This window comes from Vitreimonas sp. (genome assembly GCF_035627415.1).
In the GTDB taxonomy this organism is placed as follows: domain Bacteria; phylum Pseudomonadota; class Alphaproteobacteria; order Caulobacterales; family Aquidulcibacteraceae; genus Vitreimonas.
The window spans coordinates 1-114,435 of the sequence record NZ_DASPLU010000011.1 but is presented as its reverse complement, the minus strand read 5'-3'; the positions used below and the strand labels follow the sequence as shown (position 1 = coordinate 114,435).

The following is a 114,435-nucleotide window of genomic DNA, read 5'->3' as shown; positions in this document are numbered from 1 at the left end:
CTCACCGGCGCGATCGAAACCGCTGGCGGCGCCGTTTACATCGGGTTCCCAGCCGCCTTGTTCCTCTGGTTGCGCGATCGCGGCCCGGAGGGGCTCGAGACCATCCTCGCGCTGTTTGCGATCATTTGGGCCTCGGACATTTTCGCCTACTTCGGCGGCAAGATGATGGGGGGACCGAAGATCGCGGCGGGACTATCGCCGAATAAGACTTGGTCGGGCATCGTCACCGGCACCACCGCCGGTGCGCTTGCCGGATTCGGCTGCGGCTATCTGTTTCACGTCGGCGCCGAGTTCCGCGTGGCATGGTTGCTCATTGGCGCGTTGATCGCTTTTACGGGACTCATGGGCGACTTGTTTGAATCCTTCCTCAAGCGCCGGTTCGGCGTGAAGGACGCGAGCCGCCTGATTCCGGGTCATGGCGGCGTGCTCGACCGCATCGACAGCCTTATGGCGGCGACGCTGCTCGTCGGCGCCGCGCTTGCCTTCGGCCCGGATGCGACCGCGCTCTTTTTTGGGGCCGGGCTGTGAGCCCGCGGTCGATCTCGATCCTCGGCGTCACTGGGTCCATCGGCCAATCGACGCTTGACGTGATTGAAGAACTGCGTGGGCAAGGCGCTGAACTCGACATCGAAGCCGTCACGGCAGGGGGCAACCTCGAACTGCTCGCCGCAACTTGCCGTCGGCTCCGGCCGAAATTCGCGGCGGTCGCCGAGCCGGGCCAGCTGGGGGCCGCGCGAGAGGCGCTGGCCGGCCTCGGGGTCGAGGTAGGGGCAGGACCGTCGGCACTGGAAGAGGCTGGCGCCCGGCCGGCCGGTTGGGTCATGTCCGCCATCGTCGGTGCGGCCGGCCTGCAGCCGACCATGGCCGCCGTCCGCCGCGGCGCGACTGTGGCGCTCGCCAACAAGGAATGTCTGGTCTGCGCTGGACCGCTCTTCATCGAGGCGGCCAAACGGCACGGCGCGCGCCTGCTGCCGGTTGACTCCGAGCACAACGCGATCTTCCAGGTGCTGACCCACCCCGATCGGGTGGAGAAGCTAACCCTCACAGCGTCTGGCGGTCCCTTCCGCACCTCCAGTCGCGAAGCCATGGCCGCGGCCACGCCCGACCAAGCCTGCGCGCATCCGCGCTGGAGCATGGGTCGCAAGATTTCGGTCGACAGCGCCACCCTGATGAACAAGGGCCTGGAACTAATCGAGGCATCATATTTATTTGGTTTTCCATCAAAAAAGATCGAAATCCTAGTGCATCCCGAAAGCGTGGTGCACAGTTTCGTCCACTACCTGGACGGCTCCGTGCTCGGGCAGTTGGGTTCGCCGGACATGCGCATTCCGATCGGCTATGCGCTCACCTGGCCTGATCGCGCTCATCTTTCGACCGCACGCCTGGATCTCGCCAAGGTCGGGGCGCTGACGTTTGAGGCGCCGGATACCGGCAAATTTCCGGCCCTATTGCTGGCCCGGGCGGCGCTCGACACGGGCGCGGCCGCCACGACTGCGCTTTCGGCGGCCAACGAGGTTGCGGTCGAGGCCTTCCTGGGGGGGCGAATCGGCTTTCTCGACATCTGCCGCATAGTCGAAGAATCGATGTCAGTGCTGGAGGGGAGCGGAGCAGCTTCTATCGCAAAATCGCCCACTTCATTCGATGAGGTGGCGGTGGTGGATCAGGCCGCGCGCGGCGCGGCGCGACGGATTGCGGGAAGTCTGGCGGCAGCCTAAGGCTGACGGGCGCTCCAAACACCAGAACAGGCGCGGGAAGGAAGCGTTCGAATGCCGGATGTGCTGCAGGGCATACAGAATTTACTGATATACGCCGGCTCGTTCGTGGTCGTGCTCAGCGTCGTCGTGTTCGTGCACGAGTTCGGCCACTTCCAGGTCGCCCGCTGGCGCGGGGTGGCGATCGACACCTTCTCGATCGGCTTCGGCAAGACGCTGCTCGGCTGGCGCGACAAGCACGGCGTGCAGTGGAAGATCGGGGCATTGCCGCTCGGCGGCTATGTGAAGTTCGCCGACGACGCGGACGCCATGTCGACCGCGCCGCGCGAGAAGATCCAGGATCCGGCTGAACTCGCAGAGGCGCGCAAGAAGGGGCTCTTCCACGCCCAGCCATTGTCGACGCGTTCCATGGTGGTAGCGGCGGGGCCGCTGACCAACTTCGTTTTTGCCGTCTTCGCTTTTGCAGTCGTGGCGCTGATCATGGGCCGCGATGTAACGCCGATGGATCAAATTCCGGCGCGGATCGCGACGGTGACTGAGGGCAGCGCCGCGGATCGCGCCGGCTTGCGGCCCTACGATATTGTGCAGGTCGCGAACGGTGAGAGCATCGCGAATTTCAGCGAACTGCAGAGCCTGGTCCTGGCATCGCCGGATCGCCCGCTGGTTCTCCAAGTGCAGCGCGGCGATCAACTGATCACGCTCAACGCCACGCCGACACCCTCGACCGGCGAAGCGGGCGCTCCGCCGGCCGGCCAAGGCATGCTGGGCGTTCGTCCGCTGATCTTGCAATCCGAGCGCGTGATCGAGCGCATCGGCCTCCTCGAGTCGCTCGGCGTCGGCGCTCAGAGCACCTGGGGCATCTTGGACCAAACGCTCGGCTATCTGGGCGCCGTGTTCTCTGGTCGCGAGTCGGGCAACCAGATCGCCGGTCCTTTGGGCATCATCAGCGTATCAGGTCAGGTGGCTACGTCGGCGTTGACGGTTGACGGCGGCGGCTGGCTCGATCGATTGGGTGTGCTCGCGCTGTCGCTGCTGAGCCTTGCGGCTGTGCTTTCCGTGGCCGTTGGGTTCGTCAATCTCCTGCCGATTCCGATCCTCGATGGCGGCCACTTGCTCTTCTACGGCATCGAGGCGGTGCGCGGCGGGCGGCCGCTGCCGCCCTCGGCTCAGGAGTGGGCCTATCGGGCTGGATTCGCCGTCATGGCGAGTCTGTTTCTATTCGCAACCTGGAACGACATTACGAGGCTCTTTCCGGGTGCGCAGTAACGGCGCCGCGTCCTTGTGTTTCGCCACGGGATGGGCTCTTAAAAACACGGCGCAGGGGAGCGCCGAAGCGTCGAGGGCTTAATGAAGCTGGATCTGCGGGATGTCGTGCTCGGCGCGGCCTATGGCGTCGCCACGGTAGGCGCCAGTGTGGGGGCGCTCGTCGCCGCGTCGACGGACGCCTATGCGCAGGAGGGACAACCTGCCGCGCCGCCCGCCGCCGCGGCGCAGGCGCCTGCCGCACAGCAGTCCGGCGTCGCCATCCGACGCGTCGTGGTGGAGGGCAACCAGCGCATCGAAGCGGCGACGATCACGTCCTACCTCCTTGTGCGCCCCGGCGACACGTTCGACGCCGAGCGGATCGACCTTTCGCTGAAGACGCTGTTCGCAACGGGCCTGTTCGCGGACGTGCAGATCGCGCAGCAAGGCACGGACCTCGTCGTATCCGTTATCGAAAATCCAATCATCAATCGGGTGATCTTCGAGGGGCTTCGCACGCTTGACGAAGAAGATCTCGAGGAAGAAGTTCAGGCGCGCCCGCGCTCCGTCTTCACGCCCGCGCGCGCCCAGGCCGACGTCCAGCGCATCATCGAAGTTTACCGCCGCGCCGGCCGCTTCGCCGCCCAGGTGACGCCGCAGGTGCGCGAACTCGATCAAAACCGCGTCGATCTCATCTTCGAAGTGGACGAGGGCCCGGTCACGGGCGTCCGCGACATCAACTTCATCGGCAATGAAGTGTTTTCCGATCGCCGCCTGCGCGACGCGATCGTGACGGCCGAGTCGAGCTGGTGGAATCTTTTCCAGTCGAACGACAATTACGATCCTGACCGGTTGGAGTACGACCGCGAGCAGCTGCGGCAGTACTACAACAATCGCGGCTATGCCGATTTCCGCGTCGTGTCCGCCGTCGCCGAACTGACGCCGGACCAGCGCGACTTCTTCATCACCTTCACTGTCGACGAAGGCATCCGCTACGAATTCGGCGAGGTTCGCGTCCAGACGACCTTGAATCGCTTGCCGGAAGACTTGTTGCGCTCGGCCGTTCCAATCCGCAGCGGCGAAGTTTTCCGGGGCGAGCTGATCGAGGACGCTATCGACTCGATGACCTATATTGCGGGCACGGTGGGCTACGCCAACGTGCAGATCACGCCGAACATCGAACGTGACCGCGAGAACCGCGTCGTCAACATCACCTTTGAAGTCGACGAGGGCCCGCGCGTTTTCATCGAGCGGATCGACATCGTCGGCAACACGCGAACCGTCGATCAGGTGATCCGCCGCGAGATGCGGGTCAACGAAGGCGACGCCTTTAACCGCGTTCTGCTCGATCGTTCGCGCCAGCGTATCCAGTCACTGGGCTTCTTTAGTGATGTGACGGTCGAGGATTCCGAGGGCTCTCAACCCGACCGCGGTGTGGTCACTGTGTCTGTCGCCGAAGAATCTACCGGCGAACTCGCGTTCGCTGCGGGCTATTCGTCGACCGAAAGCTTCCTGTTCGACGTTTCGGTCACGGAGCGCAACCTGCGCGGCCGCGGCCAGTTCCTGCGCCTGCGCGCCTCGTCGAGCCAACAGCGCCAGCAGGTCGACCTCCGCTTCACCGAGCCGCGTTTCATGGGGCGTGAACTGGCTGCCGGTTTCGACCTCTATTCGCTGCGCACCGACTTCCTCGATCAATCCTCGTTCGAGAACCAGTCGACCGGCATCGGCCTGCGCGCCAGCTTCCCGACCTCCGACCGGACCAGCCTGGGGCTCACCTACTCGCTGATCCAAGACGACACCGAAGTCGCCGACCTGTTGGTCGATCACGATAACGACGTCACGACGTCGCCGATCGATCAGTGCGATCCGAATTACACCGCGCGTTCGTTCCTCTGCGACCAGGAAGGCTCGTTCCTCACCTCGGTCGTCGGGTTCACCTTCAACTGGGACCGCCGCAACGAGCCGGTCCGCGCCACGCGCGGCTTCGACCTGCAGTTCAGCCAGGACGTGGCTGGCCTCGGCGGCGAAGTGAATTATCTGCGCACCGAAGTGGAAGGCGGGGTCTATTACGGACTGCCTTATGGCTTCCGCGCGCTCTTCCGTGGCAACGCCGGCTATATCGCCGGCTGGGGCGGCGACGACGTTCGCATCAACGACCGTTTCTTCAAGGGCGGCTCGTCGTTCCGCGGCTTCGATGTGGCGGGCATCGGTCCGCGCCAGATCGTCGTCAACAACACCACCGGTGAAATCGAGACGGTGGGCGACTCTATTGGCGGCAACGCCTACGCGATCGGTACGGTCCAACTGGACGTGCCGCTGCCGCTGCCGGAATCTTTCTCGCTCGGCAGCGCGCTTTTCGTCGACTTCGGCACGCTCGGCATCGTCGACTCGGCGAGCCGGCAAACCGTAAGCATCGACTCCGATTCAAGTCTCATCGTCGACGACGAGATGAGCCTGCGAGTGGCGGCTGGGGTGTCTGTGTTCTGGGATTCGCCGTTCGGCCCAGTGCAGTTCGATTTCGCACAACCTCTGCAATACGAGGATTATGATCGGCGCGAAGAATTCCGGTTCTCGACCCGGACGAATTTCTAAGGAGAAGGCGCACTATGCGTTTGTTCAGCATTGTTTCCGCAGCCGCTATCGCGGTCGCGGCAGTAGCGGCGACGCCTGACGCTTCGGCGCAGCGCAACCGCAACAACCAGTCCACGACAGCCGTCGTGATCAACTATCAACGCGTGCTCACCGAATCTGCCATCGGCCGCGACCTGCAGTCGAAGCTTCAAACCGTGCGCACGCAGATCAACACCGAGGCGCAATCGCTCGCGCCGGAACGCCAAAGCATCGATCAGGAAGCTCAACGGCTGCAGAACACGCTGCGGAACCAATCGGCCGAGCAGATCCGGAACAATCCGCAGGCGCAGGCGCTGGCGCAGCGTCAGCAACAGTTCCAGACCCGGGCCGCGACGCTGCAGGCCGAGCTCGAGTGCACGCAGCTGATCGCGCTCCGCGACGTCGACCAACAGATCGACCCGGTGGTGCGTAGCGTGATGCAGTCGCGCGGCGCCGGCATCGCCATCGATGCGCGCAACGTCAGCCAATCGGCGCCGGAGTTCGACATCACGGCGGCGGTGATCCAGCAGCTCGACGGCAACCAAGCGACCCGGACGGCCAGCGTCAGCCGCCGTCAGGTGAGCGATTGCGCCGGCCAGCAGCAGCAGGCCGGGGCGCCGGCGGCGGGCCAATAAGCCCTCCAGCGTGACATTGGGCTTCGGCGGCGCCAGATAGGGCGCATGATCGATCCCCGCTTCTACGAGGCGCTCGGACCGGCGACGGTCCGGGCGCTTGCGCCTTCTGGCGATATCGGCGGCGACGCTGAGCGCGAGGTCACCGGCGTCGCCAGCGCAGAGCGGGCAGGTCCGAGCGACCTCTGCTATTTCGAACCAAAGGGAAAGTCTCCTGCGCCGCTCGCGACGGCGCCGGCAGCGTGCGTCATCAATCCGGCGTTGGCGCACCTCGCGCCAAAAGCCGGCGCGCTCATTCTCACGGAGCGGCCCCGCGCCGTGTTTGCGCGTCTCGTGCCGGCAGTGGTGCGGCCGCGCGCCCTGGGGGAAGCGCAGATCGATCCCTCCGCGAAGCTCGAAGAGGGCGTGAGCGTCGGCGTCGGCGCCGTGATCGGCGCCAATGCTCAGATCGGCGCAGGCGCAAGCATTGGCGCTAATGCGGTGATCGGACCGGGCGTCGCCATTGGCCGCCGCACCCGCATTGGCGCGCGGGCGTCCGTCGCGTTTGCGCTGATCGGCGACGACGTCAACATCCTCGCCGGCGCGGTGATCGGGGAGCAGGGCTTCGGCGTCGCCGGCGACGCCTCGGGGCCGGTGGACGTGCCCCATCTCGGCCGCGTCATCATCCAGGATCGCGTCACCATCGGCGCGAACTCCTGTGTCGATCGCGGCGTGTTCGACGACACCGTGATCGGCGAAGACACCAAGATCGATAATCTCTGCCATGTGGCGCATAACTGCCAACTCGGACGCGGCGTTCTCATCGCGGCGTTCGCTGGTATTTCAGGTTCTACCGTGGTCGCCGATGGCGTCACCATGGGCGGCCGCGTCGGCATCGCCGACCACCGCAACATCGGCAAAGCCGCGACGCTTGCGGGCGGCGCGGCTGTGTTTCAAGACGTGCCGGCAGGCGAGGTCTGGAGCGGGTATCCAGCCAAGCCGCTGCGCAAGTGGCTGCGTGAGGCAGCATGGCTGAGCCGCAGAGCGGCGGGGGCGCGCGATGAAGGCAAATGATCTGACCGAGCAACAGAAGACCACGGAAGACGTGATCGAGATCGGCGAAATCCTGCGCCGTCTGCCGCACCGTTATCCGTTCCTCCTGATCGACCGCGCCGTCGACTACGTGCCGAACAAGTCGATCCGCGGCATCAAGAACGTCACCATCAACGAGCCGTTCTTCCCCGGCCATTTTCCCGGCGCGCCGGTGATGCCGGGCGTCTTGCAGATCGAGGCGTTGGCGCAGACGGGCGCGCTGCTCATGTCCAAGACGCTCGAAGCCGACATCACCAAGCACCTGATCCTGTTCATGTCGGTCGAGAACGCTCGCTTCAAACGGCCAGTGATGCCGGGCGACACGATGGAGATGTTCGTCGAGGTGCTCTTCCAGCGCCGCAACATCTTCAAATTTCGGGGGCGCGTCGAAGTGCGCGGCGAACTCGCCACCGACTGCGAATTCGCCGCGATGAAGGCCGATCGTCCACAGGACTCCCAATGAGCGCCAAGGTTCACAAGACAGCCGTCGTCGACGACAATGTCGAACTGGGTAATGACGTCGAAATCGGCCCTGGGTGCGTCATCGGGCCGAACGTGAAGCTCGGCGATGGCACCAAGCTGATCGCGCACGTGTTCATCGAGAGCCACACCGAACTCGGCAAGAACAACACCGTTTTCCCGTTTGTCGGCTTGGGCGGCGCGCCGCAGGACCTCTCGTACAGAGGCGAGCCGACGCGCCTCGTGATCGGCGACAACAATGTCATCCGCGAGCACGCCACGCTGCATCGCGGCACGGCGCGCGGACGTTCCGTCACCACGATCGGCAACGATTGCCTGATCATGGGCAATTGCCACGTCGCCCACGATTGCGACGTCGGCAACAACGTCATCATGGCGCAAACGGCGACGATCGGCGGCCACGTGCAAGTCGGCGACTATGCCTTCCTCGGCGGGCTCTCCGGCGTGCACCAGCACGGCCGCGTCGGGCGCTACGCCTTTGTCGGCGCCTCGGCGCTGATGACGACCGATTTGATCCCGTTCGGGTCCGCTATCGGCAATCACGCGCATTTGGGCGGCCTCAACGTTGTCGGGCTGAAGCGTCGTGGCTTCACCCGCGAACAAATCCACGATCTGCGCGCCGCCTATCGTCTGCTGTTCGCGGAAGAGGGCACTTTCCAAGAGCGGGTGGAAGATTGCGTCGAAGCCTATTCGAGCAATCCGCATGTGATGGAGATCGTCAACTTCATCCGCGCCGACGCCGCGCGACCGCTCTGCATGCCGCGGGACTGACGTGAAGAGCTGGAAGAAGCTCGGCCTGATCGCGGGCGGCGGCGAATTGCCGGTCGTGCTCGCTGAGCATCTCGCCGCGAGCGGCCAACCCTACTTCATCGCCCGCATCGCGCCGATGGCGGACGACGCGCTCCAGCGGCATCCTGGCGCGACGCACGGGCTCGGCGCCATGGGCGCGCGCATTGCGGCGATGCGTGAGGCCGGTTGCGACACCGTCGTTCTGATCGGCCAAGTCGCCCGCCCCAACATCGCTTCGCTCGAACTTGACGACGGCGCGCGCGCCATGCTGCCTGCATTGCTGGCGGCGATGCCGCAGGGCGACGACGCGCTTCTCCGCGCCGTGCTGGCCGAGCATGAGCGCGCAGGCTTCCGGGTCATCGGCGTCGAAGAAGCGATGGAGGACTTGCTCGCGCCGGCGGGCGCATGGGGCGCGATTACGCCCAGCGCGGTTCACATGAAGGATATCGCCAAGGCCGCGAAGGTTGCAGCCGCCAGCGGCGCATTCGACATCGGCCAAGGCGTCGTGGTCTGCGATGGGCTCGTGCTCGCGATAGAGGCGCAGGAGGGCACAGACGCGATGCTTCGCCGGGTCGCCGAACTGCCGCTCGCCATCCGCGGCGACAGCAGCGCGCGGCGCGGCGTGCTGGTGAAGCGCCCGAAGCCTATCCAGGAGCGCCGCATCGATCTGCCAACCATCGGCGTGCGCACAGTAGACGGCGCAGCGGCCGCCGGGCTCGCCGGCATTGCCGTTGAAGCAGGCGGCGCGCTAGCCGTGCGTCGCGACGCCATAGTGAAGGCAGCTAACGCCGCCGGCATGTTCGTCTACGGTTTCAACCCGATCGACATGGGCGAGACTTGAGCGCGCGAATCTTTCTCGTCGCCGCGGAAGCATCCGGCGACGCACTCGGCGCCGACCTCGCCCGCGCCCTCAAAGCCCGCGACGCATCGATCGAACTCGCCGGCGTCGGCGGCCCGCTTATGGCGGGCGAGGGCGCGCCGAGCCAAGCCGACATCAGCGGCCTCGCCATTCTCGGCTTCATCGACGGCCTGCTGGCGTATTCGCGCGTCAAAAGGGCGGTTGCGGCGACGGTCGAGGCGATCCTACGCGCCCAGCCCGATGTCGTTGTGCTGATCGATTCCTGGGGCTTCACTTTGCGTGTTGCGCAAGGTGTGCGCGCCGCCGCGCCGCACATCAAGCTCGTAAAATACATCGGCCCGCAGGTGTGGGCGACGCGGCCCGGACGCGCCAAGACGCTCGCCGCCACCGTGGATCACCTGATCTGCATCCATGATTTCGAGTGCCCGTTCTACGAGCCCTACAAGTTGCCATGCACGGTCTGCGGCCATCCTGCATTGGGTCGCTTTCAGCAGGGCGACGGCGCTGCGTTCCGCGCGCGCCAGGGCTTCACGCCCAACGAGAAGATTATCCTCGTTCTGCCCGGCAGCCGCAGCGCCGAAATTCGCCGCATCGGTCCCACTTTGTGGGCGGCCGCCGAGCTGCTCGATCGCGACCGTGACGTGCGCATCATCGCTGTCGCCGCCTCGAGCGTGCGCAAACAGGTGATCGAGCAGGCGCCCGCGGCCGTGCGCATCGTCGAGGAGAACGAGAAGGAGGACGCCTTCGCCGCGGCAACCGTCGCGCTTGCCGCGTCCGGCACGGTGACCACCGAAGTCGCACTGCAAGGCGCGCCGCTCGTGATTGGCTACAAGCTCGGCTGGATCACCTGGGCGCTGGCGCGCGCATTCCTGTTCAAGGGCAAGTACGCCACGCTCATGAACGTCGCGGCCGACGCCGAAGTCGCGCCAGAGCTGATCCAAACTAAGTTCACGTCCGAAAACATCGCCCGCGCCGCCGCGCCTTTGCTCGACGACGAAGACGCTCGCGAAGACCAAGTCCGCCGCCAGGACGACGCGTTGGCGAAGATGGGCCGAGGCGGCAAGCCAGCGGCAGAGATTGCGGCGGACGCGGTGCTGAAGGTGGTGGCCTGACGGGCAATCGTAGAGGCGGCTTTTGGCCGAGAGCGACGTCGACGGTGATTGCAAATTCGGCCCTCTAAGGGCTTGCTCGGGTCATGAGCGATCCTAAGCCGTCCCTAGCCAAGGCGATCCAAACACAGTTCGCTCCGACGCTACGTCGGGACGGATTCTTGGGCACGGGCCAGCGCTATTGGCGCGTCATGGGCGATCAGTGTCAGTTGGTTGAGATTCAAGGTAGCAGGCAGGGCAAGAAGTTCGCGGTCAATCTGGGGATTCAGCCGATAGCCATCCCGCTTCGCTCCGGTGTCATGCCCGAACCAAAGCGCTTGCGCGAAATGGAGTGCATGTTTCGGAGACGTCTCGCTGTTCAGAAAGGCGATCAATGGTGGGATTACCAGCCGAACGAACCCAGCATGGATGCGGCCGCCCGGGATGCATGCTCCGTCTATGAGCAGGTTGGGAAGCACCAACTTGAAGCCATGGCGGAGTCATCGTCGCCGATTTACACGGTGACGCTGGAGGCTTTCGCTGCGCGCGCATTCAGCTTCAACGGTTTTGGCAATACCGGTGTGCTGATGGCGTTGACATTGGCGCAGATCAGGAAGGCCGCCGGCAACAGCGCCGAAGCCCGAGCCTTTGCACGTATCGGACTAGATGAAATCGGCGACCGAGCTGGCGGAAGCGGCCTAACGGCAGAACTCCGCGAACTGCTAGAGTGAGCTTAGGCCCAGCGTAAGTCAAAACCGGCAAAGACCTCGACCGGCCTGTGCGATCCAATCCGGTCAATCGTATCGACCCTAGCAACGGCTCACGCCCGCCGGAAACGGTCCATTCGCCCTCAGGCTCGGAGAGACGCAATCCAATCCTTATAGAATTGCGTCTGCGGCCCGACGTGGGAGGGCACGACGTCTGGGCCTTCATCAAAAATGCCCACTAGATCGGCGGGGCGGGCGTGTATGCCTTGTTTGAGTCTATATGCCTTCAGGCCGGCACCCATGTTTCTGGCCATACCTGATGGAAACACATTCAGACTTGCGCCGTAGCAAAACGGAATAAGGCCATCGGCTTCGAGCTGGCGGCGGATCGCGCACAGCGCTTCAAAAAAGTCTGACGCTTCCGCACTGATTGTCTTTCCACGATACGTACACGCCAAAACGCATCGCTCTCCAACTTCGTCCTTGACAAAGGTGGCTTTCTCGTCGTCGGCTCCGCCGATCAGATAGACTTCGTGCACGCTGCTCACGCTCTGCCCTCAGCGAGCTTCGTCTAGCCTGTTATCCAACGGGGCGAAACGTCCGAACTGGCCAGGAGCAGCCATCTATCCCACACCTTTCGCCGCTTTCCCGCAGCAAAATCAACGACCCTGAGAAAACTTATCCTACACCCCCAAACCTGAGCGATAATGCTTTCGTCCCTCGCATGGGAGTTCTCGTTGCTAGCCGAGCAATTCAGAAGCGGGGGACGTGATCGAGCGTGAGAGAGCCGGCGTGTGGAGGTAGTAGACCCACATAAGCGCCGGGGTCCGGGACCATGGCTGGCCCGCACGCCGTCGGGGACTTGGGTGAAACACCTGCGCAAAGAGCGCTAACCCAGGCCCGCCGCATAACGGTCGCAGCGGGGCGCGCGAAGCGCGCGGCGAAGTTCAGAGATGAGCTTCGCACCCCAAAAACCAAACTGAGCGCGGATCGCGCGCCCCGTCTCCCGCTCTCGCGCAAGCGAGAGCACAATTGGAAGGAGGTCCTGCAAATGCGCAGCGACTACGCGATTTCGCGCGCCCCTATTGCCTACTGCCTATTGCCCACTGCCTCGCGCGCTACTTCAGCGGCGAGATCCGACCGGCACATAATCGCGCCGCGGCGCGCCTGTGTACACCTGACGCGGACGGCCGATCTTCTGGCTGTCGTCTTCCATCATCTCGGTCCATTGCGCGATCCAGCCGACCGTGCGCGCGACCGCGAACAGCACTGTGAACATCGAGGTTGGGAAGCCCATCGCCCGCAGGGTGATGCCCGAATAGAAGTCGATATTTGGATAGAGTTTGCGCTGGACGAAATACTCGTCGTTGAGCGCAATTTTCTCGAGCTCCATCGCCACCCTCAACAGCGGCGTGTCTTCGGCGCCGACTTCCTTCAGCACCTGATGGCAGAGCTTCTGCATCGCCTTCGCGCGCGGATCGTAGTTCTTGTAAACGCGATGGCCGAAACCCATCAGCCGCACGTCGTCGTTCGGGTCCTTCACCCGCCGGATGAAATCCGGAATGTTGTCGACCGTGCCGATCTGCTCGAGCATGTTGAGGGCGGCCTCATTGGCGCCGCCGTGCGCCGGGCCCCACAAACAGGCGATGCCGGAGGAGATGCACGCAAACGGATTGGCGCCGGACGAGCCGGCAAGGCGCACCGTCGAAGTGGACGCGTTCTGCTCGTGATCGGCGTGCAGGATCATGAACACGTCCATCGCCCGCGCCATCACCGGATTGACCCTGAAGTCCTCCGCCGGCACCGCGAAGCACATGCGCAGGAAGTTCGAGGCGTAATCGAGTTCGTTGCGCGGGCTGACGAACGGCTGGCCGATCGAGTACTTGAAGGCGCGCGCCGCGATCGTCGGCATTTTCGCGATCAGGCGGTGGCTCGCCACCATGCGCTGGTGCGGATCGTTGATGTCGGTGGAGTCGTGGTAGAACGCGGCCAGCGCGCCGACCGTGCCGACCATGATCGCCATCGGGTGCGCGTCGCGGCGAAAACCTTCGAAGAAGCGGTCGAACTGCGAGTGCAGCATCGTGTGATAGGTGATGCCGCGCTCGAACTCATGAAGCGCCTTCTGATTCGGCAGCTCGCCGTGCAGCAGCAGGTGGCAGACTTCGATGAAGCTCGACTTCTCCGCCAGCTGATCGATCGGATAGCCGCGATAGAGCAGGACCCCTTCATCGCCGTCGATGTAAGTGATCTGGCTTTCGCACGAACCGGTCGAGGTGAAGCCCGGATCGTAGGTGAAGACCTTGCCTTCGCCGTAGAGCTTGCGGATGTCGATGACGTCGGGCCCCACAGTGCCGCCATACACGGGCAGCTCGAGCTGCTTGTTGTTCACCGTGAGCGTGGCCGAGGGCTTCTTCGTAAGTTTGCTGTCCATGCCGTCGTCCTCAAACTTGATCCGCAATGCGCGCGAGCGCTTCCTCGCGGCCTAATACTTCCAGTGCCTGGCCCAGATCGGGGGCGGGCGTCCCACCGGTGAGCGCCGCCCGCAGGCCGGGGCCGATTTGACCTAAACCAACGCCTTCGGCGGTAGCGAAAGCCTTAAGCGCACTGCCCAGAGCAGCGTGCTCCCACACCTGTTCTGCTGCGAGCTTCTCGTGCAGACGGCCGAGGCGTTGCCTGAAGTCGTCTTTCATCAATGATTTAGCTGCTTCGTCAAGCGCGAGCGGTCGTTTGGCCAAAATGAATCGCGCCTGTTCCGCAAGCTCCGGAATCGTCTTTGCCCGTTTTTTCAGCACTGGCATGGCGCGCTTCAGAGCAGAATGCTGATCTTCGCCCAAGGCCGCGCCATCGCGCTGCGCGATGTGCTCTGCGAGCAGGCGCGCGAGCCGCTCGTCGTCGGCCGTCGCCATGAAGAGCGCATTGACGGAGTCGAGCTTCTTGAAATCGAGCCGTGACGGCGCTTTGCCGATCTGACCGATCTCGAACTGCGCAACCGCTTCTTCCTTGGTGAGAATCTCGTCGTGTCCCGGGCTCCAGCCCAGCCGCATCAGGTACGCGTTCATCGCCTCCGGCAGATAACCCATGTCGCGCCACTCGTGTACGGCTTGCGCGCCGTGGCGCTTCGACAGCTTTTTTCCGTCCTCGCCGTGAATTAGCGGCACGTGCGCGAAGAGCGGCGGCGTCCAATCCATCGCTTGATAGATGACAATCTGCCGAGCGGCATTGGTCAGGTGATCGTCGCCGCGGATCACGTGCGTCACGCCCATGTCATGGTCGTCTACGACGACCGATAGCATGTAGGTGGGATTGCCGTCGGCGCGCAGCAACACGAGATCGTCGAGGTCGCGCGCCTTAATACGCACGTCGCCCTGGATGAGATCGGCGTTGACGATCTCGCCAACATCCGGCGCACGAATGCGCACGACGTATGGCGCGTCCGGCGAGGGCGGCGCCTCGCCATCGCGGTAGGGCGAGCGGATTGCTCGGCCCTCGGCGTGCGCTTGCGCGCGCACTGCCTCCGTCTCCTCGGGCGTCAGATAGCAGCGGAACGCGCCGCCGCGCCTGACCATTTCCTCGGCAATCTCGCGGTGCCGCGGCGCGCGCGCGTACTGGTAGATGATCTCGCCGTCGTGCTGGAGATCGAGCCAGGCGAGGCCGTCCATGATCTTTTCGATGGCGTCGGGGGTGGAGCGGGCCCGGTCGGTGTCCTCGATCCGGAGCAGGTACTTACCGCCCATCTTCCGGGCATAGAGCCAGTTGAAAAGCGCGGTTCGCGCCCCTCCGATATGGAGGTAACCTGTGGGGGAGGGGGCGAACCGGGTGACGACGCTCATTGCGGGCGGAAAGACCTTTCAAAAGCGCGCGGGTGGTAGCACGCCCGGCGCGTTTTCTCCTAGCCGCGCCCTGAGCGACATGATCGCGCTTCAGCGCGACCGTTGGATTCTCTGGCTCCCCGTTGGGATGATCGCCGGCGCGGCGGCCTGGATGCTTGCGCCGCTTGAGCCGCCGGCATGGCTCGGCGGCGCGCTGCTGGCGGCGGGCGTCGTCGTCGCGTTCGGCCTGGCGGCGTGGCCGGGCGAGCAGTGGGAAAGTTGGCTGCTCGCATGCCGCCGCATCCTCGCTGGGCTCTTCGCTCTTCTTGCCGCTACGGGGCTCGGCGCGCTTGCCGCGCAAGTCCGCGCTGCCAGTGTCGCCCAGCCCGTTTTCGCGGCCGGCGAAGAGCCGATCCGCGTCGAGGGCTGGGTGATCGCCAACGACGCCAGCGACAACGGCCCGCGCCTACGCCTCCTCGTTCGGAATATCGAGGGGATCGACGCGCCGCCCCGTTATGTGCGCCTCTCGGTGAGCGCAGCGGGTTTGCTGACGCCTGGCCGCGCCGCGCGCTGCCGCGGCGTGCTCGGGCCGCCCTCCGGGCCCATGTCGCCGGGCGGCTACGACTTCGCGCGCCGCGCCTATTTCGAGCGTCTCGGCGCCACCGGCTTCGCCTTCGGACGCTGTCGCCCGGCAGCGCTCGAGCCGCCGCCGAACTGGCTCGATCGCCAGCGCCTGCAACTCGCCGCTCTTCGTTCCGACCTCGCCGCCGCCATCTACGAAGCCGCGCCGGGCCGCGGCGGCGCCATCGCCGCGGCGCTCGTCACCGGCGACCGCAGCTCCATCGGGGCCGACACCAACGCGGCGTTGCGCGACTCCGGCCTTGGCCATCTACTCTCCGTGTCGGGCATCCATATGGGCGTCGTCGGCGGGCTTGTGTTCGCGATCCTGCTCTGGACCTTGTCGCTGATCGGCCCGATCGCGCTGCGCTTTCCCGTCAAGAAGATCGCCGCCGCCGGTGCGCTGCTGGTGCTTGCAGCGTATCTCATCGTCTCGGGATCGAGTGTGCCGGCGCTGCGTTCGTTCGTGATGGCGTGCGTCGCGTTCGGCGCAATTCTGCTCGACCGACCGGCCATTTCCATGCGCGGGCTCGCGCTCGCCGCTTTCATCGTCGTGCTGATCTTTCCGGAGTCGGTGCTCGAACCCGGCTTTCAGATGTCGTTCGCCGCGACCATGGCGCTGGTTGCGCTGTTCGAGATGCTGAAGCGGGCGCCGCATGAGCCGGCGTTGCCGACGCCAGGCCCGATCATCGGCCTGCTGCAAGCGACTACACGCGGAATCAGCGGGGTGCTGCTGATCTCCTTCGTCGCCGGCCTCGCCACTGATCCGTTTGCGATCTACCACTTCCAGCGTTTCGCGCTCTATTCGTTGCCGGCCAACCTGATCGCGGCGCCGATCATGTCGTTCCTGGTCGCGCCGATGGCCGCCGCGGCGGCGATCCTCGCGCCGTTTGGGCTGGCGGACCCTGCGCTCGAACTGATGGCGAGCGCGCTCGACCTGATCGCCGCCGTCGGCCAAACATTCGGCGAGCGCCCCGAAGCCGTCCGCGCCGTGCCGCAACCGCCGCACGGAGCTTTTCTGATTTGCGTCCTTGCCCTGTTGTGGGCGTGCCTGTGGCGCGGCGCGCTGCGCTGGCTTGCAGCGCCCATGCTGGCGGCGAGCGTCGCTCTCTATGTCACGGCGCCGAAGCCAGCACTCGCCTTCGACGCCGACCTGCGCGCCGTCTACGCCCGCGATGGGGAGCGTTGGGCGCTGCTCGCATCTCGCGGACGCTCCACCTTCGCGCGCGACCGCTTGGGCTCGATGCTGGGGCTTTCACCCGCCGAGATCGAACGACTGGCGCCGCCAGAGGCGTGCGGCGACGCACTCTGCCGTTGGCGCAGCCCGATCGGCGACATTTTCGTGGTGCGCGACGCCGCCCACCTTCCGAACGCGTGCGTCGAACGAGCAATCGTGATCACGGACGTCCAAGCGCCGGAGGGTTTTGCCGCGCGCTGTCGGCTTAGCGTGCTCATGGATGCCTCAAGCCTGGCCGCTCATGGCGGCGCGACTGTCACGCAAACGCCCCTGGGTCTGCGCATCGAGCGGGCGCGCCCAGGCCATATCCGGCGCGCCTGGACCGTTGTCGCTTCAGGCGATGATCAGGAATAGCGGCGGATCATCGCCACCAGCTTGCCCTGAATGCGCACGCGGTCCGGACCGAAGATACGCGTTTCGTAGGCCGGGTTCGCCGCTTCGAGCGCGATCGAGTTGCCGCGCTTGCGCAACCGCTTCAGCGTCGCTTCCTCATTGTCAATCAGCGCGACGACGATATCGCCGCTGTCGGCGAGCTCGGTGCGCTTTATGATGACAACGTCGCCGTCGAGAATGCCGGCCTGGATCATCGAGTCGCCTTTGACCTCGAGCGCGAAGTGATCGCCCGAGCCCAGAAGGTCCTCGGGGGCCGACACGCGCCCGACCTCGTGCTGCAGCGCCTCGATTGGTACGCCCGCCGCGATCTGGCCGAGGATCGGCACGCCGTAGCCGCCGCCAGCGCCGCCGCCGGAGCGGCCCTCAGCCACCACGCTCGGCCGGAATGCGCCGCGTCCCTTGGGCGGGGCGGCCGGAGCCGCGCTATCGGGCATCTTCAGCACCTCTAGCGCCCGCGCCCGGTGGGGCAGACGGCGCAGGAAGCCGCGCTCCTCGAGCGCCGTGATCAGCCGGTGGATGCCGGACTTGGAGGCGAGATCCAGCGCCTCCTTCATCTCGTCGAAAGACGGCGAAACGCCCGTCTCTTTGATCCGCTCGTGGATGTAGAGCAGCAGTTCTTTTTGTTTCGCTGTCAGCATGACCTGGGACCAAATAGTGAACGACGGGGCGTTCTATATCCGTTCCGAGGCGCGGGTCAAGTCTAGTTGGGTTAACGGGCCAGTAGTGAACGGGTGGCGGCGGCCACATCATCTTGCCGCATCAAACTCTCGCCGACCAAGAACGCGCCGGCGCCGGCGCGCTCCAATCTGAGGATGTCTGCGTGCGTGACGATGCCGGACTCGGAGACGAGGAAACGATCGGAAGGAGTGAGCTTCGCCAGCCGCTCCGTGGTGTTGAGATCGGTCTCGAACGTAGCGAGTGAGCGGTTGTTCACGCCTATGAGTTTCGCGCCGAGTTTCAGCGCGCGCTCCAACTCGCGTTCATCGTGCACTTCGACCAGGGCCTCCATGCCGAACGCCGTGGAGACGTTGATCAAGTCGCTGGCGAGTGCGTCGTTCACTGCGGCCATGATGATCAGGATCGCGTCGGCGCCGATCGCACGGCTTTCGGCGATCTGCCATTCGTCGATCATGAAATCCTTGCGCAGCACTGGCAGCGCGCATGCGGCGCGTGCAGCGACCAGAAAGTCCTCGTGGCCCCGAAAGCTTGGCGCATCCGTCAGCACCGAAAGACACGCGGCCCCGCCAACTTCATACGCGCGCGCCAGCGCAGGCGGGTCGAAGTCCGCGCGGATTAGTCCCTTCGATGGCGACGCCTTCTTGATTTCGGCAATGAGCGCAGGTTTCGCCCGCTGGCTCGCCAGCGCGGTCAGGAAACCGCGCGTTGGCGTCTGCACACGCGACTCGGCATCGATCACGCTCCACGGCTTCGCCGCTTTCCGCGCCGCCACTTCCTCGCGCTTGTAGGCGATGATCTTGTCGAGCACGCTCACGACGCACTCCGCGTCACTGCGATAAGCCGCGCCAGCGCCTCGCGCGCCGCACCGCTGTCGATGCTCTCCGCCGCCATCGGCCATGCTTCCGGCACGTTCTTGGCGCGTCCGGCCACCACCAGCGCGCCCGCCGCATTGAGGATCACCGCATTGCGATGCCCCGGGCGGCCGGCGCCATCGAGCAGTGCGCGCATCTCCGCGGCGTTCTCGGCCGCAGCGCCGCCGCGCAGATCGGGGTCCATCTCCGCCGCCATCGTCGCGCTCACGCGCGTGACCGCGCCGCCGTCGAGAATGGCGACGTCGTTGGCGTCGGCGTGAACCGCCGAGAGTTCGTCGAGCCCGCCCGCCCCATGGACCGCCCAGGCCTTCTCGCAGCCGAGTTCGTTCAGCGCCTGTGCCACCGGCTCGAGAAAGTCCGCGCTGAAGACGCCGACAAGCTGACGCTTCACACCCGCGGGGTTAGACAGCGGTCCAAGCAGGTTGAAGATCGTGCGCCGGCCCAATTCGCGCCGCGCTAGGGCGACGTGGCGCATCGCCGGATGATGGTTTTGGGCGAACAGGAACGCCACGCCCGCTTCGTGCAAGCACCGCTCCATCGCGGCGACGTCGCCGGTGAGCTTTACACCGAACGCCTCGAGAACGTCCGCCGCGCCCGACCTCGAGCTCATCGCCCGGTTGCCGTGCTTCGCGACCGGCACGCCGCAGCCGGCGACGACGAACGCCACCGCCGTTGAGATGTTCAGGCTGTGCGCGCCGTCGCCGCCCGTGCCGCACACGTCGATCGCGCCCTCTGGTGCGCTCACCCGCACCATGCGCGAGCGCAGCGCCCGCGCCCCGGCCGCGATCAGCGGCGCGTGGCTCATGCGCGGGATGGTCAGCATGAGGAAGCGCTTGATGTCCTCGTGCGCCGCCCGACCGTCCATGATTTCTGCGAAGGCGGCGTCGACGTCCGACGTCTCAATCGCCGCCCCGTCCTTCAACGCCGCCAGAGTGGAGGCGAGGCTCATCGCAGACCCGCCGCAGCGAGGAAGTTGCCGACGATGGCGTGGCCGTGTTCGGAAGCGATCGACTCGGGGTGAAACTGTACGCCGAACAGGGGGCGCGTCTTGTGCGACAGGCCCATCACTTCGCCGTCCGCTGCTTCCGCATCGATGCTCAGTTCAGCTGGAAACGTCGCCCGCTTGACCGCCAACGAATGATATCGCGTGGCGCGGAACGGCGACGGCAGACCGCGAAACAGGCCGCCGCCGCGATGCGTCACCTCCGAGACCTTGCCGTGCATGATCGCCTGCGCGCTGACGACATCGCCGCCGAACGCCTGGCCCATCGCCTGATGGCCGAGGCATACGCCAAACATCGGCAAATCGTGCGGCGCCTTCGCCAGCAGCTCGAGGCAAATGCCGGCTTCGTTCGGTGTGCAAGGGCCCGGCGACAGAATCACAGCTTCCGGCTGCATCGCCAACACGTCGGCGACGCTCAGCGCGTCATTGCGGAAGACCTCGGCGCTGACGCCGGAGTCTTCGACGTAATGGACGAGATTGTAAACGAAACTGTCGTAATTATCGATGACGAGGATCACAGGGGCGCACTCCCGGCGCGGAGGTCGAACGAAGGGCTAGCGGCTTTCGTTCGCGCGCCATCGCGGGGCAGGGGAGCGCCAAAGGGTCATCGGGGTCAGCTTAGCGGAAATCTCGCCGCTGCAAACCGGCTTCGCTCAGGCATAGCGCCAAGCCTCCGCCGCGGCCCTGAACAGCGCCTGCGACTTGTGCAGCGTCTCCTGCAGCTCCGCTTCCGGATCGCTGTCGAGCACCACGCCGCCGCCGGCCTGCACGTAGAGCATGCCGTCCTTCACCACCGCGGTACGGAGCGCGATGCAAGTGTCCATGTCGCCGCCAGCGCCGAAATAGCCGACGCCTCCGGCATAGACGCCGCGTTTGTGCTTTTCCACCTCGTTGATGATCTCCATCGCCCGCACTTTGGGCGCGCCGGTCACCGTGCCGTGGGGAAAGCCCGCCAGCAGCGCGTCAAGGGCGGTGAGTCCGGGCTTCAACTCGCCTTCGACATTGGAGACGATATGCATCACATGGCTGTAGCGCTCGATCGTGAACGCCTCGGTCACGCGCACATGCGCCGAGCCGGCGCCGGCCGCCTCGGCGTTGCTGCGGGGGCTCGGCCCACGCACGGCGACCCGACCCAGATCGTTGCGGGCCAGATCGACCAGCATCAGGTGCTCGGCGCGTTCTTTCGGGTCGGCGAGCAGCTCCTGCTCGAGCGCATGATCCTCCGCCGGTGTGGCCCCGCGCGGCCGCGTGCCTGCGATAGGGCGGATGGTGATGGTGTCGCCGCGTTTGCGGACGAGGATCTCCGGGCTTGAACCCACTACGGCGAAGCCGCCGAAGTTGAGGTAGTACAGGAAAGGCGATGGGTTGAGGCGCCGCAGCGCGCGATAGAGCGCGAACGGAGGCGCCTCGAGCGGCGCCGAAAAACGCTGACTCGGCACCACCTGGAAAACATCGCCCGCGCGCGCATAGCGCTTACAGCTCTCGACCAGCGCCCGGTACTCGTCCGGGGTCGTATTGCTCTGCGGCGCCGGCGCCTTCGTCTCAGTCGGCGCAGAACGCCGGGGCAGAGCGGCGTCGAGCGCGGCTTCCGTTTGCGCCAGGCGCTGCAGCGCCGCGCCATAGACCTTGTCCGCGCTCTGTCCAGCTTGTTTGCGCGCCGGCGTCACCAGCGTGATCTCGCTCGTGACATTGTCGAACACTGCGACGATCGTCGGGCGCACCAGCAGCGCTTCGGGCACGCCGGTCGGATCGGCTTCCTTCTCGGGCAAGCGCTCGATAAAGCGTACCATGTCGTAGCCGAGATAGCCGAACAGCCCCGCCGCCATCGGCGGCAGCGGCGCAGGCAGATCAAGCATCGAGGCGTCCAACAGTGCGCGCAGCGAGTGGATTGGCGCACGCTCGTCGGCGCGGAACGCAGCATCCTCGAAGCCGCCGCCGCTCAGTTCAGCGCGGCCGTCTCGGACACGCCAAACGAGGTCGGGCGCCGCGCCGATGATGGAGAAGCGACCGCGAAAGTCGCCGCCCTGCACGCTCTCGAGCAGGAAAACGCCCGGCGTGCCCGCGCCGAGCTTCAGCAGCGCGCCAACCGGCGTTTCCAGATCGCTGATGCGGCGCGTCCAGACGACGGCGCCGCCTTGCTCGTACGCTGCGGCGAACGCTTCGCGCGAAGGGGAAGCCTCGCCGGCTGCGCTCATTGCGCCTGATCGTCCGCCGCGGTCGGGTTGAAGGTGCGCTCGAGCACGCGTTCGTTGCGCTGCACGTTCGCGCGCGCCACCACTTCGCTTTGCAGCGCTTCGGCGAACGATGCTTCGAGCCCATCGCCTTCGGCGCGCGTGTACGGATTGTCGGCCTGCAGCCGCGCCCGTGCAGCTTCCACGATCTGTGGCGCGGTCGCCGGATCGACTCGATTGATGCTCTCGACCTGAGCCGCGAACATGCCCGGCTGGTCGGCGCGAATGTCGGTCACCACGTCTCCCGCAGTAGCGGCGAAGATTTGCGTGCCGAGGGTGCGCGCCGGAAGTTGCGCGACCTCCTGACGGTTCACGGTCTGCGAGTTCACACGCACCGTGAAGCCGCTGGCGCGCGCCGCGTCCGCGAACGATTGCCCACCGCGCACCGCTTCGGCGACCTGCGCCATGCGCTCGCGCATCCGGCGGCCGAGTTCGCGCGCGTCGTGTATCTGCACCAGCCGGTCGCGCACTTGGGCGAGCGGGCGAACGCTTGCCGGGATAACCCGGTCGACGGCCACCAGGACATCGGCCTCCTCGATCGGCATGAAGTCGCTGGCTTCGCTTTCCGGCGTTTGGAATGCGGCCTCGATCACCTCCTCGTGCCCCACAAGCGACTCGATGAACTCTCCGTTCTGCGCTTGGCCGCTCGCGTCGACGGCGGGAATGGTGACCACAGGCAAGTTGGCTTGACGAGCGGCTTCAGGAACCGGCGCGCCGGCGGCGCGCGCCTCCTCGAACGCGCCGATGGCGGCATTGAGCAGGTCGGCGGCTTCATCGGCGGCGATGGCCTCGCGGATCTGATCGCGTTGCGACTCGAAGGTCGGGGCGACCGCCGGCGTAATCTCTTCCACCCGCACGACTGCCCAAGGCGTCAGCTGGCCCCGCACCGCGCGGGCCTGGCCGCGCTGCTGCGAGAACACTGCTTCCGCCACGCGCGCGTCTGGCACCTCGTTGCGCGCCTGACCGGCGCCCCGCGTCAGCTGCATCTGCAGCGCGCCGGCGACGGCTTCGGCGCTCTCGCCGCGGTTGAGGCGCGCGGCCGCGTCATTGGCCTGTTGTTCGTTCTGCGCAGCCAAGCGCACATAGGAGCGCCGCTCCGGTTGCGTGAGCGACTGCTGGCGCGCTTCGAATTCCTCGCGCAGCCGCGCCTCGGGCACATTGACGCGGGCGATGAAATCCGCCGGGCGGGCGTAGACGAGCGTCAGCGCGCGATACTCCGGCACCTGCAGCTGTTCCTGCATCTCTTCGTAGAGCGCCTGAATCTGCGCGTCGGTTGGCGGCGGGACCTCGCCGACGATCGAGGCTGGCGCGTCGGCCACGCTGATGACGCGCGTCTCCGTTTCGTAGGCGAACGCCAGTTCGCCGAAGCTCGAGGGCGCGCGTACGCCGCTGACGAGCGAGCCCATCAGCAGCTGCATCGAAAGCTCGTTGCGGATCTCGTCCTCGAACTCGGGCGGCGCATAGCCCATTTGCTGCAGGAACTGGGCGTAAACGGCTTGATCGAAGCTGCCCGTCACTGGGTTCAGCACGCCCGGAATGTCGCGGATGCGCTCGCCGACCTGAGCGTCGCTGGCGCTGACGCCAACTTTCTCGGCGAAGGCAAAGAGCGCGTTGCGGCCGATCATCGACTCCAGCAGTCGTTCGTGCAGCCCGGCCTCGACCGCCTCCTGCTGCGAGATGTTGTCGCCGGCGCTGCGGCGGGCGCGCAGCGTCAGCTCCAATTCGCGCGACAATTGCGCCGTCGTGATCTCGCGGCCGTCGACCGTCGCCACGCTGTTGGACGGTGAGAAGTCGAGTCCGCCGCTCGGGACCAGGAACAGCACCATGGCGATGCCGACCAGTCCCAGGATGATCGCGGCGATGGCGCCCCGCGTCAGTTTTCTAAATTGCAGCAGCATGTCGCCGTCCGTTATGCGTGAGGCGGCGGACAATAGGGGCGGCCCCCAGCCGGGGCAATCGCTACCGCACGCCTGAAAAGCAGCTTTGGGGAGGACGTATGGCCGCGCGGAAACCGCTGATCGCCGGTAACTGGAAGATGTTCGGCCGGCAGGCGAGCCTTGGCGAAATTGCGGCGCTGTGGGAGGCGATCGCGCCGGCGGCGGCTTCTATCGATGCGCTGATCTGCCCTCCCGCGGTGTTCGTCGGCCAAGCTGCCTGGCACGCGCGCGACACCCGGGTTCTGATCGGCGCCCAGGATTGCAGCGCTTTCGCTGACGATTCTGCGCGCACCGGTGAAATCAGCGCCGCCATGCTGGCGGACGCGGGGGCTCGATACGTGATCGTCGGCCATTCCGAACGGCGGTCTCTGCACGGGGAGTCCGACGGTTTGGTCCGGCGCAAGGCGGTGGCGGCGCTGGCCGCCGGGCTCACACCCATCATCTGCGTGGGCGAGACCCAGGCCGAGCGCGCGGCGGGCAAGGTGGCGGAAATCGTCGGCGCCCAGGTTCGCGAGAGCGTGCCGGAAGGGAACTCCGGCGTGGTGGTCGCCTACGAACCGGTTTGGGCAATCGGCGGCAACAGCACCCCAACGGTCGCCGAGATCGCCGAGGTTCATGGCGTCGTCAGGAAGACGCTCATCGCAAAGTTCGCGGGTGAGGCGAACGGCATTCGAATACTTTATGGCGGGTCGGTCGGCCCGAAGAACGCCGCCGAGGTGTTCTCGGCCGAGGGCGTCGATGGCGCCCTGGTGGGCCGGGCCAGCCTGAAGGCAGCTGATTTCGCGGCGATCATTTTGGGCCATCCCGCTGCCAAGTGAGGCTGTGCGCCGGCCGCTCTGGCGTTTAGGATGAGGCTCGGCTATTGAGCGCCCTTTCGCGCGCGCCCATCTACGAGGCGCGGACGCGGGATCGCGTGGGAGACGGGCAGAGACATGGAAGTCGTCGTACTCAGCATTCACCTGCTCGTTTGCATCTGCCTGATCGGCCTGGTTTTGCTGCAGCGCTCCGAGGGCGGCGCGCTGGGCATGGGCGGCGGCGGCGGCGGGGCGCTGATGAGCGGTCGCGGCGCTGCCGACGCGTTGGCCAAGATGACTCAGGTGGCCGGCGGTTTCTTCCTAGTGACGTCGCTGGGGCTGACCGTTCTTTCGGGCGCAGGCGCTTCCGACGCCGGCTCGATCCTCGAAAACCTGACGCCGCCCGCGCGCACCGCGCCGGCCACAACGCCCGCGGCGCCCAGTACGACAGCACCGGCCCCGGCCGAGCAACCGGCGCAAACGCGGCCCGATCCCACCGAAAGCAGCGTCCCGGCGACAACGCAGCTCGCTTCGGCTCCCGCGCCCGATGCTTCTGCGCCGCGCGCCGCGCCGCTGAGCGGCAGCCCGGCGGCGACCCCGGCCAGCGGCAACCGCGCCGTACAGACCGCCGCGGTGCAGCAGCGCCAGACGCCGCCGCCGCAGCCGCGTTCCGCCCCCGCAACGACGCGCGCCGCTTCTACGCCGCCGCTGGTGCTGCCGAACAGCTCGGGCGCTGTCACTGGAATTGCGCTCGACGATAGCGAAGCCAACGAGGTCGAATCGATTGATGTTGGCAACGGAGTGGAAGCCGTTCGGCGCGACCAGCGCGCCGGCCCCGATCAATAAGCACGCCGCTGGCGGGCAGGGGCTGAACGGCGGCTGATCGGAAAGGTCAATGGCGCGCTATGTGTTCATTACCGGCGGGGTGGTTTCTTCCTTAGGGAAGGGCATCGCCTCCGCCGCTCTCGGCGCGTTGCTGCAAGCGCGCGGCTACCGGGTCCGGCTCCGCAAGCTCGATCCATATCTCAACGTCGATCCGGGCACGATGAGCCCGTACCAGCACGGCGAGGTCTTCGTCACCGACGACGGCGCCGAGACCGACCTCGACCTTGGCCATTATGAGCGCTTCACCGGCGTCTCCGCCCGCCAGGCCGACAACATCACCACCGGGCGCATCTATCAGGAGATCATCGCCAAGGAGCGTCGCGGCGATTATCTCGGCGCCACGGTCCAGGTGATCCCGCACGTCACCAACGCGATTAAGGAATTCATCCTCTCCGACCATGGCGACGCCGACTTTGTGCTGTGTGAGATCGGCGGCACGGTCGGCGACATCGAGGGCCTGCCGTTCTTCGAAGCGATCCGCCAACTCGGCCAGGAACTCGAGCCGGGCAAAGCCGCGTTCGTGCATCTCACTTTGCTGCCCTACATCCCGTCTGCCGGCGAGATGAAGACCAAGCCGACGCAGCACTCGGTGAAAGAGCTGCGTTCGATCGGCATCCAGCCGAACATTCTGCTCTGCCGCTGCGACCGGCCGATCCCGGAAGACGAGAAGCGCAAGATCGCCCTGTTCTGCAACGTGCGCGAAAGCGCCGTCGTCGAAGCGCGCGATCTTCAGACGATCTACGAAGCGCCGCTCGCCTATCACGCAGCAGGCCTCGACACCGAGCTCTTGAGGCATTTCGGCGTGACCGTCGCGCCGCAGCCTGATCTCGCCCGGTGGGAGACCATCGTGAAGCGCCTGAAGTCGCCGGATGGGGAAGTGACGATCGGCGTCGTCGGGAAATACACCGAGCTGAAGGACGCCTACAAATCGTTGATCGAAGCACTGCACCACGGCGGCGTGGCCAACAACGTCAAGGTAGACCTCCGCTGGATCGAGAGCGAGAAATTCGAGGAACGCGGCGACGCTTGGCACGGAGATCTTCAAGGCGTGCATGGCGTGCTGGTGCCGGGCGGCTTCGGCGAGCGCGGCAGCGAGGGAAAGATCGCCGCGGTGAAATTTGCGCGCGAGCACAGCATTCCATTCTTCGGCATCTGCTTCGGCATGCAGATGGCCTGCATCGAAGCCGCGCGTAACCAGGCCGGCCTGAAGGGCGCGAGTTCGACCGAGTTTGGCGAAGCCAAGCACCCGATCGTCGGCCTTATGACGGAGTGGCTGCGCGGCAACGAGCTGGAGAAGCGCAACGCCGCAGGCGATCTCGGCGGCACGATGCGCCTGGGCGCCTACACGGCCGCCCTCGATCCCGAAAGCCGCGTGGCGGAGATCTATGGCTCAACCGAGATCAGCGAGCGCCACCGTCATCGCTACGAAGTGAACACCAAATATCGCGATAAGCTCGAAACCGCCGGCCTCATCTTCTCCGGCATGAGCCCCGATGGCGTGCTGCCCGAAATCGTCGAACGGCGCGACCATCCCTGGTTCATCGGCGTGCAATATCACCCCGAGCTGAAGAGCCGCCCGTTCGAGCCGCATCCGCTGTTCGCCAGCTTCATCGGCGCGGCGGTGGAGCAATCGCGTCTCGTCTGAGGCGCGTTGCGTCGACTTGGCCGATCGTGCGTGGCACTCTCCGCCCGGAGGGAGTCGCATGGCGAGCGGGATCGTTCTCTTGAGTTCGGCGGCGCCTGTCGCGCCGGCGACGGCGCCGAAGCCGCAGATGGAAGACGCCGGGGGCGCGGCGGTCGCGCTTTTCCTTCTCGTTCTGCTGCTCGGCGGCTGGTTTGCGTTGCGCACGTTCGTGCGCACGCTCCGCGCGCGCAAGGCGCAGGCGGCGGTCGGCGCCGACTTCACAGCCTACGCGCTCGAGGCGCTGGTCAACGCTGCAAAAATCGATGGCCGCATCAGCGCCGAAGAGAAGGCCGCGATCACCCGCGCCATGGGCGAGCTTGCGCCCGGGTTCGCCGGCGATCGCGTGGAGGCCGCGTTCGGCCGCGCGCGCCTCAGCAAGGATGAACTCGTCGCTTACCTCGCTGCGAAGGCCGATGCTTTCTCGCGAGAGCAGAAGCTGGCGCTGCTGAGGGCGCTGATGTCGGTGTTCGTGGCCGACGGGAAATTCGACGAGACCGAGCATCACACGCTGGTGGACTACACTGCGGCGATCGGCTTCGACCGGCCCAGTGCCCTGCAGACGCTACGCGGCCTCGCGCGCGACGTTCAACGCGGCAGCATCACCTGAGGCGGCTTGGGCCCGGAGGGGGCAGGTCACGTAGGGGAAGGTTGACCGCCCGACCCAGGATTTCATGGAACTGAAGCCGGATCTCAACTTCCTGCATCCAACCGGAGCGGGCCCGGCATCTCCTCTGCTAGAGGGCGCGAAGGCATTGCCGCGCATCGAATTTGGAGGGAAGTCATCATGAAGCGCCTCGCCGTCACTGCGGTACTCGCCATGCTGATGGCCGGCCCGGCCATGGCCGAGACGCGCAATCATCGCGGCTTCGACTCGGTCGGCGCCCAGGACCAGATCCGGGTCGAGATCACGGTGGGCGGGGAGTACGCGGTCGACGTCTCCGGCCGCGACGCCGAGCGGGTGCTGACGGAAGTCGAGGGCGGCACCCTTAAGATCCGCCAGCGCAACCGGCCCTGGTTCGGCAGCCGCCATCTCGACGCTACGGTACGCATCAGCATGCCCGAGTTGGAGAGTGTCGCCGCGGCGCGCGGCGCCGAACTCACCGCGACCGGCGTAGATGCGCAGCACTTCGAGATTGCCGCTGCGATGGGCGCAGAAGTCCGTGTCCGCGGCACATGCAGCTCGCTCGACGCCGCAGCCGCCATGGGCGCGGTGATCCGGGCCGATGAATTGCTCTGCCAAACCGCAGATGTGGCCGCCGCGATGGGCGGCGACGCTCGCGTCTACGCCAGCCAGAGTTATGAAGGCGCAGCGTCGATGGGCGGCACGATCAATGTCGCGGGCGAAGGCGCCGACCGCGGCAGTTCGACAGCCATGGGCGGCAGCATCAACGACTAGGGAACAAGCGTTTTTCGCCTTGCGTTGGGGTTCGCTATGGACCCCGCCGCAACCGCTGAACGCGCGCCGCGCCAGAGCGCCCGCCCCGTTCCAGAGAACGCGCGGGCGATGGTGCTGTACAACGACAAGGCCGGCGGCGTCGGTCCCGGCGATCACCACCGCTTGGTGCTAACGCTCGCGGACGCCGGCGTCGTCTATCACGAGATCTTCGAAGCGAAATACGTGTCGAAGCGGCTCTTGGCCAAGGCGAGGAGCTTCGACGTGCTGGTCGTTCTCGGCGGCGACGGCACGGCGCGCACGGCCGCCGAACTTGCACCCAGGGATGGGCCGCCGCTGATCTTGCTGCCTGGCGGCACCCTGAACATCCTGCCGCGCGCGCTCTATGGCGAAATGACGTGGCCGGAAGCGCTGCAAGCGGCCCTGGAGCGCGGCAGGATCACGCGCCTCACCGCCGGGCGCGCAAACGGCGAAGCGTTCTATGTCGCCGCCTTGTTCGGCGCGCCGACGCTCATGGCAAAGGCACGGGAGGCGATGCGCGAGGGCAGACCGCTCGCGGCGTGGCGCCGTTTCCGTCAGGCGCTGAAGCGCTCGTTTTCGCGCAGCCTGCGTGCGCGGCGGGATCAGGAAACTATGCGCCGCGCTGAGGCGATCGGCGTCCTTTGCCCGTCGTTCTCAGGCGGCATCCAAGCCGACAACCTCGAATGGGTGCGGCTCGATGCAAGACACTTGCTCGATCTCGCCCGCGTGAGCCTGCGCGCACTGACGGCCGCGTGGCGCAACGATCCCAGCGTCGAGATCGGCACGTGCAGGTCCAGCGACATCGTCTCGCTCGGCGTCATTCCAGCCACGCTCGACGGTGAGCCTAGGACCTTTTTTCACCGCGTGCGCGTCGTCTACGATCCGCGGGGTCCTAGAGTGATCGCCGTGCCGCAGGGGGTTTGAAGCGCAGTGGAGCTGGTGCATCTCACCGACTTGCACTTCGGGTGCGAGGACAAGGCGGCGCTGACCGCGGCGGCGAAGTTCGTCGACGAGCGCAAGCCCGACGCGGTGATCGTCACCGGCGACATCTCGAAGGATGGGCTGCAGGTCGAGTTGGACAACGCCTGCGCTTGGATGCGTGATCTCGGCGTGCCGGCGATGCTGACGCCCGGCAATCATGACGTGCCGTATTACGAGCTGTGGGGACGGCTGTTCTTTCCGTGGGACCGGATTCGCCGCGCGCAGAAGGGGCTGCAGATCGAGGCGTGGCATACGGACAAATGGTCAATCGTGCCGGTGAATACTGCGCGTCCGTGGCAAATACGGCTGAACTGGGCGCAAGGAGAGATTTCGAGGGGGCAAACCGCAGTCGCCGCAGCGGAGCTGCAGAAAGCGGCGCCCGGGGCGCTGCGCATCCTCATCACCCATCACCCGCTCGATTGGCCCAATGATGCGCCGATCAAGGGCATAACGCGCGGCGGCGTTTCAGCGTTGCGAAAACTCGCGGACGCGGGAGCGCAGCTTTTCCTCAGCGGACACTTGCACTTTGCGTCGGCGCGTCTGTTCGAAACGCGCGCGCTCTCGGTGACGAGCGGTACGCTTTCGCAGCGTGTTCGTCACGAGCCGTGCGCGTTCAGCGTGATCCGGCGGCCCGCGCCGCACATCCTCGAAACCGAAGTCGTGCACATCGTGCAGGGGGTCTGCGAGACCGCGAGCGTCCGCCAATTCCGGCTCGGCGGCCCGCCATTGCCCGGCGCGCCGGCCGAGCTGCATGCGCGGGTCTAGGGTGGAGCGGTCGCTTTCCGCAGGGCTTTCGTCGATTCTCCGAGCTGAATTTCGGCGTGTTCTGCGAAGGTGTGGGCGGAGGGTTGGACCATGCGGATCATTGTGGCGGCTTGTGCGGCTTTGGTCGCGATGGGCGAAGCGGCGCAGGCGACACCATGGTTCACAGACGCCACGGCGAACTTGCCAAACGATAATGTCGCCTATGCAAGTATGGACGCGGTCGCCGCCGATCTCGACGGCGATGGCGATCTCGACGTGGTGACGCCGCAGGAATGGCGTTCCAACCGCATCCTGATCAATGACGGCTCCGGCCGATTTACGCTTGCCGTCAACGCCCTGCCGGCGCCTCCTCCGGCGGAACTGACTCGGCCAGCCCACATCCAGCATCCGCTGCAAAAGGATTCCGAAGATGTGTCGATCGCGGATTTTGACCGTGACGGCGATCTCGATCTGATTCTCGTGGTCGAGGACGACCAGCGCCTCGGCCGCAGCAATGTGCATCAATATTTCCGCGCGCGGGGCGATAGAACGTACGAACGCGTATACGGTCAGTTGCCGGACAGCGTCGCCAACGCAGTGGCGCACGCAGATATCACTGGCGACGGCGCCGATGACGTGATCGTTAGCGGCGACGGGCAGGACCGGCTGCTTATCAATGACGGGCGCGGCGGCTTCCGCGATGAAACGGCGGCGCGTCTGCCAACCGAGGCGTCGATTGCCCAGGATGTCGAATTCTTGGACATCGATCGCGACGGCGATCTCGATCTGGTGCTCGGCCTGGAGGGCGGGCATGCGCTTTGGATCAACGACGGCGAAGGGCGCTTCCACGACGAGACGGCGCAGCGCCTTCCGCCGGCGGGCAATGTCGAAGCTCGGAAGGTGACGCCAGCTGACGTGGACGGCGACGGCGATCTCGATCTCTACTTCGCGCACGTCAGCTGGCAGGGCCGAGCGCCGCAGGACCGGCTCTACATCAATGACGGCCGCGGTCGGTTCGCCGATGGCACGGCCGAGCGGCTGCCGGTCGAAACCGACCTTGGCCTCGACGCCGAGTTCGCCGATTTCGACGGCGATGGCGATCTCGACGCGATCATCGGCAATGGCGGCCCAATCCGCATCCTGGCCAATGACGGAGCGGGGCGATTCGCAGACGTGACGGACGAGGCGCTCGGCGTGGACGTCGCCGGCGTGAACATCGCCATCGAGGTGGCGGACTTCAATGGCGATGGACGCCCGGACTTCTATGTCGGCCAGCTCGGCGCGCCGAATGCGCCGCCGGCGAGGGATCGGCTTTTCCTAAACGTGCGCCGCGCCTAGCCGCCGCGGGTGTCGATGTCGGGGTCGGCGACGCCGAGCACTTCGTCGGCGGCGAGACTGATGCCGAGCTTGTCGGCGCCCTCTTCGATGTAATCCCCCAACAGCGGAATGCCCATGAGATAGCGCGCGGTCGAACCCTCGGCGCGTTCGCGCGCGGCGGCTACCGCCTCGCGCCAATCGGAGGCTTCGTAATCGCCGCGGCCGAGCCAGGCGAGGGCGACAAGCTGGGCGCGGCCGTCACTGTTGAGGCTGACGATCGCACTGCGCAGCTCGCGCTGCGCCGGGTTGTCGGCTTCATCCTCGAGCGCATCGACGAAGCGGTCGTCCGCGTCATTGGAGCCGTCGGTCGGGTCGTCGGAGGCGATCAGAGCGTCGAACGCCCTGGCCTTCAAGACGATGAAGGCCAGGGTTTCGCGGTCGATGGCGAAATCAGCCGGCGGCTCGAGGATTTCGCGCGTCGGCATCAGGCGCGTCCGTCCATCGACTGATTGTGCTGGCCGCCGGGGCGGGTGATCGCTTCGAGCGCCTCGCCGGCTTCTTCGGAATCGGCGCTGTCGGCAATGTCGGCCAGCGAAACGATGCCGACCAGGCGCTTGTCGGCGTTCACAACCGGCAAGCGGCGGACCTGGATGTCCGACATGTTCTCGCAGACGTCGGCGACGTCATCGTCCTCGCGGCAATAGAGCACCTCATGGCTCATCACCTCGCCGACGGTCGCGTCGACGCCCTTGCCGATGGCGACGCCGCGAATGACGATGTCGCGGTCGGTGACCATGCCGGCCAAGCGGTCGCCTGAGGCGACCGGCAGTGCGCCGACATCGGCCTCGGCCATCAGGCGGGCGGCTTCGCGGATGGTGGCGTCCGGATTGATGGTGCGGACATCGGGTGTCATGACGTCGCGGATTTTCATTGGCCTCTCCCGAATCTGGCGCTCAGCTCCCCCGCTTTCGGGCCAACGCGAGCGCCGGGGCGCTGTTCCGGGCCGGAGGTGAGGCTTGCGCGGGCTGGGCCTTTGGCCTATCAGCCCCGCTTTCCCGCGGGTCGCGGGATCCAGGAGTTTTCCGGCCATGGCCGTTCCGAAGCGAAAAACCTCGCCCTCCCGCCGGGGCATGCGCCGGGCGCACGATAAGCTGCCCAAGAACACCTACGTTGAGGACGCGGAATCGGGCGAACTGCGCCGGCCGCACCACATCGACCTCAAGACCGGCCGCTATCGCGGCAAGCAAGTCTTGAAGGCGAAGGAAGACTAAAAGTCTTCTCTGAAGCTCTGAACGGAACCGCGTGAGGCGCATAGGCGCTTTGCGCGGCTTCCGCTTGCCTTTTGTGGCGCCGGGGTCTCCAAAGGCGCCATCCTGATTTCAGCTTCCTACAGGACCTCCTCATGACTGGCATCGCCGATATCGTCGGCCGCGAAATTCTCGACAGCCGCGGCAATCCGACGGTCGAAGTGGACGTGACGCTGGAGGACGGCTCGTTCGGTCGCGCCGCGGTGCCGTCGGGCGCTTCGACAGGCGCGCATGAGGCGGTCGAAAAGCGCGACGGCGAGCCGGATCGCTATCTCGGCAAGGGCGTCCGCGATGCCGTCGAGGCGGTGAACGGCGAGATCGCCAATGCGGTGCTGGGCATGGATGCGGAAGAGCAGCGGCGCATCGATACGGTGCTGATCGAACTCGACGGGACGGAGAACAAGGCGCGGCTCGGGGCGAACTCCATCCTCGGCGTTTCGCTCGCGGTGGCGAAAGCGGCGGCGGCGTCCAACGCAATGCCGCTCTATCGCTATCTGGGCGGCGTGCAGGCGCGCCTGCTGCCATGCCCGATGATGAACATCGTCAATGGCGGCGCCCACGCCGACAACCCGATCGACATCCAGGAATTCATGATCATGCCGGTCGGCGCCGGCACGATCGCCGACGCTGTGCGGATGGGCGCCGAGGTTTTCCATACGCTCAAGAAGCAGCTGAAAGACGCCGGCCACGCCACGAATGTCGGTGACGAAGGCGGCTTCGCGCCGAACCTCGCCAGCGCCGATGAAGCGATCGGCTTCATTCTAAAGTCGATCGAGAAGGCGGGCTACACGCCGGGCGACGACGTCGCGCTCGCGCTCGATTGCGCCGCGACCGAGTATTTCAAGAACGGCAAATACGAGCTGGCCGGCGAAGGCAAATCGCTCGCGCCCGAGCAGAACGCGCAGTATCTGGCCGATCTGGTTTCGCGTTATCCGATCGTCTCGATCGAAGACGGCATGTCGGAAGACGATTTCGACGGCTGGGCGGCGCTAACTGAGCTGGTGGGCGACAAGTGCCAATTGGTCGGCGACGATCTCTTCGTCACTAACCTGAAGCGGCTCGAACTCGGCTTCGAGAAGGGGCTCGGCAACGCGATCCTGATCAAGGTCAACCAGATCGGCACGCTCACCGAGACGCTCGACGTCGTCGAAATGGCCCATCGCGCCGGCTACTCGGCGGTGATGAGCCACCGCTCGGGCGAGACGGAAGATTCCACCATCGCCGATCTCGCGGTGGCGACCAATTGCGGCCAGATCAAAACCGGCTCGCTGGCGCGCTCGGACCGCACGGCGAAGTACAATCAGCTGATCCGGATCGCGGAAATGCTGGACGATCAGGCCGCGTACGCCGGCGCCGGGACAATCGTCGGGCAATAGCCCGGCGTACCCGGCGTCACATCGAGCGGCTGGGCCGCGGTTAAGCTCCTCCCTGTCGCTCGCGCGATGAGAAAGGAGCCCCGCCAATGTTGATCCGCTTTAGCTGCCTAATGCTCGCGCTGGTCGCGTTCATGCCGGGCGCCTTCGCGGCCCTCCGCCAGGGCGCGCCAATCTTCGCCTGAGGGCAATCCTCGCTTCATCCTACAAGCGGCGCGGACCTCGCGGGTTCGCGCCGCTTTCTTGCGCGGATGAGTCCGGAACGAGAACGGAGATCGTTTCGACTCCGATGCGCGCCTGGCGCTGCAAATTTTTCCTAGCGGCGTTGACGCAAGCGGCTGGGGTTCCAGCGGCGGGACGACCCCAAGCACTAGATAAAATTCCATAAGCCCTTGAATACATGAGCTAAGAACGTCTTAAGAACATTTTTGAGTCTTTACGATTCCTTTACCGGTTCGACTCAACGTGCCGCCGAATCGGGATCGTTAACACATGGGCAAGCACGGATCGGCGGCGCTCAACATCGGCTTGGGAGCGGCCATTCTGTATCTCGGCGCGCACGCGGTGACGGGGCATCAGGGCCTCATCGCTTATGTCGACCTGCAGGCGGAAGAGCGTGCGCTGGAGCAGCGCGTCGATGCGTTGGACGGCGAGCAGGCGGCGCTCGAAGCGCGCGCGGCGCGGCTGCGTCCGCAGAGCTTGGATCTCGACTATCTGGATGAGCGCGCCCGCATCACTCTGGCCGCCGGCGATCCGGACGAGGTCGTCTTCAAGCTCGACTAGTTTCTGCCGCACTGCAGCAACGCAAAGCTTCCTAGCGAGTTACGTCATTCGCGCATAAGAGAGGCGCGCCCCAGTCCATGGACAGGGCGCGGCCGCACGGCATTACCTGGCGGCGGAGGACAGACACCGATGGCTCAAGCTGCCCAGAAGGCGAACGGCAAGCATGCCGCCGAAGCAAGCAAGGACGAGCTGCTTCAGTATTATCGCGACATGCTGTTGATCCGGCGCTTCGAGGAGCGGGCTGGCCAGCTCTACGGCATGGGGCTGATCGGCGGCTTCTGCCACCTCTATATCGGCCAGGAAGCGGTCGTCGTCGGCATGCAGGCGGCGCTGAAGAACGGCGACCAGGTCATCACCGCGTATCGCGATCACGGCCACATGCTCGCCGCGGGCATGACCGCCAACGGCGTGATGGCGGAGCTGACCGGACGCCGCGACGGCTATTCCAAGGGCAAGGGCGGCTCGATGCACATGTTCAGCATCGAGAAGGCGTTCTATGGCGGCCACGGCATCGTCGGCGCGCAAGTTTCGCTCGGCGCCGGCATCGCCTTCGCCAACAAGTACCGCAAGGACGGGAAAGTCTGCCTTACGTATTTCGGCGACGGCGCGGCGAACCAGGGCCAAGTCTACGAGAGCTTCAACATGGCGGCGCTGTGGAAGCTGCCGGTCGTGTTCATCATCGAGAACAATCAGTACGCGATGGGCACTTCGATCCAGCGCTCGTCGTCGGAGACGCACCTCTATAAGCGCGGCGTCTCGTTCAATATTCCGGGCGAGGAAGTGGACGGCATGGACGTCGTCGCCGTGCGCGAAGCGGGCAAGCGCGCTGTGGAGCGCGCGCGGGCGGGCGAGGGTCCGTATCTCCTGGAGATGAAGACCTACCGCTATCGCGGCCACTCGATGTCCGACCCGGCAAAATATCGCACCAAGGAAGAGGTCGAGGAGTTCAAGGCCAAGCGCGATCCGATCGAGCACGTGAAGAAGCTGATGATCGATGCCGGCCACGCGAGCGAGGAGCAGCTGAAAGAGATTGACCGCGAAATCCGCGCGGTCGTCACCGAGAGCGCCGAGTTCGCGCAGCAGAGCCCGGAGCCTGATCCCAGCGAATTGCTGACCGACGTCTACATCGAAGCGTAATGAGCGGCGGGGGAGGAACTGGAATGAGCGTGGAGCTGACTTATCTCGTCTACACGATTGCGTTGTTTTTCGTGGTGGTGATGGCGCAGGCGACGACCGGCATCTTGAACAATGGCGCCCTGGCCATGGCGAACAGCCGCGACAACCTGAAGCCGCCTACCGTGATGCAGGCGCGGATGAAACGGCTCACCGACAATTTCCGTGAGAACCTCTGGTTCTTCGTCCCGCTCGTGCTGATCGCGGCGGTCTCCGGCATTTCCAATCAGTGGACTGTGTTGGGCGCGCAGATCTTCTTCTTTTCGCGGCTGCTGCACGCGGCCTGGTACGCCTTTGGCTGGCCGATCGTGCGGCCTCTCTTCTGGTTCGCGGGCGTCATCGCCTGCGGGCTCATTTTCCTTGCTCTGTTCGGGATTCTCACCTGATGACGCAAATCCTCATGCCCGCGCTCTCGCCGACGATGGAGGAGGGCAATTTGGCCAAATGGCTGATCAAGCCGGGCGACAAGATCGAACCTGGCCAAGTCATCGCCGAGATTGAGACCGACAAGGCGACGATGGAGGTCGAGGCCGTCGACGAAGGAACGGTGACGGAGCTCCTGGTCGAAGAGGGTGCGCAGGGCGTGAAGGTGAATACGCCGATCGCGGTGTTGGGCGATGAAGCCGGCGCGGGGGCGCCGGCGAAGCAAGAGGCGGCGAAGCAGCAAGCAAAGAAACCGCCACAGCCCGAGCAGAAGGAAGAACCGGTCAAGACCAACCGGCCCGAACCGTCGAAGGTCTCGCATGCGGCGCCGCAGAGCGATCCGGAAATTCCGGCCGGGACGCAGATGGTCAAAATCACCGTGCGCGATGCGCTGCGAGACGCGATGGCCGAAGAGATGCGCGCGGACGACCGTGTCTTTCTGATGGGCGAAGAGGTCGCGGAATATCAGGGCGCGTACAAGGTCTCACGCGAGCTGCTGCAGGAGTTCGGGCCGGAGCGCGTCGTTGATACGCCGATCACCGAGCATGGCTTCGCCGGCCTCGGCGTCGGCGCGGCGATGGCGGGGCTGAAGCCGATCGTCGAGTTCATGACCTGGAATTTCGGAATGCAGGCGATCGACCAGATCATCAACTCGGCGGCGAAGACGCTGTATATGTCGGGCGGCCAGATCAAATCGTCGATCGTCTTCCGCGGACCGAACGGCGCGGCCGCGCGCGTCGCGGCGCAGCATAGTCAGGATTATTCGTCCTGGTATTCGCACGTTCCGGGCTTGATCGTGATTGCGCCGTATGATGCGGCGGACGCGAAGGGCTTGCTGAAAGCGGCGATCCGCAATCCGAATCCGGTCGTCTTCCTCGAGCACGAAATGCTCTACGGCGTCGAGTTCGAGATTCCGGACGTGAGGGATTGGGTGGTGCCGATCGGCAAGGCGAAGGTTCGCCGACAAGGCGGCGATGTCACCATCACCGCGCATTCGCGCATGGTGGGCCTCGCGCTGAAGGCGGCGGAGCAATTGGCGGAAGAGGGCGTCGACGCCGAAGTGATCGATTTGCGCACGCTGCGGCCGCTCGACACGGAGACGATCATCGAAAGTGTGAAGAAGACCAACCGCATCGTCACGGTCGAAGAAGGCTGGGCGCAGAACGGCGTCGGCGCCGAGGTAGCGGCGCGAGTTGTAGCCGAGGCGTTCGATTACCTCGATGCGCCGCCGATGCGCGTGCACCAGGTCGATGCGCCGCTGGCGTACGCCGCCAATCTCGAAGCGCTGGCGCTGCCGAGCGTCGAAAAGATCGTCGATGCGGTGAAGGCCGTTACGTACCGGTGAGCCGATGAAGTTGCACGAATTGCCGATCCCGCCTAGTTCCGCGCTCTCTGGCGAGGCGGCCGAGGTCTTGCGCGTCTGGATCAATGCGGACCGCAGCATGGACGTGTCGTTGATCCCCGCGTTTCCGGACCCGTCCGCATGGGGCATCCTGCTGGTGGACATCGCCCGGCACGTCGCGCGCGCCTACGCGAAAGAGGGCTTGGCGAAGGAAGAAGATACGCTCGCCGGCATCCGTGAGCTGTTTCATGCCGAGTGGGACAGCCCGACCGATCCCGGCCGAACCACGCCGATGAGAAATTGAGATGATCTATCGCGGCGCCTGCCATTGCGGCGCGGTCAGCGCCGAGTATGAGACGGACGCGCCGGTGCGCCTGCGCCAGGACGGCTGCTCGTTCTGCCGCGCGCGCGGGGTGAAGTCGGCTTCCGACCTGGCCGGCGCATTGCGGATCAGGAGCGAGCGCGCCTTGATCCGTTATCGCTTCGGGCACAAGACGGCGGACTATCTGATCTGCCCCGCGTGCGGCGCCTATGTCGCGACGATGATGGAAGGGCCGAGCGGGCCGGTCGGCGTTGTGAACGTCGTCGGGCTCGACATTCCGGAGCTGCGCGACGAGCCGGCGACTTTCGCGAGTCTCGAGGGTGAGACGCCTGATGAGCGTATCGCGCGGCGGCTGTCACGCTGGACGCCGATGACGCTGGTGGAGCCGGGGACATGAGCGAGGGCGAAGTTGTCGAGCAATTGATCGGATATATGGGCCTCCTGCTGGTGGGCGTGTCGCTGATCTTCACCGTCGTGTCGGCCTATATCGTCGCGCTCAACTATTTCGTCGGCGAGGCGATGCTGATCGCGCGCGTCGGAGCGTTCGCGTTCGTGGCGCTGATCCTTGCCTTGCTGCTGGTGGTGATGATCGGGGCGGAGAATGCGCACTCGGGTCTGATCGGACGGCTGATCGAACTCGAAGCCGCCGGTCAGCTAACAGCGGCGGGACGCGCGCCGCTGGAGAACGCGCGCGGCGGAATCGACTGGATCGTGCGCTCGCTGCTGTGGATCGGCATGATATCGGTCTACGGCGTGCTCGCCTACATGACCTTCATCCATCGCTGGAAGCCGGACGTCGTGAACGTCCAGCTGCAATCGAGGAAAGCTTCCTGATGACCGACATCACCATGCCTGCGCTCTCGCCGACAATGGAGGAGGGCAATCTCGCCAAATGGCACGTGAAGGTCGGCGACGCGATCGAGCCCGGGCAGGTGATCGCCGAGATCGAAACGGACAAGGCCACCATGGAGGTCGAGGCCGTCGACGAAGGCGTGATCGAAGAATTGCTGGTCGAAGAAGGCGCGCAAGGCGTGAAGGTGAACACGCCGATCGCGCGCCTGAAGGGCGAAGGCGAAGCGGCGAAGCCCACGCCGAAGCAAGAGACGAAGGCTGCGCCGGCGGCGGCTAGACAGCAGCCGGAAAAGCCGTCATCCGCCCGTGCGCCGGAGAAGCAGCAAACGGTGACCGCGACGGCGACGCCGGGCGAGCGAATTTTCGCATCCCCTCTCGCGCGACGGTTGGCCGAGCAAAGCGGGATCGACCTGTCGGGCCTCAAGGGCTCGGGCCCGAACGGACGCATTGTCAAAGCGGACGTCGAAGCCGCCGGCAAAGCGCCGAGGCAAGCGGCGCAACAATCACGGGAGGTGTCGCGGCCCGCGCCGCAGCAGGCGCCGGGGCAGCATCGGTCGCTGGAGCAGATGGGCATCCGTCAGGGCAGCTACGATCTCGTGCCGCTCGACATGATGCGCAAGACGATCGCCAAGCGGATGACCGAGAGTTTCCGCGACGTGCCGCATTTCCCGCTCACGATCGAAATCGAGATCGATGCGCTGCTGAAGGCGCGCGGCGAGATCAACAAGCGCTTCGGCGACAATGGCGTGAAGATCTCTGTCAATGACATGTGCATCAAGGCGGCGGCGCTCGCGTTGAAGCTGGTGCCGGAATCGAACGCGAGCTACACGCCCGATGGGATCGCGATGCACCATCACGCCGACATCGCGGTGGCGGTGGCTATCCCGGGCGGCCTAATCACGCCGATCATCTGGGCGGCGGAGACGAAGGGTCTTGCGCAGATTTCGCACGAGATGGCGGATTTGGCCGAACGCGCACGCGCGAAGAAGCTGAAGCCGGAAGAGTTTCAGGGCGGCACGTTCTCGATCTCCAACATGGGCATGATGGGGATCAAGAGCTTCGCCTCGATCATCAATGAGCCGCACGGTATGATCATGTCGATCGGCGCGGGCGAAAAGCGGCCGGTGGTGAAGAATGATGCGCTGGCGATTGCGACGATGATGAGCGTCACCGTGACCTGCGATCACCGCGTTGTCGACGGCGCCTTGGGCGCGGCGTTCCTGAAAGCGTTCCGGAGCTTCCTGGAAGATCCGATGGCGATGCTGCTTTGAACATCGCTTGACAGGCGCGCGAGCCCGCTGCCCACTAGCGGCGGGGGAGGCGTCGAATGGACATCATCATCAGCTCGTGGGGCTTGGTCCTCGACGCGGCGGGCGTCGGCTGGGCGATCGTCACGGCAGCCGTGTTCGTGACGATGATCTGCGAATCCGCTGGCCCGGTGGTCGAGCCGGGAGAGGACAAGCCGAAGCTGGGAGCGGTTCGAGCGGTGAGCGTGGTGTTTGGCTTTTTCACGCCGTTCCTGCTGTTCGTGCATGCCTATTGGGCGGTGGTGGCGCCGACGCTTTTGGCGACCGCCGACCTGATGGCGATGGCGCTGGCGGCGTTTCGGTCGACCGCGTGGGTTGGGCTGGTTGTGCTGATGGTCTCGCTGATGGTGGCGCCGAGCGTGCTGGGCGCGATCGTTCGCATGGCGTCACGACCCACGGCCAAGGCGCCGTCGCGCCGATACTCTCGCTCGCGGCGTTCGCCGCGACTGTGTTCGTGACCCAGAGCAACGTGGTCACCGCCGTGCAGCGCATCATGTCTTGCTACGGCTAATTACGCTGCTCTGGTCTGCTTCAGCTTCTTCGCCACGAGCAAGCCGAGTTCGTGCGTGACGGCTTGGCGCACTTCGAACTGGTAGTTGGGAAGCTCGGCGAGCTTGATGATGGCGTCGATATGCGCCTGCACGACGCTCGGATTGAGGTTCGCCGTCGCGCCGACGCCTTTGACGTAGTTGAACAAGGACGAACTGGCGGCGACCAGCTGCGGGTCTTTGGTGTCGGCGGCGAGCGCGCTGAGCTGGCCGGCGGCGAGACACAGCTCGCGCAGCGCATCGAGCGCGTCGTTTTTTATCTGCTGCATCAGCGCGCCGATGCGTTCGCAATAGGTGCGGGCGAGGCCTTTTCGGATTTTCACATCAGGCGTGTCGGCCTTGGCGTCAGCGCCGTCAAACAAGCGCCGGCGCGGGCCCGTGTAATTCTCATCGGCGACGCGGCGGCGCCGGCAGGGGCCGACATAAGAGGCGCAGTCGATGAACTCGCGGCGGTTGTCGCGCACTTCGGCGACGCGCTCGAGCATGGCGCCTGTCGTGTAAGGGCGGATCACGAATTCGTCGATGCCGCTGTTGCGGGCGAGGGCGACGTCGCGGCTCGAACGCGGCGGCGCGACGAGGATGATCGGGAGCTTCTTGACGTGCTCACCGAACTGGCTCTTGCGGATGCGTTGGACCAGGCCGAGGCCGTGGCCGCCATCGAGATCCCAATCGACGATCAAGATGTCAGGCTGGATCACGCTGAACGTCTGTGCGCACTGTTCGGCGCTTTCGGCGTAGTCGACGATGGTGCCGCGGCCGGCGCGCAGCGTCTCGGCCAGCAGGCGCCGCTGGAACAGATGGCCGTCGGCCACGAGAATCCTGAGAACGGCGTTGCCCGCCGCGTCGGCCGCGCTCATCTCACCACCACGAAACCAAGGCTAAGCGCAGCAGCCTTAATAATTGCAGCAACGAACCGAGGTAATCGGCGTAAACGCAGCGTGAATCGGTTAAGGGGCGTTGATGCTTTCGCTGCTGCTCGCCTCATTCGTCACCTTCTTCGTCGCCATCGATCCGGTGGCGATGGCGCCCATGTTCACGACGATGACCTCCGCCATGACGCCGGCGTGGCGGCGGACGATGGCGTGGAAGTCGGTGGCGATCGCGACCGGGATTCTGCTCGCCTTCGCGTTCGGCGGCGCGTGGCTGTTGGAGCAGATACACGTGTCCATGGACGCGTTCCGGATCGCCGGCGGCCTGCTCTTGTTCCTGATCGCCGTCGACATGCTGTTCGAGAAGCGCAGCGAGCGGCGTGACGAGCGCGCCGAAAAGGTGGCGCAGCACCAGGCCGAGCATCCCGAGCAGCAGGACGATATCTCGGTGTTTCCGCTGGCGATCCCGCTGATCGCGGGGCCAGGGGCGATCGCCTCGATTATGCTGTTCTTCGCGCAATACGAAGCGCCGCTGGAGCGGGCGATGGTGCTGCTCGGCGTCGGCGCGAACCTGGCGCTCTGCTTGGCCGCATTCCTGGCGGCGGGGCCGATCTCGCGGGCGATGGGACCGACCGTTGGTTCGATGCTGACGCGCGTGTTCGGGATTCTGCTGGCGGCGCTGGCGGCGCAGTTCGTGGTGGATGGGATACGGAACGCGTTCGGGATTGCGTAGGTGAGTAGGGCAGTAGGGCTGCCTTGCGTCCGCACATATTGCCTTCTTGGCCTGCTGCCCTATTCCCTTCCGCATGAGCACATCCTTCGACGTCATCATCATCGGGTCGGGCCCTGGCGGGTACGTGACGGCTATTCGCGCGGCGCAATTGGGCATGAAGGTCGCCATCGTCGAGCGCGACAGGTTGGGCGGGATTTGCCTCAACTGGGGCTGCATTCCGACCAAGGCGCTGCTGCGCTCGGCAGAGGTCTATCGCAATTTCAAACAAGCGAACGAGTACGGGCTTTCGGCCGAGAACGTGAAGTTCGATCCGGAAGCCGTGGTGAAGCGCTCGCGCGGCGTGGCCGGACGCATGGAGAAGGGCGTCCAGTTCCTGATGAAGAAGAACAAGATCACGGTGGTTGAAGGCGAGGCGCGGCTGGAGAAGGGCAGCGCCAGCCCGAAGGTGATCGTGAAGGGCAAGGACGGGAAGGATGCTGCGTACGAGGCGAAGCATGTGATCCTGGCGACCGGGGCACGAGCGCGCGAGATTCCGGCGGCGGGGCTGAAGGGCGACGGCAAGCGCATCTGGACGTATCGCGATGCGATGACGCCGCCGGAATGGCCGGAGTCCTTGCTGGTGTTCGGCTCGGGCGCGATCGGGATCGAGTTCGCCTCGTTCTATGCGGCGTTCGGCGTGAAGGTGACGGTGGTGGAATTGCTCGACCGCGTGTTGCCGGTCGAGGACGAAGAGATCTCGGCGTTCGCCAAGAAGCGCTTCGAGAAGGAAGGCCTGAAGCTGCTCACTTCCACCGAAGCCAAGTCGCTGAAGGCGACGGCGAAGGGCGTCGAGGCTGTGGTTGCTTCGAAGGGCAAGGAAGAAACCCTCACGGCTTCGCACGCGATCGTCGCGGTGGGCATCACCGGCAATATCGAGAACCTCGGCCTTGAAGCGCTCGGCGTGAAGACCGATCGCGGGCACATCGTCACCGACGGCTACGGCAAGACGAACGTCGCGGGGCTCTACGCGATCGGCGATGTGACCGGCGGTCCGTGGCTCGCGCACAAGGCATCGCACGAGGGCGTCATCTGCATCGAGGCGATCGCGGGACAGAAGGCGCATCCGATGCTCAAGGAACGCATTCCGGGCTGCACCTACTCGCATCCGCAGGTGGCGAGCGTGGGGCTGACCGAAGCGAAGGCGAAGGCGGCGGGGCGCGAGGTGAAAGTCGGGCGCTTTCCGTTCGTCGGCAACGGCAAGGCGATCGCGCTTGGCGAAGACCAGGGCATGGTGAAGGTCGTGTTCGATGCGAAGACCGGCGAATTGCTCGGCGCGCACATGATCGGCGCCGAAGTGACGGAGCTGATCCAGGGCTATGTCGTGGCGATGAACGCCGAAGTCACCGAGCATGAGCTGATGGAGACGGTGTTCCCGCATCCGACGCTCTCGGAGATGATGCACGAAGCGGTGCTCGATGCGTACGGGCGGGTGCTGCACGTTTGACATGCGCCGGCGTCCGCGCGGAGCGGGGCTCGGCGCGGCGGTTCGGTTCAACGGAACGCGCTGCTTCATGAGGTATCGGCGCAGGCCGGCTGGGGCGCCGGCGCGCCCTGAAGCAGCGCGGACGACACGGGCACGCCCCTGATCGGGAAAAGGCGGGTGAGGCGGCGCTTCAGGCGCTTGGCGAGGATCGCCGCGTAGTCGTCCAGATTGCGCAGCACGTCGATCAGCACGGCGATGCGCGCGGGCAGATCCTTGCGCTTCATCAAGCGGCGCAGACGCGAGCCCAGCAGCGATCGGAAATAGTGCCGGCGCACAGGCGGGCGGCGGCGCGGGACCTTCGGCAGACGCAGACGCGCGAGCTCCGCAGCGCGGACGATCATCAGCTGGATGGTCATGCGCTTCAAGCCGTCGAGCGACATGCTGCGGCGGCGCCGGAGGAGCTGGCGCGGTGTGACTTTGCGCCCGGCGAACAGCACCGAAGCAATCCACGACAGCATCGCCAGCGCCCAGAGGACAAGCCTCTGGCGCCGGCGGCTGCTGAGATGGTGTTTTGGTGTGTTCATGAGCGCTAGTATCGCTCAGGAATTCAGCGGTCGGATTGATTTATGTGCGATTGCTTTGTTTTCAGCGATTTGGCGCTGAGAATGCGGGGATAGAGACGAGTGCTATCCCCTATTGGGTGCGTTGGATATGATGATCCAAACACCCTGAGAGAGGCCGATGCTGAGAGTTAGATCCGTGCTTGGCTGCGTATTGCTCGTTGCAGGCGTCGGCTGGTTGGGCTGGATCGTTTGGAATGCCTACTCCCTGTATCGCATTGTCAGCTTGTTCGGCGGTCCTGTGGAGATCGGGTTGAGCCCGAAACCCATCGACAACGTGCCGCATGCTCTGGCGATGGTGGCCGCGGCGTTGGGAGTTGCACTGCTTTGGCCACGCAAAGCGCCGCCCAGCGGGCCCTGAGACTCGGGAGCCGCGCGTACGGGCTTAAGCCGCGCAGAGTGCTGTACGACTGAGCTTGCTTCTGCTCCGCGAACCGTTTCGCTGCCCGCCATTGCTGGGCACCGTAAATCCGTTCGCCGCCTTTTTGGCGGAGCTGAGCGCCTGAGACGCGGACGAAATCTCACAGCATTAAGGCATGGATCGCGCCGAGTCCTAGAAGGGCAATTATCAGTCCGCGATGCAAAGCTGCAGCAGGTCGCTTCTGTCCAGATTCCTTAGCTACTACGTATACAAACGCAATTATGCAGGCGAGGAGGACTGCCCACCTCAAGAGCCAAGGCAAAGCATACAAGACCATGGACAAGATCACGATCGCAACGTGCGGAATCGCGACAAAGGCGTTCAAGACAAAGGCGATGATTGGATCTGGGCACGCACTAACTTCAATGACGCCAAACACACTGAAATATAAAGTGCATGGGTCACACGTTCGATAGATTGGATCAGCAGCATTGAGTTCGTCGGTGGGCTCGGCGCAGTAGCCGCCAACCGCACCGATGAAGTGGCCAACGCGGGCTATTAGCCCGCCTGTGACGATATACGAGAGCGCGGCTATCCAGGCCCAGCTAATGACGGAGGTCTTCGGACCATCCGGCGGCGGCAACTAAGCCGCCTTCTGCTCAGCAAACCGCTCCGCCGCCAGCCGCTGCAGCGCGACGTAATCGGTTTTGCCGCTGCCGAGCACCGGGATTTCTGCGATCGGGACGATGCGCTTCGGCACGGCAAGTTCGCTCGCGCCGTGGGTCTTGCACCAGGCTTGCAGTTCTTCGGCCGTCGCGTCCTGTTTGTCGGTGAAGAGGATGATGCGTTCGCCTTTGCGGCTGTCCGGAAGCGCGACGGCGGCGTGCGTGTTGTCCGGCCAAGTGTGCTGGGCGTAGCTTTCGACGGCGTTCAGGGAAACCATCTCGCCGCCGACCTTGGCGAAGCGCTTGACGCGGCCGAGGATGGTGATGAAGCCGTCGGCGTCGACGTCGACCACATCGCCGGTGTCGTGCCAGCCCTGCGGCAGGAGATCGATGCCGAACGGCTTGGTCGGATCGAGATAGCCGCGCATCACGTTGGGGCCGCGCACATAAAGCTTTTGGCCGCCTTCGATGCCGGGCACGGTCTCGAGCCGCCATTCCATCCCTGGCATGAACTGGCCCACCGTGCCGTGCTTGTTGGTGGCCGGCGTGTTCACGGCGATGACCGGCGAGGCTTCGGTCGCGCCGTAACCCTCGATGATTTCGACGTTGAAGCGGCGCTTGTAGAGGTCGCGCGTCTCTTCCTTCACCCGCTCGGCGCCGCAGACCATCAGCTCCATCGAGGCGAGGTCTTCGTTGGTGGCGTTGCGCGCGTACTGCATCGCGAACGTGTCGGTGGCGAGGAAGACGTTGGCGCCGGTGTCGCGCACCAGTTTCGGGATTTCCTTCACCTGCAGAGGCGAGGGGAAGAGGAAGCACTTGTGACCGGTGAGGATCGGCAACATCGCCCCGCCGGTGAGGCCGAAGCAGTGGAACATCGGCAGCGGCGAGAAGAATGACCAGTTCGGATCGAACGGCACGTGCGCGTGCGCCTGTTCGACATTGGCGACGATGTTGGCGTGGGAGAGCACCGCGCCCTTAGGCGTGCCGTAGGAGCCGGACGTGAAGAGGATGACGCCGGTGTCGTCTGGGTTGCCCTTGGCGGCGAACACGCGCGGGAACGAGCCCTTGGCGAGCGCGACGAGCTTGTCGCCAAAATCGATCGTCTTGCGGATGTCCTCGAGATAAATGAGCTTGGCGAACTTGGAGAGTTCGGCTTCGAGCCCCTCCAGCTTCGCAAGCTGGATGAAGCGCTTCGAGGTGAGAATCTTCTTCACGTTGGCCGCTTCGCAGGCCGAGCGCAGGTTCATCGCGCCCGCGGTGAAGTTCAGCATCGCCGGCGTGCGGCCGATGGCGTGCAGCGCAAAGAAGGTGACGACGCAGCCGACGCCGGTCGGCAGCATGACGCCTGCGGTTTCGTTGCGTTTGATCTGGACGTCGAGCTTGCCGCCCAAGGCGAACGCGGCGCGCACGATGTCGTCGTACGTCAGCACCTTGCGTTCGTGATCTTCCAGGATCGGGGTCTTGCCCCCCTTGGCGTCGCGCGCCCGGAGCAGGGCTTCGAACAAGGTGACGCGCGTGCGCGCCAACTCGAACGGACGATTCGTCATGGGAATTGCTGCCTCCGAACTGACCCGCCCACGTCCTGTCGGAAAGGACGCCTATGCCGTGATTATTGTTTCACGGTTGTAACAGGACACTATCGAGGTGGACAAAGTTGGGCAAGATGCCGCGCCTTAACCACTTGAAGCTGCAGGGCTGGGCTGCCGCGCGGGCGTTGCGGCAGGGCGCGGGGAGGGTCATGTTCGGGCCATGCCGACGCTGATTGATTTGCGCCAACCAGGGGAAGAGCCGGGCGAAACTCGCCTGCGCCATCCGGAGAAGCAGCATCGGCCGGATAATGCGAGCCCGCGCAAGCCGGACTGGATTCGGGTGAAGGCGCCGACAAGCCTCGGCTACCACCAGACCAAGGAGCTGGTGCGGGACCTGAAGCTGCATACGGTCTGCGAAGAGGCCGGCTGCCCGAACATCGGCGAGTGCTGGAGCCAGAAGCACGCGACGTTCATGATCCTGGGCGGCATCTGCACGCGGGCCTGCAGCTTCTGCAACGTCTCCACCGGCAAGCCGCTTCCGCTCGACGACAACGAGCCGGAGAATGTCGCGCACGCAACGGCGCAGATGGGGCTGAAGCACGTCGTGGTGACGAGCGTCGACCGCGACGATCTGGAGGACGGCGGCGCCGATCATTTCGTGCGGACGATCCGGGCGATCCGCGTCGCGGCGCCGGAGACGACGATCGAGATTCTGACGCCGGATTTTTTGCGCAAACCCGGCGCGGCCGAGCGCGTGATCGATGCGGCGCCGGACGTGTTCAACCACAATCTCGAAACCGTGCCGCGGCTCTATCATTCGATCCGGCCGGGCGCGCGCTATTACCAATCGCTGCGGCTGCTCGACTCGGTGAAGCAGCGCGATCCAAACCAGTTCACGAAATCGGGGCTGATGGTCGGACTTGGCGAAGCCAAGGATGAAGTGCTGCAGGTGATGGATGACCTCCGCGTCGCCGGCGTCGATTTCCTCACCATCGGCCAGTATCTGCAGCCGACGCGTAAGCACGCGGCGATCGACCGCTTCTGGACGCCGGACGAGTTCAAGGCGCTGGAGACGATCGCCTACGCCAAGGGCTTCCTGATGGTGTCGGCCTCGCCGCTGACGCGCTCCTCGCACCATGCCGGCGAGGACTTCGCGCGGCTGAAGGCGGCGCGCCTGGCGCAAGCCAAGTGATGAGCGGCGCTGTCAATCCTCCCCCGCGCGCGGGGGAGGTGCTGAGCGAAGCCAAGCGGAGGGGGACGTTGCGCGCGACAACTCCCCCCTCAGTCTCGCGCTGCGCGCTCGACAGCTCCCCCGCACGCGGGGGAGCACCATGAGTCGCACCGTCATCGAAGCCGAGCGCGTGCTGCCTTATGCGCCGGGCGATTTGTGCCGGATGGTCGGCGACGTGCGCGAGTATCCGAAGTTCATTCCGTTCCTGAAGAGCCTTAGCGTCGTGAAGGAAGAGCCGCGCGCCGAAGGCGGCTGGGAGGGCGTCGCGAGCGCCATCGTCGGCTGGAAGGCGATCACGGAGCAGTTCTCGACCACGGTGCGCTGTGAGCCGGCGAAGGGCGAAGTGGAGGTGGCGCTGGTGAGCGGGCCGCTGCATGCGCTCGACAATCGCTGGCGGTTCGAGCCGCACGAGAGGGGCGCACGAGTGCGGTTCTGGATCTCATATCAGTTCAAGAACGTGTTGCTGAATGCGGCGGTGAGCGCCAATCGCGAACGGCTGGCGGCGAAGATCATGAGCGCGTTCGAGAACGAGGCGCGGCGGCGCTTGCCCTCAATCCAGAACGCGGCCGGCTAGCGCGAACGCGGCGAGCACGCTTTCCGCCTGCACGCGCATGCGGCCGATATCGCCGAAGCGATGCTCTTCGTGCAGGCGCGGGCCGTTGCGGCGGCCGACGGCGATGTGGACGAGGCCGACCGGCTTGTCGGCACTGCCGCCGGCGGGGCCGGCGATGCCGGTGGCGGCGATGGCGATGTCGGCGGGGCTGTGCTTCAGCGCCCCGTCCACCATTGCGAGCGCAACCTCCATGCTGACGGCGCCGCGCCGTTCGATCAGGTCGGAGGGCACGCCGAGCATCTCGACCTTGGCGTCGTTCGAGTAGGTGACGAAGCCGCGCTCGACCACGACCGAGGAGCCGGGCACGGCGGTGAGCGAAGCGGCGATCAATCCGCCTGTGCAACTCTCGGCGGTGACGATGCGGTAGCGGCGCTGCTTGGCTTGCTCGTAGAGCCCCTGCGCGTCGCGAACGAGACGGTCGGCGATCATGCGCCGATTGGACATGGCGCCGCGGCGATTGTCCATTCCATTGAATCGATGCGGGTGGCAGAAGCGGCCGGACCCCAGGGGAGGGAACATGCAGGCTCTTGCGCGCCGTGCGGCGGCGCCCGTGTTTGCGTTGGCGCTGTTTTCGAGCGCGGCGCTCATCTTCGTGCTGCAGCCGCTGTTCGCGCGCATGGTCACGCCGCTTCTGGGCGGCAGCCCGCAGGTCTGGAATACGTCGATGGCGTTTTTCCAGGCGGCGCTGCTGGTCGGCTATCTCTATGCGCACCTGCTGGCGCGGGTGAAGGATTTGCGCGTGCAGGCGATCGCGCACGCGCTGGTGCTGGGCGCGGCCTGGCTGGTGCTGCCGGTGCAGGTGAGCGACCTGCTTGGGCCGCCGAACGTCGAGCAGCCTTCGCTGTGGCTGTTGGGCGTGCTTGCGCTTTCTGTCGGGGCGCCGTTCGCCGCGGCTTCCGCCACCGCGCCGTTGCTGCAGGCATGGTACGCGCGCACGGGGCGCGCCGACGCGCATGATCCGTACTATCTTTACGCCGCCAGCAATCTCGGCAGTTTCATCGGCCTGCTTGCCTATCCGGTCGTGATCGAGCCGATGCTCGGCGCGCAGGCGCAGAGTGCGGCCTGGACGGCGGGCTATGTCGGCGTGTTGGCGCTGATCCTGCTCGCAGGCGCGATGGCGGTGACCGCGCACGGCGAAGGCGCGCCCAAGGTTGCTGCGCCCGCGCCGGCGCCCGAAGCGGAAGCGGCGACAACGACGCCGGGCAAAGACCGCTGGCGCGAGCGCGGCTACTGGATGGCGGCGGCGGCGGTCCCTTCGGCGCTGTCGCTGGGCGTAACGCTGCACATCTCCACCGACGTTGCTTCGGCGCCCATGCTCTGGGTCGTGCCGCTCGCGCTCTATCTGGCGACCTTCGTGCTCGCATTCATGAAGGGCAGCGAGAAGATCGACCGGGCGACGCTGCTCATTCATCCGGCGGCGCTGGCGCTGCTGGTGATGTCCTATTATGCGTCTGGCAATTGGCTGGGCTCGATCACCGGCATTTTGGCCGGCTTCTTCTTCAGCGCGCTGGTCTGCCATTTGGCGCTGTCGCGGTCGCGACCGAGCGCGGAGCGGCTGACGGAATTCTATCTCTTCGTGTCGCTTGGCGGCGTGCTCGGCGGCGCGTCTGCGGCGCTTGCAGCGCCGGTGATCTTCAACAATGTCTACGAATATCCGCTGGCGCTGGCGGCAGCCTGCCTGTTCAGGCCGCGCACCGGCAGCGACATGCCGCGCCTGGCCGATGCGAGCTTCGCCGCGGCGGTGATGCTCGGCGTCGTCGGCCTCGCGTTGGCGCTGATGAACCTCTCCGCCGTCAACGTGCCGGCCCACGTCGGCGCGATCGTTGCGGGGGCGCTCGGGGCGGCGGCGGCGATGGTGGCGGCCGGCTGGGGCGACGAGGCGCGGCCGGCGCCGCTGCGCTACGGTTTCCTCGCGCTGGCGGCGGCGCATGCCGGGCTCGTCATCTATTGCGCCCTCAATGTCGACAGCATTTTCCTCGGCAGCATCGTCGACGGCGAAACGCGCATGCGGATCGTCGCGCCCTGGGGGGCGCTGCTGACCGCGTCGAGCCTCGTCATGCTGATGTTCGCGGTGCACGCAACGATCCAGCGCCGGCGCGACGAACGGCGCGTCGCGGACTTCGCCCATGGCGCCGCGCTGCCGACGTTCGTCGTGCTGATCATGCTGATGCTGCTGCGCGAGCAGCTTGACGACGAGCTGCTGACGGCGATCGGGGTGATCTTCTGCGGCCTCGCCATCTTCATCAATCGCGGCCGGCCGATCGTGATGGCGGCCGGCGTGCTTGTCGCCTTCTCGATCATCTTCTTCGACGATGTGAGCGGCGGGCGCATCATCACGCAGGAGCGAACGTTCTTCGGCGTGCTGCGCACGCGCGTGTACGAACTCAGCGATTCAGAAATTCCGCCTCTGCGCGTGCTGCTGCACGGCACCACGCTGCATGGCGCCCAGATCGACGATCCGACGCGTTCGCGCCAGCCTTTGACCTATTATCATCCGCGCACTGCGCTCGGCGAGGCGATCACGGGGGCGCTCGGGATGCGCGAGCGTTCGCATCTGGCCTTGATCGGTCTTGGCACCGGATCGACCGCGTGCCTGATGGAGCCGGACGATCAGCTCACGATTTATGAGATCGATCCGGCCGTCGTGCGACTCGCCGTCGAGCCGGGCGGCGACTTCACCTTCGTGCCGCAGTGCCAGCCGAACGCGCACGTCGTGCTCGGCGATGCGCGGCTGCAGATCGCCAACGCGCCGGGCGGGGCTTACGACGTGATCGTCGTCGACGCCTTCTCTTCGGACGCGATCCCGGCGCACCTGCTGACGCGCGAAGCGATCGCGCTCTATCTCTCGAAGACGAGCGAGCGCGGCGTCGTGATCCTGCATTTGTCCAACCGGAATCTGGCGTTGGTCTCAGAGGCGGCGCGCGTGGCGCGCGATCTCAACGCGCCGACTCTGTTCCGGTTGAGCTATGCCTTCGAATTGCCTGGCGCGATGCTGTACGGCGGATCGGCGGCGAGCGTCATGATCATTGCGCGCGACCCGGCGACATTGGCGGCGCTGCCGCTGATCAACGACGATTGGCGCGTGCTCGAAGCGCCCGAAGGGCCCGGCTGGACCGACGACTACATCAACGTGCCGCGGGCGCTGTGGGATCAGATCACGGGCGCCGAATCCTGCTGGCTGGCCCCGCAGCAGCCGGCATGCCTGGATGGGGAAGCGCCCGCGGAGGAAACGCCGGCTGCGGCGACGTCCGCCCCGAACTAAGCCGGGCGATCGAGCGTCGCCGTCGCTTGCGCGGCAAGGCCTTCTTCGCGGCCGAGGAAGCCCATGCGCTCGGTGGTCGTCGCTTTGACGCTGACGCGATCGAGCGGAAGCCCGAGCACTTCGGCGGTGCGCGCACGCATGGCCTCGCGGTGCGGGCCGATCTTAGGTCGCTCGCAGATCAGCGTGACGTCGACGTGCAGGATGCGTGCGCCGGCGGCGTCGGCGAGCGCTTTAGCGTGGCGCAGGAAGCGTTCGGATTCCGCGCCTTTCCACTGTGGGTCGCTCGGCGGAAAATGCGCGCCGATGTCGCCCTGGCCGAGCGCGCCCAGAATGGCGTCGACGAGCGCATGCCAGCCGGCGTCGGCGTCGGAATGGCCGACGAGGCCCTTGTCGTGGGCGATGCGCAGGCCGCACAGCGTGACGTGATCGCCCGCGCCGAAACGATGCGCGTCAACGCCGTGGCCGACGCAGGTGATGCGCTCGCCGGCGAGCATGCGCTCCAGCATGGCGAAGTCCTCCGGATAGGTCAGCTTCATGAGGCGCGGATCGCCCGCGATCACCCGCGTTGCAACGCCGTTGGCGCGCACGACGGCGAGATCGTCGGTGAACGCCATCGACTCCGCCGCCGCCGCATACGCCGCCCGCACCGCGCGGCCGTCGAACGCTTGCGGCGTCTGCACGCGCACGGCGCCCGCACGGTCGAGCTCGGAGACGACGCGGCCGCCCTCTTCCGTGCGCAACAACGTGTCGGCGACCGGCAGGGCAGGGGCGACGGCGGAGGCCCCGCTGGCGATCTCCGCGACCAGCGTTCTGACCATTTCGGCCGACAGGCCTGGCCGGGCGGCGTCATGAATCAGGATCACGTCGGCGTCACCGGCCGCAGCAAGGCCGGCGCGAACCGAGGCCGTGCGCGTGTCGCCGCCAGGCGTGATCGTCGCTGCGTAGCCTTCAATGGCGACGGCGCAGGCGTCAGCTTGGGCCGCTGCGCAGACGACGATGATGTTGTCGACGCCCGCCTCAGCGAACGCGGCGACAGACCAGCGCAGCACGGGCCGGCCGTGCATGGGACGGTACTGCTTGGGCAGAGCGCCGCCTGCGCGCTCGCCGCGTCCGGCGGCCACGATGATCGCCGCGGTTGTCCTCGACTGGGGAATCTTGGCCTCTCGTGTTGCGTTGCAGCATAAAACCTGTGGCGCCCGCTTTTTAGGCGCCATAAGCTCCGGTTCCGGAAGGACGGACTCATGCCCCGTTTGGCGCAAATCTGGCGGTTTGTCTCGCCCGCACGCGCGGAGCGCCTCCGGTGACCGACGCCGTGCTGCGCCCGCTCGCCGCCCGCCAGGCGGCGCCCGACGCGGAGCGCTGGCTCGAGGCGTTGCCGGCGCCGGTGCTCGGCATAGACGGGGGTGAGCGCATCCGCTTCGTCAACGCCGCAGCGGCTGAACTTCTCGCCGGTGTGGGGCGCGGGCTGCTCGGACGGCGGCTCGATGAAATCTTTGGCCCCGACGCGCCCATCATCGATCTCGCGCGCCGGGCCCTGAGCGGCGCGTCCGGAGTCGCCGAAACCGATGTCGCCCTGGTTGGTCCCGGCTTCGCCCTTGGCCGCGCGACGGTTGCGGCCGGGCCGGTGGGCGACAATGGCTATATCGCCTTGGTGCTGACGCGGCCGCCGCGGGCGCGCACAGCGCCGCCGGTCGCCGGACACTCGGCGGCGCGCACGCTGGCGCATGAAGTGCGCAACCCGCTCGCCGGCATCCGCGCGGCCGCGCAGCTGATCGCGCGCACGGACGATCCGGACTCGGCGGCGCTGGCGAAACTGATCTGCGACGAGGTCGACCGCATTCGCCGGCTCACCGACAAGATCGATCCGATGGCGGCGTTCGAGCCGCCGCGGTTCGAACTGTTCAACATTCACGAGGCGCTGGAGCGCGTGCGTAAGCTGGTCGGCTCGAGCGCGCCGGACGTGATGATCCGCGAGCACTATGATCCGAGCTTGCCGCAAGTGCGCGGCGACTTCGATCAGCTGATCCAGGCGTTTCTGAACATCGCCAAGAACGCGGCCGAAGCGGTGGCCGGCCAGGCCGATGGCGAGATCGCGATCGTCACTTCCTATCGGCCCGGCGTGAAATTCCGCTCCGCCGCGAGCGGCGCGGCGCGGGCGCAGCTCGAAGTGCAGATCGTCGACAACGGGCCGGGTTTGCATCCGGACGTGGTCGACCGCTTGTTCGAAGCGTTCGCGACGACGAAGGCGAACGGCATGGGCCTTGGCCTCACCGTCGCCGCCGATATCGTCGCGCGTCACGACGGGCGCATCGAAGTCGACAGCAATCCTGGCCGCACGGCGTTCAAGATCCTGCTCCCCATCGACCCGGAAGACAGCCCATGAGCGCGCGCATACTGCTGGCCGACGACGATTCCTCTCTGCGTTTCGTGCTTTCGCAGGCGCTCGGCAAGGAAGGCTACGCAGTCCGCGCGACGGGAAATGTGGCGACGCTGGCGAAGTGGGTGAAAGAGGGGGAGGGCGATCTCGTCCTCAGCGATGTCTATATGGGCGACGATTGTGTGTTCGACGCCCTGCCCGGCATGCGCACGGCGCGCCCTAACCTGCCGGTGATCGTGATGAGCGCGCAGTCGACAGTGACGACCGCCCTCTCCGCCGCCGGCGCCGGCGCGTTCGACTATGTGCCAAAGCCATTCGATCTCGACGAGCTGATGGCGGTCGTACGCCGCGCGCTTGACGGCGGCCCCGACGCGAAAACGCGCGCGCAAGCGAGCAAAGCGGAGAAGGAGGAGCGGCTGCCGCTGATCGGGCGCTCGCAGGCGATGCAGGATGTGTATCGCGTGATGGCGCGCGTCGCCGGCACCGATCTCACGGTGCTGATCGAAGGGGAGAGCGGCACGGGCAAGGAGCGTGTCGCGCGCGCGATCCATGACCACAGCCGCCGGGCGAGCGGACCGTACATAACGCTGAGCTTGGCGGGCGCGGGCGCGGGCCAGATCGATCGCGACCTGTTTGCGTCCGACGGCAAGTTCGCGCAGGCGCACGGCGGCACGTTGTTTCTCGAGGACGTGGATGAACTGCCGGCGGATGCACAAACGCGGCTTGCCGGTTTGCTGCACGCGGAAGATCCGAACGAGCGGCCGAACGCGCGCCTGATCGTTGCCGCCCAGCGAAACTTGGCCGCGTTGGCGCGGCAGGGCTCGTTCCGTCAGGATCTGTTCTACCGGCTGAACGTGGTTTCGATCCGGCTGCCGCCGCTGCGTGAGCGGCTGGAGGACGTCGGCGACCTTGCGCGCGCATTCCTGGTGCGGGCGCGGCGCGAAGGCCTGCCGGAGAAGAGCATAGACAGCGCGGCGATCGATCGGCTCAAAGGCCATGCCTTTCCCGGCAACGTGCGCGAGCTGGAGAATTTGCTCCGCCGCGCCGCGGCGCTGAGCCCAGCATCGGTCATCACCGCTCGGGAGATCGCGAACGAGCTTGGCGCGGCCGCGAACGAAGAACTGGCCGAGGGCGCGTGCGACGGGATCGAGGCGGCGCTGTCGCAGCGTGTGGCGCAGGAGTTCGCTGCTGCGGGCGCTGGCTTACCGGCGGCGGGGCTGTACGATCGCATGCTCGCAGAACTCGAGCGGCCGCTGATCACCCAGACGCTCGCCGCCACGCGCGGCAACCAGATCAAGGCCGCGGCGGTGCTCGGCATCAACCGCAACACCCTGCGCAAGAAGATTCAGACCCTCGGCATCCGGACTGGGCGCGGCGATTGACGCCGCCGTGATATTGGTTCAACACCTATGTTGCTTCCCCGCAACATAGGTTTCCCCCGGCTATGGTGCATCACATCACGGCGGCTGACGAGCCGGCAGAAACGGCGGTCCTGAGCGATCGCCCGCAGGGGAAGAGCGCGCTTCTGTTTCTGGTCGGCCTCGGCCTCGCGATCTTCCTGACCGGCTCTGCGACGATCGCGCTGCTGTTGGGCGAAGGTTTGGCCGGCGGCGCGAGCGGGACCATCCGTGGGCTGCTGATCGCCAGCCTAGTGATCTCGGCGGGGCTCGCCGGCATCCTGCTGCACCGACTGATGCGCGTGGCGAGAGCGTGGCGGTCGTCGGCGACCGGCGCTCGCCTGCATGTGCGGTTCGTGACGCTGTTCAGTTTGGCGGCTCTGGCGCCGGCGCTGATCGTCGCGGCGTTCCTGGGCTTCACCTTCAGCCAAGGCGTTGAACGCTGGTTCAGCCAGCGCGTCGAGACGACGATCGAAAACGCGGCGAACGTCGGCCGCGCTTATGTCGATCTCGCCTCCGGCGGCATCACCGGCGAAGTCGAAGCCATGGCGGTCGACTTGAACCTGGCGCAACGCGGCTTGGTGGAGGAGCCTGACGTCTATCTCTCGTTCCTCGCGGCCCAAGCCGAGCGACGCGATCTCGTTTCCGCTTATGTGATCGACTCGGCCGGGAGCGTGCTGGCGCGGGCGGAGCGTGCCGGCGCAGTCGGCTATGCGCCGCCGTCGGCGCAGGCGTTCGAGACCGCGAACGCCGGCGATGTGTTCGTGCGCTTCGATCAGGAGCACGACCGCGTGCTCGCGCTGCATCGGCTCAGCGCCTATGATGGCGCCTATGTCTGGGTTTCGCGCGCGGTCGAGCCCGGGCTCGTGGCGCAGCTGCGGGCGTTCGACAATTCCGTCGAGGACTATCGAAACGCGCGCGAGCAGCAGGGGACGCTGCGCGGCCTGTTCGGTCTCGCGTACTTCTCGACGGCGTTGATCGTGTTGCTGGCCGCCGGCTGGGTCGGGCTGACGAGCGCCTCACGCGTGGCCGAGCCGATCGGACGGCTCGTCGGCGCGGCGCGGCGCGTCGCCTCCGGCGATCTCAAGGCGCGCGTCGCCACCGGCGACGATCGCGATGAAATCGACGCCCTGGCGGGCGCGTTCAACAGCATGACGGCGCAGCTGGAGACGCAGCGGCGCGATCTGGTGCGCGCGCAGGAAGATGCGGAAAAGCGTAGCCAGTTCATCGAAACAGTGCTCGGCGGGGTCAGCGCAGGCGTCGTCGGTCTCGACCGCGACGGCCGCATCACGGCGTCCAACCGTTCCGCCGGCCAGTTGCTGGGCCATGGCCAGGAACGCATTGTCGGACGCCGGCTCGTGGATATTGCGCCGGAATTCTCCGATCTCTTGAACCAGCCGGCGCCGGCCGGGGAAACGCCGCCGCAGCGCGTCGACCTGGTGCGCGAGGGCGGCTCGCTGAACCTGAGCGTGCGCATGAGCCCGGATGCGTCGGGCGGCCTCGTGCTGACGTTCGACGACATGACGAAGCTCATCTCGGCGCAGCGTCAGGAAGCGTGGAAGGACGTCGCGCGGCGGATCGCGCACGAGATCAAGAACCCGCTGACGCCGATCCAGCTCTCGGCCGAGCGTCTGCGAAGGAAATACGCCGGCGAGATCGTCTCGGACCAGGACACGTTCCTGAAGTGCACCGATACGATCCTGAGGCAGGTGGCCGACATCGGCCGCATGGTCGATGAATTCTCTTCGTTCGCGCGCATGCCGACGCCGAAAATGTCGTTCGCCGACATGAGCGATGTGGCGCGTTCGACCGTGTTCGGTCAGCGCCTTGCTTTCGCCGACTTGCGCATCGAAGTGGAAGGCGTCGACAAACCGATCGGCTTGGTCGTCGACGAGCGGCTGATCTCGCAGGCGCTGTTGAATCTGATCAAGAACGCGGCGGAGAGCGTGCAGGCGCGGCGCGCGCGCGACGGCGAACCGAAGGACGGGTTCGTGCTGCTGCGCTTGCGGGATTTGGATTTTGGCGTGCAGTTCGAGGTGATCGACAACGGGTTGGGCTTCCCGGAAAAGGATCGTCACCGCCTGATCGAACCGTACGTGACGACGCGCACCAAGGGCGCGGGGCTCGGCCTCGCGATCGTGGCGCGCATCGTGGAAGACCATGGGGGGCTGATTGAGTTGGACGACGCGCCGGGCCCCGGCCCGGGCGCGGTCGTCCGTTTCGTTCTACCCAAACGCGGCGAAGAGCCGGTCGAGCCCGCTGCAGACCAAGGCGCAGGAGCCTCATAAAAGATGGCGCAAGACATTCTGATCATCGACGACGAGGCCGACATCCGCGACCTCATCTCCGGCATCCTGGAAGATGACGGACATCAGGTGCGGGCGGCGCGCGACAGCGACGAAGCGCTGGACGCATTCCGGCGCCGGAAGCCGTCGCTGGTGGTGCTCGACGTATGGCTGCAGGGCAGCCGCGTCGATGGGCTCGAACTGCTCGCCATGTTCAAGGAGATCGATCCCGACATGCCGGTGATCGTCATCTCCGGTCACGGCACGATCGAGACGGCCGTCACGGCTATCCGCAACGGCGCTTACGACTTCATCGAGAAGCCGTTCACGGCCGACCGTCTGCTGCTCGTGGTGCAGCGTGCGCTGGAGACGACGCGGCTGAAGCGCGAGAACGCCGAACTCAAAGCGCGTTCGGCTGCGAGCGATCTGCTGATCGGCTCGTCCGCGGTGATGGCGGCGCTGCGCAGCTCGATCGAACGCGTGGCGCAAACCAATTCGCGCGTGCTGATCAGCGGCCCGGCCGGGTCCGGCAAAGAGCTGGTCGCGCGCCTGCTGCACGAGCGCAGCCCGCGCGTGAACGGGCCGTTCGTGGTGATCAACGCCGCCTCGATCGCGCCGGCTCGGATGGAGAGCGAAATCTTCGGCGAAGAAGGCCCGGACGGACGTCCGCGCAAGATCGGCGTATTCGAACAAGCGCACAGCGGCACCCTCTTCCTCGATGAGGTGGGGGACATGCCGCCTGAGACGCAGTCGAAGATCTTGCGCGTGCTGGTGGATCAGCGCTTCCGCCGGCTCGACGGCACGGCGGACGTTCAGGTGAACGTGCGCGTGGTGTCGTCCACATCGCGCGACCTCACCGGCGATATCGCCGCCGGGCGCTTCCGCGAAGATCTGTTCCATCGTCTCAACGTCGTGCCGTTGCGCGCGCCGGCGCTGGCGGAGCGTCGCGAGGACATTCCGGAACTGGCCGGGTATTTCGTCGGCCGTTTGGCGGGCATGTCGGGCGTGCCGGCGCGGCAGATCGGCGAAGATGCGCTCGCGGCGCTGCAGGCGGCCGATTGGCCGGGCAACGTGCGCCAGCTGCGCAACGTGATTGAACGCATCCTCATCCTGGCCGGCGGCGATCCCGGCGCGCCAGTGACGGTCGATGCGCTGCCGCCGGAAGCGTGGCCGAGCGCCGGTTTCTCCAAACACGATGGGCTGCAGGAAGTGATCGGGCTGCCGCTCCGGGACGCGCGCGAGCGGTTCGAGCGCGAGTATCTCAACGTCCAGATCACGCGCTTCGGCGGCAACATCTCGCGCACGGCGGCCTTCATCGGTATGGAGCGCTCGGCGCTGCACCGGAAGCTGAAGTCGCTCGGCGTCGAAGCGCCGGGACGCGGCGGCGCCGAGGCCGAATGAGCCGCATCGCGTACGTGAATGGCGCCTATGCGCCGCTGAACGCGCCTTTGATCTCCGTGATGGACCGCGGGCTGCAGCTCGCGGATTCGATCTACGAAGTGTGGGCGGTGCGCGGCGGACGTCTCTACGACGCCGAAGCGCACATGGCCCGGCTGTGGCGTTCGCTGGACGAACTGCGCATCGCGCATCCGATGAGCGAAGCTTCGCTGTGGGCGGTCATGCGCGAGACGATGCGGCGCAACCGCGTGCGCGACGGCATCGTCTATGTGCAGGTGAGCCGCGGCGCGGCGCCGCGCGATCATGTGTTTCCAAGCGCCGCAGTGCGGCCGACGCTGATCGTGACGGCCAAGAACCTCGACCAGCGCGCGATCGCCGCGCGCGTCGAGCGCGGCGTTCGCGTGATCAGCGCGCCGGAAACGCGCTGGGCCCGGCGCGACATCAAATCGGTCAATCTGCTGCCGAACGTGCTCGCGCGCCAGGCGGCGAAGGAGGCCGGCGCGTTCGAAGCCTGGTTCGTCGACGACGACGGATTTGTGACGGAAGGAACCTCTTCCAGCGCCTGGATCGTCGATGCGGCAGGCAGCTTGCGCACGCGCGCGCTGTCGACGGCTTTGCTGCATGGCGTGACGCGCGCGGCGCTGATCGGGCTGGCGCGGGAGCGACAGCTCGCGGTCGTCGAAGCGCCGTTCACGATCGCCGATGCGCTGGCGGCGCGGGAGGCGTTCATCAGCTCGGCTAGCAATCCGGCTGTGGGCGTGGTGACGATCGACGGCAGGCCGGTGGGCGACGGCAAGGTCGGCCCGGTCACGCGCACACTCAACGCCGTCTATCTCGGCGCGTGAGGCGCCGGACGCCCGTCTGACTTGCAGGATAGTTGGCGCCGGTAACGGCTGGCTCTATAGCTCGAATCAGCCGCGCGCTTCGATGCGGCGTCATAAAACTAAGGCATGGGGCTCCCATGGATAAGAAACAGAACCTCCAGGACACGTTCCTCAACGCTGTCCGCAAGGCCAAGACGCCGCTCACGATCTTCCTGGTCAACGGCGTCAAACTTCAAGGCGTCGTCACCTGGTTCGACAATTTCTGCGTTTTGTTGCGCCGCGATGGCCAGGTGCAGCTGGTCTACAAGCACGCCATCTCTACCATTATGCCCGGCGCGCCTGTGCAGCTGTACGAGATCGACAAAGCGGTAGATGAAGCCGAATCCGCCTGAGACGCCTCAGAAAGATCTGAACCGAGCCATCGTGCTGCGCCCGCTCGCGAGCGCCGACGAGAGCGTGCGCGACGGCGAGGCGCGGCTGCTGGAAGCGGTGGGCCTTGCCCAAGCGCTGGGGCTCGAGGTTGCGAACGCCGAGGCTGCGCCGCTGCGGCAGATTTCGCCGCGCACCTATTTCGGTTCGGGCCGCGTCGAGCGGCTGAAGCAGCAGACGGAAGAGCTTGGCGCGGGCGTTGTCGTTGTCGATGGCGCGCTCTCGCCGGTGCAGCAGCGCAATCTGGAGACGGACACCGGCGCCAAGGTGATCGACCGCACCGGGCTGATCCTCGAAATTTTCGGACTGCGCGCGCGGACGAAGGAAGGCAAGCTGCAGGTCGAACTGGCGCGGCAGGGCTACGAGCTCTCGCGGCTGGTACGGACCTGGACGCACTTGGAGCGTCAGCGCGGCGGTTTGGGCAAGACCGGCGGCCCCGGCGAAACCCAGATCGAACTCGACCGGCGGATCATTGCGGACCGCATCCTCCGGCTGAAGAAAGAACTCGAGGACGTGCGCCGCACGCGCGGGCTGCAGCGGCGTGCGCGCGCGCGTGCGGGGCTGCCGGCGGTGGTGCTGGTGGGCTACACCAACGCTGGTAAGTCGACGCTGTTCAATCGCCTGACGCAAGCGGGCGTGCTGGCGCGCGACATGCTGTTCGCCACGCTCGATCCGACGGCGCGGCAAGTGAAACTGCCGAGTGGGCGCGCAGTGATCATGAGCGATACGGTCGGCTTCATCTCCGATCTGCCGCACGAACTGGTGGAATCTTTCCGCGCTACGCTGGAAGCGGTGACCGAGGCGGATCTGCTCGTGCACGTGCGCGACATCGCCCATCCGCAGAGCGAAGATCAGAAGGCCGACGTCCTGAGCGTGCTGGCGCAGCTGGAGAGCGACGCGGGCCGCAAGATGCCGCCTGTGCTGGAGGCTTGGAACAAGATCGATCTGCTCGACGAAGCGTCAAGGGTGGCGCGTTTGCGGCGCGCGGAAGTCGCGGCGGAGCGGGACGGGCAGGGCGCCCTGCCCCCTGTCGCGATCTCTGCCGAGACAGGGGAGGGCCTGGACGCCCTGCTCGCGGCGATCGATCGCGCGGCGTTCTCGGCGACGCGCGTCATCACCCTCACCTTGCCGCCCGACGACAGCGGCCGCGTGCGCGCGCAGATCGCTTCGGTCGGCAAGATTCTGGACGAAAGCACCGACGAGCACGGCCACCACACGCTGCGCGCGGAGCTTTTGGTGGAAGATGCGGCGCGATTTGCGCCGCTGGAGCCCCTGCCCGAAGAAATTCGGCCAGCCGCGGAGTAGGGGCTCGGACCGCCGGCGCCCTCGCCGGCAGCGCCGTTTCAACGTGCAGCGGCGGTGCGGGGTCAAACATCGGTTGCCGGCGAGGGCGCCGGCGGTCCGGGCTTTCAGCGCTTTAGACGTTCCACCAACTCAGCCGCAAACACACTCAGCGTATCGTCCCGCGCGCCCATGACGACGATGCGGTCGCCGGGTTCGGCGAGTTCGATCAGTTTATCGCCGCAGGCGTTGCGTTCGGCGAAGGCTAGGGCTTGCAGGCCGCGCTGACGCACGCCGGCGGCGATGTGTTCGCTGGTGACGCTGCGCTCGACGGTGCCGCCGAAATAGACCGGGTCGGGCATGATGAGGACGTCGTCGTCGACCATGTGCTTGGCGAAGCAGTCGATGAATTCCTGGCGCATCAGCTTGAGCGGGCCGAAGCCGTGCGGCTGAAACATGATCAGCAGCCGGCCCGGAAACGCGTGCAGCGTAGCGAGCGTGGCGGTGATCTTGTCCGGGTTGTGGGCGAAATCGTCGATCACCGTGACGCCGCCGGCGTTGCCGACGACTTCCAGCCGCCGCTTCGTGCCGGAGAAGCCTTTGAGCGCGTCCGCGGCTTCTTTCAGCGACAAGCCATAAGCGCGCGCGGCGGAAAGCGCGGCGAGCGCGTTGGAGACGTTGTGCTCGCCCGGGACGGCGAGTTCGACCGTGACGGCAGCACGTGTGTCTTTCTCCAACACGTCGAAGGCGACGCCGTCGGGCGCGAGGCGGATGTCGCTGCAGTGCAGATCGGCGAGGCCGGAACGCAATGAGTAGGTGCGGGTGCGGACCTTGGTCTTCATGAGCAGCGCGGCCGTTTCTTCGTTGTCGAGATTGAGCACGGCGATCTCGGCTTTGTTGACGAAGGCGGCGAACAGCGAGCGCAGCTCGTCCATGCCCTTGTGATCGAGGGCGATGTTGTTGAGCACGGCGATGGTCGGCTCGTAGCGGGCGATCGAGCCGTCGCTTTCATCGACCTCCGAGACGAACGCATCGCCTTTGCCGACGAGCGCGCTGGCGAACAGTGCGTCGGGCGTGACGAAGTTCTTCATCACGGCGCCATTCATCACCGTGGGATCGCGGCCGGCCTGATGCAGCAGCCAGGCGATCATGCCGGTGGTCGTGCTCTTGCCGCTGGTGCCGGCGACGCCGATGCGCACCGGCGCGGCGTTGAACAGCTCGGCCAGCAGCTCCGGCCGCTTCATGTCGCGCGCGCCGACGTTTCTTGCGGCGACGACATCGCCGACCGTGTCCTCAACGGCAGCGGAGCGCACGAGGATCTGGTCGGCGCTGGTGACGCCTGAGCCGTCTTGCGGGAAGAGGGCGATGCCTTGCGCTTTGAGGTACTCGAACTTGGCGCCGAGGCGGCCTTGGTCGAGCGAGCGGTCGGAGCCGGCGACCGTCACGCCCTTCCCGCGCAGGATGAGCGCGAGCGGCAGCATGCCGGAGCCGCCGATACCGCTGAAGAAATAGGATTTGGCCTGACTCATGTTTTGCGGACTCATGGGGCGCCGGTTATGACCAGAAACGCCGCTTTTCGGAAGGACATCTACGCAGCATGGCGCCCTCGATGCGAATTGGCGTTGTAGCGCCCGGCACGCGCATCGAGCCGGAGCTGGCCGCGCGGCTTAAGGCGTTCGCGACAGACAGTTTTCTCGATCGCGCGCCGGAGATCGTTGTTCATCCGCAATGTTTCCAGAGCGCCGGGCATTTCGCCGGCGACGATGAAGCGCGGCTGAAAGCGTTCGTCGAATACGCCAACGATCCCACGCTGGACGCGATTTGGTTCGCGCGCGGCGGTTATGGGGCGTGCAGGATTGCCGAGGCCGCGCTTGGGCAGCTGAATGAGCACGCGCGTAAGAAAACCTATCTCGGCTACAGCGACGGCGGCGTGCTGCTGGCGGGCTTGTACAAGCATCGCATCGGTACGGTGGCGCATGGGCCGATGCCGGTGGACCTGACGCGGGCAGGCGGAGAGGGGGCGGTGAAGAGGGCCCTCGCCTGGCTGATCGACCGCGCGCCGGAGAGCGTCGAGCTTGGCGTGATGTTCGATGCGCGGACGGCGGCGTTCAACATCATGATCCTGCAGTCGATCCTCGGCACGCCGCTCGAGCCGGATTTGAGCGGCCATGTGCTGATGCTGGAAGAGGTGGGGGAGTACCTTTATCGCATCGACCGCGCCCTCTTCCACATCACCTCCTCCGCCAATGTGCGGAGCGTGAAGGGGATCAAGCTTGGGCGCGTGAGCGATGTACCGGAGAACGACAAGCCGTTCGGCGCGAACGAAGAAGAGATCGTGCGTTATTGGTGCAAGAAGGCTGGGATCGCGTATCTCGGGCGCGCGGATATTGGGCACGATGTAGAGAACAAGATCGTGCCGTTTGGGGCGTTGAAGCGTTAGCCCGGCAAGCTCACGCCTCCGCACGGTACTTCGCAATGCAGGAGCACGCGATTGTAAAATACGTAGAAGCCGATCCACATCGCGTAGCTTGCGCCGGGTGTAGCCCACAATAGCACCGTGCCCATAGTGAGCTTTCCGGTCCTCTTGGCGCGGAGACTGAAGAATAGCACTCCTGCCGCTAGCGACACACAGGCCCAGTGGAACGCTACGAGCCACCAACCTTCATCAACGCCGCCGACGGTGTAGAGCGGAGAAAGCAGTGCGACCAAACTGGCCCAGGCGAGCCAGGCAGAGAGCGCCACGACTCCCAGCCAATATAACGCTGGTCTCCAATCAAGGGCCGACACGCGCTACCTCTTCTCAGCCCGCTTCGCGTCGAGCCACAGCGCTTCCATCTCATCCAGCGGCTGCGGCCCGGTACGGACAGCTTCCGCCAGCGCGCGCTCGATGTACTGAAAGCGGCGGGTGAACTTGGCGTTGGCGCGGCGGAGAGCTTCTTCGGGGTCGACTTTGAGTTTGCGGGCGAGGTTGGCCATGACGAAGAGGATGTCGCCCATCTCTTCGGCGATGTGCTCCTGATCGCCGCTGGCCTCGGCGGCTTTGAGTTCGGCCAGCTCCTCGTCGAGCTTCTCCAGCACTTCTGCCGAACTCGGCCAATCGAAGTTGATGCGCGCGGCGCGCTTGGTGAGCTTCTCGGCGCGCATGAGGGCGGGGAGGGCCATGGCGACGTCGTCCAGCAGCGAGGGCGCGCCCTTGGCGGCGCGCTTCTCGGCCTTGAGCGTCTCCCAGGCGACGGTTTGCTGTTCGGCCGTGCGGCCGTCGCCGGCTTCGGCGAACACGTGCGGATGGCGTTCGATCATTTTGTCGGCGAGCGCTTGGGCGACGTCCGCGAAATCGAACGCGCCTTGCTCCTCGGCCATGCGGGCGTGGAAGGCGACCTGGAAGAGGAGGTCGCCTAGCTCTTCCTTGAGCGCCGGGAGATCGTCGCGCTCGATGGCGTCGGCGACTTCGTAGGCTTCCTCGATGGTGTACGGCGCGATGGTGCGGAAGTTTTGCTCCACGTCCCACGGGCAGCCGTGCTCGCGGTCGCGCAGACGGGCCATCACATCCAGAACAGCTTGAGTGGCGGAGGCATTTCGGGAGAGGGCTCCGGCGCTCTTTTCCGTCGTTTTATCAGCAGCTTGTCCCGGCATGCAGTTCTCGCATAAGATAGATTATGGGAAGCGATGGCGACTCAGATTGGATAGTCGCGCGCCCAGCCATCGTATCCAGGTTCGACGCCGACCGGCAGCCTCGCCTTCAGCGACGCATAGTCCATGTCAATGTGCATGTTCGTGAGCACGGCGTGCTTCGGCTTGAGGCGCGCGATCCAGTCGAGTGCGCGGCCGAGATGCGCGTGCGTGGGATGCGGCGTCTCGCGTAACGCGTCGACGATCCAGAGCAAGAGGCCTTCGAGCGCGGCGAAACTCTCGGGCGGCATGTCGACGAGATCGTTCGAGTAGCCGACCGGGCCGACGCGGAAGCCGAGCGAGCGGCTGAAGCCGTGGTCCTGATCGAGCGGCGTGAGCTCGAGCTTGCCGCCGGGGCCGTCGATCGAAATCGGCGCGAGCGGCGAGAGATCGCCGGCGCGGCGAACGATCGCCGGGTAGCCGCCCTTCGACTCGAACGCGTAGCCGAAGCGGCGCATGAAGGTCTCCGCGGTCGCCTCATCCATCCAGACCGGGATCTGGCGCCGGTGCTTGATCGCGAAGGCGCGGACGTCGTCGAAGCCGTTGGTCTGATCGGCGTGGTCGTGGCTGATGAGGATGGCGTCGAGATGGGCAGGCTTGGCGTCGGCGAGCTGGAGGCGGAGATCGGGGCTGGTGTCGATCAGCACCGTGGTCGCCTCTTCCGCCGGCCCTGCCTCGGCGCGCCATTGCTGCAGCAACAGCGAACAGCGCGAGCGGCGGTTCTTCGGCTCGTTCGGATCGCACGCGCCCCAATCGCCAGTCGCGCGCGGCACCCCGCCGGAGGAGCCGCAGCCGAGGATGGTGACGCGGAGTGTGGGCATCAGGGGCGCGTCCCTGCGTGTTTTTGCGTACGTGCGTGGCGTCGCGCTTCGACAGGCTCAGCGTGACGCCAGGTCTGCCGTCGGAGCGAGCTAGCAGCGTCAGCCTGAGCTTGTCGAAGGCGACGCGGAACGCGTGCGCACTTCATCGCGCCACGCCGGGAAACACGCGGAAGAAGTTGTCGGCGAGGAGGGCGCTCCCCTCCTCCTCGCTGACGCCGCGTAGTTTGAGCAGGGCCGATTGCACGTAAGCGACGTGATGCGGTTCGCAGCGTTGGCCGCGGAAGGGCACCGGCGTCAGATACGGGCAATCGGTTTCGACGATGATGCGATCGAGCGGCGTTTCCATCGCGATGGCGCGGACGTCGTCGGCGTTCTTGAACGTCATGATGCCGGAGAACGAGATATAGGCGCCCAGCGCAAGCGCGCGGCGCGCGAGTTCGGCGCCGGAGGTGTAGCAATGCATCAGGATGCGAAGAGGGCCCTTCCCCGCCTCCTCCTCCAGCAAGTCGCCCATTGCCTGGTCGGCTTCGCGGGTGTGGATGATCAGCGTCTTGCCGAGCGTGCGCGCCGCTTCCGCGTGGGCGCGGAAGACTTGGACCTGATCTTCGAGCGGGCTGAATTTGTAGTGCTGGTCGAGGCCGCTTTCGCCGACGCCGACGACTTTCGGATGCGATCCGAATTCGATGAGCCTCGCCGCCGTGAGATCAAGATGATCTTTCGCATAATGCGGATGCGCGCCGACGCTGGCGTAGATGTCGGCGTGCGCTTCGGCGATGGCGATGACGCGGTCGAAGTTTTCGATCCTGTCGCAGATCGTGATCATGCGGGCGACGCCGGCTTCGCGGGCGCGCGCGATGACGGCTTCACGGTCCTCATCGTAGGCGTGGTGGTGCAGGTTGACGTGGCTGTCGATCAGCATGGCTTGCTTCATCTACGCACTGCGGCGGCGCGATCAAGCACGCCTACGGCGCGGGCGAGCGCGTGGCGCGGGTCCATGTCGAGGCCTTCGGCTTCGCCGCGCAGCGTTTCGAGCGCCGACCAGGCTTCGGCCCAACCCTCACCGCCCTCCTCGACCCCTGCCGCGCGCGTCCATTCGCCGGCGAGCTCGAGCACAGCGGCGAGCTTCTCGAACGGCTCGCCGCTCATTTTGTCATAGAGCGCGGACAGCATGGCGCCGGCTTCGCCGTGCTGCAGCGCCATTTGCGCGCGGCGGACGTCGGCGAATTTTGCGTCAACGCCTTGGGCAGCGTAAGCGATGGCGCGGCCGGGGCGGCCTTTGGCGAGCGTGACGAGCGCGTCGTCGCCGCTTTGCCCAAGCGCGGCGCGGACGATGTCGTCGGACTGCGGCCGCAGCGCAAGGCGCCGGCAGCGCGAGCGGATGGTCGGCAGAATCGCGCCGGGCGCATGGCAGACGAGCAGCAGCACCGAGCGCGCCGGCGGTTCTTCGAGCGTCTTCAGGATGGCGTTGGCGGCGTTGCGGTTGAGGTCGTCGACCGCGTCGATGATGGCCACGCGCATGCCGCCTTCGGAGGGCGCGAGCGAAAAGAAATGGCCGAGCTCGCGCGCGTCGTCGACGGTGATTTCGCGGCGCGGCTTGCCGCGGTCGTTGAGGCCGCGGCGGAGCACGAAGAGATCGGGATGCGAAAGCGCGGCGACTCGGCGGGCTATGATGGCTTCGGGATCAACATCGAACGGACGTGCGCCGCTCTTGGGCGCGCCGAGCGCCGCGCGAGCGAAGCGGTACGCCAGCGTCGCCTTGCCGAGGCCCTTCGTGCCGGCGAGCAGCCAAGCGTGGTGCATGCGCCCGCTGCGGTGCGCGTCGGCGAGCGCCCGCTCTTCCTGCTCGTGGCCGAAGAACGAGAACGTCTCGCGCGGATGCGGCGCGTTCGGCTCGCGATCGGTTTCGACAGCTGGCTTTTCAGCTTTCACAGCCGCGCCTCGAGCGCTGCGCGCGCCTGCGCCAGCACGTCGGCTCCGGACTGGCTGGCGTCGATGACGACACAGCGATGCGGTTCACGCTCGGCGATGGCGAGGAACTCGGCGCGGACGCGGGCGTGGAAGTCGGCGGTTTTCTTCTCGAAGCGGTCTTCGCCGACATGGCGGCCCTGGCTGCGCGCGAGTCCAGCCTCGGGCGCAAAATCGAGCACGAAGGTGAGATCGGGCGCTGGCGCTTCGATCAACGCCGTCAACGTGTCGAGCGCGCGCGGATCGAGACCGCCGGCAGCAACTTGGTAGGCGCGCGTCGAGTCGTAATAGCGGTCGCAGATCACCCAAGCGCCGCGCGCGAGCGCGGGGCGGATGGTGTGGCTGAGATGATTGCGGCGCGCGGCGGCGAAGAGGAGCGCCTCTTCCATGGCGTCCCAGCGGCCCGCCTCGCCCTGCACCAGGAGCGCGCGGATCGCGTCAGCGCCCGGCGCGCCGCCGGGCTCGCGCGTCAACACCACTTCATGGCCTTGCCCGCGCAATGCCTCGGCAAGACCGCGCGCAAGCGTCGACTTGCCGGCGCCTTCGCCGCCTTCGAGCGTAATGAAACGGCCGGATGTCGGCGTCGGGCTCATGCCCCTATCAAGGGCCGAACAGCGTGAGGCGCAAGCCTTCGAACGCGCGCGAGAACCAGTTGGCGCGTCCGACTCGCCGGCCTGCCGCGAGCGGGAATTCCTGGGTCTGGAAGCCAGGTCCGGAGACGACGAGGCGCGCCACGACGTCGCCCTCACGCAGCGGCGGCCGCAGCGGACCGTTATAGACGATGTGCGCGGTGAGCCCGGTCTGCACGCCGCGCGGACCGCCGATGACGATGTCGCGTTGCGCCACCAGCGGTACGGTGCGGCGCGAGCCGAGGCGCACTTGCGCTTCCCCGACCTGCTCGCCGGCGGCGGCGACGCGGTCGATGGTGAAGTCGTGGAAGGCGGCGCGCATCAGGCGGACGCCTTCCTCGCGCCGATCCGCCATCGAGCGCATGCCGTTGAAGACGATGATGCGGCGCTGATCGTTCAGCACCGCCGAACCGACCAAACCATACCCCGAAGCATCGGTGTGGCCGGTCTTGACGCCATCCGCGCCGGCGAAGGCGCCGAGCAGCGGATTGCGGTTCTGTTGGGTGCGGTTGTTGAAGCGGAATTCGCGCTCGGAATAGATCCGGTAGATTTCCGGATAGGTGACGATGAGGTGCCGCGCGAGGCGCGCGAGGTCGGCCGAGCTGATGACGTGATCGGGATCAGGCAGGCCCGTCGAGTTGCGGAAGCGCGCGCTGCGCAGGCCGAGCGCCTGGGCGCGCCGGTTCATCTCGGCGACGAAGGCCTCTTCCGATCCGAACAGGCCCTCGGCGAGCACAATGCAGGCGTCATTGGCGGAGACGACGATCGCGCCGCGCAGCAGGTCGCGCACGGTCGCGGTCGCGTTCAGCGGCAAGAACATGTGCGAGCCGTCTGACATGGCGCCGTTGCGCCAAGCGTACTCACTTACGGGATAGCGCGTGTCCCAAGTGATGCGGCCCGCTTCGATCGCTTCGGCGACCAAGAGCACCGTCATGATCTTCGACATCGACGCGGGCGGCATCGGCGTCTGGCAGTCGTTGCAATAGAGGATCGCGCCGGAGGCGCCGTCCATGATGGTGACGTGCTGAGCCGTCGTGGTGAACGCGCCGGTTTGCGCGTTCGCCATGGGCGCCGCAGCGAGCGCCGCGGCAAGGCTCAGGGCAGCCAATCGCACTATCACGTCTCCACCGAATCGATTGTCGCGAGCTTGCTTTCAAGCAAACCGAGACGGCGGCTTTACGTCAACAAACCGCCAATCACCGTGCCGCCACAATGCTTTCACCGTAGCCGAGGGACGAGAGCTGGCGGCGCGCGGCGTCGGCCTGTTCTCTAGACGCCCACGGCCCCAGCCGCACGCGGAACAATTCACCGCCAGCGGCGGTCTGGCGCATGTCGACGCTGACCGGACCGGCGGCGCTGACTTCGTCGCGGACACGGTGCGCGTTGGTGAGATCGGCGTAGGCGCCGACCTGGACGTAGAAGCCGTCGCCGGCGGGCTGTGAGTAACGCGGCGGAGCGGATTGCGGCTGGCCGAGCGGGGCGCCGGCGAGGGCGGCGGCACGCGGCTCCTCTTCCACAGGTCGTGGGAGCAGGGAGACTGGCCCCTCCCCTGCGCGGAGGGCGGTCGGCTGGGCAGGGGGCGGAGCGGTGTGTGCGGCGGGCGATCCCTCGGCGGCCACACGGCGCGGCGCGGGGCCGAGATATCGGACGTGAACGCGGGCTTGGCCCTGCTGCTCGAAGCCGAGCACTTCCGCACTGCGGCGCGAAAGGTCGATGAGGCGCTCGCCGACAAACGGCCCGCGGTCATTGACGCGGACGATGACTTCGCGGCCGTTCTCAAGATTGGTGACCTGGACGAGGCTCGGGATCGGCAGCGTCGGGTGGGCGGCGGTCAGCGCCTCCTGATCGAAGATCTCGCCGCTCGCGGTGGCCTGGCCGTGGAAGGTCGGGCCGTACCAAGAAGCCGTACCCGTCTGCTCGTAGCCCGGCTCAGGCGTCGGCACGTACCAGCGGCCGTTGGCCTCATAGGGCGGCCCTACCCGCTCCCGTTCCAGCCACTGCGGGTGTTCGGTCGAGGCGGGCGCGGTTTCGACGTGAGCCGGCGCGCTGCGGACGCTGCCGCGCCGAATGTCGATCGCAGCGCCTTCGGTGCGGGCGCCCGCGCCGTAGCCGTAGGAGTTTTCATCGCCGCCGCTCAGCGTGTTGCCAACCGAAGCCGCCTGCAGCGGGACGGGCGCCCGCTGACCCGCATACTCGATCGGCGCCTGCGCCGCGGCGGCCCCTGCGACGCAGAATGCGGCGGCGCAGACGAGGGCGACGCGGTTGAGTGGAAAGGCCATAGGCGGCGGACCCCGAGAGATGTGTTCCATCCCTGTTACCCCGCCGCCCGTTTAGACCGCGTAAGCGTTTATCCTTTTTGCAGTTTAACTACAGTTGCGCGTGAGGTCAGCCGACCGGATCGCCATAGCGGAGTTCAGCGCCGTGCAGCGTCCGCGTCTCCGGCGCGGGGATGCCGCTGCGCTTCAGCGTGCGCTTGAGATCGTCTTTACGCTGTTCGAGACGCTCCCCGAGGTCATCGAAATCGATATCGCCACGGCGCGCCTGCGCGAACATGCCGCCGGGCTGCTCCTCCTCCTTCACGTGGTGCTTGATCATTTCCGAAAGCACCTTGACGCGCGCGTCGTAGAACTCGTCGCGCGGATTGGCGTCCATGATTTCGGCGATCAGCACCTTGGCGCCGTCGTGCTCGACCAGCGCTTCGCCGTAGGTCTCCTCGTCGATCGCGTCCTTCACGGCCGGATAGAAGAGCTCCTCCTCGATCATGGTGTGGATGGTGAGTTCGAGACAGATCTCGCGGGCGATGTTGCGCTTGTCGGTCGGCGATGTCGCCTCCTCGAATTCCTCGAACAGCGCTTCGACCGTGCGATGATCCTGCTTCAGCAGGGCGATCGCCGCCGGGTCGCGGCCGCGGCTCGGCGCGCGGTCCGCGCCATTGGCGCGCCGGCCGTTTGCGCGGCGCTTCGCCGTCGCCTTCGTTCTGCCCTTGCTTGCGCTCGCCTTCTTCACCGACTTCGCGCGCGTCTTCTTCGCCGAGCTGCGTCCGCTCGCCGCTTTTGCTTTCTTTGCCATGTGCGTCTTTCCCGAAGTGAACCTTCGGAGCTAACGGGGCCGAACCGGGGCTTGTTCCGGCGCACGTGGCGGAGGGAGTGGGATTCGAACCCACGGTGGGCTTGCACCCACGCCGGTTTTCAAGACCGGTGCCTTAAACCACTCGGCCATCCCTCCGGGCTGGTGGCGGGTATCAGCGCACTCGCTACTCCGCAAGCGGGCAAAGCGGCAAAGAAAAAGGCCGGCGGTGGGGAGCCGCCGGCCTTTGGTTTTTGCGTCCGCTCTGCTTACCAGCGGAATGGGGTCCGGAAGGAAAGCCGGACATCCGGGGCGTCTTCGGTGACGCCGACATCGACGCTGGTGGCGAGCGTCAGACGCTCGGTGGCCCGGAAGGAGAGGCCCAGCTGCAGGCTGCCGACTTGCAGCTCGGTGGACTCCGTGATCATGCCGTTCAACTCGGTCTCGGTCGGCATCACGTAGGAGTGCGAGTAGCCCAGTGAGTACGAGAAGCGCGGGTTGAGCGAGAAGCCGAAGCCGAAACCGAAGCCGACGGAATCGCCCGGATTGACATGGCCCACGTGCACCGTGCCGAAGGTGCGATCGACGTCCTCGGTGATGTTGTACATGTAGCTGACGTTGGCGAACAGCACCGCCGGGTCACTCGGGTACATCATCGACAGGCTGCCCTGCACGGCCCAGAAGCCGGAACCGGTAGCGAGTTCGGTCGAGACGCCCTGGGCGTCGCGGTCGAGTTCGAACGGGCCGAGGCCCGTGTTCGACTTGACGCGCGCGCCAGCGACGAAGATCGGCGCGCCGTTGCGGCCGCGATTGAGCTGGTAGCGCGCCGAGAGTTCGACATCGCCCAGTTCCGAGCCTTGCAGCTCGAACGTCTGCGTCGTCGTCTGGCTGTTCTGCGAGACCGTGGTGATGCGATCGGAGCGGTGGATGTACGGCACCCGGCCTTCGATCTCGAGCCGGTCGGTGAGCGCATAACGGATCGCCAAAGACGAGGAGAAGGTGTCGCGAGCGCTGTCGTTGGCCTCGATTAGGCCGATCTGAATGCCCGTGACGATCTCGACGCCGCGAAAGACGAAACGGTTCGAGGAGCTGCGCGAGTATTCGAACGAGGGCTCGATGACGAGCCGGCCCTGGCCCAGAAGGGCGTTCTGCCCTTCCGGAAGCGCCTCAACGGTCGAGACTTGCGTCTCCTCCGGCGGCGCTTCGCCCACCGGCCGGTCCGGCGGAGCAGCCGGCGTGCCGGTTGGAGCGGCGCTGCCGCCCTCGGTTTGGGTTAGCGTCGTGATCGGCGCGCGGCGATTGACCGAAATCGGCTCGTCCGCCGCCAGCGCCGCGTAGTTCAGGCCATGTGCGCCGACGCCGGCGCCGCGGATCTCGCCAAGATCCGCTTCGCTGACACTGCCGCCCATCGCAAGAATCTCACGCCGCTGGCGTTCGATCAGCTCACGCTGTTCGCTAATCTCTCTCTGTTGGTCTTGGAGCTGTCGCTCCTGCGCGTTGAGCCGCTGCTCTTGCTGGTTAATCAGTTCGAGCACGCGTGAGAATTCGTTCGGGGTCGAACTCTGCGCGTTTGCGTCTCCGCTCCAGACCAGCGCACACGCGGCGAGCGCGCATGCGGCCATTGCGGCCGCACGCCTCCCCACGTGTCGCTTCATTCCGGTACGAAGCATCACCATACCTAGGCTGGAGGGCACTGCATGGCGCCCTCTCTGCACGAATTGTTCCGGAGAACTTACCTGGCAGGTGATGAGAAACGATGAACGCGCGAACGATTGTGAGATCGCTCGCGCGTTTACGCATGTTTACTTGTGTCGATGTGCGTGAAGACTTCAGCGCAGCCCGTTGGTGAACGGCGCCTGCGTCTTTGCGGTGATCTCTTCCAGCGTGACGCCATCGGCGAGTTCGATAAGCTTCATGGGTTGTTGACCATGCTTGTCGATCTCGAACACGCCGAGATCGGTTATCACCAGATCAACCACGTTGACGCCGGTGAGCGGCAGCGTGCATCTGGTCAGCAGCTTCGAGGCGCCGTCCTTCGACGTGTGTTCCATCACGACGACGACGCGCTTCACGCCGGCAACGAGGTCCATCGCCCCGCCCATGCCCTTCACCATCTTGCCGGGCACCATCCAGTTGGCGAGGTCGCCGCGATCGCTGACCTCCATCGCGCCGAGGATCGAAAGATCGATATGGCCGCCGCGGATCATGCCGAATGAGTCCGCCGAGGAAAAATACGACGTCTTCTTCAGCGCGGTGATGGTCTGTTTGCCGGCGTTAATCAGATCGGCGTCCTCTTCGCCCTCGAACGGGAACGGGCCCATGCCGAGCATGCCGTTCTCCGACTGCAGCGTGACCTCCATCCCCTCCGGAATGTAGTTCGCCACCAAGGTCGGGATGCCGATGCCTAGGTTAACGTAAAAGCCGTCGCGTAATTCCTTGGCGGCGCGTTGAGCGAGTTGATCGCGGGACCACGGCATTATGCATTCTCCCGCTGACGGACGGTGCGCTGTTCGATGCGCTTCTCGAAAGCGCCCTTGACGATCCGGTCGACGAAGATGCCGGGCGTGTGGATCTGATCGGGATCGAGTTCGCCGGTCTCGACCAGGATCTCCACTTCGGCGACGCACTTCTTGCCGGCTGTCGCCATCATCGGATTAAAATTGCGGGCGGTCTTGCGGAAGATCAGGTTGCCTTCCTTGTCCCCTTTCCAGGCTTTGACGATGGAGAGATCGGCCACCAGGCCCGTTTCGAGCACGTAGGTCTCGCCGTTAAAGACCTTGGTCTCCTTGCCCTCGGCCACCAAAGTGCCGACGCCGGTCTTGGTATAGAAGCCTGCGATCCCCGCGCCGCCGGCGCGGCAGCGTTCGGCCAGCGTGCCTTGGGGGTTGAATTCAAGTTCAAGTTCGCCGGCGAGGTACTGGCGCGCGAACTCCTTGTTCTCGCCCACGTAGGAGCTGACCATTTTCCGGATCTGTTTGGTTTCCAGCAGCAGCCCCAGGCCCCAGCCGTCGACGCCGGCATTGTTGGAGATGACGGTGATGCCCTTAACGCCGCTGTCGCGCAGGGCGAGGATCAGGTTCTCGGGAATGCCGCAGAGGCCGAAACCGCCGCTCATTACCGTCATGCCGTCGAAAGTCAGGCCCTCGAGCGCGGACTTGGCGTCCGCATAGACTTTGTTTGCCATGCGCCCCGTTTACGTAGGGGCGCGCTGCGGTGCAACATGCCGGGGCGGAAATGCAAGTTTCAGGTCCGCCAACGCATTGCGCCGGCGGCTGAGCCGGCCGCCGGCGCTTTGCTTCGGCCCTAAGGTGGGCCGAGAACCTGGCCCCGGTACGAGCGAGGGACGAAAAATCGCCCAGAGCCGAGGACGATAAAACACCCTGGCGGTTGAACCGGCGCTGAATGGGTTAATCAGCTTGGGCGGGCGGTAACGCCCCAGTCCGAGAGAATTTCGGCCGAGTGGGCCCCTGCCGCAGCCGGTGGGCCCTGGATCGCGCCGGACGTGCGCGAAAAGCGCGGCGCCGGCGCCGGCTGCACTACCCCCTCCACTTCCGTGAACGCGCCGCGGGCAGCGTTGTGGGGGTGTTTCGGCGCTTCGGCCATGTCGAGCACCGGGGCGAAGCAGACGTCCGAGCCTTCCATCAGTTCGGTCCACTCCGCGCGGGTCCTGGTCTTGATGACCGCCGCGACCTTATCCGACATCGCCGGCCAATGCGGCTTGTTCATCTGCATGGCGAAGTCGGGATCGTCCTTGAGGCCCGTCTTCTCCAGCAGCAGCGCGTAGAATTGCGGTTCGAGCGCGCCGATGGTGACGAACTTGCCGTCGCAGGTTTCGTAAACGTCGTAGAACGGCGCGCCGCCGTCGAGGAGGTTGGCGTCGCGCTCGTCGGTCCAGATGCCGGCGGCGCGCAGGCCATACATGACGCCCATGAGCGAGGCCGCGCCATCGGTGATGGCGGCGTCGATGACTTGGCCTTTGCCGGAGCGCTGCGCCTCGTACAGCGCCGCGCATACGCCCATCGCTAGGAAAAGGGCCCCTCCTCCGTAGTCGCCGACCAAATTGAGCGGCGGCGAGGGCGGGGCGCCTTTGCGGCCCATGGCGTGCAGCGCGCCGGAGAGGGCGATGTAGTTGAGATCGTGGCCGGCGGCGTGCGCGAGCGGGCCGGTCTGGCCCCAGCCCGTCATGCGTCCGTAGATCAGGCGCGGGTTGCGCTCCAGCGCTTCGTCGGGCCCGACGCCGAGGCGCTCCATCACGCCGGGACGGAACCCTTCGATCAGCACATCCGCTTTCTCGATCAGCGCCAAGGCGACCTCGACATCGGCACGCTCTTTCATGTCGAGCGCGATCGAGCGGCGGCCACGCGCGGTGACGTCGAACTTGGCGCCGCCGCGGCCGCCCTTGCGGTCGATGCGCACGACGTCGGCGCCCATGTCGGACAAGAGCATGCAGCAATAGGGGCCGGGGCCGATGCCGGCGAACTCGACAACTTTCACACCCGCCAGCGGTCCCTGCGCCATCAGCTTGCTCCGTTTACCCTCCCGGTTTGAGAGAGTGCTAACAAGCGTTACTTATAACGGTTCACTACGCGCCGTCGCGGGCGCCGGAGCGTTAACCTTTGCGCATCGTCGTGCGAGCTTCTGACGCCCGGATTGTGCGCGAGGCGCAAGCGCAGCTCTCGGCCGCTGGCGTCGAGACGCTTGCCCTGGCGGGACCCGCGCGTCAGGCGCCTGACGGCGAGGACATCGCCATAATCCCAGGTGGCCAGGACGCTTCCATCGCGGAAGCGCTGATGGCGTCCGGCGCGCCCCCGCTCGCGTGCCTCTCTGGCTTGCGATGGGCTTCCCCGCCGCCGCGCGGGCTCGGCGCCAGCAGCATCTTCGCAGGCGCGGTTTCGCTCGATGCGCCGCCCAAGCTGCTCGCCGCGCAGATGGAAGCCTGGATCCGTGTGGCCGTTGCCGAGGAGGAGCGCACGCGCCGCGGCGCGACGGCATCGGCGCTTCGCGTTGCGCCGCCGCAATCGCCCGAGCCGCGGCGCCTCAAAGCGCTCTATATCGGCGCGCCGAGTTCGATGTTTTTGGCGCTGGAGCGCGCGCTGGCGGAACAGGACGGGCTGGTCGCCGCCGCGTTCTCATCCTACGCCGGATTCGATCACCTGCACGACGAACCGTTCGACGCCGTCGTCCTGAATGGGGCGCAAGACGCACAGACGGCGATCTCGCTCTGCGCCGCGCTTCGCCGCAACGCGACGCTCTATCATTTGCCGACCATGGTGGTCGTGGCCTCGGGCGACACCGATACGGCGAAAGCGGCGATCGACCGCGGCGCCTCAGCGGTCGCGACCGTCAATGCGCCGACGGGCGCGAGTTTGGGCTGGCTGTTCGAAGCGGTGCGGCGCGAACGCCGCCGCCGCGCCGCCGAGCACGACATCTGCGCGCTGCGCGACTTGATGGGCGATGCGCGCACCGGCCTGTGGAGGCGCGGCGCGTTCGACGCGCACCTCGCGCGCTTGGCGGCGGATCACCACGCCAGCGGCAGGCCGCTCAGCCTCGCCGTGCTGCGGGTGCTGCCAGCGCATGGCGCGCGCGCGCCCGCGGAAGAGGTCTGGCGCAAGGGCTTCACCGAAGTGGCGAGCCTCGCCGCGCGGCTGATGCGCGACGCCGATTGCGGCGTGACGCTCGGCGGCGATCTGATCGCCATCGCCCTGCCCGCGGCAAATCTCAAAAGCGCCAAGCGCACCGCCGAGCGCGTCGCGTCGGTGGCCGAGTGCACGGCCTTCGCCTCCGGCGACGGCGGCGCCGGGCCGCTCGTGTTCGAGCAGAGCGCGGTCGAGCTGCAGCCCGGCGAAAGCGGCGCCGGCATGCTCGCCCGCGCGCTGCGCGCGATCGAAGTGGAGCAGATCCCGGCTTAGGCTCTCGCGAACACGCCCCGCGCCCTTCCCTCGCAACGGCACGCCTTGTAGCGTTCCAAGGCTGCGGCATAGGAGTTTGGCGTGGAGGCGGCTCGCACCCTAAAACCTCGGGAGCTGATGGACTTTCTACTCAACGTGGCGCCGGTGCGCCCGGTGTTCGTTTGGGGTCCGCCCGGTATCGGCAAGTCGTCGATCGTGCAGCAGTTCGCTGAAGCGGTCGGCCTCGATTGCGTGTCGCTGCTCGGTTCGCAACTCGCGCCGGAAGATCTCATCGGCGTGCCGAAGATTGAGGGCGGCAAAACCCGGTTTCATCCACCCGCACAAATCGCGCGAGAAACCGCCTATTGTCTGTTCTTGGATGAACTCAACGCCTGCTCGCACGACGTGCAGAAGGCCTTCTACTCGCTGATCAACGACAGGCGCATCGGCGAGTACGCTTTACCCCAGGGCTCAGTTGTGATCGGGGCGGGAAATCGGGCGCAGGACGCGGCCATTGTGCGCGCCTTATCGTCTGCGCTGATCAATCGTCTGATTCACGTGCAATTGCGCGCCGACGCGGCCGACTGGATTGCCTGGGCGGAGGGTTCGAGCGTGGATCCATTGGTGATCGACTATATTCGCCTGCGTCCAGATCAGCTCTGGTCCAAGCCGCCGAAGCATGAGGAGCCGTTTTCCACACCGCGCGCCTGGGCGTTCCTGTCGGAGGCTTGGCAAGCCTATGCGGAGGACAACCGCAACGAAGCTGTCGCCGACGTCCTCGCCAGCGGCTTGCTGACGCCCTCTCACGCGCGCGGTTTCATCGCCTTCTATCGGCAGCGACAACGCGCCTTCGATTTGAACGCTATTCTGAAAGGCGAGCGTAAGTGGCCTGACAAACCGGACGAGCGCGACATTCTCTATTTCCTGACCCAGTCGTTTCGTGCGCAGCTGATCAAGGAGCTTCCCGAAGAGGGCGTGAAGCTTTCCAAACCGGTTCGCGAACTCTCGATGCGCGCCAAAGACGCGCTCATTCAGCTCTCGCGCATTTCGGTGGAAATGGCGCAACTGGTGCTCGCCGCCGATGAAAACGGCAACTCGCTGCCGGATTGGTTCATGGTGGAGATTGCAAGAGATTTGCCGCGGCTGGTCGGACGCGGCTGATGACACGGCGCAGCTCCAAACGCGAGGCGCGGATCGAGGCGATACAAGAAGGTTTGAAGACGGCCACGCCGCATCCGCTGCTTTCGGCTTTGCCGGAAGTATCCTTCGACTTTCTCCAACAGCGTTGCCCGCCGGTTCCGCCCGACGCGCTTCTGAGCATCGCTTACGAGTTGACGCCGGCGTCGCGCTGGTATCCGGAGAGTCTGTCCCTCGTCGTCCGACCGAATTTGGAGCGCGACTCCGAACCTGGCGATTGGCCCTGGGCGATCGCACGTATTCGGCTCCATGCAGCGCTCAATCACATCGACCCAGAACGGAACGATATCGAATGGTCGGCGGCTTGCTGGGCGGTTGCAGAGGCGCTTTTGATCAATGCTGGCTTGGGGTCGCGCCCCGCGTGGCTGCCGCCGCTGCCGCAAGGCTACAAGCTTACGGACGAAAACGCCCTCTCGGCGCGGCTGCGCGAGAGAATCCCGGACGAGTTCCTCGCGCTTGGATTGGGCGCTCATGCAAAGCCGTTTTGGTCTTGCAACTTCGACAAGCTCACGGCCCAGATGCGCCGCGACGCTTCGCGGGCATTCGCCGATGGCGTTCGAGCAGCCGCCACAGGCGCCGTTCAAGGCGCCGGGATCAGCCATGCGCAAACTGCGCGAAAGGACAGCGAGGCGGAGCGATGCCGTGCGTGGTTTGTCTCGAACTATCCTCTGCTCGCTTCGTTGGCGTCAGGCTTCAGCATCATCGAAGACCCCGCCGCTTGCGATCGGCTCGCGGTGCGCGTTGCTGCGGTGCAAAGCGAGATGCAGGAAATCTACGTCAATCCGAAGGCGGGTTTGCACGGCGACGAAATGCGCTTCGTCATGGCGCACGAGATTCTGCACGTCGGGCTTCGCCACGAAATGCGTCGCCAAGGGCGCGATCCTTGGCTTTGGAATGTCGCATGCGACTTCGTCATCAACGGCTGGCTGCTGGAGATGGGCGTCGGCGCACCGCCGGAAAAGATCGGATTTCTATTTGACCCCGAGCTGAAGGGCGCGTCGGCGGAGGAAATTTACGACCGGATCACGAGCGACCTGCGCGTGCTGCGAAAAGTCAAGAAGCTGCGCGGCTGGGTCGAAGGTGGACCCGACGTACTCGGTGACAAGCCTGAGCAATGGTGGCGGCGCGGCGGCGCCGATCTCGACGCGTTTTATCGGCGGGCGTTGCAAGCCGGTCTCGAACTTCACCAGACGAGCGGCCGCGGCCTTCTGCCCGGTGGGCTGATCGAGGAGATCAAGGCGCTCGATCATCCCGTCATCCCTTGGGATGTCGCGCTCGGGGACTGGCTCGACTCCTTCTTCGAGCCAGTGGAAGTCCGGCGAACTTACGCTCGGGCAAGCCGCCGGCAGGAATCTTCTCCGGACATTCCGCGTCCGGGCCGTGCGCCGCCGCTCGAGCGCAGCCCCGACCGAACGTTCGGCGTCTTGCTAGACTCGTCCGGTTCTATGGATCGCGTGATTCTGGCGCGCGCCCTCGGCGCCATCCGCGCCTATGCGCTGTCACGCGAAGTGCGCGCTGTCCGCCTGATCCAGTGTGACGCTTACGCGCACGACAGCGGATATGTCACTCCCGATGACTTGCTGGAGACCTTCGAGATACGCGGCCGCGGCGGCACAGTGCTCATGCCGGGCATTCGGTTGCTTGAAACAGCGCCGGACTTTCCCAGCGCCGCGCCCATCCTCGTCATCACCGATGGGGCCTCGGACGCACTGACGATCCGGCGCGAGCACGCGTTTCTCACGCCGAGCTACGGCAAGTTCGAGTACCGAACGCTGGGTCCCGTGTTCAGGATGCGCGAAGAGCTCGACGACAAGACAGACGCATAGTCTCAAGCCGCCTTGCGCATGGCGATGCGGCTCAGTGCTTCGAGCACGCCGCGGAGCGCTTTTAGGCGCTGCGTCGCTTCGGGCCAGGCGGCGGTGACGACGAGCTTGCCGTCGGGGCGCATGCGGAAATCGTCGGGGCGCTCCTGAACGTGGCGCACCAGCGCCATCGGATCTGGGAAGCCGCCGTCGCGGAACGTCATCACAGCGCCTTTGGGGCCGGCGTCGAGCTTAGAAATCTGGCAGCGCCGGCACATTGACTTGAGCGAGGCGACCGCGATCAACTGGTCCACTTCCGCCGGCAGCGGGCCGAAGCGATCGATCAGCTCGGCGGCGAAGGCTTCGCGTTCCTGATCGGTTTCGAGATCGGCGAGGCGGCGATAGAGCGAGAGCCGCACGTTGAGGTCGGTGACGTACTCCTCCGGGATCAGCACCGAGGCGCCGACATTGATCTGCGGCGACCACGACTTCTCGCTCACGGCATCCTCGCCGCGGCCGGCGCGCAGATTCTCGACCGCTTCTTCGAGCATCGACTGGTAAAGCTCCACGCCGACTTCGCGGATGTGGCCCGATTGCTCTTCGCCCAAGAGATTGCCGCCGCCGCGCATGTCGAGGTCGTGGCTGGCGAGCTGAAAGCCGGCGCCCAGATTGTCGAGCGACGACAGGATTTTGAGCCGCTTCTCGGCGCTGGCGGTGAGGGCCTGTTCGGCGGCGGTGGTGAGGTAAGCGTACGCGCGCAGCTTCGAGCGGCCCACGCGGCCGCGCAGCTGGTAGAGCTGCGCCAGGCCGAACATGTCGGCGCGGAAGACGATCAGCGTGTTGGCGCGCGGGATATCGAGCCCGGATTCGACGATCGTGGTCGACAAGAGAATGTCGAACTCGCCGTCATAGAAGCGCGTCATGATCTCATCGAGCGCGCCGGCGGCCATTTGACCGTGCGCCATCGCGAACGTCACTTCCGGCACGTTGCGCCGCAGGAATTCCGCCGCTTCGTCCAAATCGGAGATGCGCGGCGTGACGAAAAAACTCTGACCGCCGCGATATTTCTCGCGCAGCAGCGCTTCGCGGACGGTCACGGCGTCGAACGCCGTCACGTAGGTGCGCACGGCCATGCGGTCGATCGGCGGCGTCGTGATGAGGCTCATCTCCCGCACGCCGGCGAGCGCAAGCTGCAGCGTGCGCGGAATCGGCGTCGCCGAGAGCGTCAAAGCGTGCACTTCGGAGCGGAGATCCTTCAGCCGCTCTTTGTGCTTCACGCCGAAGTGCTGCTCTTCGTCGATGATCATCAGGCCCAGATTGGCGAACTGAACCGTCTTCGACAGGAGGGCGTGGGTGCCGACGACGATCTCAACAGTGCCGTCGGTGAGGCCGGCCTTGGTTTCGTTCGCCTCCTTCGTAGTGACGAGTCGCGAAAGCTGGCGCACGCGCACGGGCAGACCGCGGAAACGCTCGCTGAAGGTGCGGAAGTGCTGGCGACACAGCAACGTCGTCGGCGCGATCACCGCGACTTGCTGGCCGCTCATGGCGACCAGAAACGCAGCGCGCAGCGCCACTTCGGTCTTGCCGAAGCCAACATCGCCGCAGATGAGCCGGTCCATCGGCTTGCCTGCGGCGAGATCGCCCATGACATCGTCGATCGCGGCGAGTTGGTCTTCGGTCTCTTCGTACGGGAAGCGCGCGCAGAACTCGTCCCACAGTCCCTCCGGCGGCGAGACTGGCTCGGCCGTGCGGGTGGCGCGCATCGCAGCGATGCGCAACAACTCCTCGGCCATGTCGCGCAGGCGCTGCTTGGCGCGGGCTTTGCGGCTCTGCCAGGCGACGCCGCCGAGCTTGTCGAGCTGCGCTTCGGCGTCTTCGGCGCCATAGCGGCTGACGAGTTCAATATTCTCGACCGGCAGATAGAGCTTGTCGCCGCCGGAATAGGTGAGATCGAGGCAATCGTGCGGCGCGCCGGCTGCGTCGAGCGTCTTTAGGCCCTCGTAGCGGCCGACGCCGTGGTCCTGGTGGACGATGAGATCGCCGGGGCTCAGGGAGCCCGCTTCGGCGATGACGCTCGCGGCCTTGCGGCGCTTACGCGGCCGGGCGAGGCGATCGCCGAGAATGTCCTGCTCTGCGATTAGCGCGAACGCGTCCGTCTCGAAGCCGTGTTCGACAGGCAGCACGACAAGGCCGTGCACGCCCTTCGGCAGCTGCGTGGCTTCCCGCCAGGAGAGAATGCGCACCACCGGCGAGACGCCGTGGTCGTTCAGCACGCCTAGCAGCCGCTCGGCCGACCCTTCGGTCCAGGCGGCGACGAGCACGCGCTTCTTTCCCTTCGTCAGCGTTTCGATGTGCTTTGCGGCGGCGTCGAACACGTTGGCGTCCGCGGTTTGCCGCTCCGGCGCGAAGTCGCGGCCGAGCCGGGCGCCCAAATCGAGCTGCTTCTTCGCGTCCGTGTCGAAATGGGTGAAGCGGCGCACGGGACGCGCGCCCAGCGCGGCCTCCAGCGCGTCGTCATTGAGGTAAAGCAGCTCCGGTTCGGGCGCGCGGAATGGCGCCCCGCCGCGTGGGATCGGCGCGGTCTTGCGCGACTCGTAGTGGTCGACCGCTGTGGCGACGCGGTCCTTCAGCGCCTCTTCGGCCAGCGCGTCGAAGGCGATCAGCGCGTTCTCGCCGGCATAGTCGAACACGGTTTCTAGGCGTTCGTAGAAGAACGGCAGGAATTGTTCGACGCCTTGCCGGCGGATGCGCGCGCTGACGCTGTCATAGAGCGGATCGTTGACCGCACCGTAGGCTTGATTGAAGCGGCGGCGGAACTGCAAGACGGTGAGATCGTCCAGCAGCACCTCGCTCACCGGCGTCAACAGCGCCGCGGCGAGCTTGGCTTTCGAAATCTGGGTATCAGGATCGAAGCTGCGGATGGTTTCGAGCGTGTCGCCGAAGAAGTCGAACCGTAGCGGCTCGGCCGCGCCCGGCGTGAACACGTCGATCAGGCCGCCGCGCACCGCGAACTCGCCCGGCGCGCGCACCGTCGACGCGCGCGCATAGCCATTGACGACGAGATACGATTCGAGCTCCTGCATCGAAGCGTCGCTGCCGGCCTTCGCCGGGAACGCGCCTTCCGCCATGCGCTTGCGCGGCGGCACCCGCTGAGCCACGGCCGAGGCGGTCGCCACCACGAGCAGCGGCGCGTCCTTCTCCCCGCGCCGCGCCAGCTGGGTCAGCGCCGCGCAACGTTGCGCGGCCACTGCGGCGGCGGGCGAGATGCGGTCATAGGGTAGCGTATCCCACGCCGGCAGCCGAAGCGTCGCCGACTCGGGCGCGAAGAATTGCGCCGCCGCCTCAAATTGCGACGCCCGTGTCTCGTCGCGGGCGACGAACAGCGTCACGCCGCCGCGCGCCTGCGCGGTTTCCGCCAGCACCGCGGCGTCCACGCCTTCAGGCGCGCCGGACACGATGAGCGCGTCCTTCGACTTCGCCAGCGTATCCACGAGGCGCGGGTTGAGTGCCGGGTCTTTCATCAAGCCTATTGGTTCAGTTCAAAGCGAAACGCGCGAATCAGCGCGAGGGTTGGGGTGTCGTATTGGGCCGGCGCAGGCGCCTGGCCGGTGATCCAGGCGAACACGTCCTGGTCCGGCGCGTCCAAGAGGCGCTCGAAATCGTCGACCTCGGCCTCCGCGAGATCGGCGAGCCTCCGGTCGGCGAAACCGCCCAGAATCAAGTCGATCTCCCTGAAGCCCCGCCGCCAGGCGCGGAATTTCAGCTTCTTGCGGCGGTCGTCCATCGGTCCGGGGAACTAGGCAAAGGCGGAGGGGGCCGCGCTATAACCCATATGGGCGGCGCTGTCAGCGCCGCCAGAGCCCGCATGAACGACGCCCCGCCCTCCTCCGCAGATCGCCTCGCCGACCTGTTCCTCGTGCCAGCGCGCCCCCCCAAAGGCGCGCGCAAGGACACGATGGACCTGATCGCCAAGGTTGCAGGCGGGCGCCTGGTGCGCGACCTCACCTTCCTACCGCCGAACGGCGCCATCGATCGGCGCCTGCGCGTGCCGATCGCTGAAACCAATGAAGGCGACATCGCCACCATCGAGGCGGAAGTCGACGGGCACATGCCCGCGAAAAGGATCGGTCAGAAAGTCCTGCCGCATCGGGTTCGCCTCCGCGACGAAACCGGCTTTCTCTCGATCACCTATTTCCGCGGCCATGAAGACATGCTGATGCGCATGTGGCCGGTCGGCCAAAAGCGCCTGATCAGCGGCAAGATCACTTTTTATGAGGGCATGCGGCAAATGCTGCATCCCGATTACGTCGTCGACCCGACGAAAGGCGAAGCGCCGCCCGCGGTCGAACCTGTCTATCCGATGACGCAAGGGCTGTCCGGACGAATGCTGTCGCGGGCGATTCTCGGCGCGCTCGACGCCTTGCCGGAAGCGCCGGAATGGCTCGAAACTTCGACCGTGAAGGCGCGCGACTGGCCCGATTTCCGCACCGCGCTCGAACACATCCATCGGCCCGCCTCGCCCGAGGACGTGGCGCCCGAGAGCCCGTTCCGCACGCGGCTCGCCTACGACGAACTGTTCGCGCGCCAGTGCGCGCTGCGCCTGCGGCGGGCGCATCGGCGCAAGGAGCCAGGCCGCGCGGTGGTCGGCGACGAGCGCTTCACCAAGCTGCTGCTCGCCAGCCTTCCTTACGCGCCCACGGGAGCGCAGACGCGCGCGGTCAGCGAGATCTATGGCGACATGGCCGAGCCCGCGCCGATGCTGCGCCTGCTGCAGGGCGACGTCGGCTCTGGCAAGACGCTGGTGGCGGCGCTGGCGATGGCGCGCGCGGCCGAGGCGGGCCTGCAAAGCGCGCTGATGGCGCCGACTGATATTCTGTCACGCCAGCATGGAGCGACGCTGCAGCCGCTGTTGGAAGCTGCTGGCGTTTCGATGGCGGTGCTGACCGGGCGCGACAAGGCCAAAGACCGGCGTGCGATCCTGGATCGGCTGGCGAGCGGCGAAATCGCGGTCGTCGTCGGCACGCACGCCTTGTTTCAAGAAGATGTGCGCTTCCATGATCTCGGCTTGATCGTCATCGACGAACAGCATCGGTTCGGCGTGTCCGACCGGATGCGCATGGTGTCGAAGGGCTTTGCGCCACACGTGCTGGTGATGAGCGCAACACCGATTCCGCGCACGCTTGCGCTCTCCATTCATGGCGACATGGATTTGTCGGTGCTTGACGAAAAACCGCCGGGGCGTCAGCCGATCGCGACGGCGGCGATGCCGACGACGCGGCTTGACGAGGTGATCCAAGGCATCGCTGACGCGCGCATGCGCGGCGAGCGCGCCTATTGGGTCTGTCCGCTGATCGAGGAGAGCGAGGCGATCGATTTGCCGGCGGTGATCGACCGGCACAAGGAGTTACAGGCGTATTTCGGCAAAGGCGTCGAGATCGTGCACGGGCAGATGTCGGCCGCCGCCCGCGACGCGGCAATGGAGCGTTTCCGCACCGGCGAGTCGTTCCTGATGGTGGCGACCACCGTGATCGAAGTCGGCGTCAATGTGCCGGAAGCGACGATCATGGTGATCGAGAACGCCGAGCGTTTCGGCCTTGCACAGCTGCATCAATTGCGCGGCCGCGTCGGCCGCGGCGATAAACGCGGCTCGTGCGTGCTGCTGTGGAAGCCGCCGCTCGGCGAACAGGCCAAGGAGCGGCTCGATGCGCTGCGCCGCAACGACGACGGCTTCGCCATCGCCGAGATCGACTTCCGCCTTCGCGGCGCCGGCGACATGCTCGGCACGCAGCAATCGGGTCTGCCGCCGTTTCGGCTGGTGAGTCCGGAGGCGCATGCGAACATGCTCGGCGCGGCGGACAAAGAAGCGCGGCTCGCCGTAGAGCGCGATTCCGACCTCGCGAGCGAACGCGGCCAAGCCATTCGCCTCGCGCTCTCCTTGTTCGGCTACGCAGAAGCCGCGGAGCTGGCGCGTTCGGGATGAGCCACGTTGCGAATGACGGACTGGCCGATCGTGTCCGCTCGCACAGCGCGGCGATAGACAATCTGGCCATCCAGCAGATCGACGCCCAGCATGCCGGCGCCGAGCGCGCGCTCATGGCCTGCGAGGTCGTAGGGATCGACCAGTCTCGACGGCCCGTCTGTGGCGACGGCGTCCGCGTCCTCGGCGCGCAAGAGCGCGAAGAGCGGATAGCCGTAGAAGAAAGCCATGCCGACGATCGCTAGGCGCTTGCGGATCAGGTTCGACCAACTGACGACATTGCCGGCATGCACGCCGGCGCAGAACCAGCGCCGTCCCTGCGTGCGCGCATAGGCGAGCCGCGTGTCGAACAAAGCGCGCTGAAGCCCCTGCCCGCGCATGTCGGGGCGGACGACCGCGCCGTCGAAGAAGGCGGCGCCGTCCAGCCATTGCTCGGGCGGCACGCGCGGAAACAGCGGCAGGCCCGCGACTTGCGGCGGCGGATAGGTGAGCAAGGCGGCGGCGACGAGCTCACCCTGGCTTCGTATGCAGAACGCAGCGCCCGAGCCGCCGGTCACGATGGCGGCGAGATCAGCCTCGGATTTCGGGCGGATGTAGCCGGGCGGCGCGGACGATATAACGCTCTCGTTGAGCTTGATGAGGGCTGAAAGGTCAGCTTGCGTGAGCCGTTCAGGGATAAGCCGATTGGACACCATTCGAACTCCGTCTCTGGCGCCAATACTGGCGCGAAGGCGGCGCGCAGGCGGTGACCGCCGTCACCGCGCTTGCATTTCTCCAGCGCGCGGGCTTTCTCCGCCCAGATGACCCAGCTTGCCCCCATCTCCTGCTACATCCGCACCAAGAACGAAGAGCGGATGATCGGCGAAGTGATCCGGGCTGCGCAGCAGGTCGTATCCGAGGTCGTGCTGATCGATTCAGGCTCCACCGACAAGACGATCGAGATCGCCGAAAGCTTGGGCGCGCGCGTGGTGCGTGCGCCTTGGCTGGGCGGAGGCAAGCAGAAGCGCATCGGCGAGGATGCGTGCGTGCACGATTGGCTGCTCGATCTTGACGCCGACGAGGTGGTGACGCCCGAACTGGCCGACGAAATCCGCACTCACTTCGCGAACGGCGAGCCGACGACCCCGGTGTTCGAGATGAATATGGCGACTTCCCCGCCCGTCGGCGAAGTGTGGTGGACGTACAATCTGGTTGACCGGCGAAAGCTCTACGACAGGCGCGTCATCCGCCAGCCCGATCACCCGAATTGGGACCAGTTCAAAGTGCCTTCCGCCATGCGCGTGACGAAGCTTGCGGCGCCGCTGCTGCACTATTCTTTCCGCGACCTGGCCCAACTCGAAGACAAGTTCAACCGCAACTCGTCAGGCCGCGCGCGCGACACCAAGCTGAAGCCGTTCTGGCAAGTGGCGCTGCGACTGCTGTTCGCGCGGCCGATCTACTTCCTGAACCATTATGTGCGCCGCGGACTCTGGCGGGCCGGCTGGTACGGGATCGCCGTCGCCGCCATTGCCGCGCATGGACGCTGGCTCAAAGATGCCAAGATGCTTGAAATCCATCTGCGCAATCGCGAGGCGCGCGAGGAGCGCTAGTGGAACCGCGCCAGCGGCCTGCGCGTCTCAAGTAGGTAAGGCAGTACTTTTATCCACAAGCTGCGGACGTTAGACTGGCTCGAATGCAGGACACGATCGCTCCCCCGGCGGACGCGCTGCGCGCCACGCCGTCTCTGATCGCCTCTCTCCCGGCGCCCGCGAGCGCCAAGGGCGTGTTGTTGGCGCTGCTGCAGCTGCGCCAGGGTTCGGCGCTGGTGACGCTGCCCGACGGGCGGCGGCTCAGCTTCGGCGACGGCGCGAGTCCGCCGGTCGACTTCAAGATCATCGATTATCGCTTCGCCAAGCGCGTTCTGACGAGCGGCGATATCGGCTTCGCCGAAGGCTACATGGCCGGCGAGTGGGAGAGCGAGGATCTTTCGTCGCTGCTGACGCTGCTGGCGTCGAACGTCGAGCGCTTCACCCGGCTGCTGGAGGGCGGGCCCGTGGGCAAGGCAATGCACTGGATCCGCCACCTTTCGCGTGACAATTCCAAGCGCGGCGCCCGGCGCAACATCCTGGAGCACTACGATCTAGGCAATCGCTTCTACGAAGCTTGGCTCGACGCGACGATGACCTACTCGTCCGCCCGTTTCGACACCAAGGTGCGCGACCTCGAAAGCGCGCAGCGGGCGAAGTACAGGGCGCTGGCCGAACATCTCGAGCTCAAGCCGGACGATCACCTGCTGGAGATCGGTTGCGGTTGGGGCGGTTTCGCGGAGTTCGCCGCGCGCGAGTACGGCGCGCGCGTCACCGGCATCACCATCAGTGACGAACAGCTGGCCTACGCCAAGGCGCGGATGGAAAGGGCCGGGCTTTCAGACCGGGTCGAGATTCGGCGTCAAGACTATCGCGATGTCGAAGGAAAGTTCGACAAGGTCGCTTCGATCGAAATGTTCGAGGCGGTCGGCGAGAGGTACTGGCCAGCTTACTTCGGCAAGATCGCCGACGTGCTGAAGCCCGGCGGCAAAGCCGGCTTGCAGATCATCACCATTCGCGACGAGCTGTTCGCCAAATATCGCCGTCGCGCGGACTTCATTCAGCGCTACGTCTTCCCCGGCGGCATGCTCGCCAGCGTCGATCGGCTGAAGGAAGAGACCGCGAAGGTTGGCCTCGTCTGGCGCAAGGCCGAGGCGTTCGGCGCATCCTACGCCGACACGCTGGCCGAATGGGCGCGTCGCTTCAAAGCCAAATGGAGCGACATTCGCGACTTGGGCTTCGACGAACGCTTCAAGCAGCTGTGGCTGTTTTATCTGAGCTATTGCGAAGCCGGCTTCCGCACCGGGCGCACCGACGTCGTTCAAGTCGAACTCGCCAAGCCGGCCTGAGCGCCTTGAATGCGGCGCCAGCCGGGCTTAGCGTCCGGGCATGACCGATCTTCCTGACGATCCCGTCGTCTCCGCCGCTTGGCTCGCCGAGCGGCTCGACGCGCCCGATATCCGCGTCATCGACGCGACCTGGTTCATGCCGAGCGATCCGCGCGACGCGAAGGCGCTCTACGCCGAGCGCCGCATCCCCGGCGCGGCGTTCTTCGACATCGACGAGATTGCCGACACCGACTCCGATCTGCCGCACATGCTCCCTTCGCCCGAGAAGTTCGCATCCCGAATGAAGAAGCGCGGGATCGGCGACGGCTCGCGCGTCGTCGTCTACGACAATCACGGCCTCTTCTCCGCCGCGCGCGTGTGGTGGACCTTCCGCGTGATGGGCCATGAGGATGTCGTCGTGCTCGATGGCGGCTTTCCGGCGTGGGAGCGCGGCGGCTATCCAATCGAAACCGGCCCGCCGCAACAGCGCATGGAGCGCCATTTCACGCCGCGCGTGCGCAACGATCTGGTGCGCGACCTCACCGACATGCGCCGCGTGATTGCCGAGGGGCGCACGCCTGTGTTCGATGCGCGCCCCGCCCCGCGCTTTCGCGGCGAAGCGCCGGAGCCGCGCGCCGGTCTCAGGAGCGGCCACATGCCGGGGGCACGCAGTATTCCAAGCAGCACACTGGTCGACGAGCGCGGCTTTCTGAAGCGCGCAGACGACTTGCGCCGCATCTTCGAGGAAGCCGGCGCCGAGACGTCACAAAGCGCCGTGTGCAGCTGCGGTTCTGGCGTCACGGCGGCGCTCATCGCCCTGGCGCTGGCGCGGCTCGGACGCTGGGACGCGGCGGTCTATGACGGCTCGTGGGCCGAGTGGGGCGCCCGCGACGACACGCCGATCGTGACAGGCGCCTGATGGCGCGCGCGCCGCTCGATTTCGGCAAGCTGCGGCTCGAAACGCGCCTTGCGCACGCGGGCCGCGACCGCGCACGCTCGGAAGGCGCCGTCAATCCGCCGGTGCATCGTGCGACGACGCTTTTGATCGACGATCCCGACGATCTCTACGGCGGCCCGAAGAAGACCTACGGCATCGACGGCATGGCCGTGCAGCAAGCGCTACGTGAGGCGCTCGTCGCGATCGAAGGCGGAGTCAGCGCCACGCTCACTCCTTCCGGTCTCGCCGCCTGCACGCTCGCGCTGATGACGGTGGCGAAGGCCGGCGGCGAACTTCTCGTCACCGACGCGCTCTACGCGCCGACGCGTCGCTTCTGCGAAACCACGCTGAAGCGCTTTGGCGTCAAGACACGCTACATCGATCCGCGCAGTGGCGCCGGCATCGCCGATCTGATCACCGACGAGACTTGCGGCGTTTTCCTGGAATCGCCCGGCACGCACACGTTCGAAGTGATGGACGTTCCCGCCATCGCCGCGGCCGCGCGCGCGCGCAACCTGCCGGTCGTACTCGATAACACCTGGTCGGCCGGCGTTTACTTCAAACCGTTCGAACACGGCGTCGACATCTCGGTGCAGGCGCTGACCAAGTATCAGTCCGGCCACGCCGACGCGTTCGTCGGCGCGGTGCTCGCTGGAACGTCCGCGTGGGCCGAACGCGTGAACGCGACAAACCGGCAGCTCGGCCTCTTCGCATCGCCCGACGATTGCTACCTGCTGCTGCGCGGCTTGCGCACACTGGGTGTTCGCCTGGAGCGGCAGAGCGCGTCGGCCCTCTCCATCGCACAATGGCTCGAAGCGCGGCCCGAGATTGCGCGTGTGATCCATCCCGCCCTGCCCTCGCACCCCGATCACGCCATCTGGAACCGCGATTTCAGCGGCGCCTCGGGCGTGTTCTCCTGCCAAGTCGAGCCGGCCGCGCCGGAGCGCCTGAAAGCGATGCTGGAGGGCTTCTCCATCTTCGCAATGGGCTTTTCCTGGGGCGGCTACGAGAGCTTGATCGTTCCGTCCGGCAAGGACATCCGCCGCGTCGTCGCCAAGCCATCAGGCGAAGGAACGCTGCTGCGCCTTTCCATCGGCCTCGAACACCCGGACGATCTCATTGCTGATCTGGAGGCCGGGTTGGCGCGCCTGCGCGGCTGAATGCTGCACTCTCTGCGCCGACGACCAGCGCAATCGCCGCGAGCGCCGCCGCCGTGAGCGCGAACGTCCATTCGAACACGCTGCCCGGCTGCGCCAGCAAGCGCGGCGCGTGAACGACGACGAGCCAGGATGCATACATCGCCGCCACCGCGACTGCGCCAAGCCAGGCGCGGCGCCGGCTGAGGCAAAGCAAGCCGGCGGCGACTTGCACGCCGCCAGTGAGCCACGGCCAAAGCTCCGCTTCGGGGACCCACGCGGGAATGAGCGAGGCGATCAGCTCGCGCTGTGTCAGATGGATGGCGCCGAACAGAACCAGCATCGCGCCGAACGCGAGCCGCAGCGCGGGCGCAGCGGACGGCGCCGCGCATCTGACGGCGACAGCGGCGAACAGCGCCGCTTGCGAGAATGGGACCCAAGCCAGCGGATTGGTCGCAGAGGAAAGCAGCGCGCCGCCGATCAGGGCGAGCGCCAGCGTCCAATGCGCCGCCAGCGCCCACGCCGCCGGTCGCCAGGCAATGGACGTCACGGCGAGCAGCAGCAGCGACGCGCCCGAGCCTCGCACAGCCCAGGCCGGCCATGCAGCGAACGGATGGAGCCCCGGCAATGGCGCGCCGCTGACGAGCTCGAGGCCGCCGAGCCCGGCCATGGCGACGAGAGCAGCCTGAGCGGCGAAGCGTGTCGGCCGGTCCATGCCGAGTCGTTAGGCGTGCGAGCAGGCTCGCGCTCGCCTCTTTCGGACTCCGAAGGCGCCGCTGGCGACCCCGGCGTGACTCGAACACGCAACCGGCCGCTTAGAAGGCGGCTGCTCTATCCAGTTGAGCTACGGGGTCGTGGCGCTACGCGTGGGCAGTAGGCAATAGGCAGTGGGCAGTGGGGGTCAAGTCCGCTGCTCGCGAAGCACCCTCCCTACTGCCCATTGCCTTTAATGCGACCAGGGCTCTCTGCGCCGGAACGCGAAATTGTCGCTGTAGGACTTGATGATCCGCTTCGTTTCGGGCGGCTCGACCACTTGATGCGGCAGCGCGTGGGTGCGCGCGAAGTCGATCGCCGCTTCCTTGCTGTCGAACTCGATCCGGACCTGGCCGTTGGTGTCGGCGCCGCTGATCCAGCCCATCAACGCTTCCGGGCGCGGCGCAGAAGCCAGCACGAACTCCAGCCGCCACTTCTTGGTTTGCGCCTTGCCCGACTGCATCGCGTTCTTCGCGGGGCGGTAGATCTTCGCCAGCATGGATTCCTCTTTGCTGGCCTCAGCTACACGGGAGCGCCGCGAATGAAAAGGGCGGCCAATCGGCCGCCCCTTGAAGCTCTTAGCCCAGCGCTTCCTTGAGCGCCTTGCCGGGCCGGAATTTCGGCCGGTTGGCCGCAGGCACGATGACCTCTTCGTTCGTCCGCGGATTGCGCGCCTTGCGCTCCTTGGTTTGGGAGACGGCGAAGACGCCGAACGACGGCAGCCGCACGTCGTCCCCACGCTTGAGGGCGGCGGTGATGGCGTCGAACACGGCGTTCACGGCTTCCTCGCCCTTCTGCTTGGAGTCGCCAATGCGCTCCGCCACGTCCGCAATCAGTTCTGCCTTGTTCATTCGAGCCCCCTCGGGAATGCAGTGAAGCGCCGATTCTGGCGGCATCCGGAGGAACGCTAAGCATTCCCGCTCAGCGTGCAAGTTTTTGACAGCCTTGTTGCGCCTGCGAAAAGGCGCTGGCGCGCGGCCCTTAATGGGGCCGCGCGCCCTCGGCGCCGCCATTGACTTCGGCGGCTCGGCGGTTTTCGGCGAGTTCGTCCTCCTCGGTCCACTCGATCGCCGTGAGCGGACGCGTGAGGGCGTGCTTCAAGACCTCGTCGACGGTCGAGACCGGAATGATCTCCAAGCCCGTTTTCACATTCTCGGGAATGTCGGCCAGGTCCTTCTCGTTGTCCTTCGGGATCAGCACCGTCTTGACCCCGCCACGGAGCGCGGCGAGCAGCTTTTCCTTCAGGCCGCCGATCGGCAGCACCCGGCCGCGCAAGGTGATCTCGCCGGTCATGGCGATATCCTTGCGGATCGGCACACCCGTCAGCACCGAGACGATCGCCGTCGCCATAGCGACGCCCGCGGACGGACCGTCCTTCGGCGTCGCGCCCTCCGGCACGTGCACGTGGATGTCGCGTGTGCGGAACAGCGGCGGCTTGACGCCGAACTGGATCGCGCGCGAGCGCACATACGAGGACGCGGCCGAGATCGACTCCTTCATGACGTCGCGCAGATTGCCGGTGACGGTCATGACGCCCTTGCCAGGCATCGACACCGCTTCGATCGTCAGCAGATCGCCGCCGACCTCGGTCCAAGCCAAGCCGGTGACGACGCCGACCTGGTCTTCGAGATCGGTTTCGCCGAAGCGATACTTCCAGACGCCGGCGAAGTCCGGCAGATTCTCTGCCGTGATCTCCACCTTGTCGGCCTGCTTCTGCTCGAGCTGACGCACCGCCTTGCGGGCGAGGTTGCCGATCTCACGCTCGAGCGAACGCACGCCCGCTTCGCGCGTATAGCGGCGAATTAGATCGCGCAGCGCGTCATCCGAGACGATGAACTCGGACTTCTTCAGACCGTTGTTCTCGTACTGCTTCGGCAGCAGGTGGCGCTTGGCGATCTCGAGCTTCTCTTCTTCCGTGTAGCCGGGGATGCGGATGATCTCCATCCGGTCCAGAAGCGGCTGCGGCATGTTGAGGCTGTTCGCTGTCGTGATGAACAACACGTCCGAGAGGTCGTAATCCACTTCGAGATAGTGGTCATTGAACGTGGAGTTTTGCTCCGGGTCCAACACTTCGAGCAAAGCCGCCGCCGGATCGCCGCGATAATCGGCGCCGAGCTTGTCGATTTCGTCCAGCAAAAAGAGCGGGTTGGCGCTCTTTGCCTTCTTCATCGACTGGATCACGCGTCCCGGCATGGAGCCGATGTAAGTCCGGCGGTGACCGCGGATCTCCGCTTCGTCACGCACGCCGCCGAGCGACATGCGTACGAAGTCGCGCCCCGTCGCCTTCGCGATCGAACGGCCGAGCGAAGTCTTGCCGACGCCGGGCGGGCCGACGAGACAGAGGATGGGCCCGCGCAGCTTGTTGGTGCGCGCCTGCACGGCGAGATATTCGAGGATGCGGTCTTTGACCTTCTCCAGACCGAAGTGATCCTCATCGAGAACGGCTTGCGCCGCTTCGATATCCTTCTTGACCTTCTTCTTGTTGCCCCAGGGCAACGACAGCAGCCAGTCGAGATAATTGCGCACGACGGTCGATTCCGCCGACATCGGCGACATCTGCCGCAGCTTTTTCAGTTCAGCGTCGGCCTTGGTGCGCGCTTCCTTAGAGAGCTTGGTTTCCTTGATGCGCTTTTCGAGTTCGGCGATATCTTCGCGGCCTTCGTCGCCGTCGCCCAGCTCGCGCTGGATCGCCTTCATCTGCTCGTTCAGATAATATTCGCGCTGCGTTTTCTCCATCTGCCGCTTCACGCGGTTGCGGATCTTCCGCTCGACCTGAAGCATGCCGACTTCGCTTTCGATCAGCGAAAGAATGCGCTCCAGACGCTGCGGCACGTCGGCGATTTCGAGCAGCGCCTGCTTGTCCGGAATTTTCACCGTGAGATGGGCGGCGATGGAGTCCGCCAGACGCGCGGGCTCGGTGATCTGGCCGACGGCCTGATGCACTTCCGGCGGCGTCTTACGCGAGAGCTTCACGTAATTGTCCCACTGATCGATCACCGCGCGCGCGATCGCCCGCGCTTCGGGACCGTCGGCGTTCTCTTCCGGGATTTCCTCGACCTCGGCTTCGAAGAACTCGCCGTTCGACGTGAACTTGCTGACGCGGGCGCGGTAACCGCCTTCGACCAGCACGCGCACCGTGCCGTCCGGCAGTTTCAACAGCTGCACGACCGACGCGACGGTGCCGACCGTGAAGATGCGATCCGTCGCCGGTTCGTCTTCCGACGCATCCATCTGCGCGGCGAGCAGAATTTGCTTGTCCTTGCGCATCACTTCATCGAGTGCGCGCACCGACTTCTCGCGGCCGACGAAGAGCGGCGCCGCCATCTTCGGATAAACGACGATATCGCGCAGCGGCAGCACGGGAAGAACACGGCTCTGGGCCATTGGAACTCCTTTGGAAGTTTCGTCGGACTGGGACCAGCCCGGCAGAACTCCCCCGATTAACGATTGAAAATGTGGAAGCGTTCGGCCGCTGCTTCAAGAGCAGCGTGCGCCGAACTGTGCACAGTGCAGGCTTGTTCCGCCTCCGACGAAGCAGAGGCGGAAACAGACGCTCGCTTCAGCTTGCGCGCGCTCGAAATCAGCCAGCGGCGTCTTGGCCGTTACGGCGTTCGGAATAGATCTGAAGCGGCTTCGCACGCCCGTCGACCACATCCGCCGAAACGACGACTTCCTCCACCGACCGCATCGACGGCAGTTCGAACATGGTGTCGAGCAGGATGCTTTCGAGGATCGAACGCAGGCCGCGCGCGCCGGTCTTCCGCTGGATCGCCTTGCGAGCGATGGCGCGGAGCGCCTCTTCCGGGAAGGAGAGCTTCACGTTCTCCATCTCGAACATGCGCTGATACTGCTTCACCAACGCGTTCTTCGGCTCGGTGAGGATGGTCATCAGCGCCGGCTCGTCGAGATCTTCGAGCGTGGCCAGCACCGGCAGGCGGCCGACGAATTCCGGGATCAGGCCGAACTTCAGCAAATCGTCCGGTTCGATCTCGCGCAGGATTTCGCCGGTGCGGCGGTCTTCTTCGTCACGCACGGTGGCGCCGAAACCGATCGCCGAGCCCTTGCCGCGCTGACTGATGATCTTGTCCAACCCGGCGAACGCGCCGCCGCAAATGAACAGAATGTTCGTCGTGTCAACTTGAAGGAACTCTTGCTGCGGGTGCTTGCGGCCGCCTTGCGGCGGCACAGAGGCGACGGTGCCTTCCATGATCTTCAAGAGCGCCTGCTGCACCCCTTCGCCCGAGACGTCACGTGTGATGCTCGGATTGTCGGACTTGCGCGAAATCTTATCGACCTCGTCGATATAGACGATGCCGCGCTGTGCGCGCTCGACGTTGTAGTCGGCGGCCTGCAGCAGCTTCAGAATGATATTCTCGACGTCTTCGCCGACATAGCCAGCTTCGGTCAACGTCGTCGCGTCGGCCATCGTGAACGGCACATCGATGATGCGCGCCAGCGTCTGCGCCAGCAGCGTCTTGCCGCAGCCGGTCGGTCCGATCAGCAGGATGTTCGACTTCGCCAGCTCCACGTCGCCATTCTTGGCGGCGTGGTTCAGGCGCTTGTAGTGATTGTGGACGGCGACCGAGAGCACGCGCTTGGCGTGGTCCTGGCCGACGACGTAATCGTCGAGGACGCCCTTGATCTCCTTCGGAGACGGCACGCCTTCCTTGGACTTGACCAGCGAGGTTTTGTGCTCCTCGCGGATGATGTCCATGCAGAGTTCGACGCATTCATCGCAGATGAACACGGTCGGACCGGCGATGAGCTTGCGCACCTCGTGCTGGCTCTTGCCGCAGAACGAGCAATAGAGAGTGTTCTTGGACTCTCCGCTGGTCGTGCTTTTGCTCATACGCGATCCTTCGAGGGGTTGGTCGTCCAACCGATAGATAGGGATAACGGCAGGCTGATGGCCCCCACGACCCCTCCACTAACGATGCTTGAACGCCATCCCTTTCAAAAACGTTCACCACCCCGACCGCAGATCGGGACAATACGATCATAGCAAGGTTGAGGCCGCAAGCAGCCCAAACATGCCGCTCGGGCGGTTTATCCCCAGGCCGTGGGCTGTTTTTACTGCATTTTTGTGCGTTTGCCGGCCGCATCCACACGGGCCCGGCCGTATTTGGGACCGCTCGCCCGCCGCTTCAAGCAGCCCGAGGGCTCTTTACTGGGGCTCGCGCAGCCGGTCCTCCATCTCGCGCGTGATGGCCCGCTCTTGGGCGTTGGAGTCCGGCGCATGCCGCGGCGCGCTGTAGAGCCCCTCGAGATAGGCCAGATCCCAGTCGGTCAGCCGGGGCTCCGAGGCGCCGCGTTGACCAAACAGATTGAGGATGCTCGGGATCTGAGAAGTGTCGGCGCTGGCGTCGAGCTGCGCCAGAGTGACCATCGCCAAATAGTCACCGAGCGCTTCAAACTGAAGCCCTGCGGCCTGCCGGGCGTCGACGATGACGAGGACCCGATTGAAATCCTGACGTGTGGGCCGGTAGAGGCGACTCGCTTCCGATCGCACCACTTCCCCGCTGTTGCTGATGATCGTGCCGCGCTCGGTCACAGTCTGGGCGACGTGCCACCAGCGCACCGGCGCATCGCTGGAGACGAACGCCGCCAGCGCATCTCGGCCAAGCGAGTTCCCGTATTCAGCGTTATTGTAGTAGGCGACGAGATCGTGGTCGTCCGCCAAAGCTTGGGCCAAGACATCGGCGTCCGGCGTGATAAACACCAGAACGTTCGGACGGCAATTCTCGTCGCCCGGCCGTAGACCCAGCTGATGCGCGCGCTGGGACATGCGATCGACCAGGTACTGCGCCTGCCGCGCCGGTATGCCGGCCATCAGCGGACAATAGCGCGAGTTCCAGCGTGCGAGCTGCTCCTCGGAGAGTTCCGGCGGCGCGACCTCCTGAACGAAGGACCGAACCATCTCTCGGAAGCGGCTGCCAGTGATGACGAGGTCGTCGTTCTCGGCCGGTTGCGTCTGCGCCTGTGCGGCGCCGGCGGCGGTCGCCAGCATGAAAGCCGATGCAATCAGTGCGCGCATGATATCCCTCTCAGTGCTGGCTCTCGAGTTCATTGCGCATGGTGCGTGCGATGTCGCGCACCTGCGATCGGGCGTTCAACGCGTTCGCCTGCGCCTGATAAAGTCCGCTCAAATAAGCGATGTCCCACTCCGTCATGGCGTTGGGACCGGCGCCGTCAGCAAAGAGATTGAGGATCGTCGCCTGCCCGGAAGTGTCGGCGGAAGGATCGAGCTGCGCCAGCGACACCATGGCCAGATAATCCGACAACGCCTCCAGCCGCACGCCGCCGACGCGCTCGGCGTCGACGATGATGACCACATTGCGCACGGCCTGCAGCGTCGGCCGAGCCATGCGGCCGAATTGAGTGGGCGACACCCGCGTCACTTCGGCGCCACGGAATTCCTGCGTGGACGGGCCAGTCGTTCGGCCGATCGGATTGGTATGGCCAAGCACGTCACCGTCCGTCGTCTCGGTCTGTGCGACGTGCCACCAGCGCACCGGGCGCGGGGTGGCGACGAAATCCTCGAGCGCTTCCGATCCGCGCGTGCTGAGGTTCTCACGGACGCCGTAATTGGCGACGAGGTAACGCTCCTCCTCCGCTATCGTCGCCGCCAGATGGCCGGCATCGCGGCTGACAAGGACAAGCACGTTGGCCTGGCAACCCGGCTCGTCGACGCGAAGCCCCACCTGCAACGCACGCTGCGCAATGCGATCTACGATATATTGCCCCTGACGCGCCGGCAGACCGACAACGCCGGGACAGATGCTGTCGTTGAACCGCGGCAGCTGGTTCTCGCGCGCAGGCGGCGCCGAGATGGCCCCAGCGAAGGCGCGCGCCGCATCCTCGAGCTGGCGGCCGGTGACGACGATCTCGCCGTCGTCTTCGGCGCCTTGAGCCAACGCGGGCGCCGCGGCCAAAAGGCCTAGGGCGAGCGCCCCCAAGAACGCACGAATCCTCATCTCACCCTCCTAGCCCGAAGCTAAAGGCAGATGCGATCACAGTCCCAGGGAGCCCGCGACGAGCGGCTATCAATTTTCGCTGAACGCGCTGCCTCAGCCCGTCAGGCCGCCCTCGGGCAGTTCGCGCTTCTCATAGACCCGGTCGACGATGCCGAAGGCGCGCGCCTCTTCCGCGGTCATGAAATGGTCGCGGTCGAGCGTGCGCTCGACGCGCTCATACGGTTGGCCCGTATGCTTCACGTAGATCTCGTTCAGCCGCCGCTTGGTGGCGATGATGTCCTCGGCGTGACGCTCGATGTCCGAGGCCTGGCCGCGGAAGCCGCCCGACGGCTGGTGCACCATCACGCGCGCGTTAGGTAGGCAGATGCGGAGGTTCTTCTCGCCCGCCGCCAGCAGCAGCGAGCCCATCGAGGCCGCCTGGCCGATGCACACCGTGCTCACCGGGCTGCGGATGTATTGCATGGTGTCGTAGATCGCGAGACCGGACGTGACGATGCCGCCCGGGCTGTTGATATACATGGCGATTTCGCGCTTCGGGTTCTCGGATTCCAAGAACAGGAGCTGCGCCGTCACCAAACTCGCGAGGCCGTCCTCGACGCCGCCGGTGACGAAAATGATCCGCTCTTTCAGGAGGCGCGAGAAGATGTCGAACGCGCGCTCGCCGCGGCTCGTCTGCTCGATCACCATCGGAACGAGGTTGGCGTAAGTGGCGATAGGATCGAACGACGACATGACAGCCTTTCGGGGAAGCGGGCGGAATCGTCTCCGCCGCGCTGGTCATATTTGACGCTTAACCGCGCCCCGCAAGCCCTGGCTACTGCGCCAAGTCTTAACGTTTAGCCTTTGGCGGCTCAGGCCTTGGTTTTCTTGGCTTTCTTCGCCGGGACCGGCGGCTCGTCCTCAGCGAAGAGGGTTTCACGGTCCACCGTCTCGTCGCTGACCTTGATCAGCTCCATGACGTAGTCGACCACCTTCTCTTCGTAGAGCGGCGCGCGCACCTGGGCGACCAGCTGCGGATTGCGCTGATAGGCCTCAAAAATCTGGCGCTCCTGGCCTGGGAAGTTGCGGGCCTGGGCGGAGATCGCCTGCGCCACCTCCTGGTCCGAAACCTCGATCTTGTGGCGGCGGCCGATCTCGGCGAGCAGCAGACCGAGACGCACGCGGCGCTCGGCGATGTCGCGGTATTCAGCCTTGAGTTCGTCGTCTGACTTGCCTTCGTCGGACGGATCGAGACGGCCGGCGGTGCGGTCCTGCTCGATCTGGCGCCAGATCTGGTTGAACTCAGCCTCGACCATGCGCGGCGGCAGCTCGAAGTCGTGCTGCTCATCAAGCTGATCGAACAGCTTGCGCTTCGCTTTCGCGCGCGACTGCTGCTTGTGCTCGCTTTCGATCCGCTGGCGCAGCGCGTCTTTCACCGCATTGAGGCTGTCGAAGCCCAGTTCGCCGGCCCAGGCGTCGTCCGGCGCGCCGGCCTTCGGCGCGCGCACCGTCTTCACCTTGGTTTCGAACTCGGCGTCTTTGCCCTTCAGGGTCGCGACCGGATACTCCTCCGGGAACGTCACCTTCAGCGTCCGCTCGTCGCCGGCTTTGGCGCCGACCAGCTGCTCTTCGAAGCCCGGGATGAACTGCTTCGAGCCAATCACCACCTGCGCGTCCGTCGCCGAGCCGCCTTCAAACGCTTCCCCATCGATGCGGCCGACGAAATCGACGATCACCGCATCGCCGTCCGCGGCGGCGCCGTCTTTGTCCTCGAAGCCGCGGTTGGCGCGGGCGAGATCGTTCAGCTGTTCTTCCACCTGCTCGTCGGCGACTGGCGCCACCGGACGGGTGATCGAGATCGTCTTCAGATCCACCGGCTCGAAGTCCGGCATCACTTCGAGCGAAAGTTCGAACTGCAGATCGGCAGTGCCGGCGACAACTTGGTTGATGTCGCTCTTGAGGTCGAGAGAGGGCTCCGAGGCGGGCCGGGCGTTGACCTTTTCGAGCCCTTCCTTGGTGCTCTTCTGCACCGTCTCGTTGATGATGTCCTGCATCATCCCCGGGCCGTAGACCTTGCGGATGTGGCTGGCCGGCACCTTGCCCGGACGGAAGCCGTTAATGCGCACGCGCGGCTGCACTTCCGCGATCTTGGCGTTCAGTTTCTGTTGGAGTTCGGCCGCCGGGACGACGACGTCATAAACGCGCAGGAGACCTTCGGAACGGCGCTCGGTGAGCTGCATGAGACGGGCTTTCGACATGGCGCGGGCCGCTGCAAGTCCTTTGCCGCAGCGCCCAATTCAGGAAAGGCGGGCTTATGGCATGCGTCTTTTGGGCTGTCCACGCACCGGCGCGGACGGTGGACGCCGCGCCGCAGCCCGCCTAAAGCGGGGCTCGATCCAGCGGACGTGGCGGAACTGGCAGACGCACTGGATTTAGGTTCCAGCGCCGCAAGGCGTGCGGGTTCGACTCCCGCCGTCCGCACCATCCTACGCCGCGATGCGCGCGCACAGGATGCCCTCGTCGTGGCTCATGCCAACTCTAGCGTTGCTCCGGCGGCTGCTCGACCCGCGTCGCGCCCCAGGCGGCGACGGCGTCCTGCGCCTCGCGGTTGATCTCGTCCGGCAGCAGCTGGCCCTGCGCGGTGATGTCGATCCGGTACTGCGCGCCATCGGCCATGGGCCAATAGATCGCCTGCCCGTGCTCGGGCGTATCGACCACCGGCACGTATTTGCCGACCGCTTCGACCACCGGAAGGAAATCGATGCCGGTGCGGCGCACCGGGCGGAGGTCCGCGACGCTCGGCGGCGTCGTCTGCGCCGTGGCGATGTCGCGGTAGCGGCTGTCGAACCGGTCGAGCCGGTACTGCGCGTCGAGCCCCAGCACCGTGGCCCAAGGCTTCCAGCGCAGCACCCGCGAGCTGATCATCCAGTCGTCGCCGGTGGCTTCGAAATTGTGGATTGCGCCCGGCGTACCGTCCGGATTTGGGGCCTCGGTGATGGTGACGTTGTAGGTGTTCTCGGTGCCCTCCACTTGGTCGAAGGCGATGGTGGCGACCTGGCGCTCCGCCTCTCCGAGCCGATGGTAGGTCTGAATATTGAGTCCCATCAGCGCCAGCACCGCGCCGATCGCCAGGAATATCCCCCCGCCGGCCACGCCGCGCCCGCCCTTGAACGGGCGTCCACGGAACATCCAGCCGACGCCGCTCAGCGCAATGGCGAGGCCGATGACCCCAACGACCCCCGGAATAATCCACCACCACCAATGCATCGTTGTCCCCCTCCGCAATGGGCGTCCCGCCAAGGGTTAACCCAAAACCGGAACAGGAAACAGCCTTGATCAGCCCGCCGGCCGCGCCCGGAGCCGCGCTGGCGCCAGGCTGTTGAGGACAACGGGAAGTTGTTCACAGAGATCTTCGGCGATCAGCCCCGGGCCGAGTTGTTCGGCAGCTCGCCCGTGCAACCAGGCGGCGGCGCACGCCGCTTCGAAACTGCCCATCCCCTGCCCGATCAGACCCGCGATCACGCCGGCCAGCACATCCCCCGCGCCCGCCGTCGCCAGGAAGGCCGTCCCGGTCGTGTTGACGACGGCGCGCCCGTCCGGCGCGGCGATCACTGTGTCGGGGCCTTTGAGCAGCACGTTGCAGCGCGCGTACGCAGCCGCGGCGCGTGCCGCGTCGATCCGGCTTTCGGTGTTGCTCCAGATGCCGGGGAACGCGCGCCGGAACTCGCCCACGTGCGGCGTCAGCACGTCGCCGGAGTCAAACCCGTGCGTGATCGGCGCGAGCAGCGTGATCGCGTCGGCGTCGAACACGATCGGCCCGCGCGGCTCGCTGTCGATCGCGGCAAGCAGCAGCTCGTAGTGCGCATCGCTCGTGCCGAAGGCGGGCCCGATGACGAGGCACTGCGCCGTGCGCGCCGCCTCCGCGTAGGCAGACGCCTCGCCCGTCTCGCGCAACATGATCGCCGTCAGCTGCGCGGCGTTTTCATCCAGCGCCTCGCCGGGCGAGAGCACGGTGACGAGCCCTGCGCCCGCACGCAACGCCGCGCGTGCGGCGAGCCGCGCTGCGCCAGTGCGCGCGCGGCCGCCGCTCGCCGCCATCACGTGCCCGCGCTGGTGCTTGTACGCGTCCATCTCCGGCCACGGCAGCGACCACAGCGCCGGATCGTTTTCCCAGAGCGCGATGCTCTGCGCGGCTACGACGTTGTCTGGCGCGCCGATGTCGGCGACGATCACCTCGCCGCACAGCGCGCGCCCAGGCGCCAGCACGTGCGCCGGCTTCTTGCGCACGAACGTCACCGTCAGCGCGGCGCGGAAATATGCGTCTCCAAGCGGACTGCCGCTGTCGCCTTCGAGCCCGCTCGGCGCATCGATGGCGACGACGCGCTCGGGCGGAATCGCTTCGGCCAGCCGGGCGGCCTCGCCCTCCAGCGGCCGCGACAGACCCGCGCCGAACAGCGCATCGACGACGAGTTCCGCCGTGTCGGCGCGCGCGCCCAACGCCATGGTCTCGCCGCGCCACGCCGCCGCGGCGTCCGCCGCGTCTCCCGAAAGCTCGTCGCGCGCAGCCAAGCTCTCAACCCAAACCGGCCAGCCGCGCTCCTGCAGCGCCCGCGCCGCCACCCAGCCGTCGCCGCCATTGGCGCCGGGCCCGCAGAGCACGGCGGTCGGGCGCGGCGTGAAGCGCGCGACGATCGCTTCCGCTACGGCGCGGCCGGCGTTCTCCATCAAGTTTCGCGTGCTGACGCCGGCGCGCGCCGACGCCGTATCGATGGCGCGCATCTGCGCCACGGTGATGATCTCACGGCTCACCTGACTTCGCCCGTTTGCATCTCATCGCCGAAGCGCACCAGGCGCAGTCCGCCGGGACTGACCTCAATTTCGGTGATGGACGCGTAGCCCGGCTTGCACACGATCGTGTCCTCGCGGCCGAGCGCGGCGCCGGCGATGACGTTGACGGCGATGAAGTGCGTGAACACCGCAGTGTCGCGCTCGAACGCGCGAATGCACGCCAGCATCTCGCGCCGCCAGGCGTGGAGCGCCTCATCCAAAGCCGACCACGTGCGCGGCGCCCCGCCGCGCCACGGGAAGTTCTGCTGCAGCCACGTCCTGCGGTCGCTCACGCCAGCCGGCGTCGGCACTTCGCTGACGCGCGGCTCTATCGCCGCCCTCACGCCGGCGAGGCGCTCGTAGGACGCCGCCGTCTCCCGGCATCGGCGCATCGGCGAAGTGAACGCCGCCAGCGCACCTTCCGCGAGCAGCGCCTGCGCGGCCGCCTCCGCCTGCGCGCGTCCGGATGACGAGAGTCCCGGATCGTCGTCCGCGCTGCCCCACGCCGCCTCTGGTTCGCCGTGCCGGATCAGAAACAATCTCGCCATACCGTAACCTTAGCGCGCCTCCGTTGTGCGGCCAGCCGGTCGATTAGGCGCCGGGCGCCCAAGAAAGAGGCGCCTGCCTCGCCGCCGCAACGGCGGTCAGCGCTCGCCCTTCCCGACTCGCTGCCGGCGGCCCATGCAGGCGCTCAAAGCGCGGGTGCGCCAATAAGGGGCGTCGGATGAAGAAAATCGAAGCCATCATCAAGCCGTTCAAACTGGACGACGTCAAAGAGGCGCTCCAGGAGATCGGCCTTCAGGGCATGACGGTCGTCGAAGCCAAGGGCTTCGGCCGCCAGAAGGGCCACACCGAACTCTATCGGGGCGCCGAGTACGTCGTCGACTTTCTGCCGAAGCTGAAAGTCGAAGTCGTCGTCAGCGACGAACTGGTCGAACCGGTGCTGGAGGCGATCCAGAAGGCGGCCAAGACCGGCAAGATCGGCGACGGCAAGATCTTCGTCATCGACGTCCAGAACGTCGTTCGCATCCGCACCGGCGAAACCGGCGCGGCGGCGGTCTAAATCCGCACACAAGCAAATTCGACGGCGCCACGGGCCAAGCGGCGCGTCGTCCAGAAACACAACCGAATTCTCGCAGGAGTTTCCGATGTCGGACGAAGTTCTGAAGCTGATCAAGGACAAGGAAGTTCAATACGTCGACCTCCGCTTCAACGACCTTCGCGGTAAGATGCAGCACGTCACCTTCGACGTGAGCATGATCGACAAGGACATCTTCACCGAAGGCACGATGTTCGACGGCTCCTCGATCGCCGGCTGGAAGGCGATCAACGAGAGCGACATGGTCATGCGCCCTGACCCGATGGGCGCGCACATCGATCCGTTTTATCAGCAGACGACGCTGGCGCTCTTCTGCGACATCCTCGAGCCCGGCACGCTGCAGCCCTACTCGCGCGACCCGCGCTCGATCGCGAAGAAGGCGGAAGCCTACGTGAAATCGTCCGGCGCCGGCGATGTCGCCTATTTCGGACCGGAAGCCGAGTTCTTCGTCTTCGACGACGTGCGCTGGTCCACCGATCCGCACAACACCGGCTATTCGTTCGACTCGACCGAATTGCCGTTCAATACCGGCCGCTCGTACGAAGGCGGCAATCTCGGCCACCGCCCCGGCCCGAAAGGCGGCTACTTCCCGGTGCCGCCGATCGACTCGCTGCAAGACATGCGCGGCGAGATGCTGGAGATCATGGGCCAGCTCGGCCTCAATCCTGAGAAGCACCACCACGAAGTCGCGCCGGCGCAGCACGAACTTGGCCTCAAGTTCAACACGCTGACGCGCATGGCCGACAACATGAACTTGTACAAGTACATCATCCACCAGGTGGCGGCGTCGTACGGCAAGTCGGCGACGTTCATGCCGAAGCCCTATTTCAAGGACAACGGCTCGGGCATGCACGTGCACATGTCGATCTGGAAGGGCAATAACAACACGTTTGCCGGCGACCGCTACGCCGATCTCAGCGAAACGTGCCTCTACTACATCGGCGGCGTCATCAAGCACGCCAAGGCGATCAACGCGTTCGCGAACTCCACGACCAATTCCTACAAGCGTCTGGTGCCCGGCTACGAAGCGCCGGTGCTGCTCGCGTACTCCGCGCGCAATCGTTCGGCGTCGTGCCGCATCCCGCACGGCACGGGCGCGAAGGCCAAGCGCGTCGAAGTTCGCTTCCCCGATCCCGCCGGCAACATGTATCTCACCTATGTCGCGCTCTTGATGGCCGGCCTCGACGGCATCGAGAAGAAGATCCATCCGGGCGAACCGCTCGACAAGAACCTCTACGATCTGCCGCCGGAAGAGCTGAAGGACGTGCCGACCGTCGCCGGCAGCTTGCGCGAAGCGTTGACCGCGCTCGACCGCGACCGCGACTTCCTGATGAAGGGCGGCGTCATGAGCGACGACGTCATCGACGCCTACATCGATCTGAAAAAGGAAGAGCTCGACCGCTTCGAGACCCACCCGCACCCGGTGGAGTTCGACATGTACTACAAGGCGTAAGCCTTACACGAAGCAGAGAAGCGCACGGGCCGGAGAGCGATCTCCGGCACGTTTCCGTGCACATCTTCCGAAACTCGACGTCAGCGGCGCTCGCGCTAATTCGCTCCCAGCCATGCTGGTCTACGGTGATGCGACAGAGGCCATCGACGCAGCCGCGATCGAACGGGCGATCCGCACGCTGCCGCCGGCATCGGCTTCGCTGCCTCGCCGCGCCGCACTGACGCGCCTGCTCGTCGAGGCCGGCGCATTGGGACAGGCGATCCTCGACCGCCGTTTCCGCGCGCGCGGCGCCGACGGCCGATCCGCTGACGAGCGCGCGGTGAATGCGCTGCTGCTCGAATTGGCGCGCACACTCATCGATCCGCGGCAGGACGAAGCCGGCGCCCAGACCCGCCTGGGCGCAGCGCTGCGTGCGGTCCAACGCCAGTGCGCACCTTTGCCCAAGCGCGGCAAGCTCGCCGAAGGCTTCGCCCATTATGCGCTCTACCCGGAATGCTACATCGAAGCGGCGAAAGCTTTGCCGCCGCACACTTACGTTATCGGCCTGCGCAGCATTGGGCTGCCGCTTGGCGCGCTCGTGGCCGCTGCGTCGCGCGCCGCCGCGTTCACCTCGTTTCGGCCCACCGGCCATCCGTTCGCACGCAAGCTCGAACTCGATCCGCCTTTGCGGGAGGAATTAGCCGCGCATCCGGGTCCCTTCGCCATCGTCGATGAAGGCCCGGGTCTGTCCGGCAGCTCGTTCGCGTGCGCCGCGGACTTCCTCGAAAGCTGCGCGATCGAGGCCGACAGAATCCACTTCCTGCCCGGTCATTCCGGCGCGCCCGGTCCGCAGTCGAGCGCGGAGGCGAAAAGCCGCTGGCGGCGCACGCCACGTCATCACTGCAGTTTCGAGCGTGTCGTGCTGCCGCGGCTGAGCGCGTGGGCCGCTGACGTAGCGGGCGAGGCGTGCGCCATCGAGGATGTCTCCTCGGGCGCCTGGAGACGCCACAGCGGCGAGGAGAGCGGCGCCTGGCTGCCCATCTTTGCGCAGCAGGAAAGACGCAAGTTCATCCTGCGCGGCGATCACGGCGCTTTCCTGCTGAAGTTCAACGGCCTCGGGTCAGCCGGCGCGCGCAAGACGGCGATGGCCGAGGCGCTCGCCGAAGCCGGCTTCGCCCCACGCTGCCACGGCGAACGCTACGGCTTTCTCGTCACCGACTGGCGCGAGGCGGCGCCATGGCGGCCGAACGCCGAAGAAGCCGTCCCTCATCTCGCCGCCTATCTCGGCTTCCGCGCGCGCCATTTCAAAGCCGACGCCGGCGCATCGCTCCACGCTCTGGCGCAAATGGCTAGACACAACACGGCGCAGGCGCTGGGCGCGGAGTCCGAAAGCGAGTTCGACCGCTGGGACAGCCAGCTGGAACGGCTCGACCGCACGCGCGCGCCCATCGCCGTCGATAGCCGTCTGCATCGCTGGGAATGGCTGCGGACTGCGGGCGGCGAGGTTCTGAAGGCGGACGCCGTCGATCACCACGCCGCGCACGATTTGATCGGCTGCCAGGACATCGCTTGGGACATCGCCGGCGCGACCGCGGAGTTCGATCTTGCCGACGAAGAGCAAGACGAATTGTGCGCTCGGCTCCGCGCCGCAGACGTTGTCGTTTCCGCCGACCTGCTCCGTTTCCTCCGCCCCTGCTATCTCGCCTTTCAACTTGGCCTCTGGCGGCTCGCCGCGGACGCGGCGCTCGATGCCGTCGACCGCATCCGCGCGCAGGCGGTCAGCGACGGCTACGCGCAAAAGCTGCGCTGCGAGCTCGAACGCTGACGGGCCGGAGATTGCTCTCCGGCCCGCTTCGCGTTCTGCGAGGAGATCCGCGCTTCTCTCGGATCAGAAGTTGAAGGCGGCGCCCAGCGACAGCGCGTCGGCTTCGCCCTCATCGCCTTCGAGCCGCGTATAGTCGGCGCGCAAGCCGAAGCCCGGCGTGAAGTTCCAGTGAGCGCCGACGCCATAGGCGACGCCGTCATCCTCGACTTCGCCGAACGGGGTGTCGGCTTCGGTGGTTTGCCAACCGAGCCGGCCATGCACGCCGAACTGATCCGTCACCGGCAACATCGCCACACCGTAGAGCGCCGCGTTGTGGTTCAGCTCGACATCGCCGTCGTCGAGGCCTGTCGAGGCTTCGCCTTCGACGGCGAAGTTCGGATTGAACTTGTAGCCGAGCCGGCCGGTGACTGCGTCCACATCGCCGCCGTCATAGTCGAAATTGGTGTAGGCCGCGCCGGCGTACCACTCGGCGTGCGCCGCCGTCGGCAGCGCCATCAGCGCCGTCGCGGCGACCGCGGCCATGATTGCGAACTTTCTCATGCTTGCTGCTCCTCAATTCTTTCAGAGCGGCCCCCGCATGCCGTTGACCGGGGCGAACGGCTTGGAACGCTTGTGGTTTCCTGCGGAACTGATGATTGACGACCCGCAACGATGCGCCGTGGCGCCGAGGACACTTAAATTCCCGTCGGCGGCGTATTTACGCCCCGGATACCCGAAGCCCTGTTCCGTCCCGTCCCGCGGCATCCCAACCATTGCTGAAAGCGCGCGAAGCGCCTTAAGGGACGTTCATGGCGCAAGCGCAGAAGAAATCTTCGATGCCCAAAGACGGCGATCCGAACCTGTGGGACGGCAACTTGTTCGGCGAGAGCGATCCCCCGCCGCCCGCCGCCAAAGATGCGTACACCGCCAAGGACATCGAGGTGCTCGAAGGCCTCGAACCGGTGCGCAAGCGCCCGGGTATGTATATCGGCGGGACGGACGAGCGGGCGCTGCATCACCTGTTCGCCGAAGTGCTCGACAACTCGATGGACGAAGCCGTCGCCGGCTACGCCGATCGCATCGAGGTGGAACTGGAAGCCGACGGCACATTGCGCGTCACCGACAACGGCCGCGGCATGCCGATCGACCCGCACCCGAAATTTCCGAAGAAGTCCGCGCTCGAAATCATCATGACGGTGCTGCACGCGGGCGGGAAATTCTCGGGCAAAGTCTATCACACCTCGGGCGGCCTCCACGGCGTCGGCGTCTCCGTCGTCAACGCCCTCAGTGACAAAGTCGAAGTCGAAGTCGCGCGCGACCGCAAACTCTACCGCCAGACCTTCTCGCGCGGCGCGCCAACGTCGAAGCTCGTCGAAGCCGGCCCCGCCCACAATCGCCGCGGCACGACGGTGCGCTTCCATCCGGACGCCGAAATTTTCGGCAAAGGCGCCGCGTTCAAGCCCGGGCGCCTGTTCCAGATGGCGCGCTCGAAAGCCTACCTGCAGCGCGGCACCCAAATCCGCTGGAAGTGCGCGCCTGAGCTGATCAAGGACGACACGCCCGCCGACGCGATCCTCCACTTCCCCAACGGTCTCGCCGACTTCCTCACCGAACTCACCAAGACGAAGAAGGCCATCGTCAACGAACCCTTCGCCGGCCGCACCGAAAAGGACAGCCCGCACGGCCGCGTCGAATGGGCGATCACCTGGGTGAGCGACGGCTTCGGTGAAGCCGACGGTTTCCTCCGCTCCTACTGCAACACCGTCTACACGCCCGACGGCGGCTTCCACGAATCCGGCTTCCGCACCGCCATCGCCAAGGGTCTCAAGGCCTACGCCGAGCTCAAGAACAACAAGAAGGCCTCGCTCATCACCCAGGAAGACGTGATGAATACCGGCGCCGGCCTCGTCTCCGTCTTCATCCGCGATCCGCAATTCGAGGGCCAAACCAAGGGCCGCCTCGTCTCCACCGAAGCGGCCAAAATCGTCGAACAGGCGGTGCGCGATCCGTTCGACCACTGGCTCGCGGCCAACACGCACGAAGCCAACAGATTGCTCGAATGGGCGATCCAGCAGGCCGAAGACCGCGTCCGCCGGCGCAAGGAAAAGGAAGTCTCGCGCCAGAGCGCGACGCGCAAATTGCGCCTGCCCGGCAAGCTCGCCGATTGCTCGCGCGCCGGCGAGAAAGACACCGAAATCTTCCTGGTCGAAGGCGACAGCGCGGGCGGCTCAGCCAAGCAGGCGCGCAACCGCGAGACGCAAGCGATCCTGCCGCTGCGCGGCAAGATCTTGAACGTCGCCAGCGCCGGCGCCGAGAAGATGAGCGGCAACCAGGAACTCGCCGATCTCGCTTTGGCGCTCGGCGTGCAGATGGGTTCGAAGTTCAAGGTCGACGATCTGCGCTACGAGCGCGTGATCATCATGACCGACGCCGACGTCGACGGCGCCCACATCGCTTCGCTCCTGATCACCTTCTTCCACAAGCAGATGCCCGCGCTGATCCGCGCCGGGCGCTTGTATCTCGCCATGCCGCCGCTCTACCGCGTCACCGCCGGCAAAGAGAGCATCTACGCCCGCGACGACGCGCACAAAGACGCGCTGGTGAACGGCGAGTTCAAAGGCCGCAAAGTCGACATCTCCCGCTTCAAAGGCCTCGGCGAAATGATGCCGGCGGATTTGAAAGACACAACCATGAACCCCGCCACGCGCACGCTCGCGCGCGTGGTGCTGGACGAGGATGGTCTGCCGGCGTTCGAAGGCCTGGTCGAAACGCTGATGGGCAAGAAAGCGGAGCTAAGGTTCAACTACATCCAAGCGAACGCGAAGTTCGTGGAGGATGTGGACGTTTAGGCAGTCCGCCGCGGGCTATGCCAAGCGCTTGCCAACGCTTCCTGAAGACGCTTGTCCTGACACCCGACACCTGGCGCCGACACCTGAGATCATTGACTTTCCCCGCAAATCCCCCCATCTGCGCGCTGTCCGTTGTGCGCGCCCGAGGGCGTGCTCGCCCTTGCTGGACGCCTTTTCGCCTCAATCCGGAGGCGCAAGGCCGAAAGCGCCAACCAAGCGGCCCGCTTGCCCTTCGCGTCCGAGGCGAAGCACGCGCGCCCCAAGTGAGATTGAATGACCTCTGAAATACCCGCGTCTCCCGAAACCATTTCGGGCGCCGACGCCGCTGCACAAGCCCAAACCAAAACCTTCGACGATCTCGGCCTCTCCGAACCGACACTGCGCGCGGTGAAGGAAGGCGGCTACAACACGCCGACGCCGATCCAGGCCGCCGCCATCCCGGAAGTGCTGAAAGGCCGCGACATTCTCGGCATCGCCCAGACCGGCACCGGCAAGACCGCCAGCTTCACGCTGCCGATGATCGACATCCTCGCCGCCGGCCGCGCCCGCGCGCGGATGCCGCGCACTTTGATCCTCGAGCCGACGCGCGAACTCGCGGCGCAAGTGGCCGAGAATTTCGACCGCTACGGCAAGTACCAGAAGCTCACCAAGGCGCTGCTGATCGGCGGCGTCTCGTTCGGCGACCAGGACGCCCTGCTCGCGCGCGGCGTCGACGTGTTGATCGCCACGCCCGGTCGCCTGCTCGACCACTTCGAGCGCGGCAAGCTCCTGCTGACCGGCGTGCAAGTCATGGTCGTCGACGAAGCCGACCGCATGCTCGACATGGGCTTCATCCCCGACATCGAGCGCATCTTCAAACTGACGCCGTTCACGCGCCAGACGCTGTTCTTCTCCGCCACCATGCCGCCGGAAATCACGCGTCTCACCCAAGCCTTCCTGCACAACCCGCTGCGCGTCGAAGTCTCCAAACCCGCCTCCACCGCCAGCACCATTACGCAACGTGTCGTCATGCTGCCTGGCGGCGATCCGCGCACGCGCCGCGCCTCGCTTCGGGCCGTCATCAACGCATCCGAAGTGAAGAACGGCATCGTCTTCTGCAACCGCAAGACCGATGTCGATGTCGTTGCGCTGTCGTTGAAGCGCCACGGCTACGACGCCGCGCCCATTCACGGCGACCTCGATCAATCGCAGCGCACCAAAACGCTCGACCGCTTCCGCGCCGGCGACCTGAAAATTCTCGTCGCCTCCGACGTCGCCGCCCGCGGCCTCGACGTGCCGGACGTCTCCCACGTGTTCAACTACGAGCCGCCGCGCACGCCGGACGATTACGTTCACCGCATCGGCCGCACCGGCCGCGCCGGTCGCGAAGGCGCCTCGTTCACGCTCGTCGGTCCGCAGGACAAGAAGAGCCTCGATGCGATCGAGAAGCTGATCGGCAAGCCGATCGAGAAAGCGACGATCGAAGGCCTCCCCGAAGCGGCGATCGGCGATCCGCGCGATTCCGGCGGCCGCGGCCGCCGCGCCGAAGAACTCAAGAAAGAGCACTCGAAACGGATTTCGGAAAAGAAGCAGCGCTTCGTGAAGCGCGACGCCGACCGTCCGACCGCCTCCATGGAGCCGCTCGAGCAACGCGAAGCGCCCCCGCGCGCCGAGCGCGAAGCGAAACCGCGCGAAGAACGCCAACGCGAGCCGCGCGCTGAACGACGCAACGACGCGCCGCGTCAGGAGAAGCGCGCCGAACAGCCGCGTCGCAGCGAAGAACGTCGCCCCCCGCGCCGCGACAGCGAAGGTGGGCCGAGCGTCCAAGGCTTCGGCGACAACGCGCCGGCCTTCCTGCGCAAGAAGTAGCGCCGAACGGGGATAGAGCCGCGCTCTATCCCCCCATTTGCGCCAATGACTCCAAGTTGGACCGCGGGCCTTCAGGCCCGCTTTGCATCGATCTATCAAGCAAAAGCGCCATTGCGGGCCTGAAGGCCCGCGCTCCAATCCGGCTAATTTCCGAAAACTTATCCGACCGCGTCCAAGCCGCCGTACAATGCTCCTTGTCTCGCACACGGGAGCTTTCGAAGACGTCCGAAACTTTGAGAGGTGCAAGACACGGTCGGCGGGATTTGCCTTCGGGGAGTGAAACCGAAGGGCCCAGAGCAGCGGAAGCTCTGCCCGCAGCACCGGCGAATTGGGAATG

At 66.0% G+C, this 114,435-nt stretch carries 102 protein-coding genes and 3 tRNA genes (1 of these 105 only partly in view); 58 read left to right on the top strand and 47 right to left on the bottom strand.

Annotation, left to right across the window (positions count from 1 at the left end):
- The 11 genes from VEA80_RS08550 to VEA80_RS08500 form a co-directional block, all read left to right on the top strand.
- On the top strand, nt 1-528 hold the 3' portion of the coding sequence (locus tag VEA80_RS08550; protein WP_325060326.1) for a phosphatidate cytidylyltransferase. The gene continues 366 nt to the left of window position 1, outside the view; only the last 528 of its 894 coding nucleotides appear in the window; its start codon lies beyond the left edge, outside the window; it ends in the stop codon at nt 526-528.
- Nucleotides 525-1,715 (top strand): 1-deoxy-D-xylulose-5-phosphate reductoisomerase, encoded by a 1,191-nt coding sequence (dxr, locus tag VEA80_RS08545; protein ID WP_325060296.1) that lies wholly within the window; start codon nt 525-527, stop codon nt 1,713-1,715. Before VEA80_RS08550 ends, dxr begins: the two co-directional genes overlap by 4 nt.
- Nucleotides 1,716-1,766: 51 nt before the next feature.
- Nucleotides 1,767-2,978, top strand: coding sequence for an RIP metalloprotease (locus tag VEA80_RS08540; protein ID WP_325060295.1), 1,212 nt, complete (start codon nt 1,767-1,769; stop codon nt 2,976-2,978).
- Between the two features lie 81 nt (nt 2,979-3,059).
- Nucleotides 3,060-5,546 carry an outer membrane protein assembly factor BamA gene (gene bamA, locus VEA80_RS08535; protein WP_325060294.1) on the top strand — a complete coding sequence of 829 codons (2,487 nt, stop codon included), beginning with the start codon at nt 3,060-3,062 and terminating at the stop codon, nt 5,544-5,546.
- 14 nt (nt 5,547-5,560) lie between these two features.
- Nucleotides 5,561-6,199, top strand: a complete 639-nt coding sequence (locus VEA80_RS08530) for an OmpH family outer membrane protein (RefSeq protein ID WP_325060293.1) — start codon at nt 5,561-5,563, stop codon at nt 6,197-6,199.
- 45 nt (nt 6,200-6,244) lie between these two features.
- Nucleotides 6,245-7,249, top strand: coding sequence for a UDP-3-O-(3-hydroxymyristoyl)glucosamine N-acyltransferase (gene lpxD, locus VEA80_RS08525; RefSeq protein WP_325060292.1), 1,005 nt, complete (start codon nt 6,245-6,247; stop codon nt 7,247-7,249).
- Nucleotides 7,236-7,730 carry a 3-hydroxyacyl-ACP dehydratase FabZ gene (gene fabZ / locus VEA80_RS08520; protein WP_325060291.1) on the top strand — a complete coding sequence of 165 codons (495 nt, stop codon included), beginning with the start codon at nt 7,236-7,238 and terminating at the stop codon, nt 7,728-7,730. The genes lpxD and fabZ overlap by 14 nt, the downstream gene beginning before the upstream one ends.
- Entirely contained in the window at nt 7,727-8,518 is a 792-nt protein-coding gene (gene lpxA, locus VEA80_RS08515; protein WP_325060290.1) for an acyl-ACP--UDP-N-acetylglucosamine O-acyltransferase, read from the top strand. The genes fabZ and lpxA overlap by 4 nt, the downstream gene beginning before the upstream one ends.
- 1 nt (nt 8,519) lies before the next feature.
- On the top strand, nt 8,520-9,377 hold the full coding sequence (locus tag VEA80_RS08510) for an LpxI family protein (protein WP_325060289.1): 858 nt from the start codon (nt 8,520-8,522) through the stop codon (nt 9,375-9,377).
- Nucleotides 9,374-10,507, top strand: a complete 1,134-nt coding sequence (gene lpxB, locus VEA80_RS08505; RefSeq protein WP_325060287.1) for a lipid-A-disaccharide synthase — start codon at nt 9,374-9,376, stop codon at nt 10,505-10,507. Before VEA80_RS08510 ends, lpxB begins: the two co-directional genes overlap by 4 nt.
- An 83-nt stretch (nt 10,508-10,590) precedes the next feature.
- Nucleotides 10,591-11,214, top strand: coding sequence for a DUF4304 domain-containing protein (locus tag VEA80_RS08500; protein ID WP_325060285.1), 624 nt, complete (start codon nt 10,591-10,593; stop codon nt 11,212-11,214).
- Between the two features lie 119 nt (nt 11,215-11,333).
- On the opposite strand, the gene VEA80_RS08495 is transcribed toward VEA80_RS08500, so the two are convergent.
- The 3 genes from VEA80_RS08495 to gltX form a co-directional block, all read right to left on the bottom strand.
- Nucleotides 11,334-11,738 (bottom strand): hypothetical protein, encoded by a 405-nt coding sequence (locus VEA80_RS08495; RefSeq protein ID WP_325060284.1) that lies wholly within the window; start codon nt 11,736-11,738, stop codon nt 11,334-11,336.
- 575 nt (nt 11,739-12,313) lie between these two features.
- Nucleotides 12,314-13,621, bottom strand: coding sequence for a citrate synthase (gltA, locus tag VEA80_RS08490; RefSeq protein ID WP_325060283.1), 1,308 nt, complete (start codon nt 13,619-13,621; stop codon nt 12,314-12,316).
- A 10-nt stretch (nt 13,622-13,631) separates the two neighbouring features.
- A complete protein-coding gene (gene gltX, locus VEA80_RS08485; protein WP_325060282.1) occupies nt 13,632-15,020 on the bottom strand; it encodes a glutamate--tRNA ligase in 1,389 nt (462 codons plus the stop codon).
- A gap of 79 nt (nt 15,021-15,099) precedes the next feature.
- Between gltX and VEA80_RS08480 the strand changes: the two genes are divergently transcribed.
- On the top strand, nt 15,100-17,208 hold the full coding sequence (locus VEA80_RS08480) for a ComEC/Rec2 family competence protein (protein ID WP_325060281.1): 2,109 nt from the start codon (nt 15,100-15,102) through the stop codon (nt 17,206-17,208).
- Here VEA80_RS08480 and lexA read toward each other — a convergent pair.
- The 6 genes from lexA to VEA80_RS08450 form a co-directional block, all read right to left on the bottom strand.
- Entirely contained in the window at nt 17,199-17,885 is a 687-nt protein-coding gene (lexA, locus tag VEA80_RS08475; RefSeq protein ID WP_325060280.1) for a transcriptional repressor LexA, read from the bottom strand. The genes VEA80_RS08480 and lexA overlap by 10 nt on opposite strands.
- 71 nt (nt 17,886-17,956) lie before the next feature.
- Nucleotides 17,957-18,739, bottom strand: coding sequence for an indole-3-glycerol phosphate synthase TrpC (gene trpC, locus VEA80_RS08470; RefSeq protein WP_325060279.1), 783 nt, complete (start codon nt 18,737-18,739; stop codon nt 17,957-17,959).
- Nucleotides 18,736-19,746 (bottom strand): anthranilate phosphoribosyltransferase, encoded by a 1,011-nt coding sequence (gene trpD / locus VEA80_RS08465; protein ID WP_325060278.1) that lies wholly within the window; start codon nt 19,744-19,746, stop codon nt 18,736-18,738. Before trpD ends, trpC begins: the two co-directional genes overlap by 4 nt.
- On the bottom strand, nt 19,743-20,318 hold the full coding sequence (locus VEA80_RS08460) for an aminodeoxychorismate/anthranilate synthase component II (protein ID WP_325060277.1): 576 nt from the start codon (nt 20,316-20,318) through the stop codon (nt 19,743-19,745). The genes trpD and VEA80_RS08460 overlap by 4 nt, the downstream gene beginning before the upstream one ends.
- Nucleotides 20,319-20,453: 135 nt before the next feature.
- Nucleotides 20,454-21,995, bottom strand: coding sequence for an anthranilate synthase component I (gene trpE / locus VEA80_RS08455; RefSeq protein ID WP_325060276.1), 1,542 nt, complete (start codon nt 21,993-21,995; stop codon nt 20,454-20,456).
- Nucleotides 21,992-23,929 (bottom strand): peptidylprolyl isomerase, encoded by a 1,938-nt coding sequence (locus tag VEA80_RS08450; RefSeq protein ID WP_325060275.1) that lies wholly within the window; start codon nt 23,927-23,929, stop codon nt 21,992-21,994. The genes trpE and VEA80_RS08450 overlap by 4 nt, the downstream gene beginning before the upstream one ends.
- Nucleotides 23,930-24,027: 98 nt before the next feature.
- Here VEA80_RS08450 and tpiA point away from each other — a divergent pair, with 98 nt between their 5' ends.
- From tpiA to VEA80_RS08410, 8 genes are all read left to right on the top strand, one after another.
- Nucleotides 24,028-24,786 carry a triose-phosphate isomerase gene (gene tpiA, locus VEA80_RS08445; protein WP_325060274.1) on the top strand — a complete coding sequence of 253 codons (759 nt, stop codon included), beginning with the start codon at nt 24,028-24,030 and terminating at the stop codon, nt 24,784-24,786.
- Nucleotides 24,787-24,900: 114 nt separating this feature from the next.
- The gene (gene secG, locus VEA80_RS08440; RefSeq protein WP_325060273.1) at nt 24,901-25,608 is read left to right on the top strand and encodes a preprotein translocase subunit SecG; all 708 of its coding nucleotides are present in this window, start codon (nt 24,901-24,903) and stop codon (nt 25,606-25,608) included.
- A gap of 49 nt (nt 25,609-25,657) precedes the next feature.
- Nucleotides 25,658-27,292, top strand: coding sequence for a CTP synthase (locus VEA80_RS08435; RefSeq protein WP_325060272.1), 1,635 nt, complete (start codon nt 25,658-25,660; stop codon nt 27,290-27,292).
- 58 nt (nt 27,293-27,350) lie between these two features.
- Entirely contained in the window at nt 27,351-27,938 is a 588-nt protein-coding gene (locus VEA80_RS08430; protein ID WP_325060271.1) for a TerB family tellurite resistance protein, read from the top strand.
- A 177-nt stretch (nt 27,939-28,115) separates the two neighbouring features.
- Nucleotides 28,116-28,727 (top strand): GIN domain-containing protein, encoded by a 612-nt coding sequence (locus VEA80_RS08425; RefSeq protein WP_325060270.1) that lies wholly within the window; start codon nt 28,116-28,118, stop codon nt 28,725-28,727.
- 36 nt (nt 28,728-28,763) lie between these two features.
- A complete protein-coding gene (locus VEA80_RS08420; protein ID WP_325060269.1) occupies nt 28,764-29,669 on the top strand; it encodes a diacylglycerol/lipid kinase family protein in 906 nt (301 codons plus the stop codon).
- A gap of 15 nt (nt 29,670-29,684) precedes the next feature.
- Nucleotides 29,685-30,491: a metallophosphoesterase gene (locus VEA80_RS08415; RefSeq protein ID WP_325060268.1), complete on the top strand. Its 807-nt coding sequence runs from the start codon at nt 29,685-29,687 to the stop codon at nt 30,489-30,491.
- A 90-nt stretch (nt 30,492-30,581) separates the two neighbouring features.
- Nucleotides 30,582-31,808 (top strand): VCBS repeat-containing protein, encoded by a 1,227-nt coding sequence (locus VEA80_RS08410; protein ID WP_325060267.1) that lies wholly within the window; start codon nt 30,582-30,584, stop codon nt 31,806-31,808.
- Here VEA80_RS08410 and VEA80_RS08405 read toward each other — a convergent pair.
- Entirely contained in the window at nt 31,805-32,272 is a 468-nt protein-coding gene (locus VEA80_RS08405) for a DUF3775 domain-containing protein (protein WP_325060266.1), read from the bottom strand. The genes VEA80_RS08410 and VEA80_RS08405 overlap by 4 nt on opposite strands.
- A complete protein-coding gene (locus VEA80_RS08400; protein WP_325060265.1) occupies nt 32,272-32,718 on the bottom strand; it encodes a CBS domain-containing protein in 447 nt (148 codons plus the stop codon). Before VEA80_RS08400 ends, VEA80_RS08405 begins: the two co-directional genes overlap by 1 nt.
- Before the next feature lie 157 nt (nt 32,719-32,875).
- On the opposite strand from VEA80_RS08400, the gene rpmF reads away from it, so the two are divergent.
- The 11 genes from rpmF to VEA80_RS08345 all read left to right on the top strand — a co-directional run bounded on the left by rpmF (nt 32,876) and on the right by VEA80_RS08345 (nt 41,127).
- Complete coding sequence (gene rpmF / locus VEA80_RS08395) at nt 32,876-33,058, top strand: 50S ribosomal protein L32 (RefSeq protein WP_325060264.1); 183 nt, start codon at nt 32,876-32,878, stop codon at nt 33,056-33,058.
- Nucleotides 33,059-33,189: 131 nt separating this feature from the next.
- Nucleotides 33,190-34,470, top strand: coding sequence for a phosphopyruvate hydratase (gene eno / locus VEA80_RS08390; protein ID WP_325060263.1), 1,281 nt, complete (start codon nt 33,190-33,192; stop codon nt 34,468-34,470).
- Nucleotides 34,471-34,959: 489 nt separating this feature from the next.
- Nucleotides 34,960-35,250, top strand: a complete 291-nt coding sequence (locus tag VEA80_RS08385) for an FtsB family cell division protein (RefSeq protein ID WP_325060262.1) — start codon at nt 34,960-34,962, stop codon at nt 35,248-35,250.
- A gap of 129 nt (nt 35,251-35,379) precedes the next feature.
- Complete coding sequence (pdhA, locus tag VEA80_RS08380) at nt 35,380-36,387, top strand: pyruvate dehydrogenase (acetyl-transferring) E1 component subunit alpha (RefSeq protein WP_325060261.1); 1,008 nt, start codon at nt 35,380-35,382, stop codon at nt 36,385-36,387.
- 23 nt (nt 36,388-36,410) lie between these two features.
- On the top strand, nt 36,411-36,809 hold the full coding sequence (locus VEA80_RS08375; protein ID WP_325060260.1) for an MAPEG family protein: 399 nt from the start codon (nt 36,411-36,413) through the stop codon (nt 36,807-36,809).
- A complete protein-coding gene (locus VEA80_RS08370; protein WP_349257231.1) occupies nt 36,809-38,191 on the top strand; it encodes a pyruvate dehydrogenase complex E1 component subunit beta in 1,383 nt (460 codons plus the stop codon). The genes VEA80_RS08375 and VEA80_RS08370 overlap by 1 nt, the downstream gene beginning before the upstream one ends.
- A gap of 4 nt (nt 38,192-38,195) precedes the next feature.
- Nucleotides 38,196-38,492 (top strand): DUF5076 domain-containing protein, encoded by a 297-nt coding sequence (locus VEA80_RS08365; protein WP_325060259.1) that lies wholly within the window; start codon nt 38,196-38,198, stop codon nt 38,490-38,492.
- A gap of 1 nt (nt 38,493) precedes the next feature.
- Nucleotides 38,494-38,907, top strand: coding sequence for a hypothetical protein (locus tag VEA80_RS08360; protein WP_325060258.1), 414 nt, complete (start codon nt 38,494-38,496; stop codon nt 38,905-38,907).
- Complete coding sequence (locus VEA80_RS08355) at nt 38,904-39,344, top strand: hypothetical protein (protein ID WP_325060257.1); 441 nt, start codon at nt 38,904-38,906, stop codon at nt 39,342-39,344. The genes VEA80_RS08360 and VEA80_RS08355 overlap by 4 nt, the downstream gene beginning before the upstream one ends.
- Nucleotides 39,344-40,633: a pyruvate dehydrogenase complex dihydrolipoamide acetyltransferase gene (locus VEA80_RS08350; RefSeq protein WP_325060256.1), complete on the top strand. Its 1,290-nt coding sequence runs from the start codon at nt 39,344-39,346 to the stop codon at nt 40,631-40,633. Before VEA80_RS08355 ends, VEA80_RS08350 begins: the two co-directional genes overlap by 1 nt.
- A gap of 56 nt (nt 40,634-40,689) precedes the next feature.
- Nucleotides 40,690-41,127 carry a hypothetical protein gene (locus VEA80_RS08345; RefSeq protein ID WP_325060255.1) on the top strand — a complete coding sequence of 146 codons (438 nt, stop codon included), beginning with the start codon at nt 40,690-40,692 and terminating at the stop codon, nt 41,125-41,127.
- Nucleotides 41,128-41,180: 53 nt separating this feature from the next.
- Here VEA80_RS08345 and VEA80_RS08340 read toward each other — a convergent pair whose 3' ends face one another.
- Nucleotides 41,181-42,074 carry a response regulator gene (locus tag VEA80_RS08340; protein ID WP_325060254.1) on the bottom strand — a complete coding sequence of 298 codons (894 nt, stop codon included), beginning with the start codon at nt 42,072-42,074 and terminating at the stop codon, nt 41,181-41,183.
- Nucleotides 42,075-42,177: 103 nt separating this feature from the next.
- On the opposite strand from VEA80_RS08340, the gene VEA80_RS08335 reads away from it, so the two are divergent.
- Both VEA80_RS08335 and lpdA read left to right on the top strand, forming a co-directional pair.
- Nucleotides 42,178-42,819 (top strand): MarC family protein, encoded by a 642-nt coding sequence (locus VEA80_RS08335; RefSeq protein ID WP_325060253.1) that lies wholly within the window; start codon nt 42,178-42,180, stop codon nt 42,817-42,819.
- A gap of 73 nt (nt 42,820-42,892) precedes the next feature.
- Nucleotides 42,893-44,302, top strand: a complete 1,410-nt coding sequence (lpdA, locus tag VEA80_RS08330) for a dihydrolipoyl dehydrogenase (RefSeq protein ID WP_325060252.1) — start codon at nt 42,893-42,895, stop codon at nt 44,300-44,302.
- A gap of 65 nt (nt 44,303-44,367) precedes the next feature.
- On the opposite strand, the gene VEA80_RS08325 is transcribed toward lpdA, so the two are convergent.
- Both VEA80_RS08325 and VEA80_RS08320 read right to left on the bottom strand, forming a co-directional pair.
- Complete coding sequence (locus VEA80_RS08325) at nt 44,368-44,865, bottom strand: hypothetical protein (RefSeq protein WP_325060251.1); 498 nt, start codon at nt 44,863-44,865, stop codon at nt 44,368-44,370.
- 1,040 nt (nt 44,866-45,905) lie between these two features.
- Nucleotides 45,906-47,474 carry an AMP-binding protein gene (locus VEA80_RS08320; RefSeq protein ID WP_325060250.1) on the bottom strand — a complete coding sequence of 523 codons (1,569 nt, stop codon included), beginning with the start codon at nt 47,472-47,474 and terminating at the stop codon, nt 45,906-45,908.
- Nucleotides 47,475-47,676: 202 nt separating this feature from the next.
- Here VEA80_RS08320 and lipA point away from each other — a divergent pair, with 202 nt between their 5' ends.
- Together lipA and VEA80_RS08310 are read left to right on the top strand one after the other, a co-directional pair.
- Nucleotides 47,677-48,648, top strand: coding sequence for a lipoyl synthase (lipA, locus tag VEA80_RS08315; RefSeq protein WP_325060249.1), 972 nt, complete (start codon nt 47,677-47,679; stop codon nt 48,646-48,648).
- A gap of 139 nt (nt 48,649-48,787) precedes the next feature.
- Entirely contained in the window at nt 48,788-49,261 is a 474-nt protein-coding gene (locus VEA80_RS08310) for a type II toxin-antitoxin system RatA family toxin (RefSeq protein WP_325060248.1), read from the top strand.
- Here VEA80_RS08310 and VEA80_RS08305 read toward each other — a convergent pair.
- Nucleotides 49,238-49,729 (bottom strand): CinA family protein, encoded by a 492-nt coding sequence (locus VEA80_RS08305; protein WP_349257235.1) that lies wholly within the window; start codon nt 49,727-49,729, stop codon nt 49,238-49,240. The genes VEA80_RS08310 and VEA80_RS08305 overlap by 24 nt on opposite strands.
- An 88-nt stretch (nt 49,730-49,817) precedes the next feature.
- Here VEA80_RS08305 and VEA80_RS08300 point away from each other — a divergent pair, with 88 nt between their 5' ends.
- Nucleotides 49,818-52,562, top strand: a complete 2,745-nt coding sequence (locus tag VEA80_RS08300; protein ID WP_325060246.1) for a fused MFS/spermidine synthase — start codon at nt 49,818-49,820, stop codon at nt 52,560-52,562.
- On the opposite strand, the gene VEA80_RS08295 is transcribed toward VEA80_RS08300, so the two are convergent.
- Nucleotides 52,559-53,776 carry a bifunctional 2-C-methyl-D-erythritol 4-phosphate cytidylyltransferase/2-C-methyl-D-erythritol 2,4-cyclodiphosphate synthase gene (locus tag VEA80_RS08295; RefSeq protein ID WP_414731502.1) on the bottom strand — a complete coding sequence of 406 codons (1,218 nt, stop codon included), beginning with the start codon at nt 53,774-53,776 and terminating at the stop codon, nt 52,559-52,561. The two genes, VEA80_RS08300 and VEA80_RS08295, sit on opposite strands and share 4 nt — an antisense overlap.
- Nucleotides 53,777-53,862: 86 nt before the next feature.
- Here VEA80_RS08295 and VEA80_RS08290 point away from each other — a divergent pair, with 86 nt between their 5' ends.
- The 7 genes from VEA80_RS08290 to hflX all read left to right on the top strand — a co-directional run bounded on the left by VEA80_RS08290 (nt 53,863) and on the right by hflX (nt 62,577).
- On the top strand, nt 53,863-54,945 hold the full coding sequence (locus tag VEA80_RS08290; protein ID WP_325060245.1) for a two-component system sensor histidine kinase NtrB: 1,083 nt from the start codon (nt 53,863-53,865) through the stop codon (nt 54,943-54,945).
- A complete protein-coding gene (locus VEA80_RS08285) occupies nt 54,942-56,321 on the top strand; it encodes a sigma 54-interacting transcriptional regulator (protein WP_325060244.1) in 1,380 nt (459 codons plus the stop codon). The genes VEA80_RS08290 and VEA80_RS08285 overlap by 4 nt, the downstream gene beginning before the upstream one ends.
- 62 nt (nt 56,322-56,383) lie before the next feature.
- Nucleotides 56,384-58,624: a PAS domain-containing sensor histidine kinase gene (locus tag VEA80_RS08280; RefSeq protein WP_325060243.1), complete on the top strand. Its 2,241-nt coding sequence runs from the start codon at nt 56,384-56,386 to the stop codon at nt 58,622-58,624.
- A gap of 3 nt (nt 58,625-58,627) precedes the next feature.
- Nucleotides 58,628-60,022: a sigma-54 dependent transcriptional regulator gene (locus tag VEA80_RS08275; protein WP_325060242.1), complete on the top strand. Its 1,395-nt coding sequence runs from the start codon at nt 58,628-58,630 to the stop codon at nt 60,020-60,022.
- The gene (locus VEA80_RS08270; protein ID WP_325060241.1) at nt 60,019-60,864 is read left to right on the top strand and encodes a D-amino-acid transaminase; all 846 of its coding nucleotides are present in this window, start codon (nt 60,019-60,021) and stop codon (nt 60,862-60,864) included. Before VEA80_RS08275 ends, VEA80_RS08270 begins: the two co-directional genes overlap by 4 nt.
- Before the next feature lie 116 nt (nt 60,865-60,980).
- On the top strand, nt 60,981-61,235 hold the full coding sequence (gene hfq, locus VEA80_RS08265; protein ID WP_325060240.1) for an RNA chaperone Hfq: 255 nt from the start codon (nt 60,981-60,983) through the stop codon (nt 61,233-61,235).
- Entirely contained in the window at nt 61,216-62,577 is a 1,362-nt protein-coding gene (gene hflX, locus VEA80_RS08260) for a GTPase HflX (RefSeq protein WP_325060239.1), read from the top strand. Before hfq ends, hflX begins: the two co-directional genes overlap by 20 nt.
- Before the next feature lie 104 nt (nt 62,578-62,681).
- On the opposite strand, the gene VEA80_RS08255 is transcribed toward hflX, so the two are convergent.
- A complete protein-coding gene (locus VEA80_RS08255) occupies nt 62,682-64,082 on the bottom strand; it encodes a UDP-N-acetylmuramate--L-alanine ligase (protein ID WP_349257234.1) in 1,401 nt (466 codons plus the stop codon).
- 80 nt (nt 64,083-64,162) lie between these two features.
- Here VEA80_RS08255 and VEA80_RS08250 point away from each other — a divergent pair, with 80 nt between their 5' ends.
- Nucleotides 64,163-64,993, top strand: a complete 831-nt coding sequence (locus tag VEA80_RS08250; protein WP_325060237.1) for an LD-carboxypeptidase — start codon at nt 64,163-64,165, stop codon at nt 64,991-64,993.
- 350 nt (nt 64,994-65,343) lie between these two features.
- Here VEA80_RS08250 and mazG read toward each other — a convergent pair whose 3' ends face one another.
- From mazG to VEA80_RS08185, 13 genes are all read right to left on the bottom strand, one after another.
- Nucleotides 65,344-66,096, bottom strand: a complete 753-nt coding sequence (mazG, locus tag VEA80_RS08245) for a nucleoside triphosphate pyrophosphohydrolase (RefSeq protein ID WP_349257230.1) — start codon at nt 66,094-66,096, stop codon at nt 65,344-65,346.
- Between the two features lie 131 nt (nt 66,097-66,227).
- Nucleotides 66,228-67,043 (bottom strand): MBL fold metallo-hydrolase, encoded by an 816-nt coding sequence (locus VEA80_RS08240; protein WP_325060236.1) that lies wholly within the window; start codon nt 67,041-67,043, stop codon nt 66,228-66,230.
- Between the two features lie 142 nt (nt 67,044-67,185).
- Complete coding sequence (locus VEA80_RS08235) at nt 67,186-67,974, bottom strand: TatD family hydrolase (protein WP_325060235.1); 789 nt, start codon at nt 67,972-67,974, stop codon at nt 67,186-67,188.
- A complete protein-coding gene (locus VEA80_RS08230) occupies nt 67,971-68,972 on the bottom strand; it encodes a DNA polymerase III subunit delta' (protein WP_325060234.1) in 1,002 nt (333 codons plus the stop codon). Before VEA80_RS08230 ends, VEA80_RS08235 begins: the two co-directional genes overlap by 4 nt.
- Nucleotides 68,969-69,601 carry a dTMP kinase gene (gene tmk / locus VEA80_RS08225; RefSeq protein WP_325060233.1) on the bottom strand — a complete coding sequence of 211 codons (633 nt, stop codon included), beginning with the start codon at nt 69,599-69,601 and terminating at the stop codon, nt 68,969-68,971. The genes VEA80_RS08230 and tmk overlap by 4 nt, the downstream gene beginning before the upstream one ends.
- Nucleotides 69,602-69,608: 7 nt before the next feature.
- Nucleotides 69,609-70,751 (bottom strand): D-alanyl-D-alanine carboxypeptidase family protein, encoded by a 1,143-nt coding sequence (locus tag VEA80_RS08220; protein ID WP_325060232.1) that lies wholly within the window; start codon nt 70,749-70,751, stop codon nt 69,609-69,611.
- A gap of 82 nt (nt 70,752-70,833) precedes the next feature.
- A complete protein-coding gene (locus VEA80_RS08215; RefSeq protein WP_325060231.1) occupies nt 70,834-71,916 on the bottom strand; it encodes a septal ring lytic transglycosylase RlpA family protein in 1,083 nt (360 codons plus the stop codon).
- Nucleotides 71,917-72,022: 106 nt separating this feature from the next.
- A complete protein-coding gene (locus VEA80_RS08210) occupies nt 72,023-72,706 on the bottom strand; it encodes a hemerythrin domain-containing protein (protein ID WP_325060230.1) in 684 nt (227 codons plus the stop codon).
- A gap of 66 nt (nt 72,707-72,772) precedes the next feature.
- A tRNA-Ser gene (locus VEA80_RS08205) sits at nt 72,773-72,862 on the bottom strand.
- A 110-nt stretch (nt 72,863-72,972) separates the two neighbouring features.
- Complete coding sequence (locus VEA80_RS08200) at nt 72,973-74,325, bottom strand: hypothetical protein (RefSeq protein WP_325060229.1); 1,353 nt, start codon at nt 74,323-74,325, stop codon at nt 72,973-72,975.
- Nucleotides 74,326-74,532: 207 nt separating this feature from the next.
- Nucleotides 74,533-75,180 carry a 3-oxoacid CoA-transferase subunit B gene (locus tag VEA80_RS08195; protein ID WP_325060228.1) on the bottom strand — a complete coding sequence of 216 codons (648 nt, stop codon included), beginning with the start codon at nt 75,178-75,180 and terminating at the stop codon, nt 74,533-74,535.
- The gene (locus VEA80_RS08190; protein ID WP_325060227.1) at nt 75,180-75,887 is read right to left on the bottom strand and encodes a CoA transferase subunit A; all 708 of its coding nucleotides are present in this window, start codon (nt 75,885-75,887) and stop codon (nt 75,180-75,182) included. Before VEA80_RS08190 ends, VEA80_RS08195 begins: the two co-directional genes overlap by 1 nt.
- Before the next feature lie 227 nt (nt 75,888-76,114).
- On the bottom strand, nt 76,115-77,221 hold the full coding sequence (locus VEA80_RS08185; protein ID WP_325060226.1) for a CaiB/BaiF CoA-transferase family protein: 1,107 nt from the start codon (nt 77,219-77,221) through the stop codon (nt 76,115-76,117).
- A 110-nt stretch (nt 77,222-77,331) separates the two neighbouring features.
- Here VEA80_RS08185 and VEA80_RS08180 point away from each other — a divergent pair, with 110 nt between their 5' ends.
- From VEA80_RS08180 to VEA80_RS08170, 3 genes are all read left to right on the top strand, one after another.
- Nucleotides 77,332-78,612 (top strand): hypothetical protein, encoded by a 1,281-nt coding sequence (locus tag VEA80_RS08180; protein ID WP_325060225.1) that lies wholly within the window; start codon nt 77,332-77,334, stop codon nt 78,610-78,612.
- An 81-nt stretch (nt 78,613-78,693) separates the two neighbouring features.
- Nucleotides 78,694-79,752, top strand: coding sequence for an AAA family ATPase (locus VEA80_RS08175; protein WP_414731501.1), 1,059 nt, complete (start codon nt 78,694-78,696; stop codon nt 79,750-79,752).
- The gene (locus VEA80_RS08170) at nt 79,752-81,614 is read left to right on the top strand and encodes a DUF2201 family putative metallopeptidase (protein ID WP_325060223.1); all 1,863 of its coding nucleotides are present in this window, start codon (nt 79,752-79,754) and stop codon (nt 81,612-81,614) included. Before VEA80_RS08175 ends, VEA80_RS08170 begins: the two co-directional genes overlap by 1 nt.
- Nucleotides 81,615-81,616: 2 nt before the next feature.
- Here VEA80_RS08170 and mfd read toward each other — a convergent pair whose 3' ends face one another.
- Both mfd and VEA80_RS08160 read right to left on the bottom strand, forming a co-directional pair.
- The gene (mfd, locus tag VEA80_RS08165; RefSeq protein WP_325060222.1) at nt 81,617-85,111 is read right to left on the bottom strand and encodes a transcription-repair coupling factor; all 3,495 of its coding nucleotides are present in this window, start codon (nt 85,109-85,111) and stop codon (nt 81,617-81,619) included.
- A gap of 5 nt (nt 85,112-85,116) precedes the next feature.
- On the bottom strand, nt 85,117-85,374 hold the full coding sequence (locus tag VEA80_RS08160) for a succinate dehydrogenase assembly factor 2 (RefSeq protein ID WP_325060221.1): 258 nt from the start codon (nt 85,372-85,374) through the stop codon (nt 85,117-85,119).
- Between the two features lie 81 nt (nt 85,375-85,455).
- Between VEA80_RS08160 and recG the strand changes: the two genes are divergently transcribed.
- Nucleotides 85,456-87,570 (top strand): ATP-dependent DNA helicase RecG, encoded by a 2,115-nt coding sequence (recG, locus tag VEA80_RS08155; RefSeq protein ID WP_325060220.1) that lies wholly within the window; start codon nt 85,456-85,458, stop codon nt 87,568-87,570.
- Here recG and VEA80_RS08150 read toward each other — a convergent pair.
- Entirely contained in the window at nt 87,534-88,259 is a 726-nt protein-coding gene (locus tag VEA80_RS08150) for a GNAT family N-acetyltransferase (RefSeq protein ID WP_325060219.1), read from the bottom strand. The genes recG and VEA80_RS08150 overlap by 37 nt on opposite strands.
- Before the next feature lie 108 nt (nt 88,260-88,367).
- On the opposite strand from VEA80_RS08150, the gene VEA80_RS08145 reads away from it, so the two are divergent.
- From VEA80_RS08145 to metC, 4 genes are all read left to right on the top strand, one after another.
- The gene (locus VEA80_RS08145) at nt 88,368-89,156 is read left to right on the top strand and encodes a glycosyltransferase family 2 protein (RefSeq protein ID WP_325060218.1); all 789 of its coding nucleotides are present in this window, start codon (nt 88,368-88,370) and stop codon (nt 89,154-89,156) included.
- Between the two features lie 74 nt (nt 89,157-89,230).
- The gene (locus VEA80_RS08140; RefSeq protein WP_414731503.1) at nt 89,231-90,481 is read left to right on the top strand and encodes a class I SAM-dependent methyltransferase; all 1,251 of its coding nucleotides are present in this window, start codon (nt 89,231-89,233) and stop codon (nt 90,479-90,481) included.
- A 40-nt stretch (nt 90,482-90,521) separates the two neighbouring features.
- Nucleotides 90,522-91,379, top strand: coding sequence for a 3-mercaptopyruvate sulfurtransferase (gene sseA, locus VEA80_RS08135; RefSeq protein WP_325060216.1), 858 nt, complete (start codon nt 90,522-90,524; stop codon nt 91,377-91,379).
- Nucleotides 91,379-92,557, top strand: a complete 1,179-nt coding sequence (gene metC / locus VEA80_RS08130) for a cystathionine beta-lyase (RefSeq protein ID WP_325060215.1) — start codon at nt 91,379-91,381, stop codon at nt 92,555-92,557. Before sseA ends, metC begins: the two co-directional genes overlap by 1 nt.
- Here metC and VEA80_RS08125 read toward each other — a convergent pair.
- The 10 genes from VEA80_RS08125 to tig all read right to left on the bottom strand — a co-directional run bounded on the left by VEA80_RS08125 (nt 92,514) and on the right by tig (nt 102,497).
- On the bottom strand, nt 92,514-93,248 hold the full coding sequence (locus VEA80_RS08125) for a hypothetical protein (RefSeq protein ID WP_325060214.1): 735 nt from the start codon (nt 93,246-93,248) through the stop codon (nt 92,514-92,516). The two genes, metC and VEA80_RS08125, sit on opposite strands and share 44 nt — an antisense overlap.
- A gap of 62 nt (nt 93,249-93,310) precedes the next feature.
- Nucleotides 93,311-93,387: transfer RNA gene (locus VEA80_RS08120), tRNA-Arg, on the bottom strand.
- Between the two features lie 92 nt (nt 93,388-93,479).
- The gene (locus tag VEA80_RS08115) at nt 93,480-93,785 is read right to left on the bottom strand and encodes an ETC complex I subunit (RefSeq protein WP_325060213.1); all 306 of its coding nucleotides are present in this window, start codon (nt 93,783-93,785) and stop codon (nt 93,480-93,482) included.
- Between the two features lie 79 nt (nt 93,786-93,864).
- A complete protein-coding gene (locus VEA80_RS08110; RefSeq protein ID WP_325060212.1) occupies nt 93,865-94,137 on the bottom strand; it encodes an HU family DNA-binding protein in 273 nt (90 codons plus the stop codon).
- A gap of 130 nt (nt 94,138-94,267) precedes the next feature.
- Nucleotides 94,268-96,670 (bottom strand): endopeptidase La, encoded by a 2,403-nt coding sequence (gene lon, locus VEA80_RS08105; protein WP_325060211.1) that lies wholly within the window; start codon nt 96,668-96,670, stop codon nt 94,268-94,270.
- Between the two features lie 196 nt (nt 96,671-96,866).
- The gene (gene clpX, locus VEA80_RS08100) at nt 96,867-98,135 is read right to left on the bottom strand and encodes an ATP-dependent Clp protease ATP-binding subunit ClpX (RefSeq protein ID WP_325060210.1); all 1,269 of its coding nucleotides are present in this window, start codon (nt 98,133-98,135) and stop codon (nt 96,867-96,869) included.
- Nucleotides 98,136-98,450: 315 nt separating this feature from the next.
- Nucleotides 98,451-99,320: a hypothetical protein gene (locus VEA80_RS08095; RefSeq protein ID WP_325060209.1), complete on the bottom strand. Its 870-nt coding sequence runs from the start codon at nt 99,318-99,320 to the stop codon at nt 98,451-98,453.
- A gap of 10 nt (nt 99,321-99,330) precedes the next feature.
- Entirely contained in the window at nt 99,331-100,260 is a 930-nt protein-coding gene (locus VEA80_RS08090) for a hypothetical protein (RefSeq protein WP_325060208.1), read from the bottom strand.
- A gap of 93 nt (nt 100,261-100,353) precedes the next feature.
- Nucleotides 100,354-100,992, bottom strand: a complete 639-nt coding sequence (locus VEA80_RS08085; protein WP_325060207.1) for an ATP-dependent Clp protease proteolytic subunit — start codon at nt 100,990-100,992, stop codon at nt 100,354-100,356.
- Nucleotides 100,993-101,111: 119 nt separating this feature from the next.
- On the bottom strand, nt 101,112-102,497 hold the full coding sequence (gene tig / locus VEA80_RS08080; RefSeq protein ID WP_325060206.1) for a trigger factor: 1,386 nt from the start codon (nt 102,495-102,497) through the stop codon (nt 101,112-101,114).
- 141 nt (nt 102,498-102,638) lie between these two features.
- On the opposite strand from tig, the gene VEA80_RS08075 reads away from it, so the two are divergent.
- Nucleotides 102,639-102,723: transfer RNA gene (locus VEA80_RS08075), tRNA-Leu, on the top strand.
- Between the two features lie 54 nt (nt 102,724-102,777).
- Here VEA80_RS08075 and VEA80_RS08070 read toward each other — a convergent pair.
- From VEA80_RS08070 to VEA80_RS08060, 3 genes are all read right to left on the bottom strand, one after another.
- Nucleotides 102,778-103,506, bottom strand: coding sequence for a hypothetical protein (locus VEA80_RS08070; protein ID WP_325060205.1), 729 nt, complete (start codon nt 103,504-103,506; stop codon nt 102,778-102,780).
- Nucleotides 103,507-103,575: 69 nt separating this feature from the next.
- Nucleotides 103,576-105,048, bottom strand: coding sequence for an NAD(P)H-hydrate dehydratase (locus tag VEA80_RS08065; protein WP_325060204.1), 1,473 nt, complete (start codon nt 105,046-105,048; stop codon nt 103,576-103,578).
- Complete coding sequence (locus VEA80_RS08060) at nt 105,045-105,614, bottom strand: histidine phosphatase family protein (protein WP_325060203.1); 570 nt, start codon at nt 105,612-105,614, stop codon at nt 105,045-105,047. The genes VEA80_RS08065 and VEA80_RS08060 overlap by 4 nt, the downstream gene beginning before the upstream one ends.
- Before the next feature lie 176 nt (nt 105,615-105,790).
- On the opposite strand from VEA80_RS08060, the gene VEA80_RS08055 reads away from it, so the two are divergent.
- From VEA80_RS08055 to VEA80_RS08045, 3 genes are all read left to right on the top strand, one after another.
- Nucleotides 105,791-106,129 carry a P-II family nitrogen regulator gene (locus tag VEA80_RS08055; protein ID WP_325060202.1) on the top strand — a complete coding sequence of 113 codons (339 nt, stop codon included), beginning with the start codon at nt 105,791-105,793 and terminating at the stop codon, nt 106,127-106,129.
- A gap of 85 nt (nt 106,130-106,214) precedes the next feature.
- Nucleotides 106,215-107,618 (top strand): type I glutamate--ammonia ligase, encoded by a 1,404-nt coding sequence (gene glnA, locus VEA80_RS08050; RefSeq protein ID WP_325060201.1) that lies wholly within the window; start codon nt 106,215-106,217, stop codon nt 107,616-107,618.
- A gap of 112 nt (nt 107,619-107,730) precedes the next feature.
- Nucleotides 107,731-109,422, top strand: coding sequence for a hypothetical protein (locus VEA80_RS08045; protein WP_325060200.1), 1,692 nt, complete (start codon nt 107,731-107,733; stop codon nt 109,420-109,422).
- 63 nt (nt 109,423-109,485) lie between these two features.
- On the opposite strand, the gene VEA80_RS08040 is transcribed toward VEA80_RS08045, so the two are convergent.
- Nucleotides 109,486-109,962 (bottom strand): porin family protein, encoded by a 477-nt coding sequence (locus tag VEA80_RS08040; RefSeq protein ID WP_325060199.1) that lies wholly within the window; start codon nt 109,960-109,962, stop codon nt 109,486-109,488.
- Between the two features lie 275 nt (nt 109,963-110,237).
- Here VEA80_RS08040 and parE point away from each other — a divergent pair, with 275 nt between their 5' ends.
- Nucleotides 110,238-112,250, top strand: coding sequence for a DNA topoisomerase IV subunit B (gene parE, locus VEA80_RS08035; RefSeq protein ID WP_325060198.1), 2,013 nt, complete (start codon nt 110,238-110,240; stop codon nt 112,248-112,250).
- Between the two features lie 273 nt (nt 112,251-112,523).
- Nucleotides 112,524-114,098 (top strand): DEAD/DEAH box helicase, encoded by a 1,575-nt coding sequence (locus VEA80_RS08030; protein WP_325060197.1) that lies wholly within the window; start codon nt 112,524-112,526, stop codon nt 114,096-114,098.
- Nucleotides 114,099-114,435 lie beyond the last annotated feature (337 nt).

Bases quoted from the DNA above. Each gene is read 5' to 3' on its own strand.
- VEA80_RS08540 (WP_325060295.1), top strand. From the start codon at position 1,767: ATGCCGGATGTGCTGCAGGGCATACAGAATTTACTGATATACGCCGGC.
- bamA (WP_325060294.1), top strand. From the start codon at position 3,060: ATGAAGCTGGATCTGCGGGATGTCGTGCTCGGCGCGGCCTATGGCGTC.
- VEA80_RS08530 (WP_325060293.1), top strand. From the start codon at position 5,561: ATGCGTTTGTTCAGCATTGTTTCCGCAGCCGCTATCGCGGTCGCGGCA.
- lpxD (WP_325060292.1), top strand. From the start codon at position 6,245: ATGATCGATCCCCGCTTCTACGAGGCGCTCGGACCGGCGACGGTCCGG.
- fabZ (WP_325060291.1), top strand. From the start codon at position 7,236: ATGAAGGCAAATGATCTGACCGAGCAACAGAAGACCACGGAAGACGTG.
- lpxA (WP_325060290.1), top strand. From the start codon at position 7,727: ATGAGCGCCAAGGTTCACAAGACAGCCGTCGTCGACGACAATGTCGAA.
- VEA80_RS08500 (WP_325060285.1), top strand. From the start codon at position 10,591: ATGAGCGATCCTAAGCCGTCCCTAGCCAAGGCGATCCAAACACAGTTC.
- gltA (WP_325060283.1), bottom strand. From the start codon at position 13,621: ATGGACAGCAAACTTACGAAGAAGCCCTCGGCCACGCTCACGGTGAAC.
- gltX (WP_325060282.1), bottom strand. From the start codon at position 15,020: ATGAGCGTCGTCACCCGGTTCGCCCCCTCCCCCACAGGTTACCTCCAT.
- VEA80_RS08480 (WP_325060281.1), top strand. From the start codon at position 15,100: ATGATCGCGCTTCAGCGCGACCGTTGGATTCTCTGGCTCCCCGTTGGG.
- lexA (WP_325060280.1), bottom strand. From the start codon at position 17,885: ATGCTGACAGCGAAACAAAAAGAACTGCTGCTCTACATCCACGAGCGG.
- trpD (WP_325060278.1), bottom strand. From the start codon at position 19,746: ATGAGCCTCGCCTCCACTCTGGCGGCGTTGAAGGACGGGGCGGCGATT.
- trpE (WP_325060276.1), bottom strand. From the start codon at position 21,995: ATGAGCGCAGCCGGCGAGGCTTCCCCTTCGCGCGAAGCGTTCGCCGCA.
- VEA80_RS08450 (WP_325060275.1), bottom strand. From the start codon at position 23,929: ATGCTGCTGCAATTTAGAAAACTGACGCGGGGCGCCATCGCCGCGATC.
- tpiA (WP_325060274.1), top strand. From the start codon at position 24,028: ATGGCCGCGCGGAAACCGCTGATCGCCGGTAACTGGAAGATGTTCGGC.
- secG (WP_325060273.1), top strand. From the start codon at position 24,901: ATGGAAGTCGTCGTACTCAGCATTCACCTGCTCGTTTGCATCTGCCTG.
- VEA80_RS08435 (WP_325060272.1), top strand. From the start codon at position 25,658: ATGGCGCGCTATGTGTTCATTACCGGCGGGGTGGTTTCTTCCTTAGGG.
- VEA80_RS08430 (WP_325060271.1), top strand. From the start codon at position 27,351: ATGGCGAGCGGGATCGTTCTCTTGAGTTCGGCGGCGCCTGTCGCGCCG.
- VEA80_RS08425 (WP_325060270.1), top strand. From the start codon at position 28,116: ATGAAGCGCCTCGCCGTCACTGCGGTACTCGCCATGCTGATGGCCGGC.
- VEA80_RS08420 (WP_325060269.1), top strand. From the start codon at position 28,764: ATGGACCCCGCCGCAACCGCTGAACGCGCGCCGCGCCAGAGCGCCCGC.
- VEA80_RS08410 (WP_325060267.1), top strand. From the start codon at position 30,582: ATGCGGATCATTGTGGCGGCTTGTGCGGCTTTGGTCGCGATGGGCGAA.
- VEA80_RS08405 (WP_325060266.1), bottom strand. From the start codon at position 32,272: ATGCCGACGCGCGAAATCCTCGAGCCGCCGGCTGATTTCGCCATCGAC.
- VEA80_RS08400 (WP_325060265.1), bottom strand. From the start codon at position 32,718: ATGAAAATCCGCGACGTCATGACACCCGATGTCCGCACCATCAATCCG.
- rpmF (WP_325060264.1), top strand. From the start codon at position 32,876: ATGGCCGTTCCGAAGCGAAAAACCTCGCCCTCCCGCCGGGGCATGCGC.
- eno (WP_325060263.1), top strand. From the start codon at position 33,190: ATGACTGGCATCGCCGATATCGTCGGCCGCGAAATTCTCGACAGCCGC.
- VEA80_RS08385 (WP_325060262.1), top strand. From the start codon at position 34,960: ATGGGCAAGCACGGATCGGCGGCGCTCAACATCGGCTTGGGAGCGGCC.
- pdhA (WP_325060261.1), top strand. From the start codon at position 35,380: ATGGCTCAAGCTGCCCAGAAGGCGAACGGCAAGCATGCCGCCGAAGCA.
- VEA80_RS08375 (WP_325060260.1), top strand. From the start codon at position 36,411: ATGAGCGTGGAGCTGACTTATCTCGTCTACACGATTGCGTTGTTTTTC.
- VEA80_RS08370 (WP_349257231.1), top strand. From the start codon at position 36,809: ATGACGCAAATCCTCATGCCCGCGCTCTCGCCGACGATGGAGGAGGGC.
- VEA80_RS08365 (WP_325060259.1), top strand. From the start codon at position 38,196: ATGAAGTTGCACGAATTGCCGATCCCGCCTAGTTCCGCGCTCTCTGGC.
- VEA80_RS08360 (WP_325060258.1), top strand. From the start codon at position 38,494: ATGATCTATCGCGGCGCCTGCCATTGCGGCGCGGTCAGCGCCGAGTAT.
- VEA80_RS08355 (WP_325060257.1), top strand. From the start codon at position 38,904: ATGAGCGAGGGCGAAGTTGTCGAGCAATTGATCGGATATATGGGCCTC.
- VEA80_RS08350 (WP_325060256.1), top strand. From the start codon at position 39,344: ATGACCGACATCACCATGCCTGCGCTCTCGCCGACAATGGAGGAGGGC.
- VEA80_RS08345 (WP_325060255.1), top strand. From the start codon at position 40,690: ATGGACATCATCATCAGCTCGTGGGGCTTGGTCCTCGACGCGGCGGGC.
- VEA80_RS08340 (WP_325060254.1), bottom strand. From the start codon at position 42,074: ATGAGCGCGGCCGACGCGGCGGGCAACGCCGTTCTCAGGATTCTCGTG.
- VEA80_RS08335 (WP_325060253.1), top strand. From the start codon at position 42,178: ATGCTTTCGCTGCTGCTCGCCTCATTCGTCACCTTCTTCGTCGCCATC.
- lpdA (WP_325060252.1), top strand. From the start codon at position 42,893: ATGAGCACATCCTTCGACGTCATCATCATCGGGTCGGGCCCTGGCGGG.
- VEA80_RS08325 (WP_325060251.1), bottom strand. From the start codon at position 44,865: ATGAACACACCAAAACACCATCTCAGCAGCCGCCGGCGCCAGAGGCTT.
- VEA80_RS08320 (WP_325060250.1), bottom strand. From the start codon at position 47,474: ATGACGAATCGTCCGTTCGAGTTGGCGCGCACGCGCGTCACCTTGTTC.
- lipA (WP_325060249.1), top strand. From the start codon at position 47,677: ATGCCGACGCTGATTGATTTGCGCCAACCAGGGGAAGAGCCGGGCGAA.
- VEA80_RS08310 (WP_325060248.1), top strand. From the start codon at position 48,788: ATGAGTCGCACCGTCATCGAAGCCGAGCGCGTGCTGCCTTATGCGCCG.
- VEA80_RS08305 (WP_349257235.1), bottom strand. From the start codon at position 49,729: ATGATCGCCGACCGTCTCGTTCGCGACGCGCAGGGGCTCTACGAGCAA.
- VEA80_RS08300 (WP_325060246.1), top strand. From the start codon at position 49,818: ATGCAGGCTCTTGCGCGCCGTGCGGCGGCGCCCGTGTTTGCGTTGGCG.
- VEA80_RS08295 (WP_414731502.1), bottom strand. From the start codon at position 53,776: ATGGCGCCTAAAAAGCGGGCGCCACAGGTTTTATGCTGCAACGCAACA.
- VEA80_RS08285 (WP_325060244.1), top strand. From the start codon at position 54,942: ATGAGCGCGCGCATACTGCTGGCCGACGACGATTCCTCTCTGCGTTTC.
- VEA80_RS08280 (WP_325060243.1), top strand. From the start codon at position 56,384: ATGGTGCATCACATCACGGCGGCTGACGAGCCGGCAGAAACGGCGGTC.
- VEA80_RS08275 (WP_325060242.1), top strand. From the start codon at position 58,628: ATGGCGCAAGACATTCTGATCATCGACGACGAGGCCGACATCCGCGAC.
- VEA80_RS08270 (WP_325060241.1), top strand. From the start codon at position 60,019: ATGAGCCGCATCGCGTACGTGAATGGCGCCTATGCGCCGCTGAACGCG.
- hfq (WP_325060240.1), top strand. From the start codon at position 60,981: ATGGATAAGAAACAGAACCTCCAGGACACGTTCCTCAACGCTGTCCGC.
- hflX (WP_325060239.1), top strand. From the start codon at position 61,216: ATGAAGCCGAATCCGCCTGAGACGCCTCAGAAAGATCTGAACCGAGCC.
- VEA80_RS08255 (WP_349257234.1), bottom strand. From the start codon at position 64,082: ATGAGTCAGGCCAAATCCTATTTCTTCAGCGGTATCGGCGGCTCCGGC.
- VEA80_RS08250 (WP_325060237.1), top strand. From the start codon at position 64,163: ATGCGAATTGGCGTTGTAGCGCCCGGCACGCGCATCGAGCCGGAGCTG.
- mazG (WP_349257230.1), bottom strand. From the start codon at position 66,096: ATGGCCCGTCTGCGCGACCGCGAGCACGGCTGCCCGTGGGACGTGGAG.
- VEA80_RS08240 (WP_325060236.1), bottom strand. From the start codon at position 67,043: ATGCCCACACTCCGCGTCACCATCCTCGGCTGCGGCTCCTCCGGCGGG.
- VEA80_RS08235 (WP_325060235.1), bottom strand. From the start codon at position 67,974: ATGAAGCAAGCCATGCTGATCGACAGCCACGTCAACCTGCACCACCAC.
- tmk (WP_325060233.1), bottom strand. From the start codon at position 69,601: ATGAGCCCGACGCCGACATCCGGCCGTTTCATTACGCTCGAAGGCGGC.
- VEA80_RS08215 (WP_325060231.1), bottom strand. From the start codon at position 71,916: ATGGCCTTTCCACTCAACCGCGTCGCCCTCGTCTGCGCCGCCGCATTC.
- VEA80_RS08210 (WP_325060230.1), bottom strand. From the start codon at position 72,706: ATGGCAAAGAAAGCAAAAGCGGCGAGCGGACGCAGCTCGGCGAAGAAG.
- VEA80_RS08200 (WP_325060229.1), bottom strand. From the start codon at position 74,325: ATGGCCGCATGCGCGCTCGCCGCGTGTGCGCTGGTCTGGAGCGGAGAC.
- VEA80_RS08195 (WP_325060228.1), bottom strand. From the start codon at position 75,180: ATGCCGTGGTCCCGCGATCAACTCGCTCAACGCGCCGCCAAGGAATTA.
- VEA80_RS08190 (WP_325060227.1), bottom strand. From the start codon at position 75,887: ATGGCAAACAAAGTCTATGCGGACGCCAAGTCCGCGCTCGAGGGCCTG.
- VEA80_RS08185 (WP_325060226.1), bottom strand. From the start codon at position 77,221: ATGGCGCAGGGACCGCTGGCGGGTGTGAAAGTTGTCGAGTTCGCCGGC.
- VEA80_RS08170 (WP_325060223.1), top strand. From the start codon at position 79,752: ATGACACGGCGCAGCTCCAAACGCGAGGCGCGGATCGAGGCGATACAA.
- mfd (WP_325060222.1), bottom strand. From the start codon at position 85,111: ATGAAAGACCCGGCACTCAACCCGCGCCTCGTGGATACGCTGGCGAAG.
- VEA80_RS08160 (WP_325060221.1), bottom strand. From the start codon at position 85,374: ATGGACGACCGCCGCAAGAAGCTGAAATTCCGCGCCTGGCGGCGGGGC.
- recG (WP_325060220.1), top strand. From the start codon at position 85,456: ATGAACGACGCCCCGCCCTCCTCCGCAGATCGCCTCGCCGACCTGTTC.
- VEA80_RS08145 (WP_325060218.1), top strand. From the start codon at position 88,368: ATGACCCAGCTTGCCCCCATCTCCTGCTACATCCGCACCAAGAACGAA.
- sseA (WP_325060216.1), top strand. From the start codon at position 90,522: ATGACCGATCTTCCTGACGATCCCGTCGTCTCCGCCGCTTGGCTCGCC.
- metC (WP_325060215.1), top strand. From the start codon at position 91,379: ATGGCGCGCGCGCCGCTCGATTTCGGCAAGCTGCGGCTCGAAACGCGC.
- VEA80_RS08125 (WP_325060214.1), bottom strand. From the start codon at position 93,248: ATGGACCGGCCGACACGCTTCGCCGCTCAGGCTGCTCTCGTCGCCATG.
- VEA80_RS08115 (WP_325060213.1), bottom strand. From the start codon at position 93,785: ATGCTGGCGAAGATCTACCGCCCCGCGAAGAACGCGATGCAGTCGGGC.
- VEA80_RS08110 (WP_325060212.1), bottom strand. From the start codon at position 94,137: ATGAACAAGGCAGAACTGATTGCGGACGTGGCGGAGCGCATTGGCGAC.
- lon (WP_325060211.1), bottom strand. From the start codon at position 96,670: ATGGCCCAGAGCCGTGTTCTTCCCGTGCTGCCGCTGCGCGATATCGTC.
- clpX (WP_325060210.1), bottom strand. From the start codon at position 98,135: ATGAGCAAAAGCACGACCAGCGGAGAGTCCAAGAACACTCTCTATTGC.
- VEA80_RS08095 (WP_325060209.1), bottom strand. From the start codon at position 99,320: ATGCGCGCACTGATTGCATCGGCTTTCATGCTGGCGACCGCCGCCGGC.
- VEA80_RS08090 (WP_325060208.1), bottom strand. From the start codon at position 100,260: ATGAGGATTCGTGCGTTCTTGGGGGCGCTCGCCCTAGGCCTTTTGGCC.
- VEA80_RS08085 (WP_325060207.1), bottom strand. From the start codon at position 100,992: ATGTCGTCGTTCGATCCTATCGCCACTTACGCCAACCTCGTTCCGATG.
- tig (WP_325060206.1), bottom strand. From the start codon at position 102,497: ATGTCGAAAGCCCGTCTCATGCAGCTCACCGAGCGCCGTTCCGAAGGT.
- VEA80_RS08070 (WP_325060205.1), bottom strand. From the start codon at position 103,506: ATGCATTGGTGGTGGTGGATTATTCCGGGGGTCGTTGGGGTCATCGGC.
- VEA80_RS08060 (WP_325060203.1), bottom strand. From the start codon at position 105,614: ATGGCGAGATTGTTTCTGATCCGGCACGGCGAACCAGAGGCGGCGTGG.
- VEA80_RS08055 (WP_325060202.1), top strand. From the start codon at position 105,791: ATGAAGAAAATCGAAGCCATCATCAAGCCGTTCAAACTGGACGACGTC.
- glnA (WP_325060201.1), top strand. From the start codon at position 106,215: ATGTCGGACGAAGTTCTGAAGCTGATCAAGGACAAGGAAGTTCAATAC.
- VEA80_RS08045 (WP_325060200.1), top strand. From the start codon at position 107,731: ATGCTGGTCTACGGTGATGCGACAGAGGCCATCGACGCAGCCGCGATC.
- VEA80_RS08040 (WP_325060199.1), bottom strand. From the start codon at position 109,962: ATGAGAAAGTTCGCAATCATGGCCGCGGTCGCCGCGACGGCGCTGATG.
- parE (WP_325060198.1), top strand. From the start codon at position 110,238: ATGCCCAAAGACGGCGATCCGAACCTGTGGGACGGCAACTTGTTCGGC.
- VEA80_RS08030 (WP_325060197.1), top strand. From the start codon at position 112,524: ATGACCTCTGAAATACCCGCGTCTCCCGAAACCATTTCGGGCGCCGAC.